This is a genomic window from Pseudomonas sp. SAR267 (genome assembly GCF_052077595.1).
GTDB classification, from domain to species: domain Bacteria; phylum Pseudomonadota; class Gammaproteobacteria; order Pseudomonadales; family Pseudomonadaceae; genus Aquipseudomonas; species Aquipseudomonas vlassakiae.
The window spans coordinates 5,218,016-5,329,265 of the sequence record NZ_JBQIHU010000001.1 but is presented as its reverse complement, the minus strand read 5'-3'; the positions used below and the strand labels follow the sequence as shown (position 1 = coordinate 5,329,265).

The 111,250-nt window shown below is 58.2% G+C and carries 108 protein-coding genes, 4 tRNA genes and 7 pseudogenes (2 of these 119 cut by a window edge); 41 read left to right on the top strand and 78 right to left on the bottom strand.

Annotation, left to right across the window (positions count from 1 at the left end; translation table 11 throughout):
* From recB to thrS, 17 genes are all read right to left on the bottom strand, one after another.
* Positions 1 to 1,061, bottom strand: partial view of an exodeoxyribonuclease V subunit beta gene (gene recB, locus ACTORR_RS25165; protein WP_064590773.1) — the beginning only. 2,614 nt of this gene lie to the left of the window's left edge; only the first 1,061 of its 3,675 coding nucleotides appear in the window; it begins with the start codon at positions 1,059 to 1,061; its stop codon lies beyond the left edge, outside the window.
* Positions 1,058 to 4,519, bottom strand: coding sequence for an exodeoxyribonuclease V subunit gamma (gene recC, locus ACTORR_RS25160; protein WP_064590775.1), 3,462 nt, complete (start codon positions 4,517 to 4,519; stop codon positions 1,058 to 1,060). The genes recB and recC overlap by 4 nt, the downstream gene beginning before the upstream one ends.
* A gap of 663 nt (positions 4,520 to 5,182) precedes the next feature.
* Complete coding sequence (locus ACTORR_RS25155) at positions 5,183 to 7,294, bottom strand: DEAD/DEAH box helicase (RefSeq protein WP_064590777.1); 2,112 nt, start codon at positions 7,292 to 7,294, stop codon at positions 5,183 to 5,185.
* Between the two features lie 24 nt (positions 7,295 to 7,318).
* Positions 7,319 to 8,638 (bottom strand): BREX system ATP-binding protein BrxD, encoded by a 1,320-nt coding sequence (gene brxD / locus ACTORR_RS25150; RefSeq protein WP_064590779.1) that lies wholly within the window; start codon positions 8,636 to 8,638, stop codon positions 7,319 to 7,321.
* A gap of 18 nt (positions 8,639 to 8,656) precedes the next feature.
* Positions 8,657 to 11,446 (bottom strand): BREX-2 system phosphatase PglZ, encoded by a 2,790-nt coding sequence (gene pglZ / locus ACTORR_RS25145; protein WP_064590921.1) that lies wholly within the window; start codon positions 11,444 to 11,446, stop codon positions 8,657 to 8,659.
* A gap of 4 nt (positions 11,447 to 11,450) precedes the next feature.
* Positions 11,451 to 15,125 (bottom strand): hypothetical protein, encoded by a 3,675-nt coding sequence (locus ACTORR_RS25140; protein WP_064590780.1) that lies wholly within the window; start codon positions 15,123 to 15,125, stop codon positions 11,451 to 11,453.
* Between the two features lie 16 nt (positions 15,126 to 15,141).
* Positions 15,142 to 18,849 (bottom strand): BREX-2 system adenine-specific DNA-methyltransferase PglX, encoded by a 3,708-nt coding sequence (pglX, locus tag ACTORR_RS25135; RefSeq protein WP_064590782.1) that lies wholly within the window; start codon positions 18,847 to 18,849, stop codon positions 15,142 to 15,144.
* Positions 18,850 to 18,910: 61 nt separating this feature from the next.
* Complete coding sequence (gene pglW, locus ACTORR_RS25130; RefSeq protein WP_441344011.1) at positions 18,911 to 23,092, bottom strand: BREX system serine/threonine kinase PglW; 4,182 nt, start codon at positions 23,090 to 23,092, stop codon at positions 18,911 to 18,913.
* Positions 23,093 to 23,443: 351 nt separating this feature from the next.
* Positions 23,444 to 23,520 (bottom strand) — tRNA-Pro (locus ACTORR_RS25125).
* A 101-nt stretch (positions 23,521 to 23,621) separates the two neighbouring features.
* The gene (locus ACTORR_RS25120; protein WP_008100384.1) at positions 23,622 to 23,978 is read right to left on the bottom strand and encodes a MerR family transcriptional regulator; all 357 of its coding nucleotides are present in this window, start codon (positions 23,976 to 23,978) and stop codon (positions 23,622 to 23,624) included.
* Entirely contained in the window at positions 23,959 to 24,261 is a 303-nt protein-coding gene (ihfA, locus tag ACTORR_RS25115) for an integration host factor subunit alpha (RefSeq protein WP_003250679.1), read from the bottom strand. Before ihfA ends, ACTORR_RS25120 begins: the two co-directional genes overlap by 20 nt.
* Before the next feature lie 4 nt (positions 24,262 to 24,265).
* Positions 24,266 to 26,647: a phenylalanine--tRNA ligase subunit beta gene (gene pheT, locus ACTORR_RS25110; protein ID WP_441344010.1), complete on the bottom strand. Its 2,382-nt coding sequence runs from the start codon at positions 26,645 to 26,647 to the stop codon at positions 24,266 to 24,268.
* Between the two features lie 32 nt (positions 26,648 to 26,679).
* On the bottom strand, positions 26,680 to 27,696 hold the full coding sequence (gene pheS / locus ACTORR_RS25105; protein WP_054887103.1) for a phenylalanine--tRNA ligase subunit alpha: 1,017 nt from the start codon (positions 27,694 to 27,696) through the stop codon (positions 26,680 to 26,682).
* Positions 27,697 to 27,805: 109 nt separating this feature from the next.
* Positions 27,806 to 28,162: a 50S ribosomal protein L20 gene (rplT, locus tag ACTORR_RS25100; protein ID WP_003250671.1), complete on the bottom strand. Its 357-nt coding sequence runs from the start codon at positions 28,160 to 28,162 to the stop codon at positions 27,806 to 27,808.
* A gap of 27 nt (positions 28,163 to 28,189) precedes the next feature.
* Positions 28,190 to 28,384 (bottom strand): 50S ribosomal protein L35, encoded by a 195-nt coding sequence (gene rpmI, locus ACTORR_RS25095; RefSeq protein ID WP_003250667.1) that lies wholly within the window; start codon positions 28,382 to 28,384, stop codon positions 28,190 to 28,192.
* A gap of 61 nt (positions 28,385 to 28,445) precedes the next feature.
* Positions 28,446 to 28,997, bottom strand: a complete 552-nt coding sequence (gene infC / locus ACTORR_RS25090) for a translation initiation factor IF-3 (protein ID WP_176509498.1) — start codon at positions 28,995 to 28,997, stop codon at positions 28,446 to 28,448.
* On the bottom strand, positions 28,997 to 30,919 hold the full coding sequence (gene thrS, locus ACTORR_RS25085) for a threonine--tRNA ligase (protein ID WP_054887102.1): 1,923 nt from the start codon (positions 30,917 to 30,919) through the stop codon (positions 28,997 to 28,999). The genes infC and thrS overlap by 1 nt, the downstream gene beginning before the upstream one ends.
* Before the next feature lie 332 nt (positions 30,920 to 31,251).
* Between thrS and ACTORR_RS25080 the strand changes: the two genes are divergently transcribed.
* Both ACTORR_RS25080 and ACTORR_RS25075 read left to right on the top strand, forming a co-directional pair.
* Positions 31,252 to 31,557, top strand: a complete 306-nt coding sequence (locus ACTORR_RS25080) for a hypothetical protein (RefSeq protein ID WP_054887101.1) — start codon at positions 31,252 to 31,254, stop codon at positions 31,555 to 31,557.
* 163 nt (positions 31,558 to 31,720) lie between these two features.
* The gene (locus ACTORR_RS25075; RefSeq protein ID WP_003250656.1) at positions 31,721 to 31,933 is read left to right on the top strand and encodes a cold-shock protein; all 213 of its coding nucleotides are present in this window, start codon (positions 31,721 to 31,723) and stop codon (positions 31,931 to 31,933) included.
* A 176-nt stretch (positions 31,934 to 32,109) separates the two neighbouring features.
* Here ACTORR_RS25075 and ACTORR_RS25070 read toward each other — a convergent pair whose 3' ends face one another.
* A complete protein-coding gene (locus ACTORR_RS25070) occupies positions 32,110 to 32,430 on the bottom strand; it encodes an I78 family peptidase inhibitor (protein ID WP_313365804.1) in 321 nt (106 codons plus the stop codon).
* Between the two features lie 259 nt (positions 32,431 to 32,689).
* On the opposite strand from ACTORR_RS25070, the gene ACTORR_RS25065 reads away from it, so the two are divergent.
* Positions 32,690 to 32,902, top strand: a complete 213-nt coding sequence (locus ACTORR_RS25065; RefSeq protein WP_099814504.1) for a hypothetical protein — start codon at positions 32,690 to 32,692, stop codon at positions 32,900 to 32,902.
* On the opposite strand, the gene ACTORR_RS25060 is transcribed toward ACTORR_RS25065, so the two are convergent.
* From ACTORR_RS25060 to ACTORR_RS25030, 7 genes are all read right to left on the bottom strand, one after another.
* A complete protein-coding gene (locus ACTORR_RS25060; RefSeq protein WP_313365803.1) occupies positions 32,874 to 33,881 on the bottom strand; it encodes a nucleoside hydrolase in 1,008 nt (335 codons plus the stop codon). The two genes, ACTORR_RS25065 and ACTORR_RS25060, sit on opposite strands and share 29 nt — an antisense overlap.
* 187 nt (positions 33,882 to 34,068) lie before the next feature.
* Entirely contained in the window at positions 34,069 to 34,467 is a 399-nt protein-coding gene (gene rbsD, locus ACTORR_RS25055) for a D-ribose pyranase (protein ID WP_054884970.1), read from the bottom strand.
* Positions 34,464 to 35,372, bottom strand: a complete 909-nt coding sequence (gene rbsK, locus ACTORR_RS25050) for a ribokinase (RefSeq protein ID WP_441344009.1) — start codon at positions 35,370 to 35,372, stop codon at positions 34,464 to 34,466. Before rbsK ends, rbsD begins: the two co-directional genes overlap by 4 nt.
* Before the next feature lie 9 nt (positions 35,373 to 35,381).
* Complete coding sequence (locus ACTORR_RS25045; RefSeq protein ID WP_054884968.1) at positions 35,382 to 36,404, bottom strand: LacI family DNA-binding transcriptional regulator; 1,023 nt, start codon at positions 36,402 to 36,404, stop codon at positions 35,382 to 35,384.
* Positions 36,405 to 36,408: 4 nt separating this feature from the next.
* Complete coding sequence (locus ACTORR_RS25040) at positions 36,409 to 37,404, bottom strand: ABC transporter permease (protein ID WP_313365981.1); 996 nt, start codon at positions 37,402 to 37,404, stop codon at positions 36,409 to 36,411.
* Positions 37,401 to 38,954 (bottom strand): sugar ABC transporter ATP-binding protein, encoded by a 1,554-nt coding sequence (locus ACTORR_RS25035; protein ID WP_054884966.1) that lies wholly within the window; start codon positions 38,952 to 38,954, stop codon positions 37,401 to 37,403. Before ACTORR_RS25035 ends, ACTORR_RS25040 begins: the two co-directional genes overlap by 4 nt.
* 20 nt (positions 38,955 to 38,974) lie before the next feature.
* Positions 38,975 to 39,931, bottom strand: a complete 957-nt coding sequence (locus ACTORR_RS25030; protein WP_099814499.1) for a sugar ABC transporter substrate-binding protein — start codon at positions 39,929 to 39,931, stop codon at positions 38,975 to 38,977.
* 405 nt (positions 39,932 to 40,336) lie between these two features.
* Here ACTORR_RS25030 and ACTORR_RS25025 point away from each other — a divergent pair, with 405 nt between their 5' ends.
* Together ACTORR_RS25025 and ACTORR_RS25020 are read left to right on the top strand one after the other, a co-directional pair.
* The gene (locus ACTORR_RS25025) at positions 40,337 to 41,425 is read left to right on the top strand and encodes an asparaginase (RefSeq protein WP_054884964.1); all 1,089 of its coding nucleotides are present in this window, start codon (positions 40,337 to 40,339) and stop codon (positions 41,423 to 41,425) included.
* Between the two features lie 174 nt (positions 41,426 to 41,599).
* Positions 41,600 to 41,842 (top strand): DUF1654 domain-containing protein, encoded by a 243-nt coding sequence (locus ACTORR_RS25020; RefSeq protein WP_054884963.1) that lies wholly within the window; start codon positions 41,600 to 41,602, stop codon positions 41,840 to 41,842.
* A 3-nt stretch (positions 41,843 to 41,845) separates the two neighbouring features.
* On the opposite strand, the gene ACTORR_RS25015 is transcribed toward ACTORR_RS25020, so the two are convergent.
* From ACTORR_RS25015 to ACTORR_RS25000, 4 genes are all read right to left on the bottom strand, one after another.
* Positions 41,846 to 42,271, bottom strand: a complete 426-nt coding sequence (locus ACTORR_RS25015; RefSeq protein WP_054884962.1) for a GTP pyrophosphokinase — start codon at positions 42,269 to 42,271, stop codon at positions 41,846 to 41,848.
* A gap of 62 nt (positions 42,272 to 42,333) precedes the next feature.
* Entirely contained in the window at positions 42,334 to 42,906 is a 573-nt protein-coding gene (locus ACTORR_RS25010; RefSeq protein WP_054884961.1) for an SPOR domain-containing protein, read from the bottom strand.
* A 177-nt stretch (positions 42,907 to 43,083) separates the two neighbouring features.
* Positions 43,084 to 43,160: transfer RNA gene (locus ACTORR_RS25005), tRNA-Val, on the bottom strand.
* Between the two features lie 179 nt (positions 43,161 to 43,339).
* Positions 43,340 to 43,416 (bottom strand) — tRNA-Val (locus tag ACTORR_RS25000).
* 201 nt (positions 43,417 to 43,617) lie between these two features.
* On the opposite strand from ACTORR_RS25000, the gene ACTORR_RS24995 reads away from it, so the two are divergent.
* Complete coding sequence (locus ACTORR_RS24995) at positions 43,618 to 44,901, top strand: NAD(P)/FAD-dependent oxidoreductase (RefSeq protein WP_054884960.1); 1,284 nt, start codon at positions 43,618 to 43,620, stop codon at positions 44,899 to 44,901.
* Between the two features lie 121 nt (positions 44,902 to 45,022).
* On the opposite strand, the gene ACTORR_RS24990 is transcribed toward ACTORR_RS24995, so the two are convergent.
* Positions 45,023 to 45,766 carry a peptidase C39 family protein gene (locus ACTORR_RS24990; RefSeq protein ID WP_054884959.1) on the bottom strand — a complete coding sequence of 248 codons (744 nt, stop codon included), beginning with the start codon at positions 45,764 to 45,766 and terminating at the stop codon, positions 45,023 to 45,025.
* A gap of 156 nt (positions 45,767 to 45,922) precedes the next feature.
* On the opposite strand from ACTORR_RS24990, the gene ACTORR_RS24985 reads away from it, so the two are divergent.
* Complete coding sequence (locus ACTORR_RS24985; RefSeq protein WP_099814498.1) at positions 45,923 to 46,102, top strand: hypothetical protein; 180 nt, start codon at positions 45,923 to 45,925, stop codon at positions 46,100 to 46,102.
* A 51-nt stretch (positions 46,103 to 46,153) separates the two neighbouring features.
* Here the strand turns inward: ACTORR_RS24985 and ACTORR_RS24980 are convergent, their stop codons facing one another.
* Both ACTORR_RS24980 and ACTORR_RS24975 read right to left on the bottom strand, forming a co-directional pair.
* Positions 46,154 to 46,906 (bottom strand): TerC family protein, encoded by a 753-nt coding sequence (locus ACTORR_RS24980; protein ID WP_016391529.1) that lies wholly within the window; start codon positions 46,904 to 46,906, stop codon positions 46,154 to 46,156.
* Positions 46,907 to 46,934: 28 nt separating this feature from the next.
* Positions 46,935 to 47,174 (bottom strand): hypothetical protein, encoded by a 240-nt coding sequence (locus tag ACTORR_RS24975; RefSeq protein WP_054884957.1) that lies wholly within the window; start codon positions 47,172 to 47,174, stop codon positions 46,935 to 46,937.
* 132 nt (positions 47,175 to 47,306) lie between these two features.
* On the opposite strand from ACTORR_RS24975, the gene nhaR reads away from it, so the two are divergent.
* The 3 genes from nhaR to ACTORR_RS24960 all read left to right on the top strand — a co-directional run bounded on the left by nhaR (position 47,307) and on the right by ACTORR_RS24960 (position 50,222).
* Positions 47,307 to 48,200, top strand: coding sequence for a transcriptional activator NhaR (nhaR, locus tag ACTORR_RS24970; RefSeq protein ID WP_313365703.1), 894 nt, complete (start codon positions 47,307 to 47,309; stop codon positions 48,198 to 48,200).
* A 74-nt stretch (positions 48,201 to 48,274) separates the two neighbouring features.
* On the top strand, positions 48,275 to 49,486 hold the full coding sequence (gene sstT, locus ACTORR_RS24965; protein WP_054884955.1) for a serine/threonine transporter SstT: 1,212 nt from the start codon (positions 48,275 to 48,277) through the stop codon (positions 49,484 to 49,486).
* 88 nt (positions 49,487 to 49,574) lie between these two features.
* Entirely contained in the window at positions 49,575 to 50,222 is a 648-nt protein-coding gene (locus ACTORR_RS24960) for a YceH family protein (RefSeq protein ID WP_054884954.1), read from the top strand.
* Positions 50,223 to 50,227: 5 nt separating this feature from the next.
* Here ACTORR_RS24960 and ACTORR_RS24955 read toward each other — a convergent pair whose 3' ends face one another.
* From ACTORR_RS24955 to ACTORR_RS24920, 8 genes are all read right to left on the bottom strand, one after another.
* Positions 50,228 to 50,416, bottom strand: coding sequence for a hypothetical protein (locus ACTORR_RS24955; protein ID WP_041166543.1), 189 nt, complete (start codon positions 50,414 to 50,416; stop codon positions 50,228 to 50,230).
* A 167-nt stretch (positions 50,417 to 50,583) separates the two neighbouring features.
* Positions 50,584 to 52,146 (bottom strand): alkyl hydroperoxide reductase subunit F, encoded by a 1,563-nt coding sequence (gene ahpF / locus ACTORR_RS24950; protein WP_054884953.1) that lies wholly within the window; start codon positions 52,144 to 52,146, stop codon positions 50,584 to 50,586.
* 126 nt (positions 52,147 to 52,272) lie between these two features.
* Complete coding sequence (gene ahpC / locus ACTORR_RS24945; protein ID WP_054884952.1) at positions 52,273 to 52,836, bottom strand: alkyl hydroperoxide reductase subunit C; 564 nt, start codon at positions 52,834 to 52,836, stop codon at positions 52,273 to 52,275.
* A gap of 204 nt (positions 52,837 to 53,040) precedes the next feature.
* A complete protein-coding gene (gorA, locus tag ACTORR_RS24940) occupies positions 53,041 to 54,396 on the bottom strand; it encodes a glutathione-disulfide reductase (protein ID WP_099814495.1) in 1,356 nt (451 codons plus the stop codon).
* Between the two features lie 152 nt (positions 54,397 to 54,548).
* Positions 54,549 to 55,388, bottom strand: a complete 840-nt coding sequence (gene galU, locus ACTORR_RS24935; protein ID WP_054884950.1) for a UTP--glucose-1-phosphate uridylyltransferase GalU — start codon at positions 55,386 to 55,388, stop codon at positions 54,549 to 54,551.
* Between the two features lie 208 nt (positions 55,389 to 55,596).
* A complete protein-coding gene (locus ACTORR_RS24930) occupies positions 55,597 to 56,517 on the bottom strand; it encodes a c-type cytochrome (protein WP_313365120.1) in 921 nt (306 codons plus the stop codon).
* Complete coding sequence (locus tag ACTORR_RS24925) at positions 56,514 to 57,164, bottom strand: c-type cytochrome (RefSeq protein WP_313365121.1); 651 nt, start codon at positions 57,162 to 57,164, stop codon at positions 56,514 to 56,516. Before ACTORR_RS24925 ends, ACTORR_RS24930 begins: the two co-directional genes overlap by 4 nt.
* A gap of 145 nt (positions 57,165 to 57,309) precedes the next feature.
* Complete coding sequence (locus ACTORR_RS24920) at positions 57,310 to 57,669, bottom strand: hypothetical protein (RefSeq protein WP_054884947.1); 360 nt, start codon at positions 57,667 to 57,669, stop codon at positions 57,310 to 57,312.
* A 159-nt stretch (positions 57,670 to 57,828) separates the two neighbouring features.
* On the opposite strand from ACTORR_RS24920, the gene ACTORR_RS24915 reads away from it, so the two are divergent.
* From ACTORR_RS24915 to csrA, 8 genes are all read left to right on the top strand, one after another.
* Complete coding sequence (locus ACTORR_RS24915; RefSeq protein WP_054884946.1) at positions 57,829 to 58,131, top strand: DUF1883 domain-containing protein; 303 nt, start codon at positions 57,829 to 57,831, stop codon at positions 58,129 to 58,131.
* Positions 58,132 to 58,139: 8 nt separating this feature from the next.
* The gene (locus ACTORR_RS24910; protein ID WP_176509522.1) at positions 58,140 to 58,310 is read left to right on the top strand and encodes a hypothetical protein; all 171 of its coding nucleotides are present in this window, start codon (positions 58,140 to 58,142) and stop codon (positions 58,308 to 58,310) included.
* 24 nt (positions 58,311 to 58,334) lie between these two features.
* On the top strand, positions 58,335 to 59,411 hold the full coding sequence (locus tag ACTORR_RS24905) for an NAD(P)H-dependent flavin oxidoreductase (protein ID WP_099815848.1): 1,077 nt from the start codon (positions 58,335 to 58,337) through the stop codon (positions 59,409 to 59,411).
* A gap of 221 nt (positions 59,412 to 59,632) precedes the next feature.
* On the top strand, positions 59,633 to 60,400 hold the full coding sequence (gene modA, locus ACTORR_RS24900) for a molybdate ABC transporter substrate-binding protein (protein ID WP_313365122.1): 768 nt from the start codon (positions 59,633 to 59,635) through the stop codon (positions 60,398 to 60,400).
* Positions 60,400 to 61,080: a molybdate ABC transporter permease subunit gene (gene modB, locus ACTORR_RS24895; protein WP_313365123.1), complete on the top strand. Its 681-nt coding sequence runs from the start codon at positions 60,400 to 60,402 to the stop codon at positions 61,078 to 61,080. Before modA ends, modB begins: the two co-directional genes overlap by 1 nt.
* A 1-nt stretch (position 61,081) precedes the next feature.
* A complete protein-coding gene (gene modC / locus ACTORR_RS24890; RefSeq protein WP_313365124.1) occupies positions 61,082 to 62,173 on the top strand; it encodes a molybdenum ABC transporter ATP-binding protein in 1,092 nt (363 codons plus the stop codon).
* A gap of 57 nt (positions 62,174 to 62,230) precedes the next feature.
* Complete coding sequence (locus ACTORR_RS24885; protein WP_054884941.1) at positions 62,231 to 63,253, top strand: DNA topoisomerase IB; 1,023 nt, start codon at positions 62,231 to 62,233, stop codon at positions 63,251 to 63,253.
* A gap of 253 nt (positions 63,254 to 63,506) precedes the next feature.
* Positions 63,507 to 63,704: a carbon storage regulator CsrA gene (csrA, locus tag ACTORR_RS24880; RefSeq protein WP_012315047.1), complete on the top strand. Its 198-nt coding sequence runs from the start codon at positions 63,507 to 63,509 to the stop codon at positions 63,702 to 63,704.
* A 64-nt stretch (positions 63,705 to 63,768) separates the two neighbouring features.
* Here csrA and ACTORR_RS24875 read toward each other — a convergent pair whose 3' ends face one another.
* The 8 genes and pseudogenes from ACTORR_RS24875 to ACTORR_RS24840 all read right to left on the bottom strand — a co-directional run bounded on the left by ACTORR_RS24875 (position 63,769) and on the right by ACTORR_RS24840 (position 68,664).
* Positions 63,769 to 64,122 (bottom strand): response regulator, encoded by a 354-nt coding sequence (locus ACTORR_RS24875; protein WP_313365126.1) that lies wholly within the window; start codon positions 64,120 to 64,122, stop codon positions 63,769 to 63,771.
* A 12-nt stretch (positions 64,123 to 64,134) separates the two neighbouring features.
* A complete protein-coding gene (locus ACTORR_RS24870) occupies positions 64,135 to 65,580 on the bottom strand; it encodes an ATPase domain-containing protein (protein WP_313365127.1) in 1,446 nt (481 codons plus the stop codon).
* A gap of 5 nt (positions 65,581 to 65,585) precedes the next feature.
* A complete protein-coding gene (locus tag ACTORR_RS24865) occupies positions 65,586 to 66,089 on the bottom strand; it encodes an ATP-binding protein (protein ID WP_430294821.1) in 504 nt (167 codons plus the stop codon).
* A 21-nt stretch (positions 66,090 to 66,110) separates the two neighbouring features.
* A pseudogene (locus ACTORR_RS24860) lies at positions 66,111 to 66,713 on the bottom strand (PAS domain S-box protein); the annotation flags it as partial.
* A 115-nt stretch (positions 66,714 to 66,828) separates the two neighbouring features.
* Positions 66,829 to 67,113: a hypothetical protein gene (locus ACTORR_RS24855; RefSeq protein ID WP_313365129.1), complete on the bottom strand. Its 285-nt coding sequence runs from the start codon at positions 67,111 to 67,113 to the stop codon at positions 66,829 to 66,831.
* A 562-nt stretch (positions 67,114 to 67,675) separates the two neighbouring features.
* On the bottom strand, positions 67,676 to 67,873 hold the full coding sequence (locus ACTORR_RS24850; RefSeq protein ID WP_313365130.1) for a hypothetical protein: 198 nt from the start codon (positions 67,871 to 67,873) through the stop codon (positions 67,676 to 67,678).
* Entirely contained in the window at positions 67,870 to 68,271 is a 402-nt protein-coding gene (locus ACTORR_RS24845; RefSeq protein WP_313365131.1) for a hypothetical protein, read from the bottom strand. The genes ACTORR_RS24850 and ACTORR_RS24845 overlap by 4 nt, the downstream gene beginning before the upstream one ends.
* A gap of 27 nt (positions 68,272 to 68,298) precedes the next feature.
* The gene (locus ACTORR_RS24840; RefSeq protein WP_441344008.1) at positions 68,299 to 68,664 is read right to left on the bottom strand and encodes a hypothetical protein; all 366 of its coding nucleotides are present in this window, start codon (positions 68,662 to 68,664) and stop codon (positions 68,299 to 68,301) included.
* 17 nt (positions 68,665 to 68,681) lie between these two features.
* Between ACTORR_RS24840 and ACTORR_RS24835 the strand changes: the two genes are divergently transcribed.
* Positions 68,682 to 69,131: a hypothetical protein gene (locus ACTORR_RS24835; protein ID WP_441344007.1), complete on the top strand. Its 450-nt coding sequence runs from the start codon at positions 68,682 to 68,684 to the stop codon at positions 69,129 to 69,131.
* Here ACTORR_RS24835 and ACTORR_RS24830 read toward each other — a convergent pair.
* Positions 69,121 to 69,423 carry a nucleotidyltransferase family protein gene (locus ACTORR_RS24830; RefSeq protein ID WP_111533177.1) on the bottom strand — a complete coding sequence of 101 codons (303 nt, stop codon included), beginning with the start codon at positions 69,421 to 69,423 and terminating at the stop codon, positions 69,121 to 69,123. The two genes, ACTORR_RS24835 and ACTORR_RS24830, sit on opposite strands and share 11 nt — an antisense overlap.
* Positions 69,424 to 69,548: 125 nt before the next feature.
* On the opposite strand from ACTORR_RS24830, the gene ACTORR_RS24825 reads away from it, so the two are divergent.
* Positions 69,549 to 69,875 carry a hypothetical protein gene (locus tag ACTORR_RS24825; protein WP_441344006.1) on the top strand — a complete coding sequence of 109 codons (327 nt, stop codon included), beginning with the start codon at positions 69,549 to 69,551 and terminating at the stop codon, positions 69,873 to 69,875.
* A 168-nt stretch (positions 69,876 to 70,043) separates the two neighbouring features.
* On the opposite strand, the gene ACTORR_RS24820 is transcribed toward ACTORR_RS24825, so the two are convergent.
* The 3 genes from ACTORR_RS24820 to ACTORR_RS24810 all read right to left on the bottom strand — a co-directional run bounded on the left by ACTORR_RS24820 (position 70,044) and on the right by ACTORR_RS24810 (position 72,646).
* Complete coding sequence (locus ACTORR_RS24820) at positions 70,044 to 70,250, bottom strand: hypothetical protein (RefSeq protein ID WP_441344005.1); 207 nt, start codon at positions 70,248 to 70,250, stop codon at positions 70,044 to 70,046.
* Positions 70,251 to 70,359: 109 nt separating this feature from the next.
* Positions 70,360 to 71,535: an MFS transporter gene (locus tag ACTORR_RS24815; protein WP_441344004.1), complete on the bottom strand. Its 1,176-nt coding sequence runs from the start codon at positions 71,533 to 71,535 to the stop codon at positions 70,360 to 70,362.
* Positions 71,536 to 71,617: 82 nt separating this feature from the next.
* Positions 71,618 to 72,646 (bottom strand): alpha/beta hydrolase, encoded by a 1,029-nt coding sequence (locus ACTORR_RS24810; protein WP_441344003.1) that lies wholly within the window; start codon positions 72,644 to 72,646, stop codon positions 71,618 to 71,620.
* A 224-nt stretch (positions 72,647 to 72,870) separates the two neighbouring features.
* Here ACTORR_RS24810 and ACTORR_RS24805 point away from each other — a divergent pair, with 224 nt between their 5' ends.
* Entirely contained in the window at positions 72,871 to 73,818 is a 948-nt protein-coding gene (locus ACTORR_RS24805; protein WP_025752873.1) for an AraC family transcriptional regulator, read from the top strand.
* Positions 73,819 to 74,063: 245 nt separating this feature from the next.
* Positions 74,064 to 74,405 carry a cyclophilin-like fold protein gene (locus ACTORR_RS24800; protein ID WP_183673948.1) on the top strand — a complete coding sequence of 114 codons (342 nt, stop codon included), beginning with the start codon at positions 74,064 to 74,066 and terminating at the stop codon, positions 74,403 to 74,405.
* 33 nt (positions 74,406 to 74,438) lie between these two features.
* Here ACTORR_RS24800 and ACTORR_RS24795 read toward each other — a convergent pair whose 3' ends face one another.
* A complete protein-coding gene (locus ACTORR_RS24795; RefSeq protein ID WP_441344002.1) occupies positions 74,439 to 75,329 on the bottom strand; it encodes a LysR family transcriptional regulator in 891 nt (296 codons plus the stop codon).
* Between the two features lie 102 nt (positions 75,330 to 75,431).
* On the opposite strand from ACTORR_RS24795, the gene ACTORR_RS24790 reads away from it, so the two are divergent.
* The 3 genes from ACTORR_RS24790 to ACTORR_RS24780 are packed head-to-tail and all read left to right on the top strand — an operon-like array spanning position 75,432 to position 77,187.
* Positions 75,432 to 75,875 (top strand): (R)-mandelonitrile lyase, encoded by a 444-nt coding sequence (locus ACTORR_RS24790; RefSeq protein ID WP_441344001.1) that lies wholly within the window; start codon positions 75,432 to 75,434, stop codon positions 75,873 to 75,875.
* A 33-nt stretch (positions 75,876 to 75,908) separates the two neighbouring features.
* On the top strand, positions 75,909 to 76,421 hold the full coding sequence (locus ACTORR_RS24785) for a (R)-mandelonitrile lyase (protein WP_337994351.1): 513 nt from the start codon (positions 75,909 to 75,911) through the stop codon (positions 76,419 to 76,421).
* A complete protein-coding gene (locus ACTORR_RS24780) occupies positions 76,390 to 77,187 on the top strand; it encodes a carboxymuconolactone decarboxylase family protein (RefSeq protein ID WP_392510485.1) in 798 nt (265 codons plus the stop codon). The genes ACTORR_RS24785 and ACTORR_RS24780 overlap by 32 nt, the downstream gene beginning before the upstream one ends.
* Before the next feature lie 545 nt (positions 77,188 to 77,732).
* Here the strand turns inward: ACTORR_RS24780 and ACTORR_RS24775 are convergent.
* Positions 77,733 to 78,242 carry an SRPBCC domain-containing protein gene (locus tag ACTORR_RS24775; protein ID WP_441344000.1) on the bottom strand — a complete coding sequence of 170 codons (510 nt, stop codon included), beginning with the start codon at positions 78,240 to 78,242 and terminating at the stop codon, positions 77,733 to 77,735.
* Between the two features lie 87 nt (positions 78,243 to 78,329).
* Between ACTORR_RS24775 and ACTORR_RS24770 the strand changes: the two genes are divergently transcribed.
* Positions 78,330 to 79,241 (top strand): LysR family transcriptional regulator, encoded by a 912-nt coding sequence (locus tag ACTORR_RS24770; RefSeq protein WP_441343999.1) that lies wholly within the window; start codon positions 78,330 to 78,332, stop codon positions 79,239 to 79,241.
* A gap of 32 nt (positions 79,242 to 79,273) precedes the next feature.
* Here ACTORR_RS24770 and ACTORR_RS24765 read toward each other — a convergent pair whose 3' ends face one another.
* The gene (locus ACTORR_RS24765) at positions 79,274 to 80,188 is read right to left on the bottom strand and encodes a LysR substrate-binding domain-containing protein (RefSeq protein WP_441343998.1); all 915 of its coding nucleotides are present in this window, start codon (positions 80,186 to 80,188) and stop codon (positions 79,274 to 79,276) included.
* A gap of 139 nt (positions 80,189 to 80,327) precedes the next feature.
* Here ACTORR_RS24765 and ACTORR_RS24760 point away from each other — a divergent pair, with 139 nt between their 5' ends.
* The 4 genes from ACTORR_RS24760 (at position 80,328) to ACTORR_RS24745 (ending at position 83,674) form a co-directional block, all read left to right on the top strand.
* Complete coding sequence (locus ACTORR_RS24760; protein ID WP_306381856.1) at positions 80,328 to 81,167, top strand: type 1 glutamine amidotransferase domain-containing protein; 840 nt, start codon at positions 80,328 to 80,330, stop codon at positions 81,165 to 81,167.
* Between the two features lie 33 nt (positions 81,168 to 81,200).
* A complete protein-coding gene (locus ACTORR_RS24755) occupies positions 81,201 to 81,896 on the top strand; it encodes a type 1 glutamine amidotransferase domain-containing protein (RefSeq protein WP_441343997.1) in 696 nt (231 codons plus the stop codon).
* A 130-nt stretch (positions 81,897 to 82,026) separates the two neighbouring features.
* Positions 82,027 to 82,329 carry a putative quinol monooxygenase gene (locus tag ACTORR_RS24750; RefSeq protein ID WP_441343996.1) on the top strand — a complete coding sequence of 101 codons (303 nt, stop codon included), beginning with the start codon at positions 82,027 to 82,029 and terminating at the stop codon, positions 82,327 to 82,329.
* A gap of 169 nt (positions 82,330 to 82,498) precedes the next feature.
* A complete protein-coding gene (locus ACTORR_RS24745; RefSeq protein WP_441343995.1) occupies positions 82,499 to 83,674 on the top strand; it encodes an L-dopachrome tautomerase-related protein in 1,176 nt (391 codons plus the stop codon).
* Between the two features lie 233 nt (positions 83,675 to 83,907).
* Here ACTORR_RS24745 and ACTORR_RS24740 read toward each other — a convergent pair whose 3' ends face one another.
* A complete protein-coding gene (locus ACTORR_RS24740) occupies positions 83,908 to 84,810 on the bottom strand; it encodes a LysR family transcriptional regulator (protein WP_441343994.1) in 903 nt (300 codons plus the stop codon).
* Between the two features lie 101 nt (positions 84,811 to 84,911).
* Here ACTORR_RS24740 and ACTORR_RS24735 point away from each other — a divergent pair, with 101 nt between their 5' ends.
* Both ACTORR_RS24735 and ACTORR_RS24730 read left to right on the top strand, forming a co-directional pair.
* Positions 84,912 to 85,904, top strand: coding sequence for a zinc-binding dehydrogenase (locus ACTORR_RS24735; protein WP_441343993.1), 993 nt, complete (start codon positions 84,912 to 84,914; stop codon positions 85,902 to 85,904).
* A 29-nt stretch (positions 85,905 to 85,933) separates the two neighbouring features.
* Positions 85,934 to 86,236, top strand: a complete 303-nt coding sequence (locus tag ACTORR_RS24730) for a putative quinol monooxygenase (RefSeq protein ID WP_441343992.1) — start codon at positions 85,934 to 85,936, stop codon at positions 86,234 to 86,236.
* 190 nt (positions 86,237 to 86,426) lie between these two features.
* Here ACTORR_RS24730 and ACTORR_RS24725 read toward each other — a convergent pair whose 3' ends face one another.
* Positions 86,427 to 87,407: a TerC family protein gene (locus tag ACTORR_RS24725; RefSeq protein WP_441343991.1), complete on the bottom strand. Its 981-nt coding sequence runs from the start codon at positions 87,405 to 87,407 to the stop codon at positions 86,427 to 86,429.
* A 161-nt stretch (positions 87,408 to 87,568) separates the two neighbouring features.
* Between ACTORR_RS24725 and gvpC the strand changes: the two genes are divergently transcribed.
* Entirely contained in the window at positions 87,569 to 87,712 is a 144-nt protein-coding gene (gvpC, locus tag ACTORR_RS24720) for a gas vesicle protein GvpC (protein ID WP_441344133.1), read from the top strand.
* 49 nt (positions 87,713 to 87,761) lie between these two features.
* Here the strand turns inward: gvpC and ACTORR_RS24715 are convergent, their stop codons facing one another.
* Genes ACTORR_RS24715 through ACTORR_RS24705 form a run of 3 tightly spaced genes read right to left on the bottom strand, consistent with a single transcriptional unit; the run spans position 87,762 to position 89,214 of the window.
* Entirely contained in the window at positions 87,762 to 88,220 is a 459-nt protein-coding gene (locus ACTORR_RS24715) for a DUF3429 domain-containing protein (RefSeq protein ID WP_441343990.1), read from the bottom strand.
* Positions 88,221 to 88,255: 35 nt separating this feature from the next.
* On the bottom strand, positions 88,256 to 88,816 hold the full coding sequence (folE, locus tag ACTORR_RS24710; protein WP_108190538.1) for a GTP cyclohydrolase I FolE: 561 nt from the start codon (positions 88,814 to 88,816) through the stop codon (positions 88,256 to 88,258).
* The gene (locus ACTORR_RS24705) at positions 88,801 to 89,214 is read right to left on the bottom strand and encodes a thiol-disulfide oxidoreductase DCC family protein (RefSeq protein ID WP_441343989.1); all 414 of its coding nucleotides are present in this window, start codon (positions 89,212 to 89,214) and stop codon (positions 88,801 to 88,803) included. The genes folE and ACTORR_RS24705 overlap by 16 nt, the downstream gene beginning before the upstream one ends.
* Positions 89,215 to 89,621: 407 nt before the next feature.
* Here ACTORR_RS24705 and ACTORR_RS24700 point away from each other — a divergent pair, with 407 nt between their 5' ends.
* Both ACTORR_RS24700 and ACTORR_RS24695 read left to right on the top strand, forming a co-directional pair.
* Positions 89,622 to 90,026: a DUF2946 family protein gene (locus tag ACTORR_RS24700; RefSeq protein ID WP_441343988.1), complete on the top strand. Its 405-nt coding sequence runs from the start codon at positions 89,622 to 89,624 to the stop codon at positions 90,024 to 90,026.
* A gap of 75 nt (positions 90,027 to 90,101) precedes the next feature.
* On the top strand, positions 90,102 to 92,162 hold the full coding sequence (locus ACTORR_RS24695; RefSeq protein ID WP_441343987.1) for a TonB-dependent receptor: 2,061 nt from the start codon (positions 90,102 to 90,104) through the stop codon (positions 92,160 to 92,162).
* Between the two features lie 222 nt (positions 92,163 to 92,384).
* Here ACTORR_RS24695 and ACTORR_RS24690 read toward each other — a convergent pair.
* From ACTORR_RS24690 to ACTORR_RS24680, 3 pseudogenes are all read right to left on the bottom strand, one after another.
* Positions 92,385 to 92,822, bottom strand: a pseudogene (locus ACTORR_RS24690) (methyl-accepting chemotaxis protein); the annotation flags it as partial.
* A gap of 99 nt (positions 92,823 to 92,921) precedes the next feature.
* Positions 92,922 to 93,713: pseudogene (locus ACTORR_RS24685) on the bottom strand (PAS domain-containing protein); the annotation flags it as partial.
* A gap of 794 nt (positions 93,714 to 94,507) precedes the next feature.
* Positions 94,508 to 94,948 (bottom strand): annotated as a pseudogene (locus ACTORR_RS24680) (LLM class flavin-dependent oxidoreductase); the annotation flags it as partial.
* A gap of 319 nt (positions 94,949 to 95,267) precedes the next feature.
* On the opposite strand from ACTORR_RS24680, the gene ACTORR_RS24675 reads away from it, so the two are divergent.
* Positions 95,268 to 95,606, top strand: coding sequence for a response regulator (locus tag ACTORR_RS24675; protein ID WP_441343986.1), 339 nt, complete (start codon positions 95,268 to 95,270; stop codon positions 95,604 to 95,606).
* Between the two features lie 202 nt (positions 95,607 to 95,808).
* On the opposite strand, the gene ACTORR_RS24670 is transcribed toward ACTORR_RS24675, so the two are convergent.
* Positions 95,809 to 96,597 carry a methyl-accepting chemotaxis protein gene (locus ACTORR_RS24670; RefSeq protein ID WP_397427823.1) on the bottom strand — a complete coding sequence of 263 codons (789 nt, stop codon included), beginning with the start codon at positions 96,595 to 96,597 and terminating at the stop codon, positions 95,809 to 95,811.
* A gap of 66 nt (positions 96,598 to 96,663) precedes the next feature.
* Positions 96,664 to 97,434 (bottom strand): annotated as a pseudogene (locus ACTORR_RS24665) (MCP four helix bundle domain-containing protein); the annotation flags it as partial.
* A gap of 457 nt (positions 97,435 to 97,891) precedes the next feature.
* On the opposite strand from ACTORR_RS24665, the pseudogene ACTORR_RS24660 reads away from it, so the two are divergent.
* Positions 97,892 to 99,044: pseudogene (locus tag ACTORR_RS24660) on the top strand (IS3 family transposase).
* On the opposite strand, the gene ACTORR_RS24655 reads toward ACTORR_RS24660, so the two are convergent.
* Positions 99,041 to 99,532, bottom strand: a complete 492-nt coding sequence (locus tag ACTORR_RS24655) for a hypothetical protein (protein ID WP_441343985.1) — start codon at positions 99,530 to 99,532, stop codon at positions 99,041 to 99,043. The pseudogene ACTORR_RS24660 and the gene ACTORR_RS24655 overlap by 4 nt on opposite strands.
* 75 nt (positions 99,533 to 99,607) lie before the next feature.
* On the opposite strand from ACTORR_RS24655, the gene ACTORR_RS24650 reads away from it, so the two are divergent.
* Both ACTORR_RS24650 and ACTORR_RS24645 read left to right on the top strand, forming a co-directional pair.
* Positions 99,608 to 99,692, top strand: a tRNA-Leu gene (locus ACTORR_RS24650).
* Positions 99,693 to 100,192: 500 nt separating this feature from the next.
* Positions 100,193 to 100,606, top strand: coding sequence for a DoxX family protein (locus ACTORR_RS24645; RefSeq protein ID WP_441343984.1), 414 nt, complete (start codon positions 100,193 to 100,195; stop codon positions 100,604 to 100,606).
* 1 nt (position 100,607) lies between these two features.
* Here the strand turns inward: ACTORR_RS24645 and ACTORR_RS24640 are convergent, their stop codons facing one another.
* Positions 100,608 to 100,802: a hypothetical protein gene (locus tag ACTORR_RS24640; RefSeq protein WP_054884935.1), complete on the bottom strand. Its 195-nt coding sequence runs from the start codon at positions 100,800 to 100,802 to the stop codon at positions 100,608 to 100,610.
* 613 nt (positions 100,803 to 101,415) lie between these two features.
* Between ACTORR_RS24640 and ACTORR_RS24635 the strand changes: the two genes are divergently transcribed.
* The gene (locus tag ACTORR_RS24635; RefSeq protein ID WP_054884934.1) at positions 101,416 to 102,090 is read left to right on the top strand and encodes a polysaccharide lyase family 7 protein; all 675 of its coding nucleotides are present in this window, start codon (positions 101,416 to 101,418) and stop codon (positions 102,088 to 102,090) included.
* Positions 102,091 to 102,741: 651 nt separating this feature from the next.
* The gene (locus ACTORR_RS24630; protein ID WP_441343983.1) at positions 102,742 to 103,131 is read left to right on the top strand and encodes a hypothetical protein; all 390 of its coding nucleotides are present in this window, start codon (positions 102,742 to 102,744) and stop codon (positions 103,129 to 103,131) included.
* 171 nt (positions 103,132 to 103,302) lie between these two features.
* On the opposite strand, the pseudogene ACTORR_RS24625 reads toward ACTORR_RS24630, so the two are convergent.
* The 11 genes and pseudogenes from ACTORR_RS24625 to ACTORR_RS24575 all read right to left on the bottom strand — a co-directional run.
* A pseudogene (locus ACTORR_RS24625) lies at positions 103,303 to 103,602 on the bottom strand (hypothetical protein); the annotation flags it as partial.
* Positions 103,599 to 103,892 (bottom strand): hypothetical protein, encoded by a 294-nt coding sequence (locus tag ACTORR_RS24620; RefSeq protein WP_441343461.1) that lies wholly within the window; start codon positions 103,890 to 103,892, stop codon positions 103,599 to 103,601. The gene ACTORR_RS24620 and the pseudogene ACTORR_RS24625, both read right to left, overlap by 4 nt.
* A 75-nt stretch (positions 103,893 to 103,967) precedes the next feature.
* Positions 103,968 to 104,192 (bottom strand): hypothetical protein, encoded by a 225-nt coding sequence (locus tag ACTORR_RS24615; protein ID WP_054883235.1) that lies wholly within the window; start codon positions 104,190 to 104,192, stop codon positions 103,968 to 103,970.
* Positions 104,193 to 104,204: 12 nt separating this feature from the next.
* The gene (locus tag ACTORR_RS24610; RefSeq protein ID WP_441343982.1) at positions 104,205 to 104,702 is read right to left on the bottom strand and encodes a DUF2514 domain-containing protein; all 498 of its coding nucleotides are present in this window, start codon (positions 104,700 to 104,702) and stop codon (positions 104,205 to 104,207) included.
* Complete coding sequence (locus tag ACTORR_RS24605) at positions 104,699 to 105,142, bottom strand: structural protein P5 (RefSeq protein WP_441343981.1); 444 nt, start codon at positions 105,140 to 105,142, stop codon at positions 104,699 to 104,701. The genes ACTORR_RS24610 and ACTORR_RS24605 overlap by 4 nt, the downstream gene beginning before the upstream one ends.
* A gap of 57 nt (positions 105,143 to 105,199) precedes the next feature.
* Positions 105,200 to 105,742, bottom strand: coding sequence for a tail fiber assembly protein (locus tag ACTORR_RS24600; RefSeq protein WP_441343980.1), 543 nt, complete (start codon positions 105,740 to 105,742; stop codon positions 105,200 to 105,202).
* A 2-nt stretch (positions 105,743 to 105,744) separates the two neighbouring features.
* A complete protein-coding gene (locus ACTORR_RS24595) occupies positions 105,745 to 106,227 on the bottom strand; it encodes a hypothetical protein (RefSeq protein WP_441343979.1) in 483 nt (160 codons plus the stop codon).
* Positions 106,228 to 106,235: 8 nt separating this feature from the next.
* A complete protein-coding gene (locus tag ACTORR_RS24590) occupies positions 106,236 to 107,291 on the bottom strand; it encodes a hypothetical protein (RefSeq protein WP_441343978.1) in 1,056 nt (351 codons plus the stop codon).
* Positions 107,291 to 110,389, bottom strand: coding sequence for a phage tail tip fiber protein (locus ACTORR_RS24585; protein WP_441343977.1), 3,099 nt, complete (start codon positions 110,387 to 110,389; stop codon positions 107,291 to 107,293). The genes ACTORR_RS24590 and ACTORR_RS24585 overlap by 1 nt, the downstream gene beginning before the upstream one ends.
* On the bottom strand, positions 110,386 to 110,784 hold the full coding sequence (locus tag ACTORR_RS24580) for a DUF6950 family protein (protein WP_441343976.1): 399 nt from the start codon (positions 110,782 to 110,784) through the stop codon (positions 110,386 to 110,388). The genes ACTORR_RS24585 and ACTORR_RS24580 overlap by 4 nt, the downstream gene beginning before the upstream one ends.
* A gap of 3 nt (positions 110,785 to 110,787) precedes the next feature.
* Positions 110,788 to 111,250, bottom strand: partial view of a hypothetical protein gene (locus ACTORR_RS24575; protein WP_441343975.1) — the 3' portion only. Its footprint extends 137 nt past the window's final position; only the last 463 of its 600 coding nucleotides appear in the window; its start codon lies beyond the right edge, outside the window — the gene reads right to left on this strand; its stop codon occupies positions 110,788 to 110,790.

Here is a 111,250-nt window from a genome sequence, read left to right as displayed (position 1 = left end):
TCAAAACGCTCGCGCACTTCATGCAAGGCATGAAGCAGCAGTTGAGCGCGGATGTCGATTTTGGCATCTCGTTGTGCGATCCAGAGATCGATCGCCTTGAAAGCCGCATGCTCGGGCACTACGGCTTTGCCCTTCAGTTTGATACCAGACACCCCGAAAGCATGCACGTTGTGCGGTGCAGACTGCCCCCTGGCCCACTGCGCCAACGTGTTCAGAAGGCCGTTGAAGACGTCATCCCGATCGATTTTCTTGTAAGTCGTACCGCTCATGTGAGGGCGAATGCTGCGCAGCAGATCCTCAAGCTCGCCCTGATGCTCAAGCCAGAGCTTACGCGCGTTGTGCTCCAGTTCGGCGACCGTTTGGTACCACTCGCCTGGCTCCTTGAGCAATGCCTGCAACGAGCCGGGGGCTTCAAGTGGCGTTGCTTCGTATTGATAGCTGGCATCTCGGCGAGCCATCAGCACACCCAGGGCATTGCCCAAGTCTTGAGGGCTGCTGAAGCAATCACTGATCGCACGCGCCTGCTCGACAGGCAACTCATAGAAATGCCGACGCCAGTAGTCCCTGACCACCTCGGCCAGCAGTTCGCTCTGATCGGTTTCCAGTGTCTGGGTAAACAAGCTTCCACTATCGAAGGCATGTTCACGCAACATCCGATAGCACCAGCCATGGATGGTCGAGACCGCCGCTTCGTCCATCCACTCGCTCGCCAGTTGCAACCGGCGGGCGCACGCGGGCCACTGCTCAGTTGGGTATTCGGCACGCAGTTGCTGCAGAAGCTTGTCATGTTGTAGATCAGGCTCCAGAAAGCACTGCGCGGCTTCGGTCAGGCGGGCGCGAATACGGTCGCGCAGCTCCTGGGTAGCTGCGTCGGTGAACGTCACCACCAGGATCTGAGGCGGTGTCAGTGGGCCCTTGAACGCGGCTTCGCCGCCATGGCCAAGCACAAGGCGCACATAGAGCAAGGCGATGGTGAAGGTTTTGCCGGTGCCGGCACTCGCCTCGATCAAACGGCTGCCATGCAGGGGAAAGTCGAGGGGGTTGAGATTTACCGTTGTCATTGGTCGCTCCCTGCGCAGCTCGAAGTCAGGTGATTGAACAGGCCGCCATACAAACGTGTGGCCCAGAGGGGGAACTGGCCGCTAGCGCACAGTTGGTCGAAATCGACGTACGCGCGGCGCAAGGCAAACGAACTCTCAGCCTCTCCTGTGTGCTTGAAGCCACCTTCAAACGCCTCACGTGCTTTGTCGCGGGCTGTATCGCTGCCGTCCCCGCCGGCTGCAAGCCAGGCAAAGGCGCTTTTGCAAGCCACTGGCAGCGGTTCTCGCATGCCCGCCACCCAGGCGTCGAGCAGCGCGTGCAACTGTGCCTGAGCCTGTTGCACGGGCACGGGCCGGAACACCACATCCCCGTTCAAGCTGACCAGAATCGTCGTGCAGCCTTGCCCGCTCAACTGCAACGCCAGGTGCCGCAGCCAAGGGCGCACCAGGTTGTGCCAGCGCCAGCTGTCGTCGGTGCACAACTTCTTGCTGTCCAGTTGCAGATAGGCGCGCTCACCTAGGGCGTTGCGGCGAATACCGCCCAGCCAGTCACTCAACCCCGGGGTCGTCTCATCGGCGGCGATCATTGTGGCAGTCTGGCCTTCCTCGATTTCAGGCCACGCCTGCAATTGCGCGTGGTAGCGCGCCAGCATGTCCGGCATCGGTTCCACCAGGGCCGATGCGCTCAAACGGCCGAAACCGCCCAACGGCAACTTGCCTTCGCGCTGCAAACGCTGTACGTGCAGATCAAGCTCGGTCATCGTCTGCTCTGGGCAGTAATCTTCTTCGACCCAACGCTTGAGCGCTTGGCTCAGCCGATCCTGGTGCAGCCAGTTTTCAAGGCCATCGAGCTGGAAGGTTTCGTCATCGCGGCTGGTCAACTCGTCATTGTCAAAATTGACCTTGAGCCGCTGCTGGAAGAAGGCACCGACGGGATCACGCACAAACCCGGCCAGTTGCCGCAGGGTCAATGGCGTGTCTTGCGCGAGCGTTGGCAACAGCTCGACCGCCTGCTGTCCGTCTTGCGCGTCATGCACCTCACGCCACTCGTGGGAGTACGTGAACAAGCCATCAGGACCAGGCTGGTCGGCAAAATAGGCAGCGCTGAACGGTTGCAGCGGATGCTCCTGGGTCAGCGCATGCAGCAGTGAATCGGGCGTGGCCGAGCGCCAGCCGCTGGCCAGATGATCACGCAATTGGCCAATCAACACCGAAGGCACGCGCTCGCTGTTATCGCGGATGTTGCGACCTACCCAGCTCACGTACAGTTGCTCCCGGGCAGACAACAGCGCTTCGAGCAACAGGTAGCGGTCATCTTCACGCCGCGACCGATCACCGGGGCGATAGTCGTTGCGCATCAGGTCAAAATCGACGGGCGATTGCTGGCGCGGGTAATCACCATCGCTCATGCCCAGCAGGCACACCACCTTGAACGGGATCGCCCGCATCGGCATCAAGGTGCAGAAATTCACTGTACCGGCGAGGAAGCGCTGCGACAGGCCGCCCTCTTCAATGCCAGATAGCCAGGCTTCATGTATCACGCTCAACGGCAGCGCCTGCACAAACTGCGCAGCCTCGCACGTACGCAACCAGTCATCGAGCAGTTGGAGCAATTGGTTGACCAGCAGTTCCTCGGCATCGCCCACCGGGCGGAAGAACACCTTCAACAGCGATTGCAGGCGCTCGACCCAGAGCACCGGTGTGGCTGGCTGCTGCAGATCTTGGCGAGCAATTTCCAGGTGGTCGAGTAGGGTCAGCAACGGCCCGGCCAGGGCCGCTTCAAGCCCCGACACCTCATCGTAGGGCTCGATGCCATTCAGCTCCGGCCCGCGACCAGCCGCGTAGCCTAGCAGCATGCGACGCATCCCGAAGCGCCAGGTGTTCTGTTCCAGGCCTGCGGGCATGTCCAGGCTCTCACGCTGCTGCGCATCGAGCCCCCAGCGCACACCGGCACCGTCGATCCAACGCTGCAGGATCGGCACATCCGCTTCCTTGATGGCAAAACGCGCGCGCAGTGCCGGCACGTCCAGCAGGTCAAGAATATCGCTGGCGGCAAACCGGCTATGGGGCAGTTTGAGTAAGTGCTCGAGTGCAATCAGCAAAGGCTGGCGCCCACGTTGGCCCTGGTCGGCCACAGTAAAGGGCAAGTAACGCGGGTCGTGCCGTGGTACCTGGCCGAATACCGCCTCAATATGCGGGGCATATGCGTTGATGTCCGGCACCATCACGATCACATCACGCGGGCTTAGCTGGGGGTCGGCACTGAAACGCGCGAGCAACTGATCATGCAACACTTCCACTTCACGCTGCGCGCTGTGGACCACGTGAAAACGTATCGAGCGATCCTGTGCAGCATCGACAGGTCCCCAGGCTCCACGTGTTTCTGCCAGCGGGCGCAATTCAAGAATGTCGCTCTGCAACTGCCCCAGCAAGCTTGAGGGCGCAGGGTCGGTAAACAGATCGATCCGCCCTCCATTGAGGCCGTCGAACAGGTGCCGGTAGCTGCCGGGCTCATCATAGTGGTCGAGCAGGTTAATATAGTCGCGGCCTTGTTTGCCCCACGCAGCGAGCAAGGGCTGGCCGTGTTCATTCGCCGCCATGGGCGCATTGCGCAAGGGTTGACGGCGATAGCTGTGCGCCAAAAGCTCCTTATCGGCGACGATATCGCCCCAATGATGGCGACACGGGTTGTGGACGCACAGCAATACCTGGCTGTAGCGCGACAGCATGGCCAAGGCTTCGAGCACCTGCGCCGGCATCGACGAAATACCGAACACCACCACCCGCCGTGGCAATCCACTCGGCGCCTGTACGGCCTCACGCAGGTGCGCGACAAAGCGCTTGTGAACCCCCGCGCGACTATGCTCAAGCGCGCCCTCGCCAACATCCGCCAAGACTTCACGCCATAACTGAGCTTGCCAGAGATTGTCCGCATCCAGCTGCTTCACACCGCCCTTGATCGACTTGAGTTGATCCCGTCCGGCCGCCCAGTCCTCCAGCCAATCAGCGCGATAGACCTGATACTGGTCGAACAAATCTGCCAGCCGTTCGCACAGCTGATGGCGCTTGCGCTGATCGTCATCGTTTTCAAGGAACCGCTGCAGGCTGCTGAAATGAGGATTTCCCAGTAACTGAGGCAGCAAGCGCATCAGCCGCCAACTCAAAGCCGCCTTGTCCAGCGGTGAGGATTCCGGGGTCGTCTGCGCCCCCAAAACCGAGCGATATGCCTGCCACAGAAAACGTGACGGCAATTGAACATCCAAAGCCGCCGCAATACCGCACCCACCGTTGTGTGGATCCTCAGCCAATGCCAGCTTCAACCATTGCGCGATGCCGTTGCTGTGTACCAGTACAACCTCATTCTCTAGCGGTGCCAACGGGTAACGCTGCATCCAACCAACAGCCAGCTCACGTAGATCATCCAGGCGATTGCCGTGGATGATCATAAAGCCAGGCTTCAACGAGTCCGTATCCAGCATAACCGCTTCCCTCAGTTCTGAACGTTCGGCTTTTCAGTGGAGCATCAAAAAGCCATCACTGTATGCCAATAAGGGGGCGTGGTCCATGGTCTCCGCCTAACGCAGGAAGCGGTATTTGAGTACTTCGAGATCTTTGTCAAACCGTTAGGCAGGCCGCAGACACAGTAATAAGATTGAGCATTTAAGATTTGATAAAACGGCCTCTCAATGCGCCACCCGACTCAACGAACAGTATTCTAATAACTATCCTCATGCATAAATCGGTAAGTAATGGCCTTTGCAGCAAACACGCCGGATAACCTTACGGGCGTGCTTGAAGCTGTCGAGAGCATGCGTGAGGCCTTCAAGGGAGTGACTGCACTGGGAAAGTCGACTCGAAATTTGTAAAAATCAATTTTATGGATTAGGTGACTGATTATCGTATGGCGAAAGCAGCGAATTTTTAATACGGAGAATGCGTAGGCGCGCGCTCACAAAGTTATTCATAATGACCCAACATGCCATGTACACTTTCGTTTGTGCCTCTAGACGGGCTAGCTGAGGATACTGCTGCCACAGCGCTTTCTCATACTCATCCTCAACGCCACACCTCACCTATCAACTTGTATTGATCGAGCAAGACCAACTGTCCGAATGACTTCGCTAAGACGGATGATTCTCATATCAGGCGTTATCCCTTACCCTAAGAACTGCAAGTGAATTACGACAGAACTTCTGGAAGTCACTATCAACTGAGTACCGCTGTCCCAGCTCACGATCAATCTCTTTCTGGCTCAAGCACTCAGCAAATTTCAGCTCTTGTACAAAGGCCTCATCCAGCAGCACCGCCAAATCACGCGCATCACCCGCAAGAATCTCTCGAATAGCACTTACCAGCGCCTCGCCAGAACAGACGTGCCGAAAACTCAAGCACTCGTTGTCGGCGATGAGCTTATCTGCCTCATTAGCCAGCAGATCCTTCATTGCCGAATTCAGCAACTTGCCTGCGAAGTTCCACCAAATCGCATTACCATCGGCATCAAGGATCAGAGTACTTTTACCTGACTCCATCCAGCCATATTGGTCACGCAGATCGGCAAGCAGTGCCTGAGCTCTGGATGAAAGCCCCTCTGGAACAAGATCTGAAACCAACACATCTGCAATCGCACGACATAGCTCGTATCTCAGCGGCTGCGCATCGCTGACCCATTGCGACTTACCTCGCACCTCCGAAGGCTCGACAAAAGCCTTTTTCCGCGGCCAGTCGATATAGGTCGTCTGCCAGCTGCGCCCGCCAAGAGTAAGCAACGCCGGGCCATTATCACGGACAGCAAAGGTCAGTTGATGAACTTCCCCTAGCTCCTGCTTGCCCCAAAAAACCTTAACCATGGGAGGCGTCGTGAACACCGAGAAGAGCTCCATGAAGTTCTTCTCACCAAATGCCCTCTCTCCGGCCTTGCCAATCCCGATAAGCCCCTCATCAGAGTGCAATATTCCGGCCGCAAGCATGTAGCTGATAACGCCAGCACGGTCATCGGGCGTTACTCCGGCAAAACCCGGCATGCGGCACATCCACTGATCGACGTCGGCGACGATGATTCCTTTTTGCTGAAGCACCAATGCCATCGTTTGCTGGGCATAAATGTGCATTGGCCTCGCGGGCGGCTCGACAGGTTCGACATAGCCTTGCCGCCATAGTTGTAACAACGCCACAGCACGGAGAAATGCATCTTCCTTGGTAGTCAGAAACAGACAGTTTCGAGAGCTGCCCGCGCGCCGGCCGGTTCGACCAATACGCTGCAGGAACGAAGCCACCGTATACGGAGCATCGATCTGGATAACCCGATCAAGGTCGCCCACATCGATACCCAACTCCAACGTCGAAGTAGAAACGATTACGCAGTCATTGCCCTGGGAAAACGCTTCTTCAGCAGCTCTCCGCTCTTCCAAGCTCAAAGAGCTGTGGGAGATGTAGGTGGCAACACCTAGGCAACGTAACTCAACCGCAAGCTCCTCGACCTTGGAACGGCTATCCACAAAAACGAGGCGCTTCTCGCCTTTGTGCAATCTTGAAATCACAATTGCTGCGTTTTTCAGCGACCCGACCCAATCGACCTGGACGTCAGGAATCACATTATTCTCAGCAGGAGGGTTGATCACGCTCCTTCTTGCTGCACAGCTACCTGCCAGCCAGTCGCATAGAGCGTCAGGGTTACCCACGGTTGCAGAGAGCCCCAATCGCTGAATCTCTCGCCCGGCAAGAACGCTAATTCGCTCAAGGACAGACAACAAGTGCCAGCCACGGTCATCACCGGCAAAGGCATGTACCTCATCAATAATCACCGTCCGCACATTGGCAAACAGTTGTTGATGATCAACCTTGCTGGAGACCAGCATTACCTCTAGCGATTCAGGGGTTGTCAGCAGAATGTCTGGTGGCGAGGCCACAATCTTGGCCTTACGCGCAGCGCTGATGTCCCCATGCCACAGAGCAACGCTGCGCCCCAGGAGATGCCCGTAATAACTCAACCGCAGCTCAAGGTTATTGAGCAGCGCCTTGATCGGGCAGATATAGAGAACAGAAAGCCCTTCCCAGCTCTCACTGAGCATGCGTGAAAACACGGGAAAGCTTGCTGCCTCGGTTTTTCCGCCTGCCGTAGGAGCCAGTAAGATCGCGTGCTCGCCATCCAGAACGGGCTGAATAGTGGCCTCTTGCAAAGGCCGCAAACCATTCCAACCTAGAGAGTTGACGATGTGATGCTGCAAGGCTGGATGGAGCTTATCGAACTCACTCATGCAGCAAAGCTCCACTCAGGCGGATCAAAGATCGAGCTCAATATCGTCAACTGAGTTTGCCGCACTTGTGGCGCGCTCGACCGATGTCAGCTCGGTATCCGAGATGGTCAATGCGTAATGCTGCCTCGGATTGAAGTCTTCAAATTGGTCAATACGATCCAGAACCTCACCCACCAGCTTCTTAAGGAAGATCCGTGGTGCAATCCCAACTTTGCCACCCAGCTTTCCGGTGACTGCCCTTGACAGCTCAACGATGTAGTCATCGTCCGCCAGCCGAAGAATGCGGTCAGCCATAGCGCTGTTATCAGCATACAGGTTACGCACCTTGCGACCGACCTCCTCCAGTGACTCCTGACTGAAGCCACGAAGGCGGATTTGCACGGCGCGAGGATTATCGAACCGAGCATCAGTGGTGAAGTCCACAGCCAGGCGCTGGGCCAGAGGAGACAGACGTTGAACACCCATAGGGCCATCGTAGAAGGCTGGAGTACCCGTGATCACCAGATAGAGACCAGGGAATCGCCCAGAGTCTACTTCATCCATCAACTGACGCAGCGCATTCAGGCTCTTGTCGCGAACATCTCCGCGCATGCGCTGGAGGGTTTCAACCTCATCGAGCACAAGCAGCAGTCCTGGGTGCCCAGAATCTTTGAGGATGGTCAGCACACCTTGCAGGAAGCTCAACGCGCCGAAATGGTCGATGTCGCCCTTGATCATTGCATAGCGCTTAACCGCAGCAGAAATGTTCGGCTGACCTGCCATCCAAGCCAAAAGCCCGTTAGCAATCTCTTCCTCGCCTTCCAGTAGAGCTCTTCGATAGGCCCGCAAGGTAAGGGCAAACGCAGGTGCAGAGCGCACTACTTCACCCAAGCGCTTCTCCATCAGCAAATCAGTGGCATCAATCAACGCTTCTGAGTCATTGGGGTCGATGTCATGCTGGGCAAGCACATCCTCTTCCAGGGTGTAGAACCAGGCTTCGACAATATTCTGAAACGCGCCCGAGGGCATCTCCGGCGTGGTCAAACGCTCCATCAGGCGTCGGTAGACCGTCTCAAGGCGGTGCAGCGGCGTCTCAGTCTCGGAAATTTGTACCTCGGCGCAGGCAAAGCCGAGCCGATGGGCTTTCTCTCGCAGCCAGCGTGACGCAAAAGTTTTACCGCTGCCGTATTCGCCACGAATAGCCTTGAAAACAGCCCCGCCCCGACTGACCTTTTCCAGCTCTTCATCGAAGGCGCGCTCAAAGGGCAACAAACCAACAGCCAAGGCATCTAAACCATACTGCGGCACAGTTCCTCGCCGCAGAGCATCCAGAATATCCTGACGACGTTGTTGGCTAATCGACATGCCTACTACACCTTGTAGTTATTGAATTTCAAACTGCTTCTTCAGATCTGCAACGGTCAAACGCACTGTCTGGGAATCACGCTCGACTGAAAGGATTGGATAGCCATCCACATTGAGCAGTTTCTGCGCTCCTGCGAGGAACCCACGAATCCGCAGTTTCGGGATCTGTAACTCGGAACAAAGCACAGCCTCCATAACCTGCCAGCGGTGTTTCTCCATCAGCCTCAGCAACCCCTGCATTTGTTCATCACTGATCGCTGTACGGCCTGCCCTATCGCGAACCTGGCGATAAACAGGCGAACAGAGCAGCGCTCCAATCCAGTCGCTGGTGGTTGCCTGCGAGGCCTTATTACTCGCTGTGGTTAAAGGTGCTCCAAAGCCGAACATATCGTCGACAACCTCAGCCATAGCGTGCTTCTTGCCAACTACTTTCTTAGTGGGTGCATCGGCAGGCACACTGAACTGATCAGCCGCGCTCGGCGCCTCTCCCTGAATGGAATTTGTCGAATGCCACCAGGCTGGTAGGCGACGAGGCACCTCCCGCCAACCATCCATCGCCTGTCGCGTGGCGGCATTGATGTAAACCCCAAGCGGGATTACCACCTCCTGGAGTGAACCGCCACCATGGTAACCATGACTCTTGCTTCGGATATAGCGCAATCGTTCTGACCAGGGCAGGATTACCTGCTTATTGGTGGTCACGACACGCTCACCAGACAACAGGACTTCCAGCTCAGATGGAGCAATGCCAGGTGCAACTGGGTGATAGCGCTCGCCGTTTTCGGCGGCCGACTGCTGGTAAACCGAATCATGATCGAGCACGTGGCCGTGATCACTGGTAATGATCACCACACGTCCAGCCTCGCGAGCGGCCTCCATCACATGGCGCAGCAAGGCCACGGTTTCAAACGACCAGTCGACCTTTACTTGTGAGCTACTGGACAGCTGATCATCGATGGCATTGATCACCACCGCCAGAATTCGGTGCTCTGTACCCGCGATCACCCCTCGAACGCTACTTTGCAAACTGCCCGATCCAGACTGGGACAAATCCTGCTTATGGAACACTTGCGGTGGGAACTTGGTGGAAGCCAGTTTTTTCAGTTGCGGATGACTACTGAAAGCCTTCTTCTCGTCGTTGGCATTGCCTTCACACAGCGCCCCAGACAGTAGCGAACAACGGCTGACCTGAGTCACCGTGGGCAAGGCTGCAACCAGGCATGCATCGCCCTGTACGCCAGCAGGCTGTAGCTCCAACCAATGATTACGGGTGAGGTCTGCACTCAACTGCCGGTAGACGGCTTCGCTCATCCCATCCAGCACAAGCAAAAGCACTTGTCCCTGCTCAGCCAATGGTGCAACAAGATCATCCAGGGCGCGCTCGACGGGAATGAGTCGAGCAGGCAGATGATCACCACGAGCAATGCTTGCCAGCTGATGTCCAAATGCCTGGTTTTGCTGCTCCCTGTAACGCCCGACTTGCTTTGAGAGCTTCAGGTAAACCGCACTCAGGGACTCCTCAGCATCTCCCGCCCAAATCGCGGTTCGTGCCCAATCACAAAAACCACCGTGCTCGATGTAATCACCGATCAGGCTAACTACTGTCCCGTCCATGTTCGGCGCCAGCTTGAGCCAACGCAGCAGTCGCATGGCCATATTGGCCCGAGCAACCGTCTCGCTGTAGCGGTCCAAACCAGCCAGACGGTGCCCCTCTATCAGCAGCAGAGCGGACTCCGCAGGCATGGAGTCGCCACCATTCAGAGCTTGATCCAAAGCGGTGGCAAAAGTGCTAAAGCGAGCATGTAGACCGCAAGGTAACAGAGCAGAATGCTCGGCGGCAGCCTGCATATCTAAGCTCGCAAGAATCTGCTCTGCTTTCGACAAAAAACGCGCATAGCTAGGAAAACCGAGAGCACCTACCCATTGCCGGACCAGAGCAACTGCAATCTCGCCCAGTGGCTGCAGGGCTCGGAATTCGATCTTCTTCCCACCCAAAAAGCGCTCACGGAAGATCCCTCGACTGATATGCAACTGGCTTAAATCAAGCTCGGACAAGCGTTCAATGTCCGAGGAAAACAACACGGAGCACGCCAAGGCGACGGGGAGCAGATCACTCCCCTGATCATTCAGAAGCAGCGTCGATACCACATCATGAGTGTCGGGCAGGCCGCGGGCCAACCAATCTCCGAGGTTGTCTCGAATATCGCCTGGCAGAGCCGTAATCAGCGCACTCACATCACCCTTAGTGCTCCAACTCAATACCGACTGCAGATCCAACGTGGCTTCTTGGTAGTTCAGATTAGACATGGCGATAGCGCGCCAGGCCGTCTCCTCATCCAGAATCTCGCCGAAGCTGATTTTCCCCTGATAACGGTCAACACCATTGAGCATCGCCTCAGCTACCCAACGGCCATGTTTGCGCGTTAGACGAGGATCAATGTCCCTGACACGAATTAGTTGCTGCAGGGTCTTCCAAGGGCTTATCCGCTGCGGCTCGTTGCGCCAGATTCTCGCCAGCACGTCCATAGCCAGATCCGTCTCGGCAAAGCCCGACAGCAGCACAAGACGCTCTGAGGTGTCGTTTCGCTCCTGGAAATGCTTGACCAAGGCCTCACGCATCGCCAGCTCAGACACGCAGTAGACGGCCCTGACTCTTCGCCCTTCGACCACTTGCTCTACAGCCAAAGCAGTTAATGGGTTGTGCCACACTAATGCCACACAGTCAGCCTCAGCATCACGCTGAAAAACTGCCTGCAGTTGGGTCACCACCGGCATCGGCAATGTCGCGCTCGCCTGCATGATCAACATCACCTCAATCCTCGACACCATCCGTGCGCACAATGCTGTAACTCACATCCAGCACATAGCCGCCCTGCAATTTACTCTCAATCTCGGCGAACAAACTGCGCGCCTGCTTGCTGGTCAAGCCACTCTGCTGAACCTGCTCCAGCACCTTTCTGCCGCCGGCACCCTTACTACCGGTATCGGCAGGCGGCACATCCGGTGTGGTCGGCGGTATGACGTTGCGCGTCAGCTGCGACGTGGCATCAGCCTGCGCCTGGCGAAGTACTTGTGCCAACGCTGTAACCAACTCATCGGCGGCCAGTGCGGCACTGACACGTTGCTTAATCTGCAGCGCCTCAGCAGCCCCCGACTGCCACACGGTTTCCAGCAGTTGCCAGTTATTGTCCTGGATTGCCTGGGTCACGCTCGCAGCACTAACGATACTTTTGGCGAGAGCCATCGAGTTTGTGGGAGGCTGTATATCTGCCAGCGCAGCGATCAGCTCTGCCCCCTGCTTGCCCTGTAAGGTCTGCAACAAACTCACGGCATACTCAGCATTGCGCAGACGATTACATTGCGTCGCTTGGCTAACCCGGCTCAATGCGCTTCTGAGTTCAGTAACCAGTTCCTCGCAATGCCCAAATTGACGCTTAACCTCATCCTGCACATCTTTTTCCAGTGCATTCTGATGGTTGGCGGTGCGCAGCTTGTTAGGCGTCATGCCGAATATGGCAGAGGCGTTATCTACGCCAAGCTTCCAGATGTTTGGCTCAGCTAGATCCTGCTTGGTCAGCAGCAGGTTATCGGGCATGTCCTTGAGCGTCGGCTCATAATCCTGGCCATGCAGTGAGAAGGCATACTGGCCATGCTCGGCAAACACCATGATCAGCAGGTTCTGCACAATGTCTGGCAGACCTTTTGGTGTCGGCTGATCAATGGCCGATCTTAGTCGCTTCACCGTCACTGGATCCCCGGCGTACTCATCCTTAGCCAGCTCACGAGTCATGTGCCTTGACCAGTCATCTTTGAAAATGAAATGCCGCTCATGCATTTCACCCAGCTTCAATGGCTGAGCAATGGAACGCATGATCGAGCGCAACTGCGTATCGATATCGATGCGGCCATTACTGGCATGCACAGCCCGACGCAACTGCTCCATCACCTTCCCAAGGTCAGGGAGCCTGACCTCACCATCGAACTCAGGATGATCCGGATACTGGAAGCTCAGAGCCTGGTAAAGCAGGTGCTCGAAGGCCGCTCGCAAGTTACTACCGACCGGCAGCTGCGGAGTAAATCCAGGCTCTAGCGAATAGACCTGGCTCTCCAGTTGGACCGAATCATCCAACGAACCCGGCAGCGGCTGCGCAGCACCGAATGCGCCCATCAGATAATCACGGATACGCTGGCGCAACTGGCTACGCTGGTTATCGAGAAGCGTACGTGCCTGGCCCCTCTCAATAGGACTCAGATGCTTACTGAAGGAAGCGAAGCGATCATCGCTTTTCAGTACGTGTTCTAGGGTCACCAAGGTTCCCAGATCGCGCTGGGCCGACTGGCTGAAGAAATACGGCAACCAGCACAGGGTCTGTGTCGCATTACCAGTGGCTTCGTACTCCTGGATGCGTGCCCTATCGCTCGCGGGAGAGTGATTGCCCTGGTCAAATGGAAAGTCGACCAGCACCTTCCAATCATCACCACGCGCCTCAAAGGTGGTGAAGTCTGAAATCTCGCGAATGTTCTGGAACATAACCTCAACGGTACGACGAGTGCCGCGCCAGACGAAGGGATGTTCGATAAACAGCTGGTTGTCATCCTGAACACTGAACGCTTCGAACAGCAAATCCTTGATCAGCTTGCGACGCGCTCCGTCGTTGTCGTGGATCTTCGCCTGCTCAAGAATGCTTTCTGTATCCACGCCTGAAAGCTGAATCGCGATGACAGGGTTGGAGTCATCACTGATCTTGATCTCACCGACACGCCCCGCCCATTTTCGGCACTTCTGCAATACCGTCTGCGCTTCACGCCCAGGGATCGGTGATTTGATGGTGCCGTGGTTCAACGCAGCGAGCTTGTTGGCTGTGAGCTGCTTGAAGCACTCCACCTCAGGAACCAGCGCCGACAGCAACAACGTTTTGATCAGGCGCATGTCATTGGTAAATGCACGACGGCCGAGGTCATTGACCGGCAGCGCGAGCAACTGGTCCAGCTTGAGGTTGTGCTCCTCCTCCAACAATGGCACCAACTTGCGCTCGAACAGATGGCGAGCATTGTCGAAATGCATGCGCATCACTTCCGAGAACGGCTCAGCCTCGGAGGCAATCACGTCATACAAATCACCGACCGGTATGCATCCACCCAACTCCAGGGTTTCGCGCTGATCGACCAACAGCATCAGCATAACCTTGAGCGCAGTACGCTCGCGCTGAAGAGCGGAAGAAAGCGCCACCAGCGCCTGCACTAGAGCAGGACTGAAGGGATACAGCGAGCGGAACATCTCGCGGTCACCCTTGTTGGTTAGCAGGATTTCCTGCACCTCGCTGCGCAAACCGGCATCCATGGCCGCAAAGGCACTGTCGATTTCCGCCTTGGCAGCCGCATTGATCGGCTTGAGCAAGCGACGCTCGGCAATCACTGGCAGGTTGCGGTCTTCCAGAGTGATGGTGTGGAAACGACCATCCCAGTACTTAAGCGAGTCACTCAGTGCTTGCTGCTCCGCGCCGTTGTACTGATCTCCAACGAACTCACGCAGATCACGCTGACGGGCAATAAAGCTGGCCATGGGCAACGCACGCTGCTCACTGGCTTCAACCAGCTTCACCACTTTCTGAATGTTGTTGGCGATAAAGCGCTGGTCAGATAGGTGACTGGCCAGCCAGAGGATCAGCTCATCGAGGAACAAGATAATCGCGTCGTACCCGAGCGCTTTGGCATGCTCCGTCATGATGCGCAGACCTTCATCGAAATCGACGTAGCCGCCGTACTCGCTGTTGGCCATATCCGCCATGGAGCTGTAAAAGGTGCCGATCAGATCTCCAACCAAGCGAGCCTTATCGTCAGCACCGGCTTGGTCATTGAGCACTGCATCGAAACTGGCTGCATCCCAACCGGTCGAGAGATCTCCCCAGCCGTCGTCCTCTGCCGCTCCTGCCCCTTTATTCAGCGTGGCAAAGAAATTCTCATCGCCCATATTGCTGCGCAGTTGTCGCGCATCACGGAACAACCGGTCACTCATGTAGAAGCCGGGTACCGGTGCATCTGGATGACGGTGCTTGATATGCCGCGCGTAGCCACCCAGCACACCCGCCTCAATGCTGGCGGCACCGATCATGTGGTAGGGCACCAGCAGGATATTGGTTTGCTGCAGCCACTCATCATGCTTGGCTACAGCCGGCGCCAGCTCGTTGATCGCCCGGGCTTGGGGATTGCCCTGCAACAGCAGGTGCAGCACCGCCATAAAGTGCGACTTACCACTACCGAAGCTGCCGTGAAGGTACGCGCCTTTCTGACGGTTCTGATTGCGCTCTACGGTGCTCTTGATAAAGCTCAAGGCATCCTCGAACGACAGCCGCAGCTGCGGTGTCACCACATACTGCTCCAGCGTTTGACTGATAGCTGCATCAGCCAAACCACTGGACAGGTTAAGAACGAAATCACCCCGTTGAACCTTTTCTGGGATCTCGATCAGCTCTTTAATCAATGTCATGCGTCAAACCCCAGAATCAGTTCTGCTCGGCCACTTTCTTTTTTCGACCGCCACGCTTTCCAGCTACAGCTGCCGGCTGCCAACTCAAAAGGTCGGCTCGAGTAATTTCCAGATTGCGCAGTTCTTCGAGAAGGAAGCCCTCGTAGTAATCCCCCATGCGCTCGCCGAACTCTGGATCCACCTCGTTGTGCCACTGCTTCAACCAGGGGATCAACTCATCCAGCGCCACTAGCATGGGCTTCAGTCGCTCAGCTTCCCAACCCTCGCTTTCTTTGCGATCCAGATACCAAGCTGCAATGGCCTGAGCACGCTGCAAGTGGTTCAAGCCGGCCCAACCGATGACAAGCGTGGTATCGCCGTCTTTTTCACAGCCAGGTAATGAGAAGAAGCGCTCTTTAGGGACATCCAGTTTGCCGCGCAGCGGCCAATAACTGGGCTTACGGAAATCAGTGGACTTGTATTGCGGGGGCAACGGGACGGTGCCCACTCGCTCAGTCTTCTCTAGCTTTGCTTGAGCTAAAGCCAGGTCGTATTTAGCTTTCTCTTCAGAAATCAGGGCGTCTTCCTCAGGCAGCGGCTGATCAACTCCATATTTAACATCAATCGCATCCTCCAGACGTTGCTTCTCCCATACCTCCTGCCATGCCCTGAACTTATCCATTGCGACTGTTTTCAAACGAACCGCAGCCATTTGCGGCACATGCTCAGCATCTACTAAATCAGCGACAATCGATTGCAGATCAAAAAATTCGCCATAGCAAAAATCAGCAACACGACCCGCATTTTCGTCAGCCCGGATGACATCAGCCAATTGAGCGCACGTTTTTAGTTCACTCAATTTACAAGAATGCTCAAGTCGCTTCAGCATCCAATTTTTGCATGCCGTTTTTATTTCATCATTTTTCGCCACATGATTAAATAATCCTTGACGACCAATCCAGCGCCGCTTGTAATGCGAATCCTCGACAACACGAACCCACTGATTTGTATGGATGGCATCTATCCGTTGCCTCCATTTGCCTTGCATCTCTTCTGGCCAATTATGGGGAATACTATCTGGAACGGAAAAGCCTTCCTCACTTACCCCTGCGAGTATCTCAAAAGGCCTCTCACCAGCTTTAATATCAGAATCAAACCAAGCCTGAATATCAGCCAACAGTGAGTAGTCGCATAGCCCATAGGCATAATAAGAGCACCAGTCCAACTCCTCCTGTATAAGGACAAGCCTACTATTGAGCTTATTCCTCTCTGCCTGTGCATCAAGCCAGGAATGTTCAAGGTCAAGCCCCTGCTCAAGCGCCCGAGCTAAAACTTGATCCGCAGAAAGCTGCAAAATTCGGTTTGCCGCTTCATCTGCCTGGGCAGCCAGGCTAGAAACAGTCCTTCTAAATTCGGGCCTCTCAAATATTTCAGGTATAGGCAGCTTCTTTAAAGACGTGCTGGAGAACTGATAAGGAACCTTGGCCCTTGACTCAACACGAACACCATCACCGCCAGTCATCTGCTTCTGCTGGCTCACCTGCTTCATCCAGAAACATACCAAAGAGCTATTGAGGATACCCAGCAGAGAATAGTAGTCGTCCTTAACTGCTTTTTTACCAAGAGTAATTAAGGGTGACGTCTGCTGATAGACTTTACGACACTGACTTAGATAGAAGTGATTATGACTTGCAACCTCGGGATATGAGAGCGCCAAGTCAAATGAATAGTTATCCCTTGAAATATGACCATACTCACACCAATCTAAACCACGCTCAGCCTGACTCTTACGGAACCAAACCCTGTTATTGAGATTAGTCCTGATCGGCCAAAGAAAACTCCTAATAGAAGAGGGCACAGCCACCTTCAGATCTTCTCCACTATATGGGAATATGGCCAAATTCTTAGAGAAATCTGCCCAATCACGAATGGCGTCCGCATCCACCATCGTAACAAACTCAGCCTGATCTCCAACGAGACGCTCAATGACATGCTTTGAAAAGGAAAAAGCTTCATCTTCAAGTGTAACAGCTGCAATCCCAATATTGTTAGCGACTACACTTAAGCGCTGACTGTGTGTTTCATCAAGTAGCGCCTTTAGCTCACCAGCACCACCACCACCAATACTCCATGGATGCACACAAAACAAAGACCTATCAAGATCAGCCACACTGACATAATCATTTTCTCGGCCTGGCGTATTTACCATATCGGTAATAGAACACCACACCTCACCTTGGGACGCATCAACCGGGGTAGCAGGCTCACCTCTCTTACCCATAACCGCACGTACATGCTCAGCGCCAGGGGCACGATTGCGCGCGAAAAGAATTACAGTTGGCGTACCATGACCCGGTATGTAAGCACCGGCACTATCAATAACGTGCGTCACATCCTTCCGGTGCAGGTATTTTTCGACCAGCTCTCGACCAAACAATCTCTTCATGAAGCTATTGGCAGTTATCATTCCCACGAAGCCAGCAGGTCGACTACCTTCCGCAATAACTGTCAAATCAAAAAAACGCTCCGTAAACGGAACACCTAATGAGTACTTGCCTTTACAAGTTCGATATCTATCTCGATAAGCCTGATTCAAAGATTTATCGCGAACGACAATATAAGGTGGATTACCCACTACAACGTGGTAACGCTGCCCGAGAATTTTTTCGAGTCTCGCGGGATCTTCCACCTCATAAACGTGCTGATTTCCCTCATCCAACAATCCACCCTGGATACCCTGCCCCTGCCACTCAAATCGACGACCATGCAACAGTGAATCACCACACGCCAGATTGAAATGAAAGCTGGGCGCACCCTTCATCTTGCTGCTACCTGAAGCCTTCATGGCAGCCATCAGCAGACGGAAACGACAAATGGCAATGGCATAAGGGTTGATATCGGTGCCATGCACCACATCCAGTGAGCGCTGTGCCAGCTCACGGGTATTAGTTCCTGGCTCGCGCTTCAACCACTGATTGAACACCCGCTCGAAGGTCGTCAGCAAAAAGTGCCCTGAACCGCATGTAGGATCGATTAGGCGCAACCCCGATAGACCGAAAGTCTGAATCGCCGGCTCCAGGGTGTAATCGAGAATAAAGCTCTCAACAAATTCCGGAGTTTGCAGTAGCGCATAACGCTTGCGCACAGATTCAGAGAGATCCTGATAGAGGTCGCCAAGGAAGCGAGTATCCCATTCCCGGTCGGTAAAGTCGTGGAGGATCTCACCGCTGTCTGCATCGATCTTCTGGAAGAAATCGATCAGACGTTTGGCACCATCAGCCGAAACCGGAATCTGCCAGAGGGGGTTATGGCGATGATCCAAGAGCTCCGCGATCACCGGATATTTTTCCAGTTCCGCGAATAGATCCAGCAGGTAGTGACGCTCTTCAAAGGTCGGGTTCTCGTTGAAGTAAGCCACCATGCGCTCTTTAGCCTGCTGCAAGGCATTTCGCCCCTGCGCATCACTTACCGGGCCAGCCAACACTGGCTCGTTCAGTAAGCCGTTGTCTTCAAGAAAACGCACAAACACACAGCTCAATACCCAGGCCACTGCAGCCTGGGTTATTTGCGCTTCGCGCCAGGAAACGAAGTGCTCGGCGGTGCGTTCGGCCTCAACTGCCGCGCGATATTGGCTCTGTAAATGCTCACTGAGCTCCGCGTTGGACTCGCTGTAGGCGAGGATGTCCTTCTCAATATGCGGTAACAGGGACTGCAGGTTTTTCAGAAGATCGGCACGGTTAATCACAGGTAAATCCTTATGCATGTGGCCCAATACCTGAAGGTTCTGGGTCTGCTATCAATTTTTCTTAGGCAGTGGTTTTAACTGCCTGAGGCAGTGACTGGGAATCGTCAAGCCAGCTACTGGGAATATGGGCAAACTCTTTGCTACCTGCGCCTGTAGGCACCAATACGTCATCGATCATGGCCGCGGAACGCTGCGCATCCACGGCGATGAGCAGAACCAACCCAGGCAACGCAATGCCACTGCGACCGATAACGTTCATCAACTGTTGGCGCAGATCATTCAGCCATGTTGTCACCAGCTCATAGCGCGCCAGCAGCCCTGGCTCCGTCAGAAGCACTGGTTGACCGGCCTGCAGAATCTCCTCAGCCATGCCCGGTAACGCGCGCTGCACCAGGCGCTGCAGGTTCTGCCAATCACGTGAACTGTGCTCACAGGCGTCTGCCTTGAGCACCACTTGCCAATCCGGCGCTTTGGGCATACTGGCGCATACAGCTTGTACATGGCGAAGTAGCAGTTCATCAAAACTGATGCACTTAAACGGATAGTCTCGGCAGAGTTTTTCCTGCGCTTGCCACCACTGACGCGGCCTGACGGTCAGCGCCAAGAAGTGGGAGGCAGTCACTGCCTTCTCCAGCATCAAGCCCAGCTCTTTAACCGACTTGAGTGTGGTGGTGTCGTCTTCGCCTTGTTGAGTCTGGCTGTAGTGAGTAGACCCGGCTGATGCGAAGCTGGTCATCCCTGCGCTTGGCAGGCAGTAACCGCCCCTATCGCCGTTGGCAAACTCAAAGCTGCCATTCCACTGGAAACCGATATCGAGGGAGCGCACCAAATCATCCAGCTCGGGACGGCCAGGTAGCTCCTGCGCTGCGGGATAGCGGCCGGCTACGCGTGTCTGAACATCTTTGACGGTAAGCGCCTTGCTGCCCAATAGCGCACCCTGGGCCAACTCCAAAGCAAGCTTGGCGAGCATCTCTCGCGGATAGAATTCCACACGGCTGGATAGCGCTGCACTCTCGGATGCAGCTGCAGCCAAACGCAGAAGCCGGTGGTTGCTCAGACCTGCAAATGACTCTGGCGCTGGCACAGCCCGGATCTTCTCTAGCGTACGAACAGGAGCCAGCAGTGGCAGCTGGCGCGCACACTCATCTGCCAGGCTGCCAAGGTCGCAAGCGTAATCGGCCAGTTCCTCCCCTCGCCCCTGACGATTATCGGCAATCAGGAAGCGGTTACCGGAGCGACGCAAAAGCCAACGAGGCTCCTGTTTACTCAATTCCGTTTCCACGGCTGCCCGCACGACGGCATAGGCCCAGCGCTCACGCAGCGGGCTGTCTTGCACCGAGCCGCGACGAAGCAGGATTGCGTCAGCAACTTCGACCGCCGTCATTACGCCGCCGTTATCCTCCAGCAGGCCGACGATGTCTTCTCTCAAGTCCGTAATCGCTTTGGTCTTACCCCACTGGGTCAGAACCTTATCGACCAGCTCGCGCACCAGCAGAGTCTCAATGCCGAGGTGGCCGCTGATGGCTGCCGGCGTAGGCCAATGAACGTTGTGAGAGCCCTTGGGCGCATCCTCGTCCAGTCGACCCAGGTATTCGTTAAGAAAGCTCAAGCGAGTCTGATCGGTGGACTTTGGCAGAACCTGCTGGAACAGACGGTCGACACTTACAACGCTGGTATCACTGCTATCCAATTGCTGAACTTGTTGGCCGTCCAGAAGGCGCGCCTGAAGCTGACCTATGACATCGGAAAGCTCATTACGGGTCTTCACCCCCACTCCCGTCCAGACTCGAACGCGGGAGCGATTCAGTTTGATGAGGTCAGCAACGCTGTTGATGTTCCGGCGGCTGAGGGTGTCCAGCGCTTGTGGGCTCAGAGCCAACAGGCCAATCTGCGTATCCAGCTGAACCTCGCTGACGGGGCAAGTACGCTCCACAGGCTGCTGAGTCGTATGCAGAGACTCACTGCGCGCGTCATGGAATGTTTTGCGCCACTCACGCAGCATCTCCCCGGCACTGGCAAAGCGCTTGCGCACATCACGAACCAAGGCACGTTTGAAGAACTCAACCATGCGATCGCGAATGCTCGGATCGAAGACGGTTCGATCAACCTCCAGCTCACCTTCGAGTTGATGTGGCAGCCCTTCAGAGGACGTCCACCCGGGCAAAGCGCCTGCGGCCATCTCGTAAAGGGTCAGCGCAACGGAGAATCGCTCGGCATGGTCGTCCCAACGGCGGCGGCCAGGATCACGGATGAACGGATCCATGTAGGCCAGAGTGCCAGCACTGATATTGTCAGCACCGGCACTGGACAGGGAGAAGTCAAAAAGCATGAGGTGAAGAACGCTGCCTTGCATCACCAAGCCGATGTTCTCTGGCTTGATATCACGATGCACCAGCGCCTGGTCTTCTAGATGCACAACCGCACTGAGCAAGTCGTCACCGAAGCGCTCAAGCAACTCCAACTGCACAGCGCCGGCATGGCGGAGGCGCTGAGCCAGGGTGCCCTCGGTCGCATAGTCGAGTAGCAGAGCGGTATGGCCAACGACATCCAGGGTTTTGTAGTAAGGAACAATGGCCTGGTGCCGCAACCTGGCCAGCACTTCGCCCTCTCTCGTAAGACGGCTATTGTGGTCAGGTGTCGAAGCGATCTTCAGGACGCGAGACTGCCCCTGGTAATCAACCAGGAATACGACTGAGCACGCACCTTTGCCAAGTGACTGAATAACCTGGAAGCCTCCTGGCAGGAGGTCACCTTTACGGGCCTCCGTTGGGTTAGTTCGAAGCGTGCTTGGCTGGCTAAGCTCGTCCTCAAGGTCATCCAGTCGTTTGATGAACTCACTGACCGATTCCAACCGGCTGCCGACATCAGGGTGCGTGGCGTACTGCACCAGGTACTGCATAGCCTCGCTTGCACCGTTGATCTCATCGGTAACCTGCAGACCACTGCCTCGGCGCAGCTTGTCCAGTAACTCAATATCGGTTTGCGCGGGCTTCTTACCTGTAAATAAGTGGTAGGCGATCGCACCCAGGGAGAACACATCCAAGTGCACACCGTCTGCAGCACCAGTGTGCGCTTCCAGAGCGACATAAGGCCCGGCCTCTTCATGTACAAGGTTGCTCAGACGGGTTAGCGCACTGATGTTGCGCGATTCACTCTCGAATACTCGCTCGGCAGTGGCCCAGTTGCTGATTTTGGCACTGAACTTCTCCTCACCCAGCTGCTTGACCCAGATACACTGAGGACTTAGCCCACGGTGATAGAGCTTTTGCCCGTGCGCGTACTGCACAGCTTCTGCTATTAGGCGAAGCAGGTAAGTAGCCTCAACAATATCCAGGCGGCGATCCTTGCCCAGATGCATCAATAGATGGTCGAGACGAAACGCTTTGGGATCATGCTCATAGACCACAGCAGGACCGCTATCGTGCTGCTGAAATTCGTAAGCCCGTAAAATCCCTGGGTGCTCAATTCCCTCAAGCAAACGAAACTCAAGCTTTGCTGCTTTTTCGAGCCGAGAAACCTCTTCCTCGGGCTTATCCTGCGTCAGGTAAATGCGCACCTTGCGTTGCAGACCTAGGTCTGGATGCAAAGCCAGCCAATCCTGATATGTGTCTGACTCGTAGAGAAGGCTCTGGAGCTCATAGCTGCCGACGCGACGCATACGTACGGACTCTTTGATACCCGCCTCTTCGACAGCACGCGAGATGACCTTGGCCGCGTAGGCAGAAATCTGCCGATGCTTCCAGCTCTCATCGATAAGCGTGATTTCGCGGAGCAACTCTTGCCTGCTCACCACCCCTTGGCGCGCATTACCTTCTAGCTTGATGATCAAGTCCTCCGCAGAGAGGAACACCAAGGCATCGATAAAGGGGACTGTTTCCTTGCTTCGATGGAATGAAGGCTGCATCTTTAGCAGCGAAGCTAGTTTTTGCGCCTTACGTCGCGCGAGCAGGCGGGGGTTATCGAAGATCTTTTGCCCCCCCTTGGGCAGAGGCCTTTCCCAAACCCAGTTGGCTGCGTCACCAGCAATGACGCCCGGATGAGACTTGATCTCGATAAGGTACATACCCTTAGGCGTGAGCACCATGAGATCAACTTCGTTGATTGAGCCGTCCTGGGCGATGAACTCGAAATTGGCCCATGCACGATACGGATCGTGATCAGGGAGCAGTCGCTTGGCAAACTCCAGCGCTTCCCGCTCCCATGTGTAATCGGATTGGGTGATCTGCTTCCAAAGTTTGTCCATCAATGGTCATCCTTGCTCTTTAACTGGCGCGAACTGCGATCAAGAATTTTCAAACCAAACAGCCTCACGATACAGGACACCACAACGCACCTAAACCAATCACGTGGCATACCACCACAACAAGGCTACGCGCGATTCGAGCTCGACGGACAACCCCAACAGACGCCTGTGCTGGGCTAATGAACTTTGCGCGTCAGCTTCGACTCTTCAGATGCGCCATCCAATCTGCCAAGCCAATCTCAACTGGCAACCAATTGGCAACCAGAATAGCCATTTAAGAGGTGGCAAGCAAAAAAGGCGGAAATAAAAAAATCCAAGCACCCGTAAGTGCTTGGATTTCTTGGAGTATTTTGGTCGGGACGGAGTGATTCGAACACTCGACCCCTTGCACCCCATGCAAGTGCGCTACCGGGCTGCGCTACGCCCCGACTACATTCTCACAACCTCTGAGAACGATGAAGAATCTACCCTAACCTCCTGATAAATGAAACCTTTTTCTCAAAAAAATTTTCATCCATCAGAAACCAGCCTACTTCTTCAACACCACCAACACATCCTCCAACTCGACAATCATCTGCCGAATCAGCTGCTTGTACTGGCTCGATTCATCCTTCACCTCATCACTGGAGAGCCTTAACCGCGCCCCGCCAATGGTGAACCCCTGGTCATACAGCAGGGCGCGGATCTGGCGGATCATCAGCACATCCTGCCGCTGATAATACCGCCGGTTGCCCCGCCGCTTCACAGGGTTGAGCTGAGGAAACTCCTGCTCCCAATACCGCAGCACGTGTGGCTTTACGGCACACAACTCGCTTACTTCACCGATGGTGAAGTAGCGTTTGCCCGGTATGGGGGGCAGTTCGTCGTTATGGCTTGGTTCCAGCATAGGCCTCAACCCGGGCTTTCAACTTCTGCCCTGGACGAAAGGTGACGACGCGCCGTGCGGTGATCGGGATCTCTTCCCCGGTCTTGGGGTTGCGGCCCGGCCGCTGGCGTTTGTCGCGAAGGTCGAAGTTGCCGAAACCGGACAACTTGACCTGCTCGTTCTCTTCAAGTGCGTGCCGAATTTCTTCAAAAAACAGCTCGACCAACTCCTTGGCCTCACGCTTGTTAAGCCCCAGCTCCTCGTACAGCCTTTCGGCCATCTCAGCTTTCGTCAGAGCACCCATGCCGTTATTTCCTTAACGTGGTGTTCAACCTTTGTTCGAGCGAGGTGAGGATGTTTTGCAGGGTAGTGTTCACCTCATCGTCGTTAAGAGTGCGCGATGGATGCTGCCAGGTCAAGCCGACGGCAAGGCTTTTTCTATCAGGATCAATGCCTTTACCTTGGTAGACATCAAACAGCCTGAGGTCTGTGAGCCATTCGCCTGCATTGTCACGAATTACTTCAAGCACGTCTTGAGACGCCACATCACGTCCGGCGATCAAGGCCAGGTCGCGACGGGTTTCCGGGAACTTGGAGAGTTCGCTGAATTTCGGCAGCCGGCCTTCGACCACGTCACCCAGCACCAGCTCGAAGACGAACACCGGGCGGTCCAGGTCCAGGGCTTTGGCAAGCTCCGGGTGGAGGGCGCCGAGGTAGCCGACGTCCTTGCCGTCGCGCTGGATTACAGCGGTCTGGCCAGGGTGCAGGGCTGGGTGCTTGCCGGCGGCGAAGGTGAAGTCGCTCAGGGCGCCGCTGTAGCCCAGCAGGGCTTCGACGTCGGCCTTGACGTCGAAGAAGTCGACGGTGTCGCGGCCGTTGGCCCAGCCTTCTGGCAGGCGGCTACCGGTGACGACGCCGGCGATCATTGGCTGCTGCTGCAGGTTACCGAGCTGGCCGACGAAGCGCAGGCCGCTTTCGAACAGGCGTACGCGGTCTTGCTGGCGGTTGAGGTTGTGCTGCAGGGCCTTGACCAGGCCTGGCCACAACGAGGCGCGCATGGCGGCCATGTCGTTGGAGATCGGGTTGGCCAGCAGCAGCGGCTCGACGCCTGGGCTGAACAGCTCGAACAGCTTCGGGTCGATGAAGCTGTAGGTGATGGCTTCCTGATAGCCGCGGGCGACCAGCAGGCGGCGCAGGTTTGGCAGCTCGCCGCGGGTTTCTGGGCGGGCTTGCGGCGCGAGGCGGGCTTGCGGGTAGCGCACTGGCAGGTTGTTGTAACCGTACAGGCGGGCCAGCTCTTCGATCAGGTCGACTTCCAGGCTGATGTCGAAGCGATGGCTTGGGACTTGAACAGTCCACTGCCCTGCACCATCAGCTTTGGTAGCCAGGCCGAGGTTGTTGAGCAGCTGCTCGACCTGGGCCGGGTCCATCTCCATGCCGAGCATCTGGGTGATGCGGTCGGCGCGCAGGGTGACCGGGGCGACGTTTGGCAGGTGCTGTTCGCTGACGGCTTCGACGACCGGGCCGGCTTCGCCGCCGACGATGTCGAGGATAAGCTGGGTGGCGCGCTCCATGGCTTCGCGGGCCAGCTGCGAGTCGACGCCGCGCTCGTAGCGGTGCGAGGCATCGGTGTGCAGGCCGTAGGAACGGGCTTTACCGGCGACGGAGATCGGCTCGAAGAAGGCGCTTTCGAGGAACAGGTCGCGGGTTTTTTCAGTGTTCACACCGCTGTGCTCGCCACCCATGACGCCGGCGATGGCCAGGGCGCGGGTGTGGTCGGCGATCACCAGGGTGTCGGCACGCAGGGCTACTTCCTGGCCGTCGAGCAGGACCAGCTTCTCGCCCTCTTCGGCCATGCGCACGCGGATGCCGCCGTTGATTTCGGCGAGGTCGAAGGCGTGCATCGGCTGGCCGAGTTCGAGCATCACGTAGTTGGTGATGTCGACGGCGGCGTCGATGCTGCGCACGTCGCTGCGGCGCAGGCGCTCGACCATCCACAGCGGGGTCGGCTTGCTCAGGTCGACGTTGCGGATGACGCGGCCCAGGTAGCGTGGGCAGGCCGCCGGAGCGCTGACTTCGACCGGGCGCACTTCGTCATGGGCCGGGGCAACGGCGGGTACTACCGGGCGGGTGACCGGTACGTCGTACAGGGCGCTGACGTCGCGGGCCAGGCCTGCGATGGACAGGCAGTCACCGCGGTTCGGGGTCAGGCCGATTTCGATGCTGGCGTCGTCCAGGCTCAGGTACTGGCGGATGTCTTCGCCTACCGGGGCGTCGGCAGCCAGTTCCAGCAGGCCGTCGTTTTCTTCGCTGATCTGCAGCTCGGCGGCCGAGCAGAGCATGCCGAACGACTCGACGCCGCGCAGCTTGGCCTTCTTGATCTTGAAGTCGCCTGGCAGTTCGGCGCCGATCATGGCGAACGGGATCTTGATGCCTGGGCGGGCGTTAGGCGCGCCGCACACGACCTGGAAGGTCTCCTGGCCATTGCTCACCTGGCACACGCGCAGCTTGTCGGCGTCCGGGTGTTGTTCGGTGGCGAGGATCTCGCCCACGACGATGCCGCTGAACTGGCCGGCAGCGGGGGTCACGCTGTCGACTTCGAGGCCGGCCATGGACAGGCGGGCGACCAGTTCGTCACGGGAGACTTGCGGGTTTACCCAACCGCGCAGCCACTGTTCACTGAATTTCATGCTGTTCTCCTGAAAATGTGCGTCGATGGGGCCTAGCGGAATTGCGCCAGGAACCGCAGGTCGTTATCGAAGAACAGACGCAAATCGTTGACGCCATAGCGCAGCATGGCCAGGCGCTCGGCGCCCATGCCGAAGGCGAAGCCCTGGAATTCTTCAGGGTCGATGCCAGACATGCGCAGCACGTTCGGGTGCACCATGCCGCAGCCCATGACTTCCAGCCAGCCGGTCTGCTTGCACACGCGGCAGCCCTTGCCGGAACACATCACGCACTGGATGTCGACTTCGGCGGACGGCTCGGTGAAGGGGAAGAACGACGGGCGGAAGCGCACGGCCAGTTCTTTTTCGAAGAACACACGCAGGAATTCTTCGATGGTGCCCTTGAGGTCGGCAAAGTTGATGCCGCGGTCGATCAGCAGGCCTTCGACCTGGTGGAACATCGGCGAGTGGGTGATATCCGAGTCGCAGCGGTATACGCGGCCCGGGCAGACAATGCGGATCGGCGGCTGGGTGGACTCCATGGTCCGCACCTGCACCGGCGAGGTGTGGGTGCGCAGCAGCATGTTGGCATTGAAGTAGAAGGTGTCGTGCATCGCCCGGGCCGGGTGGTGGCCGGGGATGTTGAGCGCTTCGAAGTTGTGGTAATCGTCTTCGACCTCAGGGCCTTCGGCGATGCCATAGCCGATGTGGGTGAAGAACTGCTCGATGCGCTCGAGGGTACGGGTGATCGGGTGCAGCCCGCCGGTGGTCTGGCCACGGCCTGGCAGGGTCACGTCGATGCATTCGGCGGCCAGGCGAGCGCTGAGCTCGGCCTCTTCAAAGGCGGCCTTGCGTGCGTTGAGCACGACGGTGACGCGCTCTTTGGCGTCGTTGATCAGCGCGCCGACTTTCGGGCGCTCGTCGGCTGGCAGGTTGCCCAGGGTCTTCATCACCTGGGTCAGTTCGCCCTTCTTGCCGAGGTACTGAACCCGGATCTGTTCCAGGGTATTGATGTCTTCAGCGCGCTCGACGGCCTCTAGGGCTTGGGAGACCAGCGCATCCAGGTTTTCCATGTACAGACTCCAGATACGAAAATAGGGGAAGAGCTTTGAAGGCTCTTCCCCTATCGATGACGTTCAATGCCCGGCGCCGCTAGCGCCGCCGGGTGATTGTCGCGGGTACTTAAGCCAGAACGGCTTTAGCTTTCTCGACAATCGCAGCAAACGCCGCTTTTTCGTTCACTGCCAGATCGGCCAGAACCTTACGGTCGATTTCGATCGAAGCCTTTTTCAGGCCAGCAATCAGACGGCTGTAGGACAGACCGTTGGTGCGGGCACCGGCGTTGATACGAGCGATCCACAGTGCGCGGAACTGACGCTTCTTCTGACGACGGTCACGGTAGGCATATTGACCAGCCTTGATGACAGCCTGCTTGGCAACGCGGAATACGCGCGAGCGTGCACCGTAGTAGCCTTTAGCCAGTTTCAGAATTTTCTTGTGACGCTTACGAGCGATGACGCCACGCTTAACACGAGCCATGAGTAACTTCCTCTATCTAAACCAGAATTAACGTACGCGCAGCATGCGCTCGACTTTTGCCACGTCAGACGGGTGCAGCAGGCTGGCACCGCGCAGTTGACGCTTACGCTTGGTCGACATTTTGGTCAGGATGTGGCTCTTGAAAGCGTGCTTGTGCTTGAAGCCGGAAGCGGTCTTCAGGAAGCGCTTCGCAGCACCGCTCTTGGTTTTCATTTTTGGCATGTTGGAACTCCGCATTCGATAAAATTACACAATAATCATCAGGCCTGCCGTGCCCGGGAGATTACTTCTTCTTTTTGGGGGCGATGACCATCATAAGCTGGCGTCCTTCCATCTTAGGATGCTGCTCAACGGTGCCGTATTCGGCGAGGTCGGTTTCGACCCGCTTCAACAGCTCCATGCCCAGCTCCTGGTGGGCCATCTCACGGCCGCGGAATCTCAGAGAGATCTTGGCCTTGTCCCCATCGGTAAGGAAACGTACCAGGTTGCGTAGTTTTACCTGGTAATCCCCTTCTTCCGTCCCTGGACGAAACTTGATTTCTTTGATCTGGATCTGCTTCTGGTTTTTCTTGGCTTCGTTAGCCTGCTTCTTCTTCTCGAAGAGGTGCTTGCCGTAGTCCATCACCTTGCAGACAGGCGGTACCGCGTCTGCAGAGATTTCCACCAGATCCAGCTTCGCTTCTTCAGCGATACGAAGCGCTTCATCAATCGAGACGATGCCAACCTGCTCGCCATCAGCGCCAATTAACCGAACCTCGCGGGCCGAGATATTCTCGTTGATCGGGGCCTTCGGTACAGCACGCTTATCGTTTCTCATTTCACGCTTAATAGTCATTACTCCGATTCTTGGCGTCCACGCCGGGAAACCGCTTGTGTCAGAAGCTCAACGAACTGGGCGACGGGCATGGAGCCCAGGTCTGCGCCTTCGCGAGTACGCACAGCGACGGTTCGTGTTTCGACTTCACGGTCCCCTATAACCAAAAGGTACGGGACCTTGAGCAAAGTATGCTCGCGGATTTTAAAGCCGATCTTCTCATTTCTCAAGTCCGACTTGGCACGGAAACCGCTACCGTTCAGGGCATTTTCCACTTCGAGGGCGAAATCGGCCTGTTTGTCGGTGATGTTCATGATCACCGCCTGGGTCGGTGCCAGCCACGCCGGGAACACGCCAGCGTAGTGCTCGATCAGCATGCCGATGAAGCGCTCGAACGAACCGAGGATCGCGCGGTGCAGCATGACAGGGCGCACCCGGCTGTTATCTTCGGCGATATAGCTGGCATCCAGGCGTTCTGGCAGGTTCGGGTCGTACTGCAGGGTACCGCACTGCCAGTTACGGCCGAGGCAGTCGCGCAGGGTGAACTCGATCTTCGGGCCGTAGAAGGCGCCCTCGCCCGGCTGGTATTCCCACTCCAGGCCCGACTCGTTCAGGGCGTCGGCCAGTGCACCTTCGGCACGGTCCCACAGCTCTTCGGAGCCGACACGCTTGGCCGGGCGGGTGGACAGCTTCATGGCGATATCGGTGAAGCCGAAGTCCTTGTACACGTCCAGGGTCAGCTTGATGAAGTCGGCGGCTTCTTTCTTCACCTGCTCTTCGGTGCAGAAGATGTGCGCGTCGTCCTGCACGAAGCCACGCACGCGCATGATGCCGTGCAGGGCGCCGGATGGCTCGTTACGGTGGCAGGCACCGAACTCGGCCAGGCGCAGTGGCAGGTCGCGGTAGCTCTTCAGGCCCTGGTTGAACACCTGCACGTGGCACGGGCAGTTCATCGGCTTGACCGCGTAGTCACGGCTTTCCGACGAAGTGGTGAACATGTTTTCGGCGTAGTTCGACCAGTGGCCGGAACGCTCCCAGAGGATGCGGTCGACGACTTGCGGGGTCTTGATTTCCTGGTAGCCGTTGACGCGCTGAACCTGGCGCATGTACTGCTCGAGCACCTGGTACACGGTCCAGCCGTTGGCGTGCCAGAACACCATGCCCGGGGCTTCTTCCTGCAGGTGGAAGAGATCGAGCTGCTTGCCGATCTTGCGGTGGTCGCGCTTTTCGGCTTCTTCGATGCGCTGGATGTAGGCAGCCAGCTGCTTCTTGTCGGCCCAGGCGGTGCCGTAGACGCGTTGCAGCTGCTCGTTCTTGGCATCGCCGCGCCAGTAGGCGCCGGACAGCTTGGTCAGCTTGAATGCCTTGAGGAAGCGCGTGTTCGGCACGTGCGGACCACGGCACATGTCGACGTATTCTTCGTGGTAGTACAGGCCCATGGCCTGCTCGTCCGGCATGTCTTCGACCAGGCGCAGCTTGTAGTCTTCGCCACGGGCCTTGAACACTTCGATGACTTCGGCGCGCGGGGTCATCTTCTTGACCACGTCGTAGTCTTTTTCGATCAGCTCCATCATGCGCTTTTCGATGGCGGCCATGTCTTCAGGGGTGAAGGGGCGCTCGTAGGCGATGTCGTAATAGAAGCCTTCGTCGATCACCGGGCCGATCACCATCTTGGCAGTCGGGTACAGCTGTTTCACTGCGTGGCCGACCAGGTGGGCACACGAGTGGCGGATGATCTCCAGTCCCTCAGCATCTTTAGGGGTGATGATCTGCAGGGTGGCGTCGTGGTTGATCAGGTCGCAGGCATCGACCAGCTTGCCGTCGACCTTGCCGGCCACGGTGGCCTTGGCCAGGCCTGCGCCGATGGATGCGGCGACGTCGGCGACGGATACGGCGTGATCAAACGAACGTTGACTGCCATCGGGAAGAGTAATAACGGGCATGGCGCCTCCTCTCCTAGTGGTGACCCCTACCAAAGGTCACGTGGGTTGGGATGAGCCAGTACAAGATCCGACCTGCCTTCCCTTCAGGGAAGCCTGCCTCACAGTGGCAGAAGCCTTTCAGCTTGCCAGGGACGAACCAGAGTGACTGGAAAGAAATAGTTGCGAGCTGCCAGTGGCTAGCTGCAAGCCGAGCATGCTAGCACGCGGGTTGTGCGGCTCGTAGAAATATTTGGAAATTACGCCGCGCCGGTGAACTAACGCGGAAAAAGTCCTATCAGACCTTGGGAAGCAACCTACTCTTGATGAGACCTTAACCCAAGGAGTAACCGGTTATGCGAGTACCGTCTCTTCTGGCTCTGGCGGCTGCTGGCGCCCTGCTGCTGCCGATGGCTGCCAATGCTGGCAACTTCCCAGCCGGGAAGGAAGCCGGCTACATGGCCCAGTGCACCCAAGTCGCCAGCAGCCAAGGCGTCGACCCCGCCACCGCGAAAAAGCACTGCGACTGTGGTGCCCAGGCGATCAAAAAGAATTTCACCGACGCGGAAATTGCCGACTTGGACAGCAAGGATGGCGTCGATGCCAAGCTGATGCAGAAGGCGCAAACCGTGGTGAAACAGAGCTGCGCGCCGAAGAGCTGAAACCTTAAAGCCAGAGCAGGCCAGGCATTATTTGCCATGGATCAACATCCTGCGAAGGTAAAAGGCGCTAGATGCGCAGAAATGGACTATGATGTCCCCCGTGCTCCGTAGCCTCGGCCGCATTGCACCACTGAAAAATCTAAATGTTCTGGAGATTCACCTCATGTCCAATCGCCAACAAGGCACCGTCAAATGGTTCAATGATGAAAAAGGCTACGGCTTCATCACCCCAGCAGGCGGCGGCGACGACCTGTTCGTACACTTCAAAGCCATCGAATCCGACGGCTTCAAGAGCCTGAAAGAAGGCCAGACTGTTTCCTTCGTCGCCGAGCGCGGCCAGAAGGGCATGCAGGCTGCGCAGGTTCGTCCGGAGTAATTCGGGCAGCTGTAAAAAAACCCGCCACTTGTGGCGGGTTTTTTTATGGGCCTTTGCCGCAGCCCTGTGGGAGCGGGCGCGCCCGCGAAGCAGGCACCGCGGTCTTTGGCACCGGCTTTGCCGGTGTTCGCGGGCACGCCCGCTCCCACAAGGACAGCGCAGGCTCCAAGCCCTGGTCAGCCGCAGTTGACGCGGGTCACCACACCCTGCTCGTCCACGTTCAGGTTCAGGCGCTCGGAGCGGTATTCCAGGGTTACCACATCGTGCGGCTTGAGAATGCGCGCCATCTGCGACCCACTGGCCTTGCGCGCCTGCTCCAGCAGCTCGGCGCTGCCCGGCTTGCCAATGGCGAAGTCGGCACCGCTGGCCTCGCAGCGGCCATCGTTGCCGGCCGCCGCCTCAGGCGCCTTGCCACCCCCCGAGTTGCCGCCAGTGCTGCAACCCGCCAGGACAGCAGCCACCGCCAGGGTTGCCAGGAAAGCACGGGAACGGAACATGAATCCTCCTAAATCGATATGGGAACTGCCTGATCCGACAGCTCCGCCAAGAGTTTGTTGCAAAACCGGGAAAGTCTGCCTGATCTGACCTGCAGTGGCCAAAGGCAATCGTGACCGAATTTTACCGCGCAACTGACGAGTCGCTTGGTTGGCGCCGCAAAGTCATGATTTACTTTAGGAAGTGAAGGCACAGTGCCTTCTGCGAACGCCAGGATCCGGCGTTCGCTCCTCCGCCCCGGGCCCCCAGCGAGAGCCTTTCATGAGCAGCCACAGCATCGACGCCGATATCAAGGTCAAATGGGCCGAAGGCCAGAGCGCCTATAGCCCCAGCACGCCCGAAGAGTTGCTGTTGATCGCCATCGACCTGCTGGTGCGCGACCGCGGCGGCGAGGCGGCGCGCAGCTTCATCGACCAGGTGTTCGAGCGCTACGCGCCGCATGCGGCTATTGCAATCGAGCCAAGCGCGCGCTGAGCAGGTCGAAAAAGCCCTGGGCGTCAGCCTCGTTCACCCACATCACATTGGCCGGCTGCCTGAGCACGCCGTACCAGTCGGCGATGGTCTGGCCGAAGGTCGGGCCTTCGCGGCTGTCGACACTCAGGTGGATACGTCGGCCGCTGAACAGCGCGGGTTTCAGCAGATAGGCGATGACGCTGGCGTCATGCACCGGGCCACCGGGCATGCCGTACAGGTCCATGTCGTGCTTGATGTAGGCCTGCAGAATGTCCACCACCTTTTTGCTGGCCTGGTTGTTTACTGCCGCCAACTGCTTGAGGCGGGCGTCGCTGGTCAGGACTTTATGGGTCACGTCCAACGGCAGGTAGGTCAGCTGCACGCCACTGGCCAGCACCACTTCGGCGGCATGGGGGTCGGCGTAGAGGTTGAACTCCGCCGCCGGGGTGATGTTGCCGCCGTTGAAGTGAGCACCGCCCATGACCACCACTTCTTTGATGCCGTTGGCGATCTCGGGTTGCTGGATCAGCGCCAGGGCCAGGTTGGTCTGCGGGCCGAGCATGGCGAGGGTGATGCTGTGGGGCTTGGCGTTGCCCAAGGTGTCGACCAGGTATTGCACGGCATTGCCTTCGGCCAGGGGCTGTTTCGGCTCGTGCACCGGCACGCCGGTCAGGCCCTCTTCGCCGTGAACGTCGGCGGCATAGATGGGCGCACGCACCAGCGGCCGACCTGCCCCGGCATAGACCGGGATGTCTTCGCGGCCGGCCCATTCGCGGGCCAGGCGGGCGTTGCGTGAGGTCTTTTCCAGGCGCACGTTGCCAGCGACGGTGGTGATGGCGCGGATGTTGAGTTCTTCGGGCGAGGCCATGGCCAGGAACAGCGCGACCACGTCGTCGGCACCGGGGTCGGTGTCGATGATCAGGTCACGCGGGGCGGCCTGGAGGGTGGTGGTGGCGGCAGCGGCCATGAGGGTCAGTCCTTGTAGCAGAGGTTTGAGCATGGGGGCACTCCTGTTGCCATGAAATGGAACGCGATGCGCTTTTTTGTGGGAGCGGCCTTGCGTCGCGAAAGGGGTGCGCAGCACCCCCAGGATTTCAGCTTCGCCGCATAGATTGCCGGGGCCGCTTCGCGGCCCTTTCGCGACACAAGGCCGCTCCCACAATAAAAAGCGCACCGCGTTTCGCTTGTTAGAAGGTGACCCCGGAAATCAGGGCGATGTTGCTGTAGGGCTGGCATTCGCCGGTACGCACGATGGCCCGGGCGCTGCGCGACAGCAGCTTGAAATCCTCATGGCTGTGCCATTCGCGCTTGCCCAGCTTGCCCTTCAGGCGCTCGACCTCGACCAGCGCCGGCGGCACCACCTTTTGCATCTCTTCGGCCAGCACATGCCGCTCCACCTGCAGCTCGCTCAACACGGCGCGCAGCACGCTGGCAAAATCCGGGATCCCCGGCGTCAACGCCAGGTCGATCAGCTCGACACCTGGCGGCACCGGCAAGCCGGCATCGCCGATCACCAGGATGTCGCCATGCCCCATCCCGGCGATGGTCCGCGACAGGGCGACGTTGAGCAGCGGGGTCTTTTTCATGGGGTCAGCTCCGCCAGGCAGGGAATCGACGGCTGGGCACCGGCACGGGTGACAGACAAGGCTGCAGCGCGCTGGCCGAACGCGATCGCCTCGCCCTCCCCTTTGCCCTGCACCAGTGCAGCGGCAAAACCACCAATAAAGGTGTCGCCCGCCGCCGTGGTATCCAGCGGCTGCACCTTGGGCGCCGGGAAATGCTGGCTGCCGTCCCGGCTGACAAACAAGGCCCCTTGCGCGCCCAGGGTGATGATCACCTTGCCTGCGCCCAGCTGCAGCAGGCGCTCCCCTGCGCGGCGGGCACTGTCCAGGTCGTCGACCCGCTCGCCGGTCAAGGCTTCGGCCTCGCTTTCGTTGGGGGTGAGGTAGTCGATATGGGCAAACCAGTCCGCGGGCAGCGGGCCGGTGGCTGGCGCCGGGTTGAGGATCACTTGCTTGCCCAGCTCGCGGCCTCTGGCCAGGGCCCAGGCCACGGTCTCTACCGGCACTTCGAGCTGGCAGATGATCACCTCGGCGGCCTGCAGCAAGGCATCGAAACGCTGTACCGACTCCGGTGTCAGCAGCCCGTTGCCGCCCGGGACGATGACGATGCAATTCTGGCTGGCAGCATCCACGGTGATCAGCGCTACGCCACTGGATACGCCTGGGCAGACGCTGACCGCCTGGCAATCGATGCCTTCCACTTCCAGCGCCTGGCGCAACTGCTGGCCGTAGGCATCATCGCCGACATTGCCTATCATCGCCACGCTGCCGCCCAAGCGCGCTACCGCCACTGCCTGGTTGGCGCCCTTGCCACCGGGCACGGTAAAAAAATGTTCGCCGGCCAGTGTTTCGCCAGCGCGTGGCAGCCGCTGGGCGCGGACCACCAGGTCCATGTTGAGGCTGCCGACCACCACTACCTTGGCATGCATGGCAATTCCTTAGCGGTAATCATTGAACAGGTCCGGGCGCGGCCCGGTGGATTCGCGCAGCACGATGCGCGGCGAGACAATGCGCTGCTCGGCCCCATCGCGACGCGGCGTGGCGATGCGCGACAGCAGCAAGGCCGCTGCGCTCTCGCCAAGCTCGCGAATCGACTGGCCGACCGTGGTCAGCGGCGGGAATACATAGCGGCTCAGCTCGATGTCGTCGAAGCCGATCACCGACAACTCGCCCGGCACGTTGATGTTGCGTTCGGCTGCGGCGCGCAATACGCCGAAACCGATCATGTCGTTGCCGGCAAAAATTGCCGTCGGCCGCTTGCCATCGAGCAGCTGCGCGGCGGCAACATGGCCACCGGGGCTGGTGAAATCGCAATGCAGCACGCGGCCAGCCAGCACCTCGGCCTCGGCTTCGGCCATCGCCCGGTGGAAGCCGCGCAGGCGCAACTGGGTAACGCCGGTTTCGGCAGGGCCGCCGATGTAGGCGATGTCGCGATGGCCGAGCTCCAGCAGATGACGGGTTGCCAGGTAGGCACCCTGCTCGTGGTCGATGCGCACCAGGTCGGCGTCGACGCCTTCCAGCTCACGGTCGACGATGACCATCGGCGTGCGCACACAGGCCAGGCTCTGCAGCAGGTCGGCATCTTCGCCCACCGACGCCACTACCAGGCCGTCGATGCGCTTTTCCAGCAGCACCCGCAAGTAGCTGCGCTGCTTCTGCGGGTTGTCGTCGGAGTTGCACAGGATCACGCAATAACCATTGCGCTCGCAGGCGTCCTCGATGCCCCGGGCCAGCTCGGCGAAGTACGGGTTGACGCTGTTGGGCACCAGCAGGCCGATGGTGGCCGTGCTGCGCGCCTTGAGCGAACGCGCCACGGCGCTGGGCACGTAGTCGAGTTCAAGAATGGCTGCCTCGACCTTGAGCCGTACTTGCTCGCTGACCGGGCGGGTCTTGTTCAGCACATGTGACACGGTGGTGTAGGAAATGCCGGCGAGGGCCGCGACGTCTTTGATGGTTGCCATGTTGTCAGTTCCGCCGGCCTGAACGCCGGCTGCGATAAGTGTCGAGCACCACGGCGATGACGATCACCGCCCCGGTGATGATGCGTTTGGTCGGTTCCGATGCGCCGATCTGCGCAAGGCCTGCAGCCAGTACCGAAATGATCAGCACGCCGATGAAGGTACTGATGACCGAGCCGCGCCCGCCCATCAGGCTGGTGCCGCCGATCACCACGGCGGCGATCACCTGCAGCTCAAGGCCGGAACCGGCATTGGGGTCGGCGGCTTCCAGGCGCGAAATCTGGAACAGCGCGGCCAGGCCGGCGAGCAGCCCCATGAGGGCGAACACCAGCACCTTGTACGGGCGCGGGTCGATACCGGCCAGGCGCACGGCCTCTTCATTGGTACCGATGCCGATCAGGTAACGGCCGAATACCGTGCGGGTGAGCAGCAGCTGGGCCAGCACGATCACCAGCACGGCGATGATGAAGGACGGCGAGATGCCGAAGGCCACCGGGTTGGAGAACCAGGCGTAGGCGTCGCCGATATAGGCGGTGCGCGAGTCGGTGAACTGGTAGGCCAGGCCGCGGGCCATCTCCAGTACGCCGAGCGAGACGATGAACGACGGGATGCGCCAGGCCACGGTGACGCCACCGGTGATGCTGCCGGCCAGAGCGGCGACAGCCATGCCGAGCAGGGCTGCGGGCAGCACGCCCCAGCCCCAGCCGAGGATCGCCACGCTGACGGTGGAGGCCGCCAGGGCCAGTACCGAGCCGACCGACAGGTCGATGCCGCCGATGATCAGCACGAAGGTCATGCCCACGGCCAGCACCATCAGGTCGGGGATCTGGTTGGCCAGGGTGCTGAAGGTGGCGTACGACCAGAAGTGGCTGCTCAGGAACGAGAACAGCACGATCATCGCCAGCAAGGCGCCGGCCAGGCCCAGGTAGGTGCCCAGGCCGAAGTAGGTGGCGCTGCGGCGCACGGGGGCGCTGCCCGGGGTGTCTAGGGGTGTGGTCTTCATGCATCCATCCTGGGTGCTGCGTCATGCAGCAGGGCGTCACGTTTCTGGTAGCCGGCGAAGGCGGCAGCCAGGAGCTGGTCCTGGCTCCAGTGTTCGCGGTCGAAGGTATCGATCAGGCGGCCGGCGGAGAGCACGGCAATGCGGTCGCAGATCAGCATCAGTTCGCGCAGGTCGCTGGACACCACCACCAGGGCCTTGCCCTGGCGCGCCAGCTCGGCCAGCAGGCCATAGATGTCGAACTTGGCACCGACGTCGATGCCGCGGGTGGGCTCGTCGAACAGCAGCACCTGGCAGTCGCGCTCCAGCCAGCGGCCGATCACCACCTTCTGCTGGTTACCGCCAGACAGCTCGCCGACCGCCTGTGCCGGGCCGGCGCTGCGTATGCGCATGGCGCTGATCTGGCGCTCGGCCAGGGCCTTTTCCGCTTCGCCGTCGAGCACCCCGGCACGGGAAACGGCGGGCAGGTTGCCGAGGGCGATGTTGGCGCTGACCGATTGCGTCAGCAGCAGGCCTTCGCCTTTACGGTCCTCGGTGATCAGGGCAATACCGGCGTTTACCGCCGCCTTGGGGGAATCGATGGTCACCGCCTTGAGCGGCTGGCCGACCTGGATGCTGCCGCTGTCGGCGCGGTCGGCGCCATAGATCAGCCGCAGCAGCTCGGTGCGCCCGGCGCCGATCAGCCCGGAGATGCCGAAGATCTCCCCTGCCCTGACCTGCAGCGATACGTCGCGCACCTTGTTGCCGCGGCATAGCTTGTCGACCTTGAGCAACGGTGCGCCGATCGTGCGACGGCCAAGGTCGATATGCTCGCCCAGTTCGCGGCCGACCATCAGGTTGACCAGTTCGGCGCTGCTGTAGCGCTGGATCGGCTCGTCGCACACCAGTTGGCCGTCGCGCAGCACGACGATGCGCTGGGCCACGCGCTGCAACTCTTCAAGGCGATGCGAGATGTAGACGATGGCCACGCCGCGCTGGCGCAAGCGCTCGATCTGGGTGAACAGCAACTCCACCTCGCGGGCGGTGAGCATCGCCGTGGGCTCGTCGAAGATCAGCACATGGCAGTCGCCGATCAGGTTGCGGGCAATCTCGACCATCTGCTGGTGGCCAATACCCAGCTCGCCGACCGGGGTGTCCGGGTCGATGGCGTCCAGGCCGACCTGGGCCATGGCAGCCGTGGCCAGCTGGCGCAGGCGCTTGTGGCTGATCCAGCCGAAGCGGCTGGGCAGGTTGTCGAGGAACAGGTTTTCCGCCACGGTCAGGGTCGGCAGCAGGTTGAGCTCCTGCATGACCATGCGCACACCGAGGCGCTCGGCCTCGCTGCGGCTGGCCGGTGCGTAGGCCTGGCCGCGGTAGCTCATGTGCCCGCTGCTGGGTGTTTCCAGGCCGCAGATGAGCTTGGACAGCGTGCTCTTGCCTGCCCCGTTCTCGCCGGTCAGCGCCAGCACTTCGCCAGCGCGCAGGGCCAGGCTGACCTCGGCCAGCACCGGCTGCGCGTAGCGCTTGCCCAGGCCGCTGGCGGCAAGCACGACTTCATTGGCCGATGCTGGCATGGCCATCTCTCCTGCTGGGATCAGGGCTTGGTGATCAGTTCGACCGGGGTCTGGATGACGTTGTCGGCGTCCACGTCGGGCTTTTCACCCTTGAGCACCTTCAACGCCGCCTGGATGCCGAACACCGCCTGCTGGCTGGCGGCCTGGTCGAGGGTGGCGAGCACGCGGCCATCCTTGAGCATCGGCTTGATGGCGTTGATGTTGTCGTAGCCCACCACCTGCACCTGGCCGGTCTTGCCGGCGGCGCGCACGGCCGAGACCGCACCCAGGGCCATGCTGTCGTTGCCGGCCAGCAGCGCCTTGAGGTCGGGGTATTCGTTGAGCATGGAAGCGGCGACAGCGTTGCCCTTGTCGATTTCCCAGTTGCCGGACTGCACCGAGACGATCTTCATTCCGGCGGCATCCATGGCGTCCTTGAAGCCAGCGGTACGCTGCTGGGCATTGGTGGTGGTCGGCACGCCTTCGATGATGCCGACCTGGTCACCGGCCTTGAGCTTCTGCTGGGCCAGGTAGTCGCCGACCATACGTGCGCCTTTGCGGTTGTCAGGGCCGACGAAGGGCACGCTGATGCCTTTGCTCTTGAGCACGTCTGGATCGAGACGGTTGTCGATGTTGACGACAACGATCTTGGCCTCCGTCGCCTTTTTCAGCACAGGCACCAGGGCTTTGGAGTCAGCCGGGGCAATGACCAAGGCGTTGACGCCAGAGCTGATCATCTGCTCGACGATCTTGATCTGCTCGCCCGTGTCGGTTTCGTTCTTGATGCCATTGGTTACCAGGTCGAACTCGCCGGAGTGGGCTTTCTGGTAGTCCTTGGCGCCGTCTTCCATGGTGCGGAAGAACTCGTTGGCCAGCGACTTCATGACCAGCGCGACCTTAGGTTTTTCCTCTGCATGGGCGGCAGACAGCGGCATGGCGAGGGACAGCGAGGAGATGACGGCGAGCGCCAGCAGACGACCGGGGAACGGCAGCTTCATGGGAGATGACTCCGAATCTTGTGTTTTTTATCGGATCGCAAACGTTTGCGTTGGGTAACTATGGAAACAAGACCTGGTTTTGTCAAATCCGTTTCGCTGGCGGGCGCAAGCCGCAAGCGGTGCTGATTATCCGGAATTTTTCCGAAAAACCGAACACCTTTTCCTATGCTTGTTCGGGATTCCGAATGGAATACGCCGTTGTGGGAGCGGCCTTGCGTCGCGAAAGGGGTGCGAAGCGCCGCCCCAGAACTCTAGCTTCGCCGCAGAAATTGCCGGGGCCGCCTTGCGGCCCTTTCGCGACGCAAGGCCGCTCCCACAAGAGACCGCGGATAGCTGGTACGGAATCTGCCTGCCTACCTGCGCAACACAGCAATCACCTCATCAGGAAGAGAGAGAACAATAATTATGAATGCTGCACTGAAGTCTTTCGCCCCCAGCGCCCTGGCGCTGCTGCTGATCCTCCCTGCCACGGCCTCGGCAAAAGAAGCCGAAACCCAGCAGAAACTGGCCAATGTGGTCATCCTCGCCACCGGCGGCACCATTGCCGGGGCCGGCGCCAGCGCTGCCAACAGCGCCACTTACCAGGCCGCCAAGCTCGGCGTCGACAAGCTGATTGCCGGCGTGCCGGAACTGGCGGACCTGGCCAATGTGCGCGGCGAGCAGGTGATGCAGATCGCCTCCGAAAGCATCACCAACGACGACTTGCTGAAACTGGCCAAGCGCGTCGCTGAGCTTGCCGACAGCAGCGACGTGGACGGCATCGTCATCACCCACGGCACCGACACCCTCGAAGAGACGGCCTATTTCCTCAACCTGGTAGAGAAGACCGACAAGCCGATCGTGGTGGTCGGCTCAATGCGCCCGGGCACGGCAATGTCCGCCGACGGCATGCTCAACCTGTACAACGCCGTGGCAGTGGCCAGCGACAAGCAGTCGCGCGGCAAGGGCGTGCTGGTGACCATGAACGACGAGATCCAGTCCGGCCGCGACGTGAGCAAGTCGGTCAATATCAAGACCGAAGCGTTCAAGAGCGCCTGGGGCCCGATGGGCATGGTAGTGGAAGGCAAGTCGTACTGGTTCCGCCTGCCGGCCAAGCGCCACACCACCCAGTCGGAGTTCGACATCAAGCAGATCAGCAGCCTGCCGCAGGTAGACATTGCCTACAGCTACGGCAACGTGACCGACACGGCGTACAAGGCGCTGGCGCAGAGCGGCGCGAAAGCGATCATCCATGCCGGTACCGGCAATGGCTCGGTGTCGTCGCGGGTGGTGCCGGCGCTGCAGGAACTGCACAAGAACGGCGTGCAGATCATTCGCTCGTCCCACGTCAACCAGGGCGGCTTCGTGCTGCGCAATGCCGAACAGCCGGATGACAAGTACGACTGGGTGGTGGCCCATGACCTGAACCCGCAGAAAGCGCGGATCCTGGCGATGGTGGCGATGACCAAGACCCAAGACAGCAAGGAGCTGCAGCGGATTTTCTGGGAATACTGATTCTGCTATGACGCGGGCTGGTGCTGGATTCTTCGCGGGCACGCCCGCTCCCACAGGGATCGCATACCCCTGTAGGAGCGGGCGTGCTCGCGAAGAATCCAGCACCGATGCAGTTGCGAAATACTTTGCCTTGAAATACTGTACGCACATACAGCACAACAAGGAACCGCCTCCGTGGCCAACACCGCCGAAGCAACCGCAAGCAGCTACCAACAACTGGGCCTGCGTATCCAGAAGATCATCAACAATCCACTCGCCCAGCGCAGCCGCGCCGCGCTGATCTTCCGCCTGGAACACGAGTCGCCTGACGACTGGGAAACCCTGCTCGAGGAAATTGCCGAGAACGACAACGTCACCCTCGCCCACCGCGACGACGGCGGCGTGCAGATCTTCTGGACCGTACCGAAGGAAGACTGAGGCTCAGGCCAGCGCCTGCAGGTAGGCACTGGCCTCGCGGTAACGGGCCAGCCGCGCCAGGTCGGCAGGGCCAGGCACGGGAATACGCGACAGGTCACTGTTGTCGGCCAGGTCGGCCAGCTTGACGGTGCGCGCCAGCGGGTCACTGCCCAGACGCACCACGAAATCCTGATAGCTTTCGCCCTTGTTCCGGCTCAAAGCCAGCAAGGCGGCAAGAATTTTCAGGGGGAAGCCCTCACGGGCCAAATCGGAAAGGGTCAGCGACGTGTCTTCGATCACGTCATGCAGCACCGCGACAATGCGCTGTTCTGGCGTGCTGACCCGCATCATCACCCGCAACGGGTGGAGGATATAAGCGGCCCCACCCTTGTCGTATTGCCCTTCATGTGCCCTGGCGGCCACGGCAATGGCCCGCTCCAGCGTAGACATGAGGCCCTCCCCGTCTGGCTAGTCTCAGGGCAAGCATAGCCGGGTAAGACTACAGATTACAGTTAACGCTGCGCACCATGCTGGATGACGATCGAGTCGGTACCCAGCTTGGCCATGACCTCGGCCTTGCGCGCATCGGCTTCGGCCTTGCTCGGGAACGGCCCCATCAGCACCACCGGCTTGCCATCACGGTATTCGACCGAAGAAGGGATGCCTTTCTCGATCAGGCGTGCAGTCATGTCGGACAGCGCGCCCATGTTGGCGCCCTGGATCACTTCGACATCCCACCCCTCAGGGGCCGGTTGATCGGCCAGCGCCTCGGCACGGCGTTGCAGGTCGGCACCGCCGCAGTATTCACGGATGCGAAGGTTGTTGCCGCCATCGTCGACGATGATTTCGTATTGGCCCTCACCGCCCTTGATCGCCACATAGCTGCGGTAGGCCTCGTACTGGCCGGCATCGTCCTTGCCACGCACCTGGCCGCAGATGGTGCCCTTGGTGTCGATCCGCACGTTGCCGAACTTGGCGGTCTTGGGGTTGTGCAGGTGCTCGGCAACCTGTTTATGCACACCTTCGACCTCGTTCTCACAGCCCGCCAGGGCCAGCACTGCCAATACCACTGCCAGTTTGCGCACGCGTGTACCTCCAGATTCGAAGGGGCGGATTCTACCACGGCCACTCGGGGCACGGCCCGCGACCAAAGGTTACACGCTGCTTCGAGGGGGGGGATATTTTCGAGAGGGGCATGGAATGCAAGAAGGGCGCCCCTTGCGGGACGCCCTTCTTGATGCCCGGAAACCCGGGACTTTGTTTGGTAGGCACAATTGGACTCGAACCAACGACCCCCACCATGTCAAGGTGGTGCTCTAACCAACTGAGCTATGTGCCTGTCGTGTGGTGCGCATATTAGTGATCGATTGCGCGCCTGTAAAGCGTTTTTTTCAAAAAAATCAAAAACTTTCAGAACGCCGCAGGCGCTGGCAAGCGCCACGCCGAATAGGCCCATAATGCAAAAAGGGCGACCCCTGCGGGTCGCCCTTCTCGCTGCCCGCAGCGCGGGACTTTGTTTGGTAGGCACAATTGGACTCGAACCAACGACCCCCACCATGTCAAGGTGGTGCTCTAACCAACTGAGCTATGTGCCTGTCGTGTGGTGCGCATTCTACGCAATCCAAAAACCCTGTCAACACTTTTTTTCGCGCTAACTCACTGAATCTTAAACTGTTTATAGAGAACGGCGAGCCGCAGGCCCGTAAAGGAATTTCAACAGACGACTAGCGGGTGTTTATTATTATTGATAGCATCGGTACATTCGTTAAAAATATAAAACACGAGGTTCCTGCAGCATGGCTAACACCCCCTACCCCCAGTCCTACTACGCCGCCTCGGCCAACCCGGTGCCGCCACGTCCGGCGCTGCAGGGTGAGGTGGAAACCGATATCTGTATCATCGGTGCTGGCTACACCGGCCTGTCCAGCGCACTGTTCCTGCTGGAAAACGGCTTCAAGGTGAGCATCGTCGAAGCAGCCAAGGTCGGCTTCGGCGCATCGGGCCGCAACGGTGGTCAGATCGTCAACAGCTACAGCCGCGACATCGACGTCATCGAACGCACTGTCGGCCCTAAAGAAGCCCAGCTGCTCGGCAAGATGGCCTTCGAAGGCGGCCGCATCATTCGTGAGCGCGTGGCCAAGTACAACATCCAGTGCGACCTGAAGGACGGCGGTGTGTTCGCCGCGCTGACCGCCAAGCAGATGGGTCACCTGGAATCGCAAAAACGCCTGTGGGAACGCTTCGGCCACACTCAGCTGGAGCTGATGGACAAGAAGCGCATCCGTGAAGTGGTTGCCTGCGACAACTATGTCGGCGGCATGCTGGACATGAGCGGTGGTCACATCCACCCGCTGAACCTGGCCCTGGGCGAAGCCGCCGCAGTCGAGTCGCTGGGCGGTATCATTTACGAGCAGACCCCGGCCATCCGTATCGAGCGCGGCGCCAACCCGGTTGTGCATACCCCGCAAGGCAAGGTCCGCGCCAAGTTCATCATCGTTGCCGGCAACGCCTACCTGGGCAATCTGGTACCGGAACTGGCCGCCAAGTCGATGCCGTGCGGCACCCAGGTGATCACCACCGAGCCGCTGGGCGAAGAACTGGCCCGCACCCTGCTGCCGCAGGACTACTGCGTGGAAGACTGCAACTACCTGCTCGACTACTACCGCCTGACCAGCGACAAGCGCCTGATCTTCGGCGGTGGCGTGGTGTACGGTGCACGCGACCCGGCCAACATCGAAGCGATCATTCGTCCGAAGATGCTCAAGGCCTTCCCACAGCTGAAGAACGTCAAGATCGACTACGCCTGGACCGGCAACTTCCTGCTGACTCTGTCGCGCCTGCCTCAGGTCGGCCGTATCGGCGACAACATCTACTACTCGCAGGGTTGCTCGGGCCACGGCGTGACTTACACCCACCTGGCGGGCAAGGTACTGGCCGAAGCCCTGCGCGGCCAGGCCGAACGTTTCGACGCCTTCGCCGGCCTGCCACACTACCCGTTCCCGGGTGGCCAGATGCTGCGTGTGCCGTTCAGCGCCATGGGTGCCTGGTACTACAGCCTGCGCGATCGTCTGGGCTTCTGATGATGTAAGCAGGTCTGGCCTCTTCGCGGGCACGCCCGCCCACAGATACCGCACATGGTTTGAAACTCATGCAGTACCTGTGGGAGCGGGTTTACCCGCGAAAGGGCCGGAGCAGGTAACGCTATTTGTTCAGGCTGCGCACAGCCTGTTTTGCCGCCACTTCCTGGCCCGCCCGGGCCAGTTCATCGGCAGCCTGCAGCCAACGCTGACGGTCCACCTGGGCCGGCAGCTGGCGCGGTGGCTGCACCAGCACCGCCCAACTTCCCTCACTCGCCCACGCCGAAGCAAAGTCATCGAACGCCATCAACTGGCGCCGATGCATCCCCGAGCGCAGCAATACGCGCTTCTTGAAGCTGTCATAGCCGATCAGCACCGCGTAACGCGGCTCGCTCCACCACGCCGAACCTTCTCGGTAACGCAGCAATACCGGATTGCCAGCGGCCACCTGGGTCAGCAGGGCATCCAGTTGCTTGTCCAGCGGGTACACCAGCATGCCGTACTCGCGGGCGACCCGCGGGATGCTCGTTTCCAGCGCATCGGCCCCCTTGGGCAGGTTCAGCGGTTTGTCCAGCAGCCCCGGGGTGATCGGCGCACCTTGCTGGGAGAGCAGCGCGGCCAAGGCCATCGAGCCACTGTGGTTGGCATTGCCGCGGTAGAACGGCACGCTACTGATCTCGACCCGCTGCGGCATGCCCTTGAGGCTTGCGGGCGGTGCACTGGCGCAGCCGCCCAAGGTCGCGGCCACCAGGCAGGCGGCCAACAGTCGACGCGGGACGGTTGCCCAGCGCTTGCAGGAATGTTGCTCCATGGACACTCGCTTGTTTCGGTGCCAGGCAGGCAGCGCCCGGCTCTGGCCACCGATCATAGGGCGCCGCGTTGCGCGGGTATAGTCCGACAAGAGAGCGGAACCAATCGGCTTGAGCCATCGACCTTTGGTCAATGGAACGTCACGGCCGGGCAGCTAGACTAAAGCTGTGTCTGGAGGGCAAACCGCAGGTTGGCCCAAGAGAAGGAGGCACACATGAGCCTGACCATGGCAATCCTCATGCTGGTGAGTATGTGGCTGAGCGTCGCGGCCGCCATGCTGTGGGGTGTTCTGCGTATCGTGCGGCGTCATTCCCCGCATCACCACCTGCCACCGCAGGCCACGGCCAAGGCGCAACCTGTGCGCAGGGCGCGGCGGCATGCCAGGGCGCACTGAGGCTACTTCACCTGAATGCAAACGGGGCGCCAGGCGCCCCGTTGTGTTGTATCAGCCTTCGGCGGCTTCACGCTTGAGCCGCGCTCGGCGAGCCAGGATGTTGAGGATTTCGATCACCGTCGAGAAGGCCATCGCCGCGTACACATAGCCTTTCGGTACATGGGCGCCAAAACCTTCGGCGATCAGCGTCATGCCGATCATGATCAGGAAGCCCAGCGCCAGCATGACCACCGTCGGGTTGTCGTTGATGAAGTTGGCCAGCGGGTCGGCGGCCACCATCATGACGATGACTGCGGTGATCACGGCAATGATCATGATCGGCAGGTGCTCGGTCATGCCCACGGCGGTGATGATGCTGTCGACCGAGAAGACAATGTCCAGCAACAGGATCTGGAAGATCGCCGCGGCAAAGCCCAGGGTGACCGTGGAAGACACCTTGGCCTCTTCCTTGGCGCCGTGCGGGTCGACGTTCTCGTGGATCTCCTTGGTGGCCTTCCACAGCAGGAACAGGCCGCCAGCGATCAGGATCACGTCCTTCCACGAGAAGGCATTACCGAACACTTCGAACACCGGGTCGGTCAACTGCACGATCCAGGCCACGGTGCTGAGCAGGGCCAGACGCATGACCAACGCCATGCTGATACCGATACGGCGTGCCTTGGAACGGTATTCCACAGGCAGCTTGTTGGTCAGGATCGAGATGAAGATCAGGTTGTCGATACCCAGTACCACTTCCATGGCCACCAAGGTAGCCAGGGCGACCCAGGCGGTGGGGCTAGCGGCGAGTTCCAGCAAGTATTCCATTGTTCAAATCCTGAAGCGGCGGTTAGGGTCAGATTTCTTGGGTGTGGGTTTTCTTTTCGGCATCCTTGGGCTTCTGGCCCTGGTGACCGATGGCATCGCTCAACGCCTGCTGGGCGGCCTTGTTGGTGTCGTCGATGGCCTGCTTGGCCGACTTCGCTGCTTGGTCGAGCATTTGCTGGGCAGACTTCTCGGCCTGGTCGCAACCAGCCAGGCTGAACAGCGCCAGGGCCAGCACCAGCGGAGTGCCAATGGATTTGAGATGCAGCATGATTTCCTCGCTTGAAAAATCCCGCGGCGCGAAGCGCCTGATGGGGTCGCATTCTAAAAGACGGCAATAGTTCAGGAAAATTCGTATTTCCAGTGTGTATACTTCGGTTTTTTCGAATCGGAACCCGCGCGCGTGCTCAACTATCGGCAGCTCCATTACTTCTGGGCCGTGGCCAAGACTGGCAGCATCGCCCGTGCCAGCGAGCAGCTGAACCTGACGCCGCAGACCATCAGTGGGCAGATGAGCCTGTTCGAGCAGACCTACGGGCTGGAGCTGTTCCAGCGGGTCGGTCGACAACTGGAGCTGACCGAAACCGGCCGTCAGGCCCTGGTCTATGCCGAGCAGATGTTCCAGATTGGCGGGGAACTGGAGGCCATGCTCAGGGCCGGCCCGCAGGAGCAGATCCTGTTTCGCGTGGGGGTGGCCGACGTGGTGCCGAAGTCGATCGTCTACCGGCTGCTGGCCCCGACCATGGAGCTGGATGAAGTGCTGCGCATCAATTGCCGCGAAGACAAGCTCGAACGGCTATTGGCAGACTTGGCGATCCAGCGCCTGGACCTGGTGATTTCCGACAGCCCGATGCCCAGCCACCTGGATATCAAGGGTTATAGCCAGAAGCTCGGCGAGTGCGGCCTGAGCTTCTTCGCCACCCCGGCCCTGGCCAGCCGGCATGCAGGCCCCTTCCCCGCCTGCCTGCAGGATGCGCCGCTGCTGATTCCCGGGCCGGAAACCGTGGTGCGCAGCCGCCTGTTGCGCTGGCTGGGCGAGCAGCAGGTGCAGCCCAGGATCATTGGCGAGTTCGATGACAGTGCGCTGATGCAGGCATTCGGCCAGTCGGGCAGCGGGATATTCGTGGCGCCGAGCGTGATTGCCGAGGAGGTATGCCGGCAGTATGACGTCGCACTGATTGGCCAGACCGAAGCGGTGCATGAGTCGTTCTATGCCATTTCGGTGGAGCGCAAGGTCAAGCATCCGGGGATCGTGGCGATTACCGAGGGGGCACGGCGCGAACTGTTCCACTGGTAGTGGCGGCTCGCGAAAGGACCGGGCCTGAATGTGCTAGAGTCGCGCCCTTTGAAGATTTCGAGACTCCGCTGCACATGACGCCTGTTCTTCGCCTTGTAAACCGCACCAGCCTGGTGACCCAAATCGTCATCGGCCTTGTCGCCGGCATCGCCCTGGCCCTGCTGGCACCTGCCATCGCCCGTGACCTGGGCTTTCTCGGCAAAGTGTTCGTCAGCGCCCTGAAGGCTGTTGCGCCGGTGCTGGTGTTTATTCTGGTCATGGCGTCGATCGCCAACCACCGCCACGGCCAGGAAACCCACATCCGCCCGATCCTCTGGCTGTACCTGCTGGGCACCTTCGCGGCCGCGGTGGTGGCCGTGGTCGCCAGCATGCTGTTCCCGTCGCAACTGGCCCTGAGGACCAGCGAGGTGGCCCTGAGCGCGCCGGGCGGTATCAGCGAGGTGTTGCAGAACCTGCTGCTGAGCGCTGTCGACAACCCGATCAACGCCTTGCTCAACGCCAACTTCATCGGTGTGCTGACCTGGGCCATCGGCCTGGGCGTGGCCCTGCGCCACGCTGGCGATACCACCCGCACCGTGGTCGAGGACCTGTCCAACGGCGTGACCTTGATCGTGCGCGTGGTGATCCGCTTCGCCCCGCTGGGTATCTTCGGGCTGGTCAGCTCGACCCTGGCCCAGTCTGGCCTGGGCGCCCTGCTCGGCTACCTGCACCTGCTGGGTGTGCTGATCGGCTGCATGCTGTTCGTGGCGCTGGTGATGAACCCGCTGATCGTGTTCTGGAAAATCCGCCGCAATCCTTACCCGCTGACCTTGCTGTGCCTGCGCGAAAGCGGCATTACAGCGTTCTTCACCCGCAGTTCGGCAGCCAACATCCCGGTCAATCTGGCGCTGTCGGAGCGCCTGGGGCTGCATGAGGACACCTACTCGGTTTCGATCCCGCTGGGGGCGACCATCAACATGGCAGGCGCGGCAATCACCATCACCGTGCTGACCCTGGCGGCCGTGCATACCCTGGGGATTCCGGTCGACTTGCCGACGGCGGTGCTGCTGAGCCTGGTGGCGGCAATCTGCGCCTGCGGTGCCTCTGGGGTCGCGGGTGGTTCGCTGCTGCTGATTCCGCTGGCGTGCAGCCTGTTCGGCATCCCCAGCGAGATTGCCATGCAGGTGGTAGCGGTGGGCTTCATCATTGGCGTGCTGCAGGATTCGGCGGAGACGGCGCTGAATTCGTCGACCGATGTGTTGTTCACTGCAGCGGCTTGCCAGGCAGAAGAACGGCGCAGCATTTGAGATTGCCGGGGCCGCAAAGCGGTCCCAATTGCCTTACACCCCGGCTTTACCTACGCTAGTGGCCTTTCCCCAGCAATGAGACAGGGCCATGTCAGAACACGAAACCGCAGGCGAAGGCCGCCTCAGCAGCATCGAGATCCGCATTCTCGGCGCGCTCATCGAGAAGCAGGCCACCAGCCCGGAAAGCTACCCGCTGACCCTTAACGCCCTGGTCCTGGCCTGCAACCAGAAAACCAGCCGGGAACCGGTCATGAACCTGACCCCGGGCCAAGTCGGCCAGGCCCTGCGCGCCCTCGAGGGCCAGGGCATGGCACGCCTGCAGATGGGCAGCCGCGCCGACCGCTGGGAACATCGGCTGGACAAGGCCCTGGAACTGGTACCGGCGCAACTGGTGCTGATGGGCCTGATGTTCCTGCGGGGGCCGCAGACCCTCAACGAACTGCTGACCCGCAGCAACCGCCTGCACGACTTCGACGACACCGAGCAGATCCAGCACCAACTGGAGCGCCTGATTTCACGTGACCTGGCCTTGCACCTGCCACGCCAGGCCGGGCAGCGGGAAGACCGCTATACCCATGCCCTGGGTGACCCGGCAGAAATCGAGGCGATTCTGGCAGCGCGCCAGCAAGACGGTGGCGCTCGCAGCAGTGGCAGCAGCGTGTCGGAAGAGCGTATTGAAGCCCTGGAAGCAAGGATCGCGGCGCTGGAAGCACGACTGGCCGAGCTGGAAGGCTGAGCCGCCTAGGGTTCAGGGTCGGGGAAGTTGCGGCAGCTTTTGCGTTCGGCCAGTTCCCGGTCACTGGGGCGCTGGTCGACGAACACGGTGCGGCCGTCTGCGTAGATTTCGAGGTAGCCCCAGTGCAGGTCCTGCTCTTTCTGCCCTGGCTTGGGGGGGACTAGCCACCAGGGTTCGCGGCTGATCAGGGTCATGGTGAAGCTCCTGAGGGTGTCTGCGGTAAGCATAGACACCCTCAGGTTTTGCTTTGTCAGTGTCGGCCCTTTCGCGGCTAAAGCCGCTCCCACAGGTCAACCACAGGCCTGATGGGCAGTGATTTCCCTGTGAGAGCGGCTTTAGCCGCGAAGAGGCCAGTGCAGGCTTACGCCGGTGCCGAAGTGCGGATCAGGTGATCGAACGCCGCCAGCGATGCCTTGGCGCCCTCGCCCACCGCGATGACGATCTGCTTGTACGGCACGGTGGTCACGTCACCTGCGGCAAATACACCCGGCACGCTGGTCTGGCCCTTGGCGTCGACGATGATCTCGCCGCGTGGCGACAGCTCGACCGTGCCTTTGAGCCAATCGGTGTTCGGCAGCAGGCCGATCTGCACGAAGATGCCTTCCAGCGCCAGGTCATGCAGCTCATCGGTATTGCGGTCCTTGTAACGCAAACCCGTCACTTTTTCGCCATTGCCAACCACTTCGGTGGTCAGCGCGCTGGTGATCACCTTGACGTTCGGCAGGCTGTGCAGCTTGCGCTGCAGCACAGCATCAGCACGCAGCTGGCTGTCGAACTCGATCAGCGTCACCTGGGCGACGATACCGGCCAGGTCGATGGCCGCCTCCACGCCAGAGTTGCCGCCACCGATCACCGCCACGCGCTTGCCCTTGAACAGCGGGCCGTCGCAGTGCGGGCAGTAGGCCACGCCGCGGGCGCGGTATTCCTGCTCGCCCGGCACGTTCATTTCGCGCCAGCGGGCGCCCGTGGCGAGGATCACCGTCCTGGCCTTGAGCGAGGCACCGCCGGCCAGGCGCACTTCGTGCAGGCCGCCGTCGCTGGCCGGGATCAGCGCTTCGCCGCGCTGCAGGTTCATGATGTCGACGTCGTACTGCTTGACGTGCTCTTCCAGCGCCGTGGCCAGCTTCGGCCCTTCGGTTTCCTGCACCGAAATGAAGTTTTCGATGGCCAGGGTATCGAGCACCTGGCCGCCGAAACGCTCGGCAGCGACACCGGTGCGGATGCCTTTACGGGCGGCATAGATGGCCGCTGCGGCCCCCGCAGGGCCACCGCCGACCACCAGCACGTCGAAGGCGTCCTTGGCGTTGATCTTCTCGGCCTGGCGGGCACCGGCGTTGGTGTCGATCTTGCCGAGGATTTCTTCGAGGCCCATGCGGCCCTGGCCGAACACTTGGCCGTTCAGGTAGATACTCGGCACCGCCATGATCTTGCGCGACTCGACTTCATCCTGGAACAGCGCACCGTCGATGGCCACGTGGCGCACATTGGGGTTGAGCACGGCCATCAGGTTCAGCGCCTGGACCACGTCCGGGCAGTTCTGGCACGACAGCGAGAAGTAGGTTTCGAAGGTGAATTCGCCTTCCAGCGCCTGGATCTGCTCGATCACTTCGGCACTGGCCTTGGACGGGTGGCCGCCGACTTGCAGCAGCGCCAGCACCAGGGAGGTGAATTCGTGGCCCATGGGGATGCCGGCAAAGCGCAGGCTAATGTCGGCACCCGGGCGGTTCAGCGAGAACGAAGGGCGACGGGCATCGCTGCCGTCCGCGCTGAAGGTAATGAGGTTCGACAGGCCGGCGATTTCCACCAGCAGGTCGTGCAGTTCGCGGGACTTCGCGCCGTCGTCGAGGGAGGCAACGATCTCGATCGGCTGGGTGACCCGCTCCAGGTAGGTTTTCAGTTGCGATTTAAGCGTGGCGTCCAACATACGGGCGATTCCTTTTTTCAAAACTCAGATACAAAAACGCCCAGGCGAGGTCGCCCGGGCGCTTTTACGGGGCGGTAGGTGTTTCAGCTTTGGCGGCTGGCTACCGCCCGCGACGTGCACATCGGCTTAGATCTTGCCGACCAGGTCCAGCGACGGAGCCAGAGTGGCTTCGCCTTCTTTCCACTTGGCCGGGCAAACTTCGCCTGGGTGAGCGGCAACGTACTGGGCAGCCTTGACTTTGCGCAGCAGCTCGGCTGCGTCGCGGCCAACACCACCGTCGTTCAGTTCGACGATCTTGATCTGGCCTTCCGGGTTGATCACGAAAGTACCGCGATCGGCCAGGCCGGCTTCTTCGATCAGCACGTCGAAGTTGCGCGAGATGACGTGGGTCGGGTCACCGATCAGCGGGTACTGGATCTTGCCGATGGTTTCCGAAGTGTCGTGCCAGGCTTTGTGGGTGAAGTGGGTGTCGGTCGATACGCCGTAGATTTCCACGCCCAGCTTCTGGAACTCTGCGTAGTTGTCGGCGAGGTCACCCAGCTCGGTCGGGCAAACGAAGGTGAAGTCGGCCGGGTAGAAGAACACGACGGACCACTTGCCTTTCAGGTCGGCTTCGCTGACCTGAACGAACTCGCCCTTGTGGTAGGCGGTGGCGTTGAACGGTTTGACCTGGCTGTTGATGATAGGCATGAGAGACGCTCCTTCATGGGGTTGGAATCAGTTGATGGAAAGAATCCTAACTGCTGGCCCCGACAAAGGCTCATTGGCAAAGCTCATGCTTGTGATTGGTTTTGGCTATAACCGCAGATAATTAATAGAAGGGAATGGGCTGAGCAAAGGATTGCGCGGTATTCGAGGCCTCATCACCGGAGGGCGGTGACGAGGCCCGCCGCGTCAGCGGGTGACGGTGCGCATGGTGACGAACTCTTCAGCGGCAGTCGGATGCACGCCAATGGTGTCGTCGAACAACTGCTTGGTCGCTCCGGCCTTGAGGGCGATACCCAGGCCCTGGATGATCTCGCCGGCGTCCGGGCCGACCATGTGGCAGCCCAGCACCTTGTCGGTCTCGGCGTCGACCACCAGCTTCATCAGGGTCTTCTCCTGGATGTCGGTGAGGGTCAGCTTCATGGCGCGGAAGCGGCTCTCGAAGATCTGCACCTTGTGCCCGGCGGCCAGTGCCTGTTCCTCGGTGAGGCCGACAGTGCCGATCGGTGGCTGGCTGAACACCGCCGTCGGGATGTTCTGATAATCCACCTTGCGGTACTGCTCTGGCTTGAACAGGCGCCTGGCCACGGCCATGCCTTCGGCCAGGGCCACCGGGGTGAGCTGCACGCGGCCGATCACATCGCCAATGGCGAGGATCGACGGCGCGGTGGTCTGGTACTGCTCGTCGACGCGGATGAAGCCGCGGGCATCCAGTTCAACCCCGGTGTTCTCCAGGCCCAGGTTATCGAGCATCGGGCGGCGCCCGGTGGCGTAGAACACGCAATCGGTGACTAGCTCGCGGCCGTCCTTGAGGGTGGCTTTCAGGCTGCCGTCTTCAAGCTTGTCAATGCGCTGGATGTCGGCGTTGAACTGCAGGTTCATGCCGCGTTTTTCCAGCTCTTCCTTGAGGTGGGTACGCACCGAGCCGTCGAAGCCACGCAGGAACAGTTCACCGCGGTAGAGCAAGGTGGTGTCGGCGCCCAGGCCCTGGAAGATGCCGGCGAACTCGACGGCAATATAACCGCCGCCGACCACCAGCACGCGGCGCGGCAGCTCCTTGAGGTAGAACGCCTCGTTGGAGGTGATGGCCAGTTCCTTGCCCGGAATGTCCGGCACCTGCGGCCAGCCGCCGGTGGCAATCAGGATGTGCTCGGCGCTGAACCGCTGGCCGTCCACTTCCACCTCGTTGGCACCGGTGATGCGGGCATGGCCTTGCAGCAGGGTCACGCCACTGTTCACCAGCAGGTTGCGGTAGATGCCATTGAGGCGCTCGATCTCGCGGTTCTTGTTGGCGATCAGCGTGCCCCAGTCGAAATGGCCCTCTTCCAGGGTCCAGCCAAAACCGGCCGCCTGCTCCAGCTCATCGGCGACGTGGGCGCCGTATACCAGCAGTTTCTTCGGCACGCAGCCGACGTTGACGCAGGTGCCACCGAGGTAGCGGCTCTCGGCCACTGCCACTTTTGCACCAAAGCCCGCAGCGAAGCGCGCTGCGCGGACACCGCCGGAACCGGCGCCAATCACGAACAGATCAAAATCGTAGGCCATGTATTCACTCTCCTAGGCAGGCGCCCAGCATAACGCACTGGGGCCGCTTTGCGCCCCTTCGCGGGCTTGCCCGCTCCCACAGGTATCGGTGTGGGAGCGGGCAAGCCCGCGAAGGGGCGCGAAGCGGCCCCAGTAACCAGCAGCGGCTTAAATCAATATGCCTTGCCGGCCTTGTAGAAGTTCTCGAAGCAGAAGTTGGTCGCCTCGATGTAGCCTTCGGCGCCACCGCAGTCGAAACGCTTGCCCTTGAACTTGTAGGCAATCACGTTGCCTTCGGCGGCCTGTTTCATCAGCGCGTCGGTGATCTGGATCTCGCCACCTTTGCCTGGCTCGGTCTGTTCGATTTTCTCGAAGATGTCCGGGGTCAGGATGTAGCGACCGATGATCGCCAGGTTGGACGGGGCGTCTTCCGGCTTTGGCTTCTCGACCATGGAGTCGACGCGGAAAATGCCGTCCTTGATTTCTTCACCGGCGATGACGCCGTACTTGTTGGTTTCCTGCGGATCGACTTCCTGGATGGCAACGATCGAGCAGCGGTACTTCTTGTACAGCGCGACCATCTGCGCGAGCACGCCTTCGCCTTCCAGGTTGACGCACAGGTCATCCGCCAGAACCACGGCGAACGGTTCGTCACCGATAAGCGGGCGGCCGGTCAGGATGGCGTGGCCCAGGCCTTTCATTTCGGTCTGGCGGGTGTAGGAGAACGAGCATTCGTCGAGCAGGCGACGGATACCGACCAGGTATTTTTCCTTGTCGGTGCCCTTGATCTGGTTTTCCAGCTCGTAGCTGATGTCGAAGTGGTCTTCCAGTGCGCGCTTGCCGCGGCCGGTGACGATGGAAATCTCGTTCAGGCCAGCATCCAATGCTTCTTCAACGCCATACTGGATCAGTGGCTTGTTGACCACCGGCAGCATTTCCTTGGGCATGGCTTTGGTAGCTGGCAGGAAGCGGGTGCCGTAGCCGGCTGCCGGGAACAAGCATTTCTTGATCATAAACATCCTTAAACATAGGCGAAGCCTGTGGAATTCGGCGCAGTCTAATCAGGCGGCATGCAGCTTACAATGCCCTGCCTGCGACGACCGTTGCCATGATAGAGATAACCCAGTGTAGATAGTTCCAAAAAGTTCGTGAAAATCCCGTCATCCGGCCCTTGCGCGGCCCTTGCGTAAGCAGCCGAGAAAGGGCCGGTGCGACGCCCGCTCAGCTACCTGTGCCCTGCCCGATCAGCACCCCGTCGACCTGCTGGCCATAGAGGTTGACGCCGTCGTTGGCATGGAACTTCAGCCGGGTCTTTTCGACGGAACCCTCCACCAGGCGAGGGTCCTGGGGGCGCTCGTGGCGGTTGACCCAGGCAGCCACATCCCACGCCTGCTGATCGCTCAGGCTGCCCGGCTTACCCAGTGGCATGTTGTACTTGATGAACGAGGCTGCGGTATTGATCCGGTGCATGCCGGCGCCCCAGTTGTAGGAGTCCTTGCCCCAGAGCGGTGGCATCACATAGTCACCGGCGACCTTCTGCCCCTCGCCGTTGTCACCGTGACAGATAGCGCACTGATCACGGTAGACCTGCTGGCCGCGCTTGAAGTCGTAGCCACCTTTTGGCTGTGGCACCTCGGGGTAACCGCGACCGGCGATTTCCACGCCGGTGGGCGCCTTGGTCGAAAGCCAGTATGAATACACAGCCAGCGCCGTCATCTGCGGGCTGTCAGCTGCCGGCGGCTTGCCGTTCATGCTGAACTGGAAGCAGCCCTGGATACGCTCGGCGAAGGTGTTCACCTTGTCGTTCTTCTTGCGGTAGGCCGGGTACATCGGGTAAGCGCCCCACAACGGCGCGGAATGCGCCAGGCGGCCCTGATCGAGGTGGCAGTTGCTGCAGTTCATGCCATTGCCCACCGCCTCGGGCATCAACCGGCGGGTGTCGACGAACAGCGCGTGCCCCTCACGGACCATCTTGCCAAAGGCATTGTCGGGCAGCGCGCCTTCGGCGGGCGGTGCGAACCGTGGCGCCGCCTGGGCATCGGGGACTTTCAGCTGCGACTGGTCTTCCATGGCGATGGGGGCCTGGCTGGCAAAGGCACTGCCCGTGGCCAGCAGCAGTAAGGTTGGCAACAGGGTTTTCATGGCTTGGCCTCCGGGCTGGCGGGGTGGGCGAAGTACTCGGCAATTGCCTTGACCTCGGCGTCGGTCATGGCCTTGGCCACGCCTGCCATCAGCTGATTGGAGTCATTGCTACGGCTGCCGTCGCGCCAACCGTTGAGCTGCGCCATCAGGTACGCCGCAGGCTGCCCAGCCAGCGGCGGGAAATGCTCGCCAACCCCGCTGCCGCCTGGGCCATGGCACTGCACGCAGCCGGGTATCTGCCGGCTCCAGTCGCCGTAGAGGGCCAGGCGTTCAGTGGGGTTGGTCGCGATCTGCTGGCGACGCCAGTCCGGGGCAGGATCACTCGGCAGCGCGGCCAGGTACTGGCTGACGGCCTCGATCTCATCGATGCTCAGGGCTTTGGCCAACGGCGCCATGACCGGCTGATGGCGGCTGCCACTGCGCCAGTCGTGCAGCTGTTTGCTCAGGTAACCGGCCGGCAGGCCAGCCAGGCGGGGGAACCCTGCGGCGGCCATGCCCTTGCCGTCCGGCCCATGGCAGCCCAGGCAGGCCATGGCGGCGGGGTTGGCCCCGCCCTGGGTAAAGACTTTCTGGCCATCGGCGGCATGCGCCGCGGGCCAGGTCAGGATCAGCAGGCTGCCGATCACGACGCGACTCAACGGTGTCATCACGAATCTCCATTTCTTTTGTTATAAGCTTAGGCTTAAAAAACATAAGCAAATGGATACTAGCCCTGTAAGGGAATTCGCAACAACGCCCCAGCCGATCACCGGCTGGCAATTGGCCTGCTAAGCGCCGATCCGTTGAGCCAGATCAACTCCCCGAGATGCACTCGGTCGTTGCCTCGCGTACATCACCCGGGCGCAGCGGGAAGTTGTTCAGGCGTTCATGCAGCTTGATGCTGCTGCCGCTGCCCCGCTTGTGGATGTCGAGCAACGCTGCCGGCCCGGAACCTGCCGTAAGCTTTTGCGGCACGATCAGACGCAGGCCGTCGTCGCGCTGCTCCTCTACCAGAGGGTCACGGCTCTTGGCCAGGTGCGCCTTGATGCAATCGGCATATTCGCGCGGCGTCTTGCCGGACATCACATCCATGGTTTCATGGGATTGCTCAAGTTCCGACACACTGACACACCCTCCCAGCGCCAGAAAAAACGCCGCCACCATCCACTTCATTTGCCGCACCTCGAATGACAAGAGAGCGTAGGACAACAGCGAGGCAGTTTTGCTCCCCGCTTTGGCCGTTTTATCCGCCAGCTGCCATCAGGCGCGGCAGCGCAAGCCGACATCGTGGTATCTTTCGCCTTTGCTGAACCAATCCTTGCGGAGCACCACATGAAATTCGTACACCAGCGCGAGCACCTGAACGAGGACGACATCGTCGTCATCGAGTGCTCCCAGCGCTGCAACATCCGCCTGATGAACGACGCCAACTTCCGCAGCTTCAAGAACGGCGGCCGGCACACCTACCATGGTGGCCACTTCGATCGCTTCCCGGCCAAGATCACCGTGCCCAGCACCGGTTTCTGGAACATCACCATCGATACGGTGACCACCCGGCCGATCTCGGTCACGCGCAAGCCGACCCTGACCCACAAGATCAAGATCATCCGCCGCTCGTCGTCGAAACTCGGATAAGGCCCACCATGACCCAGAACATCAAATACGTCATCAAGTACAAGCTCGACGGCCAGCGCCGCTGGGACTTCGCGGTAATGGCCGACGCCTCGCACGAACAGGCCATGCAAGCCCTGCGCAAGATCCACGGCGAAGACGCCGAAAAGATCAGCGACATCCAGGTGAGCAAAGCACTGTAAGGCAGCGGCAACAAGGAGAAGCGCATGAGCAACTGGCCCGACCGTCGTATCCTCGATCTGCTGGGCATCGGGTTGCCCATTCTTCAAGCGCCAATGGCCGGTGCCACGGGTTCGGCCATGGCCATTGCCGTGGCCCGGGCGGGTGGCCTCGGTGCCCTGCCCTGCGCCATGCTCACGGGCGAGCAGGTGCGTAGCGAGATCGAGGCCTTCCGCACGGCCTGCCCTGGGCAGCCGCTGAACCTGAACTTCTTCTGCCACCAGCCGCCAGCGCCGGACCCCGAGCGCGACGCCCGCTGGAAACAGGCCCTGAAAGCGTACTACAGCGAAGTCGGTGCCGATTTCGATGCACCTACGCCCGTTTCCAATCGCGCCCCCTTTGATGAACAGAGCTGCCTGCTGGTCGAGCAACTGCGCCCGGAGGTGGTGAGTTTCCACTTCGGCTTGCCGCACTCGGCACTGCTGCAGCGGGTCAAAGCCACGGGTGCCAAGGTGCTGTCCAGCGCCACCACGGTGGAAGAAGCGCAGTGGCTCGAAGCCAATGGCTGCGATGCGATCATCGCCATGGGCTATGAAGCCGGCGGCCATCGCGGCATGTTCCTCAGCGACGATATCACCAGCCAGATCGGCACCTTCGCCCTGGTGCCGCAGATTGCCGATGCCGTGCGCCTGCCGGTGATCGCTGCCGGCGGCATTGGCGACCACCGCGGCCTGCTGGCAGCCCTGGCCTTGGGCGCCAGCGCGGTGCAGATCGGCACCGCCTACCTGTTCTGCCCGGAGGCCAAGGTCTCCCCTGCCCACCGCCGCGCACTGGACAGCGCAGCGGCCAGCGACACCGCGTTGACCAACCTGTTCACCGGGCGCCCGGCACGTGGCATCAACAACCGCATCATGCGAGAGCTGGGGCCGATGAGCGAACTGGCGCCGCGCTTCCCGCTGGCCGGTGGTGCATTGATGCCACTGCGGGCGATTACCGATGCGCAAGGCAACAGCGATTTCAGCAACCTGTGGTCAGGGCAGGCGTTACGCCTGGGCAGGCACATGCCGGCGGAGCAGTTGACTCGGGAGATTGCCGCAAAGGCGTTGGCGCAGATCAAGCAATAGGATGGTGAATCAGTGCCTGCTTCTTCGCGGGCATGCCCCCCACAGGTACAGTGCAGGCCTTGAGGCCTGTGATGATCCTGTGCGGGCGTGCCCGCGAAGAGGCCGGCACTATCAACCAAAATTCTCCCAGGCTATAACCCGCCTTCCAGCCCCTTCCCGGCAAATGGCCTATCGCTATATAGTTCACACCATAACGATAACCACTCCAAGGAAATGTCTTCATGCGTATCCGCCTGTCCCACTTGGCCGCCACCAGCCTGGCCAGCCTGGCCAGCCTGGTCACACTCAACAGCGCCTGGGCCGACGAGGTGCAGGTAGCTGTCGCGGCGAACTTCACCGCGCCGATCCAGGCCATCGCCAAGGACTTCGAAAAAGACACCGGCCACACGCTGGTCGCCGCCTATGGCGCCACCGGCCAGTTCTATGCGCAGATCAAGAACGGCGCGCCATTCGAAGTATTCCTCGCGGCCGATGACAGCACCCCGAAGAAGCTGGAAGAAGAGCAGCAAATCATCCCGGGCTCGCGCTTCACCTACGCCACCGGCACCCTGGCCCTGTGGTCGGCCAAGCCGGGCTACGTGGATGACAAGGGTGAGGTACTGAAGAACAACCAGTTCCAGCACCTGTCCATCGCCAACCCGAAAGCCGCCCCTTACGGCCTGGCTGCCACTCAGGTGCTGGACAAGCTGAAGTTGACCGAGGCCACCAAGGCCAAGATCGTCGAAGGCCAGAACATCACCCAGGCCTACCAGTTCGTCTCCACCGGCAACGCCGAACTGGGCTTCGTCGCCCTGTCGCAGATCTACAAGGACGGCAAGGTCGCAAGCGGTTCGGCCTGGATCGTCCCGGCCAACCTGCACGAGCCGATCCTGCAGGACGCGGTCATCCTCAACAAAGGCAAGGACAACCCGGCTGCCAAAGCCCTGGTCGACTACCTGAAAGGCCCGAAAGCCGCTGCGGTGATCAAGTCCTACGGTTATGAAATCTGATGCCGCTGGACGCCAGTGACTTCGGCGCGGTCTGGCTGACCCTCAAACTGGCCAGCCTGACCACGCTGATCCTGCTGATCGTTGGGACGCCCATCGCCTGGTGGCTGGCGCGCACGCGCTCGTGGCTGCGCGGGCCGGTGGGCGCGGTGGTGGCACTTCCCCTGGTGCTGCCGCCAACGGTCATCGGCTTCTACTTGCTGATCGCCCTCGGCCCGCATGGCTGGCTCGGCCAGGCTACCCAGGCATTGGGCCTGGGTACCGTGGTGTTCAGCTTCAGCGGCCTGGTGATCGGCTCGACGGTGTACTCCATGCCTTTCGTGGTGCAGCCGCTGCAAAATGCCTTCGGCGCCATCGGCCAGCGCCCGCTGGAAGTGGCCGCGACCCTGCGCGCCAGCCCTTGGGACACCTTTGTCCATGTGGTGCTGCCGCTGGCCCGTCCCGGCTTCATCACCGCCAGCATCCTCGGCTTTGCCCATACCGTGGGCGAGTTCGGCGTGGTGCTGATGATCGGTGGCAACATCCCTGACAAGACCCGCGTGGTGTCGGTGCAGATATTCGATCACGTCGAGGCCATGGAATATTCGCAAGCCCACTGGCTGGCCGGTGCCATGCTGGTGTTCTCGTTCCTGGTACTGCTCCTGCTCTACACCGGGCGCCGTAGCAAGGCTGGCTGGAGCTGAAATGAGCGGATCGATTGTGGCGCGGCTGAAGCTGGCGCGTGACGACTTCACCCTGGACGTCGACCTGAACCTGCCCGGTCGCGGCATCAGCGCGCTGTTCGGCCACTCGGGCTCAGGCAAGACATCATGCCTGCGCTGCCTGGCCGGGCTCGAGCGGGCAGCCAGTGCCTACATCGAGGTCAACGGCGAGGTATGGGAAGACAGTAGCCGCAACTACTTTTTGGCTGCGCACCTGCGCCCGGTGGGCTATGTGTTCCAGGAGGCCAGCCTGTTCCCGCATCTGTCGGTGCGCGGTAACCTGGAATTCGGCTGGCGGCGCATCGCCCCTGCCGAACGCAGGGTCAGCCTGGAACAGGCCCGCGAGTTGCTGGGCATTGGCCACCTGCTCGAACGCAAACCGGCCACCTTGTCAGGTGGCGAGGCGCAACGGGTCGGCATTGCCCGCGCCCTGCTCAGCAGCCCGCGGCTGCTGTTGATGGACGAACCGCTGGCCGCACTCGACGGGCCACGCAAGCGTGAGATCCTGCCGTACCTGGAACGCCTGCACGACGAGCTGGACATCCCGCTGGTGTACGTCAGTCATGCCCAGGACGAAGTGGCGCGCCTGGCCGACCACCTGGTGCTGCTGGAACAAGGCCGGGCCATGGCCAGCGGGCCGATCGGCGAGACCTTGGCCCGCCTCGACTTGTCACTGGCCCAAGGCGAGGATGCCGGGGTGGTCTTCGAGGGCATCGTGGTCGGCCACGATCCGCACTACGGCCTGCTCGACCTGCGCCTGCCCGGCCATGAAGCGCCGCTGCTGCGTATCGCCCACCCGGCGCACAGCATGGGCAGCACGTTGCGGATCAAGGTCCAGGCCAGGGACGTGAGCTTGGCACTGCGCGCCGACGGCACCTCGAGCATTCTCAACCGGCTAGCGGTGCGGGTGCGCGAAACGCGCCCGGCAGACAACCCGGCGCATGTGCTGGTGAGCCTGGACGCCGGCGGCAACGCCTTGCTGGCGCGCATCACCCGGTTCTCGGCGGACCAGCTCGGCCTGCATACCGGCCAGGCGCTGTTCGCGCAGATCAAGTCGGTGGCACTGCTGGGTTGAGCATCATCGAAGCGGCCGTTGTCCATTGATCAGTGACCTGATCGAGGCCCGCCGCCGATGCTCGACTGCCCCCTGCCAGCCAACCTGCATTATGTCGACGACAGCCAGCCGGGCCTGACCCGGCGCCGCTGGCGCGACCGTTTCATTTACCTCGATGCACAGGGGCAGCGCATCCGCGACGAACAAACCCTGGCGCGCATCGCCGCCCTGGTGATCCCACCGGCCTACACCGATGTATGGATCTGCGCCGACCCGCAAGGTCACCTGCAGGCCACCGGCCGCGATGCCCGCGGCCGCAAGCAGTACCGCTACCACGCCCAGTGGCGCGAAATGCGCGACCAGCACAAGTACGGGCGCATGCTGGCCTTTGCCCAGGCCCTGCCGAAACTGCGCGCACAACTGGAAACGCACCTGGCCCGGCCGGGCCTGCACCGGGAAAAGGTCATGGCGCTGGTGGTGAGCCTGCTCGATCACACGCTGATCCGCATCGGCAACGAGCGCTACCTGCGCGACAACCAGTCCTACGGCCTGACCACCCTGCGCAATCGCCACGTTCAGGTGCAGGGCAGCACCGTACGCTTCCAGTTCCGCGGCAAGCGTGGTGTCGAGCACAATGTCACGCTGCGCGACCGGCGCCTGGCCAACCTGCTCAAGCGCTGCATGGAACTGCCCGGGCAGGCGCTGTTCCAGTATCTGGACGAGAACGGCCAGCGGCACAGTATCGGCTCCAGCGAGGTCAACCAGTTTCTGCAGCAGCTCACTGGCGCCGACTTCACCGCCAAGGACTACCGCACCTGGGCCGGCAGCAGCCTGGCGCTGAGCCTGCTGCGGCCATTGGCTTGGGAGCCGGAGAGTGAAGCCAAGCGCCAGGTCGCGGCCATCGTCAAGCAGGTGGCCGCACGCCTGGGCAATACCCCAGCAGTGTGCAGGCGCTGCTATATCCACCCGGCCGTACTCGAACACTACGCCCTCGGGCGCCTCGCCGACCTGCCTGAGCGCCGCGTGCGCAAGGGGCTGGATGCAGAAGAAGTGGCCTTGCTGCTGTTTCTTCAGGCACTGGAGACAAAAGACGATGATTGAGCCGATCTATCCAGCCCATCATGCAGAGAAATTTCCCATAAAGCGCGAACCCCCCTATTCTTGCCGTCGAGCACCTCGTCGACCTGCCTTGCAGCATTTTCTTCGGCACCTGCAACTAAAGACACGCAACAGAATTTGTCTTCCGGGGAATTACTATCCGCCGAAAGCGTCTTTAATGAGAAGGAAGAGGGACCAGCTCCCACCGTTGCGGTCCAATGGCCCGACGGATTTCGACATTACCAAGGAGAACTACATGCTGATACTCACCCGTAAGGTTGGCGAAAGTATCGTCATCAACGATGACATCAAAGTCACCATTCTGGGCGTTAAAGGGATGCAGGTGAGGATTGGCATCGATGCACCAAAAGATGTCCAGGTGCACCGGGAAGAGATCTTCAAGCGCATCCAGGCCGGCAGCCCGGCTCCGGAAAAGCACGACGACCAACACTGACCCGAGCCTCGTTTCAAGCCGCACGGACGCGCTTGACCGACTGGCACAAGCCACAACCTGAACCTCAGGTGCCGAGCAGCTCGCGCACCTTGGCGATCATCTTGTCCATGTCGAACGGCTTGTCGAAGACCGCAGCGAACAGCCTTGGGTCGGCCTTGCTGGCCTGTGCGCTGCTCATGAGAATCACCGGCAAGTCATTGAGCCCCAGTTCGTCGCGGATGGCCCGCGCCAGTTCCCCGCCGTCGAGCACTGGCATCATGTAGTCGGTGATCACCAGCTCCACGCGCTTTTCCTGTAACGCCTCCAGCGCCTTGCGCCCATTGCTCGCCTTTTCCACCAAAAAACCTTCATCCTCCAGGGCAAAGCCGAGGATATCGGCGATCAGGTACTCGTCATCGACGATCAGGATGGTGTTCATCGGCAGGCTCCGTCAGCCAGCCCCTTGCGCGACCGGCGTACCCGAAAGCACGCCTGTGGCACCTTCGAACGCCTTGCGCAGATTGACACCTTGCGGGCCGATGCGCAGTTCGTGCAGCGCCGGATCGTGGTGGCTGTCGCGCACCTTCAAGATCGACAGCATGCGACGCAGCCGGGACTCCAGCTCGACGAAGCGCATCAGCATCAGGTTGTCGACGATGCTCGACAGGTCCGGCGCCGGGGCGGTGATTTCCGAACCGAAAATATCACGCATCTCCCAGGTCAGCATGACGCTGACATCCCGCGCCCGCAACTCACCCGCCAAAGCCCGGAAGAACGCGTTGAGCCGCGCCGGGTCGACCGCCAGGCGGCTGAACGCGCCCAGGCTGTCGATCAACACACGCTTGCTGCCGTGCTGCTCGACCTGCTTGAGCAGACGAGCCCCGACCTGGTCAAGCAGGCCTTCGGTGGTCGGTTGCCAGCTCAGGTGCAAGGCGCCGGAACGCTCGAGGGCGGCAAAGTCGTAGCCCAGCGCCGCAGCCTTCAGGCGTAGGCGGGCAGGCGTTTCGTAAAAACCGAAGTGCAGTGCCGGCTGCTCCACGCTGCCTGCGGCCAGAAAAGCCAGGCCAATCGAGGTTTTGCCAATCCCCGAGGGGCCCATCAGCAGGCTGACCGAGCCCAGCGTCAGCCCCCCGCCCAGCATTTCGTCCAACGTCTCGACACCTGTGGACACCCGGCTCAAGGAGGCAGAGCCCAGCTGGCTGGGGTGGCTGTAAAGCGATTCCAGGCGCGGGTAGAAGTGCATCCCGGCTTCATCGATCAGGCACTCGTGGCGCCCGGACAACGCCCCGCTGCCCCGCGTCTTGCGCAACTGCACGTGGCGCACGGCGCGGCTACCGACCAATTGCTCGCCCAACTCGATCACGCCATCGACCATGGTGTGTTCCGGGCTGTTGTCATCCAGCCGGGCACTGGTCAGCAGCAACACGGTACAGCCGGCGAAGGCCGCGTGCCCTTGCAGCTCCGAGACGAACTTCTTGGTATCCAGCGCCGTTTCCGCACGCACCCGGGCATTGAGCACGCCATCAACGATCAGCAGGCTCGCCTGCTGCTTGCCGATTTCCTGGCGCAGCAACCGGACCACCGCATCGAGCCCCTCCTGTTCGAGGGCGTCGAAGGCACTGACGTACTGGATCTGGTCACCCACCATGCCCGGGTCGAAGAATTCGAGCGTCGCCAGGTACTGGAACAAGCGCTCATGGGACTCGCTGAGCAACGTCGCCACCAGCACCTTGCCGCCGCCCCGTACGTGGCCGCAGGCCAACTGGTTGGCCAGGATGGTCTTGCCCGCACCGGGCGGGCCTTGAACGATGTATGAAGCGCCCGCAACCAGGCCGCCCTTGAGCAAGGCATCGAGCCCTTCGATCCCCGTGACCAGCCGTTTGAGTGCTTGAACCATGGTGGCTACCTGTCGGATTGTGCCCGCGCATCGGGCTGATAGGCCGGCAGATACAGGCGCATGCACGTGCCCTTGCCGAGCGTGCTGTCGACACGGATGGCGCCATTGCTCTGCTTGGCAAAACCGTAGACCTGGCTGAGGCCAAGGCCGGTGCCCTTGCCGAAAGCCTTGGTGGTGAAGAACGGCTCGAAGATACGCGGCAACACCAGCGGGTCGATACCCTCACCCGTGTCATTCACTTCGAAGCACACGAAGGTGCCATGCAGCCCTTCGACTTCCCCCGCCAGTTCGACCGTGAGCACCGCCAGGTCGATCGTGCCCCGCTCGCCGATCGCATCGCGTGCATTGAACAGCAGATTGAGCAGCACCATCTGCAGCTGGCCGGCATCCACCTCGATCAGCGGCAGGCCGGGCTGCAGGTATTCCTGCAACACGATCTCACGCGGCAGCGCATGCTCCAGCAGGCCACGCGTGGAATCCAGCAGCTTGGCCGGGGCGATCAGTGACACATCGAGTTGCCGGTGGCGGGCGAAACTGAGCAGCTGCTGGGTCAGCTCGGTGCCGCGCTGCCCGGCATCGAGGATATGTTCGAGCATGCGTTGCACCCGCGCCGGATCCTGGCTGGCCTGGGCCAGGCGCGCCGAGCTGATGATGATGGTCAGCAGATTGTTGAAGTCGTGCGCCAGGCCGCCAGTCAGCTGGCCCAGCGCTTCGAGCTTCTGCGCCTGGAACAACTGGGCCCGCACGGCGTCGAGCTGCAGCGCCGATTCGCGCCGGTCGGTGATATCACGGGTGACCTTGGCCAGGCCGATGATCTGCCCCTGCTCATCGCGGATCACATCGAGCGCAGCCAAGGCCCAGAATTGCGTGCCATCCTTGCGCACGCGCCAGCCCTCGTCCTGCGCCACGCCCTGCTCCAGGGCCATTTTCAGCAGGCGCTCCGGGCGCCCTTCGGTACAATCCTGAGGCGTGAAGAACAACGAGAAATGCCGGCCTATGACTTCTTCGGCGCGGTAACCCTTGATCCGCTGGGCGCCGGCATTCCAGGACACCACATGGCCGGTGGGGTCGAGCATGTAGATGGCGTAATCCACCACTGATTGCACCAGCTGCTCATAGCGGCTGGCGGGCATGACCGGGTTATCGATACAGTCGGCTGAAACCATGCATACTCCACAGGCACAGCAGGGGGCCTGATTAGCTTAGCCAAGCGTACCCTTCTGCAACAGCACGCGCTGTAACAGATTATCAGCGCTCGGGTTCGACCATGACCAGGCTGATGCGCCTCGGCATCGCCACTTTCAACAGCCACAGGCCCACCAGCAGGATCAGGCCGCCACCTGCCAGCGCCATCAAGCGCTGCGGTTGCTGCTGCTCGCCATCGAACCCCAGTAGCAGAAGGTAGCTACCGAGGGTGATCAGGCTGAGGTACAGAAAAGCGCCCACCAGCAACACCTGCGCGAACAGCAGGCGCCAGAACAACCGGGGACGAACAGCACGCCCGGAAAGAACCGAAGGAGTGGCGTGGAACATGGCGTCACACTCATTGGATCCAATGAACTGGGCAACAGCGGCGTAATGACAGCAAGGTGTCAATTGCCCTTTCGATCGACCCCTCATTCCTTTGATCATAGGCGCTGCGTTTGACTCAACTATAACAATGGGTTATAAAGCGCACTTGATTGTCAGGCCCTTCTGCCTAGAAGCGCGCCGGTCGTCATGACCCTTTCAAGCGTGCGAGTGTGGTGGAATTGGTATACACAGCAGACTTAAAATCTGCTGACTGTCAACACCTTTTATGTCATGCCATTGCACCCACATCAAGGGCTGTAGACCACGTACAACCAAGCTTCTAGCGTTTACCCTCATCCTCTATATCCTTCATTATTTTTGGTCTTTTTGAGAGCTTGGTAGCCATTTGGTAGCCGGCACTTAAAATTAAGCTCAGCTCTCGTAAGCTTTCCTCAGCTCTCGTAAGCCCAAAGCGCCTCCTCCTCGAAAAATTTTATGTTTTCTAAAATTTTTTCCATCATTAAATCGGCTACCAAACCCGCCCTCCAGGCACAAAAAAACCCAGATCGATCTGGGCTTCTTGCTAGCCAGAGCATCGTGCCATGGCCTGTATGAGCATCATGCTCGCGGTTCGGTAGCGGTCAGTCTCAAGACGGAGCCTTTCGACCTCCTCGGCTGGTCGCCCTTCATCCATCGCCTGCAGGTGGGCCCGGATGGCTTGGAGAGCCTGCAGCAATAGCGGCTCGCCGGCTTCTGCCATACCCAGGATCGTTCTTTTCACTGCGACCTCGCACTGGATCTGTGGGCCCGATGGATGCTCAGGTGCTCAAGCTCCTGCTGCCACACCGCCACGAACTTCTCGGAGCCGCGCAGGTAGGGCCCCTCTGCCAGGCGGGTAGAGCCAACACTTGCCGCTTGGAAGCGCTGCAGCCATGGCTCGGGGATGCTGTCCTCGACGACCAGCTGAACGCCGTTGTGGAGCTTCGTATTGATGACATCGACGAGCTCCTGGGCGGAGAGCTGATCACCACTCACGATGTCCTGCAGGCCCTGGTCAAGCTCGTCGAGTTCATCCAGCACCTTTTCAGCGCGAGCGTCTCCAGGCTGTAGATCGGCAAGTGCCCACAGCGCTCTGCGCCTCGCGGTCTCCAGGCTGCGCAGTCGATGATCAATCGTCACATCACTTCTCCCTGCCGCAGGTGGACGTCACAGGCCAAGTTCGACTTCTAACTGCGATCCCCGCAAGGTACGGGTGAGCTCGTCTCTCGGCAGTCTTGCCAGGATTCCATCGGCGAGGTCATTGGCGTGCCGGGCGTACAACGTGACAACACCGGGTACAGGCACGCGACCGGGAACGAGGGCCCCGACTCGCACCTGTGCAATTTTCAGTATATTCACGACATCTGCGTGTAGCGTTTCGGTCGACAGGTGCTCGACGGTCGGCCTTGCGGGAGCGCTCGCACCGTCCCACAGATCTACAATCGTTTCAAACAGCTTTTCGGGGCCGAAATACGCCAAGGCGATTTCCCACAGGCAGCCTTCCTGGGACAACTTCAGGCGGGCCCTAGTCATTGCAGAGGTTCCAACAGATGAGGCTCTTTCTGGATTGTGAGTTCACTCAGCTCACCGCGCAGGCAAAGCTGATCTCCCTGGCATTGGTCGCCGAGGATCGCCGGGAATTCTACGTGGAAGTGATGGACGCGTGGCGAGAAGAAGACTGCAGTGAGTTCGTGAAGGAGATCGTACTGCCGCAGCTCTGGGGAGGCGAGTACGCCATGCCGATTATCGAGGCCAGAGCGGCGCTCCTAGGGTTCCTGGCAACCTATGACGAAGAGCTCGAGATTGTCACTGACGCACCTGCCTACGACTGGGAGCTGTTCTGCGAGCTCGCCTATGACAATGGGAAATGGCCCCAGAACGTCAGAAATTTCCCCACCGATGCCACGACCCTAACTGAGACGAACGATGGGGAGGAATTGCCTCACCATGCCCTGCTCGACGCTAGGATCATTGCAAGCATGTTCACGGCTAGAGCGTAACCATCTCACGCTCGATGGATGGCCTGAGGTGCTCAGGCATGTTGTTGTGGACGTGCAAGTCGACCGGCACACCCAACATGGCCTGGAGCTCATCCTCGAGCTCGGCGATGTCGAACAAGGAAATCTTGCCAGCCATTGCTGGAGGAATGGTGGCGAGCAGATCGAGGTCACTCCCTTCGTGGTCATCGCCTCGAGCGGCGGAGCCGAAGAGTTTGGGCTCAATGAAGCCATAGGCCTCGATTAGGCGCCGGATGCCCCCTTCCTCGCCTCGTATCGCGTCACTGGGCTTCATACCTTTCTCCTTGAAGCACGGCCTCGCTGGTTATGACCTTGGCAGGCGCTTGTCGATTATCGCTGCAGCTAGCACCTAAACGGCATCTACACTCGTTTTTCGAGCCAGCGACCGAGGTCAAAACGATGCCCACACTTCCTCCGACTGATGCCAGTGACGAAGAATTGAGCGCCTTTGCCGAAGAGCGCTGTGAGGAGCTGAAGCCTTATGTGGCAGAGTTCATCCTGGAAAGGTTCACTTACAAGCCCAGGCATGTCCAGCAGCGGGTGTGGCGAACCTTCGCGACCGTGTCGGCCCTGAGCCTGCAGTTCGACATCTACATCCGTATATTTGTGAAACCAAAGAACTACTGGCCAAGGGAGTGCCTCGTCCTGGCTCGGATCGGCTTCACGAAGGAGCGTGTTGGGCATGGTCGAGCGCTGGTGCAGCGCCTGGTGGAGTTGGCTCCCTAATTCGGATATCGCTAACTTGGCCATCGAGTCTGCCAATGCCAACGCATCAGCGTTCGCCGAAAGGCTGGGATTCAGCCCACGCGACAATGGCCGTCACTGGATCGGTGCGGTCGACGACGTGCAGAAAGCCTTGAATAGCTGATAGATGGGACGCGGTCGGCCACCGTCTCAGTGGCCTTTCTCTGCCGGCCCGCCAAAGGCTTGAAGCTGATAAACAGTGACGGCTTGAAAACGATGCTCAGCCATCAACCTCAGACGCTCGAGCTCAATCCCCACGACCCCATCAGCGGCCTGATGGTAGACCTTCAGCGCCTCCACAGCCTCGGTGTACAACAGGTCATCGGGCATGAGCACCTTGCTCAGATCTCTTTTCACGATCTCTCCCTTTCGCCATGGCTAGCCCACTCGCTGTCATGCCAGCATGGCGCAAACCAAGCAACGTGAGGCAAGGAAGGATAGCTGCCCCACATTGCGGTGCCGTATTTCACCTGCGATTTGTGATAACACTCAGCGTGGTTGCGATGAACAAGAACGCGCTACTGGCAATGAAGGTAGCCTGATAACCCATCCCGTCGTACAGCACCCCGCCTGCAGTTGCACCAGCAGTGATCGCCAACTGAATAACCGCGACCATCAAGCCACCACCGGCTTCTGCATTGTGCGGCAGCGCTTTGGCCAACCAAGTGAACCATCCAACAGGCGCACAGGTCGCAACCAGCCCCCACAACCCCAACAATGCGGCGACCGGAACCACCCAGCTAGCAACCGCGATCACGGCAAATGCGGTGGCAGTCATGATCAACGGTATGCCTATCAAAATTCTATTCAGGTTTCGGCTAACGAAGGAGCCGACCAACATAGTGCCCACCAATCCTGCCACACCGATGATCAAGAGCAGGAGCGAGAGCGTGGGCACATCGACATGCGTGACCGTTTCCAGGAAGGGTCGCAGATATGTAAATAGTGTGAACTGACCCATGAAGAGAAACGCTACTGCAGCCATGCCGAGAGCGACTTTGCTGTCTCCCAGCAAACGCAAGGAGCCGGTGGCCGATACTTGAGTCCGCTCACTCGGCATGGCCGGGAGTGTGAATGCTTGCCAGATCAACGCCAATGCGGCCAATGGCACGACGCAAAAAAATGCCCCTCTCCAGCCAATCATGCCGCCTAGGTAGCTTCCAACTGGCGCTGCGATTGCCGTGGCCAACGCTGTACCGCCCTGCATAACGGCAATGGCCTTCGGAACGAGCGCTTCAGGTGCGATGCGCATCATTACTGCAGTGGACATCGACCAATAACCACCAATGGCAATCCCAAGCACGGCGCGCCCTACCATCAAGGTGAGATAGTTCGGAGCAAAGGCCACCATCCCACCCGAAACCAGCATGAGCACCGTTGTGGCCAGCAGGACAGGCTTGCGGTCGATCCCCTGAGTCACGGTGACCAGCAATAGGCTGGTGATCACAGCAAAGAATCCCGAGATGGAAATGGCCTGCCCAGCCTGGCCCTCTGTCAGAGACAACTCGGATGCAATCGGCGTGAGCAAGCTCACCGGGAGGAACTCAGACGCCACTAAAGCGAATGCGCAGAGTGACATCGCCAGAACAGCGCTCCAGACCTGACGACTTGAGTGTTGAAGGGATATTGCCGGGCTGCTCATGGTGGTTCTCGTTGTACCAATTTCAAAAGACGCGGGTGCCCAAGCCCAGCGTGCGTCAGCTGAGCCTGATAAACGACATCAGTTACTTGAGGTTTTCGCGGAAGAAAGTCGTCAGCTTGCTGAAGGGGATCAGCTCGACGCGGTCGTACAGATCCACATGGCCAGCACCTGGGACGATCACCAGTTCCTTGGGTTTACCGGCAAGGCGATACGCCTCTTCACTGAACTCACGGGAATGAGCCTCCTCTCCTGCGATAAACAACATCGGACGAGGCGAGATCGTCTCGATGTCATTGAACGGATAGAAGTTCATGAACCTGACATTGCTGGTCAGCGTGGGGTGCGTCGTCAGAAGCGGCGACATTCCTTTGGGGGTGAACTCCCCACGTGGTGTGCGGTAGAAGTCGTAAAACTCCTGCTCAATGGCGTTAGAGCTCTCGGTCAGCTGATGAACCGTGCCACTGGTGTACTGAGTTTCACCACCAGCAAACTCGACATCACGCTGTGCTGCTGCTTCGGCGATAGCCTTCTTGCGCTGCTCGACTGTGACACCATGCTTGAGTCCATTGCGGTTGGCGGCCCCCATGTCGTACATGCTGACCGTGGCAATCGCTTTCATGCGTGGATCAATTTTCGCAGCACTGATGGCGAAGCTGCCGCTTCCACAGATACCCAGCACGCCAATACGGCTCCGATCAACGAACCCTTGGGCACTGAGATAGTCGACCGCCGCACTGAAGTCTTCGGCATAGATGTCCGGCGACACCAGATTGCGTGGACGCCCGTCACTTTCACCCCAGAACGACAGATCGATGGCCAGGGTCACGAAGCCCTGCTCTGCCAGCTTTTGGGCATAAAGGTTCGAGCTTTGCTCCTTTACCGCACCCATCGGGTGTCCAACGATGATTGCGGGATGCTTAGCATTCACGCTCTGTTTTTTCGGCAGATACAGATTCCCGACAGTGGTCATCTGGAACTGGTTCTTGAAGGTGACGCGCTCGAGTGAAACCTGCTCACTCTGATAGAAATTGTTGGCCCCATGGGACATATCGGCGGCTCCCGCAGTGAGTGAACTGGCCATCAAGGCAAACGTAATGAACAAAGACTTCATGCACATCTTCCTGTCTGCTCGAAATGGAAGGGATGTGAGAGGACATCGCTCGCGGACGCTAGGGTCATCCCACCTGCCACCCATGTTCCTCGCGTGAACCAGCACGTCAGTAGAGCAAACCGTTAGTTTTCTTGCCCAATTGTCCAGACGTGACTGACTGGGCATGGACACTGAAAGCGACGCGCGAGTAGTGTTTTCGCTACACGCTGATCGGAACGCTCACCATGCCCGCAACCGCACTGCTGCCTTCACGCACGAACCCAATGGCCACACTGTGCAGGGTCATCGGTGCCCACACGCCCACCGCTGGAGATTTCGCGACGAGCATTGCAGGCCTAAGCGTCTATCGACGCAACGCACCGGCCCCACCGATTACGTGCATTGTCGAACCAAGCATTGTTTTGGTTGTGCAAGGGGCAAAGGAAATGGTTATCGGCGGTGACGTATTCCCATACGACACGACGCGTTTTCTGGTCACCTCGCTAAACATTCCCGCCAACTCGGCGGTGACTGTGGCCAGCGAGGAAGCACCCTGTCTTGGCTTGGTGTTCAAGCTCGATTTGCGCACACTGGCCGAATTGATCGCGCAAGATGGTCGCCTTCCTGTGAGCGGTCAGTCCTTTCATACCAGCGCTGGAGTTGGTGGACTGGGCCAGAAGCTGTTGGAAAGCTTCACCCGCCTGATTGAGCTGTTGGAGGAGCCCGATGCGATCCCGGTGCTCTGGCCCTTGATTCAGAGGGAGATCCATTATCGGTTGCTGCTAAGTGATCAAGCCCCTCTCCTTCGATATATCGCCTCCGTTGGCAGCAAGGGTCATCGAATCGCAAAGGCCATCGACTGGATGAAGCTTAACTACGCCGAGCCTCTGCGGGTGGACGAACTGGCCTCTCAGGTACAGATGGGCCTCTCGACATTCCATCAGCACTTCCGACAGCTCACCGCAATGAGTCCACTGCAATACCAGAAATGGTTGAGGTTGAACGAGGCAAAACGCTTGATGCTCAACGAACACCTCGATGCAGCGACCGCCGCATTCAAGGTCGGCTACGAAAGTCCATCGCAGTTCAGCCGTGAGTACGGGCGCCAGTTCGGCACGCCTCCAAAGCGCGATATTGCGGAGCTGCGTTTAGGTGCGGAGAGGTCAGCTGCCTCCACGCCTAACGTGCCCTGATCCTCAGCCTATAAGACGTCGCCCAACCCAGGATACAAGGAGATGCAATGAGAAGGCACACACCCCTCAGGGCTTTATGCCCGATAACCGAAAAGGCCGCTGTCTATCGATGGCCTGTTCTGCAGCACCTTGGTAGGGTAAGTGGACTACTGACACTTGTTTTAGCTCACACATTTCCGGCCAGTGCATCTGATTTCCAAACGGCGAAATCTGGCGAAGCGAAAGCTCAACAGGAGATACCCCACATGCAGATGTCAGTAGGCGAGCGGCATTACAAAATCAGGTTGGCTGACACTGAGGCAGCTCGTGCCTTCTCCGCGTTGATACCCCTGACGCTTGAAATGGCCGATCTCAACAGTAACGAAAAGTATGTCGATCTCGCGGTATCACTCCCCAAGGATGCGAGCGTTCCAGGAACGATCAAGGCAGGGGACGTCATGCTGTATGGATCAAAAACCCTGGTGGTCTTCTACAAGACATTCAAAACGTCCTACTCTTACACCCGTATCGGAAACATTGAAAACTCCGACGGCCTAATGCAGATGCTTGGCAGTGACGATATCCGAGTCGAATTTTCCCAGCACTGAAAGCCGGCTGGACATCTGACATCACGCAACCTCTTACTCGCTTCGGAGTGCTTCAAGAACAACCCTGAAAGCAGCGGTTTGCTGCCGGCGCGTGGGGTAGTAAAGGTGATAACCAGGGAAGAGCTCCGACCACTCAGCCAATACCTCTTCGAGGGCACCGCTGCCGATATGCTCCTGAGCGTGTACATCGGTCACCTGGGCCAAACCCACCCCTGCCAGACAGGCATCCAGTATTTGCAACGAACTGTTCATGATCAGGGGCCCTTGCACCCGGACGCGAAACTCGCTGCCATCGTGGGTGAACTCCCAAGGATACAGGCCGCCGTGCGTAGGCAACCGCAGGTTGATGCACCTGTGGGCCATCAACTCCTCGGGGCGGCGGGGTACTCCATACTGCTTCAAGTAGGCGGGTGAGGCTACGGTAACCATCCGCATGGGAGGCCCAATGGGCACAGCCACCATATCTGCATCGATGATGCCGCCCAGGCGTACACCCGCATCGAATCGCTCGGCAACGATGTCAGTCAGGCCGTAATCGGTCATCAATTCAATCGTGACATCCGGGTAGGACTCGATCACCGGCTGTAGTTTCGGCCATAGAACATGGCGGGCGGCGAACTCATCGGCTGTGATCCGCACCGTCCCTGAGGGGTGTTGCCCGAACTCGGTGAGGCCATTCAGGTGACCATCGATCTGATCCAATAGCGGCGCGATATCTTGAAGCAGTTTCTCCCCTGCCTCCGTTCGCGTGACACTCCTAGTGGTGCGGGTGAGAAGGCGAACACCGAGACGCTCCTCAAGACCCCTTACTGTCTGGCTCACGGCTGAAGGTGACACACCCAATCGTGCCGCTGCCCGGGTGAAATTATTTTCCCTGGCTACGGCCACAAAGACCACTAGATCGCTCAGATTGTCTGATTTCATTGTTAAGCTCAGCTTCAAACCGATTTCTTGATTTTGCCAATATTCGAATTAAAGCGCGGTCGCTACAGTTGTCTCAACTACATTTTTGGGAGGCTAAACAATATGGCAGACAACCACCTTTCCAGCGTGTCCATGCAAGTCCACCGTGCAGGCTCGGACAATGCGATCCAAGGGCCTGCTGAATGGTTCACGGGGCGAGTACGCATCGACCGCGTCTTCACAGCGCCTGCGCCCGCTCGAGTTGGCGTTGCAGTAGTTAACTTCGAGCCGGGTGCTCGTACCCACTGGCACACTCATCCTTTGGGCCAAGCCTTGCTGGTTACCGAGGGCGTGGGTTGGACGCAATGTGAAGATGGCCCGAAGACCGAGATTCGCGTAGGCGATCTGATCTGGTGCAACTGCGGACGCCGACACTGGCATGGCGCGACCGATACTACGGCTATGCAGCATGTCGCGATCAATGAATATATGGATGGCAAGGCCGTAGATTGGCTGGAGCCAGTGACTGACGTTGTCTTCCTGAGTGGCTCGGTGGAAAAAGGCTGAGCTGAGGTCTCGTGCTACCCAAGATCTCTGACCATGAGGGTATCCAACATGAATGCTCACCCCATTACAGCTGCGATATGCATCTCTGCTTTGCAACTCGCATCGAGCGAAGCAGCTGAAACCCCCTCACCCCGCCAACAGGAAATAACCAGAGCGGGTAAACAGGCCTCTATGGTTGGCCCCTCTCAATTCTTCACCGGTGCCGTGAGAATTGATCCGGTGTGGCCTGCGAACTCGGGTATTAGCGCCTCGGGTAGCTTCGTGACATTCGAGCCGGGGGCACGTTCCGCATGGCATACCCATCCTGCCGGCCAGCGGCTGGTGGTCACTTCGGGGGTTGGCCTGACTCAACAATGGGGCGGCCTTATCCAGGAACTTCGTCCTGGGGATGTCGTGTGGTGCCCGCCAGGCATTAAGCATTGGCATGGAGCTGCCCCCACAACGAGCATGACGCACCTGGCTGTTACAGCGACAGCTGAAGGTAATAATGTCCATTGGATGGAGAAAGTGACCGATGAACAATACAGCGGGCCGCGTGCTCAGTAAGTGTATCAATGCCGGAATAGCAACCACATTCATGATCGGACTAGGCGCTACAGAGATGGCCTCGTCTGATCCAATCGGAACGCGCAATGTCATGAGCCACCCCATTTCATCCCAATCAAATTCCAAGTTGCTGAGCGAGGAACAACAAGCGGTTGTCGTCGCAGCCGCGCTTGCTGCCATTGGTGACCTGCCCCGCTTGAACACTGTTCTGGATCAGGCATTGGATTTGAAACTGACCGTCAGCGAACTGCGTGAGGTACTTGTACAACTCTACGCCTATGCCGGCTTCCCCCGATCTCTGAACGCGCTGACGGAGCTGATGCAGGTGCTGGAATCACGCAAACAGCGCGGCATCGTTGACGATCCAGGTCTCGAACCTAGCCGTCCAATACCTCAAGGTGACGCCCTGCTGGCCGCAGGTACCGCTAACCAGACGAAGTTGTCGGGTTCACCGGTTGAGGGGCCCTTGTTCGATTTTGCCCCGATAGCTAACCAATACCTCCGCACTCACCTATTTGGTGACATATTCGAACGAGACACCTTGGATTGGAAGACGCGTGAGCTGGCCACAGTGGGAATGCTTTCCACGCTTGCGGGAGTCGAGCCACAGCTTCAGGCGCACATGCGAATCAGCACAAATACAGGAGTCACGATTTCGCAGCTACGCCATCTCTGTCAAACCTTGAGTGACCGTGTGGACACTCAGTCCGGTGATCGAGCCGCAAATGCTCTAGAAAAACACCTGGCAAGCACTGCCAAGGGATAATTAGCCGTTGACAGATGATCAACTGTGGCATGCTCTGGTTAATTGAAAGTGCCCTCCAGTTCCACGACGATCTGGAGCAGTGGCTCTGGGCCAAAGTGATCGACGGCAATCTCCCAAAGCTGGCGCTCCTGTTAGAGGGATAGGCGCACTCACGCTCGGCCAATCTTGATGGACTACCTACCCAGTCGCTGACCCAGGTTCTCTCCCCGATGGGGTCGGGATGGCAACACGTCTTCTCAGTCGAAGATATCCAGATACGCCGAGTATTTAAGCAACCCAGAAACGGCGCTTCAGCAATCAGGTAGGCCTCATATCGGAGCCGGCTCACGAGGTTTGGCCTTTACTGTGCTGCCGAAGTTCGCCAGGCGCGCCTTCCTCAAACAAGATAGTTTGCAGGTTGTGAAGTGTGGGAACCCTGTGGTGGACACGCTCTGGCTCATCTACTGATCAGAGTGGCCTCTGTCGTCCAGAACCAGGCGAGTCATTGATCAGATGCAACAAAACCTGAATGTAACCAATTGCCGCATTTGAGTTTCAAGATTCGGTTAAAAGCTCAGGCCCTTTGCAGCATCGACCAGTCCATTTAACCAATCCTGATGGCCGTTGATCATAGGGTTCGGCTGGGCCTTTGCAAGCTCCTGTGCAGGCTTTCCGTTCTGGGTCTCTTGGGTGAGTATCCGAACTCGGCCACCCTCTAAGTTTTCAATAAGCCACGCGTGGTGGACATCCAGCCTATCTTCGCCCTCCCCTGCCCAACCATGCCAAGCAATACGACCAGGATGATCCTCGGATGGGGCGTCGAACTCGTTGCACTGCGCCTCGACAGGAAAACCGAAGGTCTCAAAGTAGAACCGGACACCATTCATGAGCTCCGGGCCGGCATGATCGTAGATGCGGATGTTGGCAGAATTCGAGTAATAGGTCGGCCAGCACGAAGGACATGCCAACAGCGGCCAGATGTCCTCCGCTCTCAACCCAGCAACGATGACTTCATTCGAAGCGAAATTATCAGTGAAACCAGGTAGATAGCCTTCCGGCCAAATGATCTCATGCATGGTTAGGTTCCCTCTTGGAATGTGGATGGAGGGATGATCGATGCCGAGTTAAAATAACGCCAATCGTCATTTATTATCCCGGGCATCATGAAATCTGATATCAGAAATTTTGACCTCAATTTGCTCAAGGCGCTGGACGCGCTTTTGGACGAACGTAGTGTCACCAAGGCAGCTGATCGCTTGTCATTAACTCAACCTGCGGTAAGCGGCATGCTCAATCGCCTCAGGGATAGTTTTGACGACCCTCTATTCATCAGGGCACAACGCGGCATAGTGCCAACGCTGCGGGCTCAGCAGTTGGCCGCCCCGATCAAGCAGCTAATCAGTGACATGGAAGCTCTGCTGCAACAAGAGGCCTTCAATCCCACGACCAGCGGAATGTTCGTGACAGTCGCTGCGACTGACTACGCTCTTCGGGCGGTCGTAGTGCCCTTCCTGAGCGCACTCCGAGAGCAGGCTCCAAACATCCGGGTTGCAGTTCGTGCGGTAGACCTAGCCAGCTTGCCAACTCAATTGGAGCAGGGCGAGATCGACATAGCCCTAGTCACACCAGAGATGATCCCGCCAGGAGCGTTATCACAGCGCCTTTTCGATGAACGCTACGTTTGCCTGATGAGTGCAACCCATCCTGATGCCCAATCGGCCACGCTGTCACTTGATCGCTTCTGTGAGCTAGACCATGTGCTAGTTTCGCCAGCGGGAGGTTCTTTCAGCGGAGTAACTGATGAAGCGCTGTCAAAAATTAATCGCCGACGCAGAGTCTGCATCTCAGTCTCCAGCTTCCTCATACTCCCTGAGTTGCTCAGCACCTGTAATCTGATCGCTGTAGTACCAGAGCGGCTGACTCCAGCGGATGAAACACTTGTCGTGAGAGAGCCGCCAGTCGATATTCCTGGGTTTACCAAAGCTATGATTTGGCATGGGAGAACGGAGCGAGATGAAGGACAACGATGGATACGGTCATTCATGATTGAAGCATGCAGTAGCGAAGCCCTATGACTATGCTAGATATCCAGTATTTGACACACCAGCTAGGGGTGGCGTACAGCTCGCACGATGAAGTCTACAAATGCGCGCACCCGAGCTGACAGGTGCCGGTTCTGGGGATAAAGGATGGAGAACCGGCGAGTACGTCCGCCAGCACTGTGCAAAACCTCAACAAGTTCGCCCCGGTTGACGGCTGCTTGGGCGATGAAATGATAAATCTGAAATAGTCCCCCGCCTGCAATCGCCCAGTTGACACAGCCAAGCACGTCGTCATGAACCCGCTTCTGGCTTCGGAAGGTAAAGTCGATATCTTTGCCGGCCACGTCCCTGAAAATCCAGGGCATAGCCCGTCCAGTGCTTGGAAGCACGAACTGTAGACAGTCATGGTCATTCAGATCGGCTAGCGTCGACGGTGTTCCGCGCGCTTTTAAGTAGGAGGGGGCGGCAAAAACCCCCAGAGTGGCATCTTCAAGGATGTGCGCAATTAGCCTGGAGTCTTGCGGAATGCCCAACCTGATGGCCAGATCAAATCCCTCATCGACAAAGTCCACCACGCGATTCGAGATACTCAACTCGATCTCGACCTGGGGATACATGGCTTGAAATTCAGGCAGCAGAGGAAGCAGCCGGTAATGCGCATAGGGGGTTCCGACGCTAAGGCGTAGCACTCCACTGGGGACTTTTTGGTTTCCAGTAATTATTCGTTCCGCTTCCGCTATCTGCTCCAGCGCTTGCTGACACTGCTGCCGGTAAAGCTCGCCCTCAGTGGTCAGACGGATGTGTCGGGTTGTACGCGCAAAAAGCCGGACACCTAATCTCGCCTCCAGTCGGCTGATTGAGCGGCTGACCGATGCTGGCGTCAGCCCCAACACTTCGGCGGCGGCGGTGAAACTGCCGAGTTCCGCTGCTTTGCAGAACAGCTCGATGCTGCCCAGTTGGACGGGGTCAAAGGCCCTCATTTGTTCACCAGTGTAATTAATGAATTGCTTTCTAGCCAGTTTATCTGCATCAGCTCTATCAATACAGTTGGCTCACATAAGCGATCATTTTGGCCTTCAGCAAAAACTATCTTTTACCCACAGGAACGGACAGATCGTCATGAAATCACTGTGCAAATCACTATTACTCGGACTGGCATTTGCTATTTCTGCTACTTCTCATGCTGCGCCCAAAGGCGAGGTACTGGTGCTGCTCTCCAGTGAAACCGAATTGCCCCTTCAGGACGGCAAGACTTTGCCGACGGGTTACTACCTCAATGAATTCGGCGTTCCCGCTGATGCTCTGTTACGTGCCGGTTACCAGTTAACGGTAGCCACTCCGAAAGGAAACCAGCCCAAGGCAGATCCGCGTTCTATTGATCCGGTTTACTTCGCCGGCAAGGCTGGCGAAATGCGCCGTATACAGGGTGTCGTTGAGAGTCTAACCGCGCCCGATCACGTCAGGTCTCTGGCTGAAGTAATGAAATCTGGCCTAGGCCGCTATGACGGCGTTTTCATCCCGGGCGGGCACGCGCCGCTTATTGATCTCTCGAACAATCCAAAGGTCGGACAGCTGCTGCAGCATTTTCATGCGCAAGGCAAGCCGACTGCCGCAATCTGCCATGGCCCGATCGCGCTTCTGGCTGCTCAGGATGATCCAGGCAGCTATGAGCAGGCTCTGGTCAATAGCCGGCTGGATCAGGCCCGGAACTGGGCCTACAGCGGCTACCGCATGACGATCTTTTCAGATGCCGAAGAGAAGGTTTTTGAAGACTCGCTGAAAGGCGAAAAACTGCGCTACTACCCGGCAAAAGCGATGGCGCAGGCAGGTGGCCAGATGCAGTTTGCTGATGCATGGCAGCCCAAGGTTGTAGTGGATCGTGAGTTGATCACTGGCCAGAACCCCTTCTCCGACCATGCTCTAGCAACCGAGTTTATCAAATCACTGAACCAACATTGACCCCTAATTAATAGCCGAACAAAGGAAAACTTCATGGCTCCTAAAATTCTGATGATCGTGACTTCCAGCAGCCGTATGGGTAACACTGACAAGCCCACTGGCCTTTGGGCTGAAGAACTCGCCGTGCCCTACTACGCGCTAGTCGATGCAGGTGCGTCGGTAGTAATTGCCTCAACTGCCGGTGGTAAAGCGCCGATCGATGCCGGCAGTGTTAAAGCTAAAGGGGCGAACGATCCCGATGTTGAACGTATGTTGGCTGATGACTCGTTGCTGGCTCAGATCGAAAGGACATTCCCTGTCAGCGAGCTAAGAAGCGAAGATTTCGACGCCGTTTTCTTCCCGGGTGGCCACGGCACGATGTGGGATCTGCCTACCGATCAAAGTGTGAAGGTCGCGGTGGAGTCAGCTTTTGACAATGGCCGGCTCATTGCATCGGTATGCCACGGCGCTGCCGGTCTGGTTTCTGCGGTTCGAAGCGATGGGCTGCCGATGGTACATGGCAAGCGCGTCAATTCATTCACCGATGCCGAAGAGGTTGAGGTTGGCCTGGCAGGCGTGGTGCCCTTTATGCTGGAGACTCGATTGCGGGAACTGGGCGGTGTTTTTGAAGGCGGCGATAACTGGCAACCCTTCGCCATTCGTGATGGCCAGTTGATTACCGGCCAAAACCCGCAGTCCTCAGCGAAGGTTGCCGAGATTCTGATAGAGGCGCTTGGTATCAAGGCCTGATAGTCAGACGTATAGCTCATTAAAGCGCTGCTACTCACTGAGGTGGGCAGCCTATGCCTATCGGCTTAACGGTGATGTCAAGTTTGACTCAGACACACATGTCGACATAACCGCTTTGAAGGATACCGTAATGACCGTTCATGTTTTTGCCACTTTACAACCTAAGCCAGAGTACCGAATTAATGTAGAGAAAGCTCTGCAAGCACTGGTGAGAGCCACACGAACCGAGTCGGGAAATATTAGTTACGACCTCTTCGTTTCCGATACAGATAGCGGTTTCTATCTGATTGAAAGCTACAGGGACGAAGCTGCTTTTAAGGCTCACAAGCTGACGGAGCACTATCTTGGCTACCGTGAAAAAACTACCGACTGGCTCCTTGAGCCAACCATGGTGAAAGTTCTCTATCCGTTAAACGCGAATCATAATAAGTAAGAGCGGAAGCCGGTACATGCACAAAACCATTGTTCTGACTGCTTACCCCAGGGTTAGTCTGTCAATATTGTCCTGAAGGATAAATCTTCTTCACTACCTTGTCGGCTCTTGATGTGATCAAAGCCTAATTTATTAATCGCATGGTAGTACCTATCAGTCAAGGATTTTTATGTATAAGCCATCCAGAATGTATGTAGCACTGTCTCTTGTTGCGCTGATCTCTCATCCGGCATTCAGTGCTGAGGCCGGGGAGCCTTCGTCATTACCTGCAGCCCGATCTATAGGCGTGATCGAGCCAGTGGCGACTTTCTACGGCGCAATGCCGACCGGGGTCACTGTCAGCGAAACTGGTCGGGTTTTCGTTAATTTTCCGCGCTGGGGCGACGAAGTTCCGTACACAGTCGCTGAGTGGCGAAACGGCAAGTCGGTACCTTATCCTAATGCTCAGATTAATCGCCAAGACAATACCCACCCTTCCGAGCGATTCCTGAGTGTTCAAAGTGTCGTTGCCGATGGGCGCGGGCGTCTTTGGGTACTTGATACAGCTGCTCCTGAGTTCTCTCGTCCAGTTAGCGGTGGTGCCAAGCTAGTTGCTATTGATCTGGCTACCGACAAGGTGGTGAAAACTGTAATCTTCCCGTCGAATGTCATCGACGCTAGCACATATGTCAACGATGTACGACTCGATTTCCGCGTTGGGCGAGAAGGTGTTGCATATGTCACGGACTCATCACCGAGCGGCAAAGGCGGAATTATCGTTGTCGACCTTGCCACCGGGAAGGCGCTAAAACGATTGGTCGGCCATATTTCGACCTCGGCAGATGCAGAATTCGTGGCAATTGTTGAGGGTAAACAAATGCTTTTCCGAAATCCTGACGGTACTACTAAGCCTTTCACTATCGCGTCTGACGGTATCGCTCTTTCGCCAGATGGCACTACGCTCTATTACTCCCCGCTTACAAGCCGTCGTCTGTATAGCGTGCCTACAGCGCTCCTACGTGACCCTGCTGTTTCCGAGGAGAGACTAGCTGCTGCTGTAATCGACTTGGGTGACAAGGGTGCCTCGGATGGCTTGGAAGCTGACGCTGCCGGAAACATTTACGCAAGCGACTATGAGCATAATGCTATCCATCGTCTCGATTCCCATGGCCGCTGGAGCACCGTTGTACAAGATCCACGCGTGCTTTGGCCTGATACTTTGTCAATAGGCCCTGACGGCTACCTGTACTTCACTGCAAACCAGTTACATAGACAAGCTGGTTTCAATGAGGGTGTCGACGTACGCCAAAAACCTTATGTTATTTATCGTACTCCTGCAAAGAATGGCCCGGCTCCCACTCGCTAATCTTCCAACTTTCGAGATTCGTTGACGGTGAGGCCATGTACGGCACTCACCACTTCGGACGATCCGTAAGGGCCTCTAAGAGCAACGGGGGACAGCGCGCGGAGTGGCACTGGATTTGATAGCACAAGCTTCGGTAAAGCTCCTGCAGCACGGCATCATGTGCAGGCTTTACCAGGTAGTAGTTATCCGAAGATACTGCCGGGCGAGGTTGTTGACTCTCGTGCCCCCAAAATTCATTTTACCTCGGCCTCGATCGGATGGATCGTGGCCCATTCTTTGAAGTGCTCGATGAACGCTCGCACAGGTGGGGCCATATTCTCCCTAGAGGGGTACACAGCATAGACGCCTACATTCGGTTCCACATTCCAATCGGGCAACGCCTCGACCAACCTACCTGATACAAGATCGGGTTTGACATGCCAGTCTGCCAAGAGCGCGATGCCATGGCCATCCAACGCCATCTGCCTGACGACCTCCGCCTGGCTCGATTCGAATCGGCGTTTAATCTTGATCGATTGCTGACTACCACCTTTGGACAGTGACCAATTAACCTCTTTCCCCACAATGAGACCCTCCAAATTCGTAAGATCTCTGGGCAACCGTGGTACCCCGACCTTGTCCCAATACACGGGAGCAGCGCAGATGACTCGCCGCGAATCGCTTATACGCTGTGCAATCATGGAAGAATCCGCCAACACTCCATGACGGATGGCCAAATCAAAGCCCTTGGCAACAACATCGACGACCTGGTCGGTAGGGTGAAGATCTACTACAACCTTCGGATAGGCAGCTAGAAAGCTGCTCAGCACGCGAGCAAGGTAGCCCTGTGCGAATGTGGCAGAAGCTGTGATACGTAAAGATCCTGAGACGTCCTGTGCTTCAGAAAAAGTCCGCTCCGCCTCCATGACGCCATCCAGTATCTTCCTGGCAAACCGTTGGAGCTTTTCGGCATCAGCGGTTGGACTTAATTTCCGAGTCGTTCTGTTAAAAAGCCTTCGCCCTAGTCGATCCTCAAGGGCAAGCAATTTCTTGCTCCCGCCCGCCGCTGTGAGACCCAGTCGCTGCGCCGCCGCACGGATGGTTCCCTCCTCATAAACGGCAAGAAACAAGCGAAGCTCATCAAGGGAGTCGAGCATAAAAATTAACAACTTTTAAGACCGAATGAAGCAACAAGAATAGCATATTCGCGAATTTGCATTGCTGATAGATTTTGGGTTTTCAAGCGGAGCGATAATCGATGCAAGCAATTGTGATAAACCAGCACGGCCAGTCGGATGTATTTGAAGAAATCGAAACAGCTCCCCCTTCAGCACGCCCAGGCCACGTCGTCATTGATGTTATGGCCACCAGTGTCAACCCGGTTGATACCAAGATTCGCAGCGGGAGCGAAGGCACCGCAGGTCTCACCTTTCCAGCCATCCTGCACATGGACGTCGCCGGCATCATCAGCTCCGTGGGTGAAGGGGTTAGCCAATTCAAGGTAGGTGATGAGGTTTATGGATGCGTCGGAGGAATCGTGGGTATTCCTGGCGCCTTGGCGGAGAAAGTTGAAGCGGACGCAAGATTGATCGCTCTCAAGCCCGCCTCATTGCATTTTGCTGATGCGGCGAGTCTTCCGCTCGTGGCAATCACTGCCTGGGAAGCTTTGATTGATCGAGCCTACATCCAGCCGGATGATGCAGTCTTGGTTCATGGCGGAACGGGTGGCGTCGGCCACATCGGCATTCAGTTGGCAAAACTCATGGGAGCCCGTGTGGCCACTACGGTCTCGACTGTACAGAAAGCAGAGATTGCCCGCTCCCTGGGTGCCGACGATGTCGCTTTCTACCGGGAAGAATCGCCAGAAGAATACACCAGCCGTATTACCAACGGCTCTGGCTTTGACACCGTGTTCGATACGCTCGGCGGCGCCGTGCTCACAAACTCGCTGAAGGCTGCCAAGCTCAAGGGCCACGTAATATCCATCATCGGCTATGACACCTACGACCTCACAGATATGCATTTCAAGGCACTACGGCTGGACTTGGTCTTCATGGCGGTTTCAATCATCCATGATCTTGACCGTAGTCATCACGGCAAGATTCTTACAAAGCTGAGCAGTTTGGTGGATCGCGGCTTAGTCAAGCCCCTTGTAGACGAACGACATCCGTTCACAGCGGAAGGTGTAAAAGCAGCTCATGCACGCCTGGAGTCCGGAAAGGCTATAGGTAAAGTCGTCATCACTCGGTAAACCGGCTTCCCGCTTTGGAGAAAGATCATATGCCCAACAATTCACCCATTGTGATTATCGCTAGATTGAAAGCGGAAGAAGGTCTGGAGGAAGGCCTACTCACCGAGCTCCGCAGCTTGGTCGAGGCCTCTCAAAAAGAAGAGGGATGTATCCAGTACACCCTACATCGATCAGAGGATGTTCCTACCGATTTCATGATTTATGAGATCTGGAAAAGTCAGAAATCTTTGGATGAGCACAAGCTACAGCCGCACTACCTAAATTTCTCCTTAAAAGCTGCAAGTATGCTAGCCGAGCAACCGACCATCGATAAATTCGAGAAAGTCATTTAGCAGAAAAATCTAGAGCATCCTCCCTTGCGGATGATCATCACCAAATCCTCCGCAAGGGATTACCAGCAAAAATCAAGCGATGCAAAACAGGACACCCCAAGCCACGGCAACAGAACGGGATCAGTACCCTGCGTTCTAAAACCCTAAGTGCTTTGTTCCCGCTGCACGCCATGAGCGACCAGGCAGCGGATTAAAGCTTGACGGGCTCTCTAGTCTTCCAAAGCGATAGCAATACACCTCCAATGAGAAGTCCGATTGTAACGCTCAAAGAAATTTCAGCAGGCACTTTACCAACAATATCATGAAGGAAGATCTTCGCACCTATGAAAACAAGCACCAGAGCCAATGCATACTTAAGATAAGCAAAGCGACTTATCATTGCAGCCAGCGCAAAATACAGCGCCCGCAAACCGAGTATGGCAAAAATGTTTGAGGTGTAGACAATAAAGGGATCCTGCGTGATAGCAAAGATTGCAGGAACGCTATCAACAGCGAACACCAAGTCAGCACACTCTATAAGAATCAAAGCAAGAAACAGCGGCGTTACCCATAATACCTTTTTACCTGACGCATCGGGCAGGCGCACCAAGAAACTCTGCCCATGTAATTCTTTGCTTATGGGCAAATGACTGCGCAGATACTTAACGAAGCGGTTATTCTCGAGGTCAGGCGCATGATCGACACGGGCGAATAGCATCTTTACTCCAGTGAAAACCAAGAACGCACCGAAGAAATAAAGTATCCAACTGAACTGTGTAATGAGCGCGGCTCCCAGGCCTATCATAATGGCCCTCAAGACTATGACTCCCATAATCCCCCAGAACAGCACTCTATGCTGAAACTCTCTAGGGATGGCCAGGAAGCTAAATATTAATGCGATAACGAATACGTTATCCATCGACAGGGACTTCTCAATCAGGAAACCAGTCACATAGTCCATACTGGCGTCGCTGCCTTTCTGGAAGTAAACCCAAACAGCGAACAGTAGGCCCATGCTGATGTAGCCAGCTGATAGCAGTAGGCTCTCCTTGACGCCAATCTCTCGATTCCCTCGATGGAGAACCCCTAAGTCAAGCGCCAAAAGCGTTAACACGACAGCGAAAAAGGAAAGCCAAAGCCACAGATCGGTGCCAAGGACATCTTGAGAGAGATACGCATTTAGGGCAGACATGAGCCCCTCCTATATAGTCGTAGTTTAACAACTATGACTCCGACATGGCGGCTACTAACCGTCAGAGGGGCCCGGCGTCACACATTAAGATTTTATCCAATCAAACAAGCTTGCAAGAGGAAAAATTTTACTAATTATTTCTCCAGCATACTCGGCATTGGATCATCCCGAGCTGCCGAATTACACATCAAAGGACACTCATTGATGGGCTGCAAACCCGCCAAGAGCTAGACCGATTAGTTAGCAAGCGCCTCTGGCAAGCGAAAGCCCTAAAAGCCGTCACGCACAGGGCTGACCTAGTCTAGGTGGTACCGCCTCAAGGGTTGCCCAGCAGCTGCCATCGGGATAATGAGCTCAATCAAAAAAAGACAGTACAAGCGCACCAATTAGCAAACACACACTTGCGACTATGGTTAAACGTACTCGCATAGGCCAGTACCACCCAGGCAAAATATTGCCCAATTTGCGATCTTGCCACAGATGTCCAATGAAGCCGCAGGCTAATACCAAGCTGCCCCATGACACAGGTAACAACATGCTAACCCAACCGATGAGGGCTGGAATAACACTCCACACTAGCCTCTCCTGTCGTCCATTTGCAGACAACTCCTGTAACGTCATAGCGAACCCCCAATGCAAGGCCCCGACAAAACTCAGTATCACAGCCCCATAGCCCACCAAAGCAACAGATAGTGAATCTCGGTAATCAGTCGCTAAACAAATCAGCAGTGCCGCGCCAACGAACGGCAGCAAGCCACTATAGCCAAGGACTTTAAAACGACTTGGAGATAACGTATTGAAAACTGCACTCATGGGCACGTCCTTCCTATGCGGCTAGAGGTCATATTTCAAGTATTTCGCCCAATGAGGTTGAGGAATTCGTGCCGGGTAGTCGGGGAGTCTCGGAACTCACCTAGCATTACCGATGAAATCATTACTGAGTTCTGCTTTTCTACACCTCGCATCATCATGCACATGTGCTTGGCCTCGATAACGACGCCAACACCTGCCGCATCAGTCACTTCCTGCATGGCACATGCAATCTGTCTAGTCAAATTCTCTTGAATCTGCAAACGGCGGGCAAACATATCAACTAGACGCGCCACTTTGGAAAGCCCTAATACTCGTCCTGTTGGCAGATAGGCGACATGCGCCTTCCCAATAAAAGGCAACATGTGATGCTCGCACAATGAGTACAACTCAATATCGCGAACGACCACCATCTCATCATTCTGACTTTCGAACAAAGCGCCATTGACTATCTCAGCTAGGCTCTGGGTATAGCCATTGCATAGATATTGCATCGCTTTGGCAGCACGCTGGGGTGTGTCCAAGAGCCCTTCTCGCTGAGGGTTTTCACCAACGCCAACAAGGATTTCACGATAATGCTCGGCTAGCGAATGTGACATTTGGATTCCTCACCTTTGCAACGTTGCCTACCCTCGGGATGGGGTAACCAGGCCAAATTTGGTCTCAAACGACAGAAAAACCTGTACAAAACTGAAAGCAAAGGACGTAGCGGACGCCAAGCCAGTGGAGCGGCCCACATCCCAACACCGGCAGTACGCCAGCTCCAAAGGGTAGCGTCCAAGCCTGTTACCCAATGATCGTTCGCGAACCTTGCGTGCAAGCACGATCTCATTTGCTCAATCGACAGGCCAAGAGGTATGGGATCGAAGTCATCGCCATCGATATCGATCAGGATGAGCTTTGCTGCAGTTGAACGCCTGCGCAGGAAGGCCACCTCCCTGGCGCACAATGGGCAGGCACCGTCAAAGTAAAGGGTCAAAGGCCACTGGCAATACATGTACAACACCCCAATTTTGTACAGGTTTTGTATAAGTTAGCGGAACCCGCGAAATTAGCAATGGCCGTGATGAGGGATCACCTCGTAAAGCGCCCACTCACTGAAGGCTGGTGGGTTCAGTAGCTTCGGGCGGATGACGGGCTGCGGCTAGAGACGTCAAGCCATAGCCGGGATCGAAAGGTAGCTGCTCGGCTGACGGCGCGAGGAGCCTCGCTTTTGTGGCGTCGATTAGCACAGTGAATTTCTCAAATGGCTGCACGCCCCGACGGTGATTGAGTTGGGCGGCTCGCAGTAACTCTGGAGTAGCACATTTGGCGTGTGACGCTTATCGCCGAGCACCTATGAAAAGGTTTTACAGGTTGCGCTGATTCCGGCTTAATGCCGGCGCTCGCCAAGCGGAAAGGATCATGGTCTCGCGCTTCCGTAACCACCTGCTGTTGCTCGCCTGCTTTGCAGTGTTGTTCAACCTGCTGATGATGCCGCTCGACCGTAGTTTGCGTAACGCTCCAGTTGATGAGTCTCTGATCCTAGGCAGCTTCTGCAGCATTCATGGCCTGGAAAGCTTGCCTAAATCCTTGCTGGCACAGATTAAGGTTGACCAGACAGATCTGGCTGATAATGCTCTGGGCAGGGTACAAAGTGGTGACTGCTGTTGCTGCCATGCCGGCCAGGCCGGTGTATCCGGCGACTATTTCAAGCATCTGTTTCCACGCTTCTGGCCTGATACTTTACTTCTAGGCGATACCCCGCTCCTTGCGCTACCTCGCCATCAGCGGCCTAGTCTAAATCCTCGCGCCTCCCCCCTGGTTTAAGCAGTCACTCAATCCAGAACGTGCTCGCGTTTGAGCGAGTCCGGTCGTATTCGACTTTTACCAGGAACATACGTCATGCCTGCGTATTGCAATTCCGCACGCGCTATATTGCCCGTGCTCGCCATCACCAGCGCCTTTAGCGTCAGTCCACTTTCGACTGCAACTGCCGATACCCTGCCGCCCGAAAGCTCTACCCTGACTCTGGGTGCCGTGAACATTTCAGGATCTAGCACTGGCCCCCTGGCCACCAGCAGCGTACTCAGTTCAGTCGACATTCTCGGTGGCGACATCCTTGAAAAGATGCCCGTCACCTACAGCTGGGAGCTGTTCAACCGGGCACCTGGCGTGATGCTCACCGAGTTCAACCAAGGCACCACCTCCGGAAAAATCTCGTTTCGGGGATTCAATGGAGAGGGTGAGGTTAACGCAGTGAAGCTGCTGATTGACGGCATCCCGAGCAACACCAACGACGGCAACATGCCCTTCATCGATTCGGTGTTCCCCATGGACATCGACAGCATCGAAGTGGTGCGCGGCACCAGCGACCCGCGCTACGGCCTGAACAACATCGCCGGCAACGTCAACATCAATACTCGTACAGGCGGTAACTACAACAAGGCACGCCTGCGCTATGGCAGCTTCAATACCCGAGAAGTCCAAATGGCCAAGGGCATCGAGACCAGCAACTGGACGCAGAACTACTTCTTCGCTCGACAGCAGGTAGATGGCTATCGAGACCATGCTGACACCGAACGCTACAGCTTCGGTGGGAAGTGGTTTTACACCCCTGATGACAACGGCTATCGCTTGGGATTGATCGCTAGACACTACGAGGCCGAAGCAGATGAAGCTGGATACCTGACAGAAGACAATGCCCGGCATCACCCTCGCATGAGCAACCCGTATAACGCCACGGATAAGGGTACGCGGCGTATGAATCAGGTCAGCCTGCACTTCGACACTGATCTGGCTGACACGCTGTCCTGGTCAGCCAAGACCTATGTGAACACCTTCGATGACCGCCGCTGGACGCAATACTGGAGCACCAGCTCCCAGCAAGAGCGTGACGCCTACGAGACCCAGTACGGCGCTATCACCTCCTTGACTTGGCGACCCGAGGTTGACTGGTTGCACGCTTTCGCCCTAGAGGGTGGTAGCGATGTGCAGAAACAGGAAAATCGCAGCGAACGCTACAACACCATCAACCGGGGGCGGCAGAACCAGACTCGCGACCAGGATTTCGACTTCAATACCGTTGGGGCCTATATGCAGGCCGAAATCGAGCCCTTTGAGTCGCTGAAAATTGTCCCGGCCTACCGCGTCGACAAGATCAGCGGCGATTTCACCAACAAGCTCACCGGCCAAGATTACGACATCAACGACTATGGCCTGATCAAACAGCCGAAGCTCAGTGTCGTCTACTCACCCTGGAGGTTTGCGAGTTTTTATGCGAACTGGGGCCGAACATTCCAAGTAGGCACAGGTGCAGCTGCCTACAAGGTACCGCCGCGTAACGAAGACCTTGATCCATCAATCAACGAAGGCTGGGAGACCGGCATCAAGTTTACGCCAGTCAGCTGGGTGGACGGTCGCGTTGCCTACTGGCAACAAGATGCATCGGGTGAGGTCAGCCGACGTCTGAACGACCCCAGTGGCGACTCCGATAATGTGGGGGAAACACGACGGTGGGGCTATGACCTGCAGGTCAACCTCCACCCGGACGAACGCACTGAAATGTGGATGTCCTACTCCTGGCAGTATTCCAAAATCCTTGAGCCCAGCAGTGCGTTACCACAGAGCAAAGGCAGGGAGATCGACCATGTGCCGCATCATCTGTGGAACACAGGTATCAGCTACCAGGCTACCCCGATGCTTCAACTATCTGCGTGGGCAAACGGACAAACCAATTACTACCTAGAGCGAGAGAACACTAGAGGCACTTATGGTGGTTACGTACTCATGAACATCGGGGCCACCTATAAGTTGAGTGAGTCGATGAGCGTGGATCTTCAGTTGAAAAATCTAACCAATCGCTACTACGAGTACGCTTGGTATGACCCCGATGGCGCTAAAAACTCGCTACACTCGCCAGGCGATGGCCGGGCCCTGTATGCAGGGGTGACGCTCGATTTTTAACAATCAAAAACCTTCGGCCTGTACGAGTGGAGACTCTGTTTGATCGGTCAGCCCTGCGGGGAAACGCTCCGCTGGCCTCCTGTCGAATCCACTCAAAGGAGGCAGCACGGCAACGACGTGAAGTGCTAAAAACTTTACAGGCACTGGCCATGACAGATGGACATTCGCAGTCCGTCCATCTGTGATGGCGCACCTCAATTCAGTACCGTAAGAGGTACAGGTCTATTTCACCTCGTTAGCAAAACGCCCAACAGCTTCCACTACTTGCTTTGCTCCATTTTGAATCTCGAGGATAACCGTGCCCGCCTCGTTGGCGAGTACCAAGCCCTCCTCGGCTTTCGCACGACTGCTGAACATCTGGGCGACGGCCTTATCAGCGAGCTCCTGGTTTTGCTGAACAACGTTCACAATCTCTTCGGTCGCCGAGCTGGTGTGGCCTGCGAGCTTTCGGACTTCATCGGCAACCACAGCGAAGCCCCGTCCCTGCTCTCCGGCACGTGCCGCTTCAATCGCCGCATTCAAGGCAAGAAGGTTAGTCTGCGACGCAATTCCGCCAATGGTTTGAACGATTGAGCTGATCAACGCAGATTGCTTACCGAGCGCCTCGATGCTGTCGGTTGCGAGCGTCATTTGCTCAGCGATACTTCTCATCGTGCCTACCGTTCGCGTTACCACGACAGCGCCGTGCTCGGCACTTGAATCCGTTCGTTGCGAGACATCAAAAGCAACGCCGGCAGCATCTTTAACCTCTTGTTCTCTAGCTACCTGGTCGGTAACCACACTCGCAAATTTCACGACCTTAACTAGCTTGCCCTCGGTGTCATGCACAGGGTTGTAGGTTGCCTCCAGCCAAATATCGTTGCCACGCCCGTCGATTCGCTTGAAGCGATTCGCGACGTACTCTCCACGGTTGAGTGTCTTCCAGAAATTTACGTACTCATCGGATGCCGCTTCTTGCGCCGAACAGAACATGCGATGGTGTTTGCCTACGATCTGGCCCAGTGAGTAGCCCATGGCATCGAGGAACTGTTTGTTCGCCGTGATCACGGTGCCATCCAATTTAAATTCAATGACAGCGGTTGACCTAACCAGCGCTTCAATCAGAGCCTGATTCTCCTTGGCCTCCTCAACGGTACGAGTGATCTCACTGCCGTAGCCCTGAACATGAGCCAAGCTCCCGTCTTGGTTTCGAATAGGAAGCCAGTAGATTTTCAACCATGCAAGAGTACCGTCAGCCCGGAGGTAGCGATATTCGTCATTGACGGGTTCGAATCGCGCCACAGCTTGATTGAAGGCGTGGAAGCAAGGGAGATTTTTGACGTAAGGCGGAACGATCTCCGAAAGCGGACGGCCATGCAGACTGTCGCTCGAGTACCCCAGGGTTTCTAAGAAAATTCGATTGACTGCACAGATCCTGAACTGAGCATCAAGTCTTATGGAAAGCATCCCTCTGTCCATTTGCTCGACCTGCTGACGTAGCAGATGTAGCTCCGCACTCTGCTCCTGCAGCGTTTTTTTGAGTTTGCGGTTGAACAATTTTAGGCTCCACACGTGCTGAATCAGCAATTATCGACACAGGCCACCTTTTCTTGAGCGGCTAGTCAGTTTTTGATCGGGTTGGGAGGGTGGTGCGCAGACAGCTCTGTGATTTCCAGTCAAGGCACAAGGAGGGACTCTGGCTCTGACACCAGAGAGCCTCTAGAGGCGCAGTTGCCCTCACCGGGAGGAGGACTGATGTGAAGTGGAACCGCCGAAAATCGAAGATCTCGCTGCGATTGCAGATCAGGAAGGCAACGAAGGCTGAGTATCTTGGCTCAAGAAAATGGCCCAGGTTTCATATGTGTGTTGATGCCATTGGACAGCATCGTCCCAGAGGACACCGTTGATTTCGCCCCGAGAAATTAGGTGCCTGAGCCTGGAATTTGAAGCATCCAATTCGAGGAGATGCCTATGAGCGGTGTACCGAAAATCGTCGTTGCTTAGCATTGGGCTGATGTCCTGAAGGGCTGGCTCGAGGATACGTGCCAATGTCCCTGTGCATCATTATGACATCAAAGCAAATGGGTAGTTCTGATCTCATCGCACATCTTACGCTCCCTGCCGTGAAAGCAGCCGGCGAAGGCTATCTCAGGACGGATACCGAGCTATCCAGGAGACTTTTACCCAGAAGCGGCTGGTCGAGTAACCGCTCAGACTCCTTGATTCGCTGTCCGGTGGGCCATCGCAACACACGATGACAGAGCCTGTGTCATAGATTCCCCTAGCCCCGAGTCGAACGCCTCCTCAGTAGGCCACACCGGTAGTGACCATCCGAGGCTTGGCTATCCGATCATAGGATTTTCATATCAACGATCCCGAAAAGAAGCCCCATAGGCGGATGGCGGTAGCCGACTAGAGCCGTCAGTCCTCAGCCGAGATCGAAAAGTGCCGGTTTGCGGCTGAGTGCGATAGAGGCCTCGTTTTTGGAGCGCTGGCACGACCAGCTCGGCGAAATCCTCAAGCGTGCCTGGGCTTGTCAGCGGGTTAAGCATGTAGCCACTGGTGCCCGAGATGCGAGCATGCTCCTCGAGTCGATCAGCAATTTGTTCGGGCGTACCTACCAAGATCAGATCAGTACCTCGTGTGACGTTGGCAAAGCGCTGCCTCACATCACCCGCCGTCAGCGGCTTACCGCTTCCATCAGGACGCATCATGTAGGAAGTCAGGCCTTCAGTGTGAGTTGAGGGCACATCGCTATCCGCATAGCGGCTAGGGTCGATGCCTGTGTCACCTGCATAACTGAATAAGCTTGTGCTATCGCGCTATAAAAGCCATAGCCGACCGACTATCCAGATACGATCGGAATTGAACTCGCCAACTTGATCATATAGTCAGGAAAACTGAAGTCCAGGCTTTGCCATAACCCCGCAGCAGTTCTTGAAGCCACGCCAATCATCCAGGAGAATAGCGAGCACTTCCACCGATCAGTGCTGTATTGCCCCCTGATGATCAAGTGAATTTTTAGTACAGTTCACATGTCGTATGCGTGACGAGCTATCCACGATACGTTGAAGCGGCAAGTGGATTCAGATTTTTGTAACCGTAGCTATATGTTCGAGTGCTAGTATGAAAGACTTTCTTCCAGTAGAGGAGATACACCGCCCTAACGTCCTCATTGTGGAGGACGAACCAACGCTTCGGGAGTTACTGACACTACTGATGGAAGATTGGGGTGCTGCGGTTACAGCCGTAAGCACTGCCGATGAAGCCCGTGAGCAGCTAAGAAAACCAGGTTGGCGCTTAGTGCTCACTGATGTGCAGACGCCCGGCTCGCTCACCGGAGTGGACATTGCCTGGATTACCAACGAGGAACACCCTCAAGCCAAAATTATTGTCATGAGTGGATACTACGAGTTTGAAATCAAGTCTCTACCTGATCTCGCTATATTTCTGCCAAAGCCCTGACAGGTAACAAATTTAGAAGAATTAGTTTCGGTACACCTTGACACACCAAACAGATCGCACAACTTGGAAAATCCCCCAAAGCAACGCATGACAACGCACAAGAAAACAGAACCACAAACCATACTTACACCTACCCCCTTCGCAAAATCATGAAAAAGCATCCCTGCTAAAATAAATCCAAAAACAAATACAGACCTAGAGCTTAAAGCCTGAAGTCTTGGACTACACGATTTAAGCCGACAGCAAGGTTGGACACTTCCCCGCTAGCACTCGCCGTCTGGCTCGCACCCGCTGCGCTTTGAGTAGACAAATCACGAATACTTGTGAGGTTTCGATCAATCTCTCGTGCCACCTGCGCCTGCTCTTCTGAAGCAGTCGCAATCAAAATATTACGTTCGTTGATCATAGTGATTGACTGGGATATTTCCTCTAGCGACTCACTAGCCAGCTGTGCTACAGAGGTAGATTCATCAGCCATTTTCTGACTTTCGACCATAGCCTTAACAGCCTGAAGCGAATCGTCCTGGATAGAGCCAATCATTTGCTCAATTTCTTGAGTGGATTGTTGAGTACGATGGGCCAGAGCCCTAACCTCATCTGCAACTACTGCAAAGCCTCTACCTTGCTCCCCAGCCCTTGCGGCCTCAATTGCGGCATTCAACGCCAGTAAGTTGGTTTGTTCAGCGATGGCTCTAATCACTTCGATGACTTTACTGATGTCTTGAGCTCGCGAAGAAAGCGTTTGGATCTGCTCACCCGTAGACTCAACATAGGAGGATAGCGCTTGTATAGCTCCTAAAGTTCTCTTAACATTTTCGAGCCCAGATTTGGTGAGTTGTTGAGCTCGCCCGGATGCATCAGCGGCTTCCGCAGCATTGACGGCCACTTCATCAACTGCGGCACTCATCTCATTGACAGCGGTGGCAGCTTGGTTGACTTCATCGTTTTGCTTGACCAACCCTCGACTACTTTCTTCAGTGACCGCCGCCATTTCTTCAGCAGCCGAAGCAAGTTGCGTTGAGCTATCGGAAATATGGGTCAATGTGTCTTTTAAGTTGTTTTGCATTTGAGAGATAGCAGCCAGCATCGCAGCTGCCTCGTCTCGACCTGAAACCTTAAAAGTCTGCGATAGATCCTTATTCGCGATAACCTTAGCAATTGAAAGCGCTTCGTCCAGAGGCTGAGTTACACTTCGCACCAGCATGTAACCCAAAATAATTGTAAGCGTCACCACGGCCAGAAGCAGACCATAGATTGTGACTAATCCGCTATGATAGATTTCACCTGTTAACACCCCCGCTGCTTTTGCTCCTTGATCATTGTAATCCATCAAATCAGAAATTTGATCAACGAGACTATTGGTAAGGGGGCGGATAGTCGAACTAATCAACGCAGAAGCAGCCGTATTGTCACCAGAGAGGAGCATTGGCTCTAACTGGTTCAGGAAACCTTCATAACGATCAGCGCTCGCCCTGACCTTATCGTACAGTGACTGCTCTTCAGGACTCGCTACCACAGACTCATATTTTCTTATGAGGCTTGTGAATTCCCGCCGATAGTCCGGAAAAGTTTTCACTGTCTGATCACGAACTACAGGATCATTCGTAGTAGTTGCTCGAAGACTTTCCAACCTTAGCCTAAGAACGCTTGAGTTTATAAGCCCAGCTAGCCGAATGCTGGCCATCCAATTTGTTTCAACATCTTGCTCTGCTTGACGAAGCCTCTCCAGCTTATTAGCAGAGAGTAGCCCCATCATAACAACCACAGCGACAATAATTGCAAAAATAAGCGCCGCACGCGGCCCTATTTTAATATCACGAAACTTCATATAAACCTCTGTCCTACACACCAGTTTATGCTTATCGGCTGAATCGTTTAACTCTTTAGGCTTAAGGAAAAATTCTTGAGGATGAATAGTTCTCTTTCTCATCTTTGTAGCTGAGACTATCTATCCACGCATCTGAATGATCTTCTGGTCGGGCGCCGGCAAAATAACGTCATTTGGGGTCGTGGTCTCGAAATCTCCGTAGTCACGCAGTGATTTCCAGTGAGAACCGATAGCCGCTTAACGCCTGGGTCAAAGCACGGGGGTTGGGTATGGCCTAGCTATTGAGCGTGCCGTTGAGTGAGCCGTAGATCCTAGTGTTTAAACGCTTCCCGCAAGCTAGATAAGCTTAACGCCCTTACGCAATCTCTACTCACATCCAAAACGGCAAAAGGTTTGAATCGCCTCTGGTTTCGTAGACACCTTCAAACCTCATAATGAGGCCCAAATAGGAGGTGCCATGAGTCGTCAGCGTTACCCTGAAGAATTCAAGATCGAAGCGGTCAAACAAGTGACCGAGAAAGGCAAGCCTGTCGCCGATGTTGCCCAGCGTCTGGGCATGTCCGTTCACAGTCTCTACGCCTGGATCAAGCTCTACGGCAAACCCCAAGATCAGCGTCAGCAAGATGATGACCAGCAAGCCGAACTGCGCAAGCTGCGTGCTGAACTCAAGCGCGTGACAGAAGAGCGAGACATCTTAAAGAAGGCCGCCGCGTACTTTGCCAAGGAGTGCGGCTGAAGTACGCCTTCATCAAGAAGCACTCGACGGATTACCCGGTGCGGCGCCTTTGCCAAACCCTCAAGGTGCACCCCAGCGGCTACTACGCTTGGTTGGCCGAGCCTCAATCTGCCCGAGCAAAAGAAGATCAACGCCTGCTTGGCTTGATCAAGCATGCCTGGTTAGAAAGCGGAGGTGTGTATGGCTATCGCAAGATTCACGATGATCTGCGAGAGCTGGGAGAGATCTGTGGGCGAAATCGAGTCAGACGTTTGATGCAGGCAGAGGGGCTGCGTTCATAAACGGGTTATCGACGGCGCCCAGGGTTTTATGGCGGAAAGCCAACCGTCGCCTCGCCTAACCACCTTGCGCGGCAGTTCAAGGTCAGTGAGCCGAACAAGGTCTGGGTGACAGACATCACTTACATCCGCACCTATGAAGGATGGCTGTACCTGGCAGTAGTGCTGGATCTGTTTTCCCGCCAAGTGATTGGCTGGTCAATGAAGCCCAGGATGTGCAGCGACCTGGCGACCGACGCGATGTTGATGGCCGTGTGGCGCCGCAAGCCACAGCAGCAAGTGATGATTCATTCAGATCAGGGCAGTCAATTCAGTAGCTCAGATTGGCAAAGCTTCTTGAAGGCTAACAACGTGTGATTAGCAGCATGAGTCGGCGAGGAAACTGCCATGACAACGCCGTAGCCGAGAGCTTTTTCCAGCTTTTGAAGCGGGAGCGAATCCGGCGAAAGATCTACGCAACGCGTGACGAAGCCCGAAGTGATATTTTCGATTACATCGAGATGTTCTATAACCCAAAACGTCGACACAGCAGTGCTATGCAGCTGTCGCCAGTAGAGTATGAGAAACGCTATTTTCTGAGCTTGGAGAGTGTCTAGGAAACCTGGGGCGATTCAGTTTTAGCATGTAGTTCAAGCACAATGTCATTCGTCACAGCGATCAACGCTAGATCACCATACATAGGTCTGATGTAATTATCGTAGGTTTTCGTATAATCGCCAATAGTGCTTTTAGCAAGTTTAGTTTTATTAGCAATCATCGATTCAAACGCTTCATTAACAGTAATGCTTTCCCTCAGGCTCTTTTTATGCTCCTCAACCAAAATCACATCGAGGTTAGCGTAGGTCTTTTCGGCAACCTCCCTGATAACTGGTAGCTTCGTAGACTTGTAGTCGAAGACGTCAATCTTGCGCCGCTGATCTTTGCCGTTGACCTTTCGGATGACATAAAAGGTTTTTCCGCCGGCTTTAGTGACGCGTACAGCCAGGCCTTTTGTATGAGTGTCATAGACATAAATCTCAGACTTACCCTCCGGGCAAACCAGGTCTCTAAGCGCATCCTTAGTAAAAATGATCTTCAATGCCACGCCCACACTCCTTCCCAGCGTCTAAACCGTTGATTTCCGCATGATTTTCGTGTCTAATCGCCTGCTTCACATCGCGCCCCGATGGTGAAATTGGTAGACACATCGCACTTAAAATGCGCCGCCGTAAGGTGTGCCGGTTCGAGTCCGGCTCGGGGCACCACGAAACACCCCTTCCCTCGCAAGACCTGGCCATCAGCGCCACATTCCCACTGATCTGTCTCTCGTGCCTAAGCTATGTGGGCCTTCACATGCCTTGAGGCTGCCTAAAAAACAATCAATGCATCCGAGTCGAAAGGCTTGGTAGCTCTTGGTAGCTGGCTTGGTAGCTGCGCCGGCAGCTCAACTCAGCTCCCAATAGCTCTGCTCAGCTCTCACAAGCCCTAGGCAGCGGTGCAATACTCACCTCAAAGCCCTGATTCTCAAAGCTTTTAAGCTCAAGTAAGCCAAGCTCAGCTCTCGTAAGCTCTCAACAGCTCTCGTAAGCGGAATGAGGGGCAGAATGACTTAAAATCTGTCGGCGTGAGCCTTGCGGGTTCGAGTCCCGCCACTCGCACCAAATTCCTTTGAAAAGGCGCCCTTGCGGCGCCTTTTTGCTGCCCGGCAGCAATCCCCTGAGCAACTGCTAGAGTGGAGCTTGTCCCCCTTCGCCGGTATGCAACCATGCGCTACTCCCTGTTCGATGGTCAACGCGACATAATGCTGCTGATCGCTCGCGTGCTGCTCATGATCCTTTTCGTGCTGTCCGGCTGGGCCAAGCTCACAGGCTTTGAAGGCACGGTCGGCTACATGACCTCGCTGGGCGCCCCTGCGCCGATGCTCGCGGCAGCGGTTGCAGTGTTCATGGAGTTCATTGTCGGCATCCTGCTGATCCTGGGCTTCTACACTCGTCCGTTGGCCTTCCTGTTTGCCCTGTTCGTGCTGGGCACCGGGCTGCTTGGTCATCCCTTCTGGAACATGATCGACCCGAAGCGCGCCGCGAACATGACTCAGTTCCTGAAAAACCTCAGCATCTGCGGCGGCCTGCTGGCACTCGCAGTCAGCGGCCCAGGGCGCTACTCGGTCGACGGGCGCTGATTCAGTCGTCCAGGTCGTCGTGCCAGGCTGGGTGATCGCACGCTTCGTCATCGAGGTCATCCAGCAGCGCGTCGTCTTCCTCGACTTCGTCCTCGGCGCCTTGAGCGTCCGCTTCAGGGTCGTAGTCTTCATAGAGGAATTCATGATCGAGCAGATGATCATGTTCGGGTTCGTGCAGGTCGTCTTCGTCGCGCATGGTGCCTCCTGGAATGCTGGCACGCCTTATAGGCGCATCGTTCGCCGCGGTCAATGGCGTGCCATTAATGCTGACTTAATCAGCGGGCCTCAGCCTGAAAGCTCTCCCTTCAGAACGTTCGTTGCCCGCCTCGATGGCGGGCTTTTTTATGCGCATCGGGTGTCGACACACCGCCAACGTGAACTTCACGAGTTTATGACAAGCATTTTGACAATCTGACCCTGCTCCGTACTTTCTTTGGACCCGCCACTGGTTGGCGGGTTTTTCTTTTTCCGGGTATGTGAAATGTGTACCGAAAGTAGTCGCATCACTTGGCTGACCGCAGCAGTCGAAACCATCAACGCCCGAAAAAAATGAGTGAAGCCCGGCATTGAGCCGGGCCTTTACCAAGCTGCCAGCTGCAGGTCAGTGCCATTTGCTTACCCGTCATTTCGCTGTACACGCTTGCGGGGGTTGAAATAAGGTCACCCGAATGTACTGTACATGCATACAGTCATCGTGACTTCCAAATCATCCGCCTGCGCATTCACGAGTGCCCAGCCGGATGCGGAGGAACGCATCACGGTTGGATGGCAATCGTGCCAGGCCAATGATTTTATCGTCAGGAGTATTTATGACCGTAAATATCAGTAATCTAACGATCACTACCCCCATAGCCGTCTCTTCAACGAACCCCGTCGCGCTTGAACTCAACGGCGCTGTCGCCATCGCCGAGTTCCCGAGTGTGGTTAAAGTGCTCAGCGACGGGTCCGTCCAGTTCACAGCACCGACCAAAGGCGCTTCGAGCAAGAGCACCCATAGAACCCGTTGCGAGTGGTCAGAGACCCAGAACTGGACGCTGGCCAGCGCCCCAGACCACTGGAATCGCCAGACAATGACGTTGACCAAGGTCAACTTGGCGCAAAAGGTCGTCATCAGCCAGATGCACGTCAGGGGGGACGACAGTCCGCCAGTGAAGGTGTTCTGGAACAAGGGCAATATCACCATCGGCTTCCGGACGTCTTACAACCAGACCAACCCGGTGAACAGCACCCTCCTGCAGGGCGTGCCGCTCGGCACCAAATTCGATGTGATCATCCATGTCACCTCTGCCGGCATGGTCAAGGTGACCGCCAGATGCAACGGCGTCTCCAAGTCATCGAGCGAACTGCAACTCGATGATACCTGGGACACCCACTTGTTCGAGTTCCATGGTGGGGTCTACAACCAGGTCGACTACACCGATGCCACGCCGGCCGATGATGGTTCAGTGTGCATCATCAGCGACCTTTCGCTCAGCCATGGCTGAATGCCGGGCAAAATGAAAAACCCCACAGATTTTCATCTGCGGGGTTTTCGAATAGTGGAGGCCGAGGTCGGAATCGAACCGGCGTAGACGGATTTGCAATCCGATACAAGAATGACCGATTCATGCTGGCTAGGCGAAATAATTGGTTCCGAAACGAATCAGGATTTACCGGGCTGCAACCCGCATTCTACAAGGGTCGCCGGTTCAGTTTTGGAACCGATCTTGCGTTAGGTATGACCAGGACCAGGCTGCAATCACCGTCGGATCAGCTCTGGAAATTGCCGCTGAACGGCATCCTCAAGCAGGTCAAAATCTGTACAATTGCTCTCCCCAGCCTTCCCATATGCGACCTGTACGTTTAGACACCATTGCGAAAGCTTGCTGGGCTAGCTATACCCAATCCATACAGAACCGCCGTGAACCGGCCATCCTCCGGATTGTCGTATGGAATATACAATCCCAGCTTGCCCCGAGAGGGCCAGATACCGTGAAAGGCGTAGACTTTGCAGCACCAAAGCACTCCCCGTCTCACGACGAGGTGACCTTCGATCAGCGCAAGATGGAAAAAGCGCTGGAAGGTCCTTTCGTGTCCATGCCAGATGGATTGACGCGCGAAGAGTTCCGCAATTGGATGCGGGAGAACGCGCGTAAATGTCGTTCTCGGTAGATTTCAGCCCTCATTTTATCCAAAAGTACGACAGCATTTCCGAGATCGAACAGGATCTCATTGATGATTTTGTGTTTCATTTCAGAACACAAGGTCTCCAGGGCTTTAAGGGCAAGGTCGCTCCAACTGACAACGTGCCGCAAATTGATCCAGACCGTATAGATAAAATCTGGTGGGCCAAACGGCACCACCTTTTCCATGCCCACATCGGTTATCCGGCTTGGTGCCCATCGCGAAATCCGTGGGGGACCTACTTAACTTCGGATTTCCTTGTCCATTTCCAAAATCTCTCGCCGAAGCACATCGCACTGGTCGACTACGGTTCACACAACCCGTTCTTGATTCCAGAGCGAAAAGCGCTATTCAAACCGTAGTCGAGCAGGATGGCCTAGGCTTCCGATAATGCAGCAGTAGTGTGGAAAATCGACCTCAGGCCGCGTAGTTCGCGGCCTATGCATCGACCCTGTCTAAAACACATCGCCGACTTTGGGCAGGTTTAGCCCAGCGAAACCGGAGTTCACCCGCTTAGTTTTAGACTGCAAGAATCCCTCCCTTGGCGCCCCGCCAACCACGAACCGTCCTGGGTCGTCCTTCCCCCACTCGTCCGCTGAATGATAGTGAAACAGGCCAAGGTGCCAGGCCTCCTCATGCTCGGTCAGCGCCCAATACCTTGCAGCCTCTGCAAACTCCAGCATTTCGACCAGGGTTTCGGCGTTTACCTCGCGTCGACGATGAGCGGCATAGGCCATCTCATCAAGAACGGCGGAACGCCCCTCGGGGTCCGTGACTAGGGCGAATTGGTCGTTCAGCTCATCCAGCCATGCTTGCGGTATCCCGACCATCATTCCTTCCTGCACCACCAGGACTGCGCGTACAGCACGCCGTCGATGTCCTCAACCCCGTTGATGTTCATTCCGAGCTGGGCCATGCCATTGACCTTGGCATCGTGCAGCCGCGGAATGATGTCGGGTCCTGGCGTCGGATTGAACACCCAAGCCTGCGTGGCTACTCGGCCCAGTGGCTCGCTGTGGTGGTCACCAATATGGATGTCGGCGCGCAGGGGCTGGATCTTCCCGAGCTGCTTCGTGGGGATGGCCACGCCATTGACGCGGCGTCGGACGAGAAGGAAGTACATAGGGCACCAATACTGTATATCGATACAGTATCGTATAACCCAGATCGCGCTGGCGGCAATAACCGGCCGGCGGCATCAGTGGAGAGGCGGGAGTTTCTGCCCGCGAGCTTTGGCCACCACACGCAGTTGGTAATCGCACACCACTTGGAATAGGGACTCGGCCAGGAGGTGCAGCCGCTCGACTTCCTCAGCGGGCTTCCCTTCATCCTGCGCCTGGTGATAAGCACGCATGGCATCCAGGGCCTCTTTCAACAGGGGTTCTCCTGCCTCAATCATCCCGATAAAGGTGCGCTTCTCCATTACCCGCTCCGATCAGTTGATCAGCGCATTATAGGACCTCTCGCACAGCTGGCCCGCTATTCGGGCTTGGTCATAAGCTTTCGCCAACTCTCCCGCTCGATCATCAGCCCGTGCGAGCAGGTCGGAGAGCACCATGGCGGCGCGGGTGGCTGCCTGGCCTCGGGCGACAGCGGCGGTATTCGTGCTGGGGCAACTGACGGTGGCGGCGAGCTTTCCAGCTTCGACGCGCAGCCGCTGGCCAGCAGCATCGGCGCCAGCAGCGCCAGCATTAGCGATCGTTCGTTCTTCCTGGGCATGGGCTCTCGCCTCCTCGTGCGCCGTGGCGCGTCGTTGTTCTTCCTGGCGAGCCGCCCGCTCGCCGATAACTTCGGCCAGGCGGTCACCGCTGTCTCGTTTCGCTGATGCCTCGGCCGCCGCGGCTTTTTCCACGGAGCGTCCGTGCTGGTAGACGCCCCAGTACGAAGCCAGCAGCGCCAGCAACACAATTACCCTGATAGCCCACGACTTCATGCCAGAGCCCTCCGCACGCCCTCGTCGATCACCTGGTCGCTGTAAGGGTTGCCGCCGTTCTCGTGGACGATGATGCTGACGACCATCCCGCGAAGGGTGGCCGGGTCTTTGATGTCGATCGGGTCGGTGGTGCGCACGCCAATGCGCTTGGCCACGGCCGAGGCGTATGCCTGGGTGTCGTTCTCGTTGCTCGGCGCCCAGCGGTTGATGGTTTCCAGCACCGTGTCGATGCCCTTCCCGCCGACGCCGGGCATGCCGTCCTTGCCCCGGTAGTTGATCAGCAGCTTGCCCAGGGCACGAATGCCGTTCTCGGGCGTGTCGAAGATGGCGAAGCGGCCGCCAGGCTCCTTGCCGATCTGGCCCTGCCAGTCGTTGCGGGGGTTGAAATCGATGTTGCCGGGGTTGCGGTTGCGCACGCCCCGGGGTTGCGATTGGGTCATGGGTTTTCTCCAGGCAAAAAAATACCGCCAGGCGGCGGTCGGTGGGTTCGGTGCGGATCAGACCGGCGGCGAGGGCCAGTCGATGGTTGCTGGGTAGCCCGCTTGCTCAGGCAGGCGGTTCAGCGCCACGCGGAATCGCTTCCATTCTTTCAGCAGCGCGATCTCTGCCTCGGTCGCCTCCTCCAGATCGACAGCATCTTGCAGCGGCGCAATGGCGGCGTCGGCGATCGCCCGCAGCCTGGCGACTTCCTCCTGTGCTTGCTGCAGCGGATCTGCCGGTATCGGCTCAGGCGGCAGTGGAACCGGCGCCTCCTCCACCGACACATGCAGGGTGATGCTGTGCAACAGGTCAGCTGGCTCGCCGTCCTTGGCCACGCTCACCAGCAGCACGTCGTCGGCAAAGGTGGTGGCCACCGAGGCGCCAGCGTCCATCTGGTTGATCACATACCCCCAGCCTTCCGGCGGCGGGCACATGCCCAACGTTCCGGCGACCAGGTACTGGCCGGGGCCGGGATGTTCGACAGTGATATCCGACTTGCCGAGCGACGTGATATCGAGGATCGAGCCGTCGCCCTTGATGTTGATTGCTGCTCTTGCCATGGTCAGATCGCCTTCAGAGTGCCGTCAGCGGCGCGAGTGGTGTTGTTGGAGTGGTAGATCATCGACCAGGCAGTAGCCGCAGACTGATCGACAGCCACGGTCTTGAACGCGAGCCGATAGCCGTTCACTTCTTGAGCAAAGATGGTGGTCCACCGAGCGTCGACGCCTGCTCGGATATGCATAAGGTTCCAGTAGCCATCCCCACCTGGTGGCTGGTTCGACGGAACGGCCGCACTGCGGAACTCGGTATTAAGTACGTTGTGCAGGTTCGTGATTGAGGGAGCGGTACCGAGCAAGCCGCCTGCCCCGACGCCCATGACCTGTCCGGCACTGGTTCCGACGTTCTTGGTCGATGCGTCGCCGAGATTGCCGAGTAACTGATACACCTCGTCAAAGTTCTGGTTGACCTTGGTGTTTGCGCTTCGCGGTGTATCACCGCCCACGCCCGTAGGAGCCGTACCGAGGTTGATCGTCTGTTTAGCCATTTGAGATCCTATAAAGGTTTCATTGGGCGCGACGCGAACAGCGTTCGCCCATTCACGCTGACCGGGTTTATGCCGTCGAAATTCTCGCAATACATCTGCAGCACGCTTCGATTACCGGACAAGAACCCGCCAAAGTTCGCCCGGAGCGGCTGCGTTGTTTGCCCCACGTTGGTGCTTGAGAAAAGTGCGTTACCCAGGACATAGTCGTCATAGCTGCCTGTCCAGCCCATCTGCGCAGGCGAGGCGTAATAGCCGGCGCCGGTTATCGGTGTGCCGCCAGTTGAAAATGAGTTGATCGACGGCTGGCTATTGAGAAGCGACAAATTGGCGGAAGTGACAAAAAGCCGATTACCTGCAGCGTCCCGCACCGATTCCCCGTAGTCGCCCGCAGGCGTGTTAGGTGTCATGTAGCTCGCGCAGAACCACTTTATGGCCATCGGGTACCGGGCGATGTCGCCATGTGCCGCTATGGATGGGTAGGCCTTGATCCGAAACCCGGTCCAGTTACCTGGCGAACCTTTGACGTAGAAGCGGCCGATCATCATGTAATCAGCTGCATTGAAGAAAACCAGCGGCCGCTCGTATGTGGTAACCGGCTCGGGGAATGTCACCTCCCCCCACTGAATGAAACTACCCGAGCCTGGCCCTTGTTGCCCTAGGTTGAGCGCTCCGCTGGACCTGACGGTCAGCACCTTGTTGATCGCATCAATCTGCGTACGCACGCTGTTGTTGGCGGCGCGGATGCCATAGCTTCCTTGCGCCGCAAAAGGCTCCCCGCCTTGCGAGAGAATCATGACCTGCCATGTGCTGCTCATGGCTCTGCGTAGCTGAAGCTGCCCTTGTGAGTACCAGGCCTGCGGGCTGTATGTGTTCTCCCCCCCGTCGAACAGCGCGTCGACCACCACAAACGATGCCGCCTGAATCTCCGGTATCGCAATGTACTGGTCGAGCGCGCCATTACCCGTCACCTGCATCATTTTCAGCGATCGGATCGGGGTGATCGTCGTGTCCATGGTGATCACCCCGGCGCTGTCCTTCGTCCTGTGTCCGTACAGATCAGCCATCAGGTCAGCCTCCCCGCCGCTACGCGCTCTACGCCGTTGGCGTCGTACACGTACAGGCCGCCGTTGTTGATTAGCACACTGCCGCTGGCGTCCTGGCCGCGCAGTGTGAAAGTGCCGTTGACCATGTTCAGCTCGATCAGCGGTCGCCCCTGTGAATCCACGGCTTGCGATCGCAAGGTCATCCCGAGAATGATCTGCTGGATAAACGCCTGGTTGATCAGCGCGGTGTTGATGAACACTTGGCCGTTTTGCACCACCAGCGGCGCCACGACCTGTCCGCCAACCTCATCCACCACTGCAAAGCGCTGGGCGAATGCAAGGAACTCAGAAGTTTCCCCGTTGCTCCCAAGCGCGAGGCCGGCAGTTACCTTCCGACCACCGGCAATGGTTTGAGCCTTGATGGTCACCTGGGCATTCACTTTCCCATCCAGACCGACGACAGCCTGGCTCACTTGCTGCACCGCAGCGTTGGTCTCGCCCTGCTGGACCTGCACGGTGTCGATGCGCTTGGCCGTGGCAATGCCGTCCTCGATCCTCGCCGATTGCTCCGACCAAACGCCGACGTAGGTCTGTTCAGAGCCTGCAAAGCCTTCGGTGCTGCCGGCCATGGCCGGGTTCACCTGGGCATAGACGCCATCCAGCTTCTCGGATTCTGCCTTGACCTTGCCGTCGATCGTCTCGACGGTACTCTTCATGGTGCTGAGGCCATTGGCTGTGGCGTTCAGCCCGGTTACTGGGTCGTCGACCTCGGCACGTACAGCAGAGATCTGCTCAGCATTGGCTTCGATGCGGCCGTCCTGCTCCTCGATGCTCGCGGTGTTCCGCTCGACCTGTGCGGCCAGGCCATTGGCCGACTCCACCACTTGGCCGATATCCAGCCAGTAGGAAGGGTTCGGCGGCGCATTTTCTCCACCGGCCGCCGCTGGCACCGCCTGGATGGCTTGATACAGGCGCTGGCCAGCGCGAACAGCATCGTCCTCAAGGTAGGCCTTGTCCGGGTCATAAGCGAGCGCATCTACCAGGCCGTCGATCTCGTCACGCAGCTCACCAATGCGCTCGTTGACCGATCCAGGTCCATTGCCATCAATCAGGTCAATGCGCTCCTGCAGGCTCGGCCACAGTTGCCCCTCTTGGATCTTCCCTTCCAGCGCCGCGATCATGGTGCTGACATCCGTGGAGGTGGACGCGGCAATCTTCAGGAAAGCGCTCACGCCGTAGGCATTGCGCGAGCGGATGAAGTAGAAGTAGTTGGTGAAGAAGGCCAGGTCAGTGTGCACCAGGCTAAGACCCTGGCCCAGGTACGTTGCCTGATCTGCGGTGACCTGCGGGTCCAGGCTGAAGAAGTACTCGTAGGTGCCGCCGTTCAGCCCGTGCTGCACGTTACTGGGGAACAGCGTGATGGAGTCGATGGTGGACCGAACCGTGCACGCTTCAGGAATGGGCGGGCCATCGATGTTCACGGTGATGCTCGCCTCGCCGGAGCGGGTCAGCGGACCGAGAGCGGCCACGCTCATCGTGTAGTTGCCCGAAGACAGTCCGGCAATCAGCAGCTGCACAGTCGTTTCAGGCACCTGCTGGGCCTGCACTGCAGTGCTGCCCTGACGGATGGTGACCGCATAACCCGTGACAATACCCGCCGGCTGCGTCCAACTCAGCACGCCCTGGGTGACTTCGGCAGTCTCGTCTGGCACCCAGGCCAGATTGGTAGGACTGCCCAGGCCACCGGTGGGCAGGTTGATGAACCCGATCGGGTTGTACGGCTGGCCCACGGCATCGTCGAAGATCGCGGGCTCGTACTGGGAAACGGTCACCGTGCAACCATCGTCAGCGGCCATGTTCCAGTCGGTGACGATGAACTCCCCAATGATGTTCAAGGACGGCAGGTTGACGCGCACCACGCGCCCCGGCCGGCAGTTGTAGCCAGCAAAGTTCATTGGCAGCTGGAGCGAGCCGCCGGCACGCGCCCGGCGCAACTTGATATTGGCCAGGCGCTGCGCCTGGTAGGCATCGGTCACATACCCGAGCGACATCGATTCGGCTGCCTCGCCACCGTCCTCATCCACCCATTGCTGAATCCGCACTTCTGGAAAGTCGGTCTCGGCCCAGGTCTGCGAAGGATCGATGAACGTGCCGGTGACGATGTTGATCGCGGAGTCGTTGTTGACCTCCGTGGTGCCCGAGACCGTGCCGACGATCATGTCCTCGGTGATCTCGAAGTCATACGGCCCGTAGTAGGCACCGGCCTGCATCATCCACTTGCCACCGACGCGGATCAGCTGGCCGGCGCAGGACTCCTCCAGCTTCTGGATAACCTGCGTGCGCTGCTCGTCGGCGCCGATGACGCAGCCGGTACGGTAGCGAATGCCCGCAGTGCCGTCGGCGTTGGCCACGGCCTCGTCGCAGACGTTCGCGGCGCTGGCAAAGGTCTCGAAAACAATCTCGTCATCCGGCACTTTGCACCGGGCGCGCAGGAACCAGAGCATGTGCAGCGCCGTGTTGTCGCTGTAGCCGGTCATACCGGTGCGCGGGTCGTAGATATCGTTTCGACCGCGCACGACGAAGCGCACGTCAGGGATGCCCGACGGGAATTTCTCGGCATTGTGCTTGAGCGAGAGCCGAATGAACGACAGACCACGACCGATTTGAGTGTCGCGCCAGTCGCGGCAGTTCGCCCTCAGGAAGGCATTGACCTGGGATGGATCTACCAGCAGCTCGTAGGAGGCATATTCACCGTAGGCGGCGATTTCCTCTTCGCCCAGGTAGATGCCATCCAGACCCGCAATTGCACCCTCGCTGAGCACGTACACCAGGTGCACCCACTCGCCATCGGTCTGGTCGCCGGATTGCTCCTGGGCCCACACCAGCACGCCACCGGTGCTGGCCCTGCCAAGGATGTACCGCGCAGGGGCTTTCGACGAGCGCACGGTCTGGGCCGACGGCTCACTGCTGTAGCTGCCACTCTTAAGCGCGGCATCCTGCTGAGAGCCTACAAACAGGCCAACGGCCCCGCCGATAATGGCGAAGCCAACACCGCCAGTGACGAATCCCAGCGCTGCGCCGGCAGCGACCAGCGCGACCTTCCTGACTGCCTTGCTCATTCAACTCTCCAGACAACCAGGGGCTCGCAGGCGATACGCCCTGCCCCGTCTTCAGTCACCGACCAGAACTCACCGGCCCAGAACACCGCCACGCCACGCCCGTTTTCGCCGTCGTACATCGCCACATCGCCGCGCTGGATGAACGCCTGGTTGACGCGCTGAAAGCACGCGTCCCAGGCGCCATCGAGTGAGCCGTGAATCTTCTTCAGCAGGCGCTTTGCTCCGGTTTCCGTGGTGTAGCGGCCCCGGTACTGCTCGGCCGGGTCAATGCCGCATACAGCCAACGCGCAGTCGGCCGCGAACAGGCAGCAGTCAAATTCGCCCCATGAAAAAGGCCGCTCAGTGGCGGCCTTGATCGTGTGGGCAAGTTGGGTGGTCCAGTCTCGATTGCGCATGATCTACTCGTAGCTGAAGGAAGGTGCGTCCTTGCTGGCCCCCCAGTAGATGGGCCAGTCGGCCATCTGGGCGACGGCAAAGAAGAAGCGGTCATCCTGATGGCGGGCGCGGTGGTTCTCATCGGTCCAGCGCTCGGTGGCGATTCGACTCCACTCGGCCATGCGGTCGATGATCGGCACCCGAATGGCGTTACCGTCACTGCCGTTGCCGCTGTAGGCAAACTGGGCCGCGTCCATGCGCCCGCTGAACAGGATGTCGGCCGCGTACTCGCCGGCCTGGTTGATCACCACGAACAGCAGCTTGGCGTTTCGCCCGCGACAGCCCTTCAGGCTGGTCTCGCTGATGATTGTGGCGTCCAGTCCATTGAGGGTCAGCTCGACGCTCATCGGCGATCCCGAGCTACTGCTCTCCTGGGCCTGGCCAACTTCGCCGAACGTGCCGACGCCCTGATAGGTGATGCCGTCC

What these genes read in the sequence shown, in the direction of transcription:
- ACTORR_RS25070 (WP_313365804.1), bottom strand. Translation starts at nt 32,430, where the DNA reads ATGTTCCGTTCCCGTGCTTTCCTGGCAACCCTGGCGGTGGCTGCTGTC.
- rplT (WP_003250671.1), bottom strand. Translation starts at nt 28,162, where the DNA reads ATGGCTCGTGTTAAGCGTGGCGTCATCGCTCGTAAGCGTCACAAGAAA.
- rpmI (WP_003250667.1), bottom strand. Translation starts at nt 28,384, where the DNA reads ATGCCAAAAATGAAAACCAAGAGCGGTGCTGCGAAGCGCTTCCTGAAG.
- ACTORR_RS24745 (WP_441343995.1), top strand. Translation starts at nt 82,499, where the DNA reads ATGTATAAGCCATCCAGAATGTATGTAGCACTGTCTCTTGTTGCGCTG.
- ACTORR_RS24905 (WP_099815848.1), top strand. Translation starts at nt 58,335, where the DNA reads ATGAGCAACTGGCCCGACCGTCGTATCCTCGATCTGCTGGGCATCGGG.
- ACTORR_RS25080 (WP_054887101.1), top strand. Translation starts at nt 31,252, where the DNA reads ATGCGAGTACCGTCTCTTCTGGCTCTGGCGGCTGCTGGCGCCCTGCTG.
- ACTORR_RS24960 (WP_054884954.1), top strand. Translation starts at nt 49,575, where the DNA reads ATGTCAGAACACGAAACCGCAGGCGAAGGCCGCCTCAGCAGCATCGAG.
- ACTORR_RS24585 (WP_441343977.1), bottom strand. Translation starts at nt 110,389, where the DNA reads ATGAGCAAGGCAGTCAGGAAGGTCGCGCTGGTCGCTGCCGGCGCAGCG.
- ACTORR_RS24875 (WP_313365126.1), bottom strand. Translation starts at nt 64,122, where the DNA reads ATGAACACCATCCTGATCGTCGATGACGAGTACCTGATCGCCGATATC.
- ACTORR_RS24700 (WP_441343988.1), top strand. Translation starts at nt 89,622, where the DNA reads ATGGTCTCGCGCTTCCGTAACCACCTGCTGTTGCTCGCCTGCTTTGCA.
- ACTORR_RS25030 (WP_099814499.1), bottom strand. Translation starts at nt 39,931, where the DNA reads ATGAAGCTGCCGTTCCCCGGTCGTCTGCTGGCGCTCGCCGTCATCTCC.
- ACTORR_RS24795 (WP_441344002.1), bottom strand. Translation starts at nt 75,329, where the DNA reads ATGAAATCAGACAATCTGAGCGATCTAGTGGTCTTTGTGGCCGTAGCC.
- ACTORR_RS24620 (WP_441343461.1), bottom strand. Translation starts at nt 103,892, where the DNA reads ATGTACTTCCTTCTCGTCCGACGCCGCGTCAATGGCGTGGCCATCCCC.
- ACTORR_RS24985 (WP_099814498.1), top strand. Translation starts at nt 45,923, where the DNA reads ATGAGCCTGACCATGGCAATCCTCATGCTGGTGAGTATGTGGCTGAGC.
- ACTORR_RS24830 (WP_111533177.1), bottom strand. Translation starts at nt 69,423, where the DNA reads ATGAAGCCCAGTGACGCGATACGAGGCGAGGAAGGGGGCATCCGGCGC.
- ACTORR_RS24840 (WP_441344008.1), bottom strand. Translation starts at nt 68,664, where the DNA reads ATGACTAGGGCCCGCCTGAAGTTGTCCCAGGAAGGCTGCCTGTGGGAA.
- ihfA (WP_003250679.1), bottom strand. Translation starts at nt 24,261, where the DNA reads ATGGGTGCTCTGACGAAAGCTGAGATGGCCGAAAGGCTGTACGAGGAG.
- recC (WP_064590775.1), bottom strand. Translation starts at nt 4,519, where the DNA reads ATGCTGGATACGGACTCGTTGAAGCCTGGCTTTATGATCATCCACGGC.
- ACTORR_RS24715 (WP_441343990.1), bottom strand. Translation starts at nt 88,220, where the DNA reads ATGAGTGCAGTTTTCAATACGTTATCTCCAAGTCGTTTTAAAGTCCTT.
- ACTORR_RS24920 (WP_054884947.1), bottom strand. Translation starts at nt 57,669, where the DNA reads ATGAAGTGGATGGTGGCGGCGTTTTTTCTGGCGCTGGGAGGGTGTGTC.
- ACTORR_RS24995 (WP_054884960.1), top strand. Translation starts at nt 43,618, where the DNA reads ATGGCTAACACCCCCTACCCCCAGTCCTACTACGCCGCCTCGGCCAAC.
- ACTORR_RS24835 (WP_441344007.1), top strand. Translation starts at nt 68,682, where the DNA reads ATGAGGCTCTTTCTGGATTGTGAGTTCACTCAGCTCACCGCGCAGGCA.
- ACTORR_RS24785 (WP_337994351.1), top strand. Translation starts at nt 75,909, where the DNA reads ATGAGGGTATCCAACATGAATGCTCACCCCATTACAGCTGCGATATGC.
- ACTORR_RS24915 (WP_054884946.1), top strand. Translation starts at nt 57,829, where the DNA reads ATGAAATTCGTACACCAGCGCGAGCACCTGAACGAGGACGACATCGTC.
- ACTORR_RS24645 (WP_441343984.1), top strand. Translation starts at nt 100,193, where the DNA reads ATGCGCTACTCCCTGTTCGATGGTCAACGCGACATAATGCTGCTGATC.
- pheT (WP_441344010.1), bottom strand. Translation starts at nt 26,647, where the DNA reads ATGAAATTCAGTGAACAGTGGCTGCGCGGTTGGGTAAACCCGCAAGTC.
- ACTORR_RS24740 (WP_441343994.1), bottom strand. Translation starts at nt 84,810, where the DNA reads ATGCTCGACTCCCTTGATGAGCTTCGCTTGTTTCTTGCCGTTTATGAG.
- ACTORR_RS24775 (WP_441344000.1), bottom strand. Translation starts at nt 78,242, where the DNA reads ATGCATGAGATCATTTGGCCGGAAGGCTATCTACCTGGTTTCACTGAT.
- ACTORR_RS25140 (WP_064590780.1), bottom strand. Translation starts at nt 15,125, where the DNA reads ATGACATTGATTAAAGAGCTGATCGAGATCCCAGAAAAGGTTCAACGG.
- rbsD (WP_054884970.1), bottom strand. Translation starts at nt 34,467, where the DNA reads ATGAAAAAGACCCCGCTGCTCAACGTCGCCCTGTCGCGGACCATCGCC.
- galU (WP_054884950.1), bottom strand. Translation starts at nt 55,388, where the DNA reads ATGATCAAGAAATGCTTGTTCCCGGCAGCCGGCTACGGCACCCGCTTC.
- ACTORR_RS24640 (WP_054884935.1), bottom strand. Translation starts at nt 100,802, where the DNA reads ATGCGCGACGAAGACGACCTGCACGAACCCGAACATGATCATCTGCTC.
- ACTORR_RS24765 (WP_441343998.1), bottom strand. Translation starts at nt 80,188, where the DNA reads ATGAGGGCCTTTGACCCCGTCCAACTGGGCAGCATCGAGCTGTTCTGC.
- ACTORR_RS24825 (WP_441344006.1), top strand. Translation starts at nt 69,549, where the DNA reads ATGCCCACACTTCCTCCGACTGATGCCAGTGACGAAGAATTGAGCGCC.
- ACTORR_RS25035 (WP_054884966.1), bottom strand. Translation starts at nt 38,954, where the DNA reads ATGCCAGCATCGGCCAATGAAGTCGTGCTTGCCGCCAGCGGCCTGGGC.
- modB (WP_313365123.1), top strand. Translation starts at nt 60,400, where the DNA reads ATGCCGCTGGACGCCAGTGACTTCGGCGCGGTCTGGCTGACCCTCAAA.
- modA (WP_313365122.1), top strand. Translation starts at nt 59,633, where the DNA reads ATGCGTATCCGCCTGTCCCACTTGGCCGCCACCAGCCTGGCCAGCCTG.
- ACTORR_RS24610 (WP_441343982.1), bottom strand. Translation starts at nt 104,702, where the DNA reads ATGAAGTCGTGGGCTATCAGGGTAATTGTGTTGCTGGCGCTGCTGGCT.
- ACTORR_RS24735 (WP_441343993.1), top strand. Translation starts at nt 84,912, where the DNA reads ATGCAAGCAATTGTGATAAACCAGCACGGCCAGTCGGATGTATTTGAA.
- ACTORR_RS25060 (WP_313365803.1), bottom strand. Translation starts at nt 33,881, where the DNA reads ATGCTCAAACCTCTGCTACAAGGACTGACCCTCATGGCCGCTGCCGCC.
- ACTORR_RS24580 (WP_441343976.1), bottom strand. Translation starts at nt 110,784, where the DNA reads ATGCGCAATCGAGACTGGACCACCCAACTTGCCCACACGATCAAGGCC.
- ACTORR_RS25040 (WP_313365981.1), bottom strand. Translation starts at nt 37,404, where the DNA reads ATGAAGACCACACCCCTAGACACCCCGGGCAGCGCCCCCGTGCGCCGC.
- ahpC (WP_054884952.1), bottom strand. Translation starts at nt 52,836, where the DNA reads ATGCCTATCATCAACAGCCAGGTCAAACCGTTCAACGCCACCGCCTAC.
- ACTORR_RS25120 (WP_008100384.1), bottom strand. Translation starts at nt 23,978, where the DNA reads ATGCTGGAACCAAGCCATAACGACGAACTGCCCCCCATACCGGGCAAA.
- ACTORR_RS24975 (WP_054884957.1), bottom strand. Translation starts at nt 47,174, where the DNA reads ATGCTGCATCTCAAATCCATTGGCACTCCGCTGGTGCTGGCCCTGGCG.
- ACTORR_RS24630 (WP_441343983.1), top strand. Translation starts at nt 102,742, where the DNA reads ATGTCGTTCTCGGTAGATTTCAGCCCTCATTTTATCCAAAAGTACGAC.
- ACTORR_RS24750 (WP_441343996.1), top strand. Translation starts at nt 82,027, where the DNA reads ATGACCGTTCATGTTTTTGCCACTTTACAACCTAAGCCAGAGTACCGA.
- ACTORR_RS24815 (WP_441344004.1), bottom strand. Translation starts at nt 71,535, where the DNA reads ATGAGCAGCCCGGCAATATCCCTTCAACACTCAAGTCGTCAGGTCTGG.
- ACTORR_RS24910 (WP_176509522.1), top strand. Translation starts at nt 58,140, where the DNA reads ATGACCCAGAACATCAAATACGTCATCAAGTACAAGCTCGACGGCCAG.
- ACTORR_RS24670 (WP_397427823.1), bottom strand. Translation starts at nt 96,597, where the DNA reads ATGGCGGCGGTCACTGAAGAAAGTAGTCGAGGGTTGGTCAAGCAAAAC.
- ACTORR_RS24790 (WP_441344001.1), top strand. Translation starts at nt 75,432, where the DNA reads ATGGCAGACAACCACCTTTCCAGCGTGTCCATGCAAGTCCACCGTGCA.
- ACTORR_RS24885 (WP_054884941.1), top strand. Translation starts at nt 62,231, where the DNA reads ATGCTCGACTGCCCCCTGCCAGCCAACCTGCATTATGTCGACGACAGC.
- ACTORR_RS24955 (WP_041166543.1), bottom strand. Translation starts at nt 50,416, where the DNA reads ATGACCCTGATCAGCCGCGAACCCTGGTGGCTAGTCCCCCCCAAGCCA.
- ACTORR_RS25155 (WP_064590777.1), bottom strand. Translation starts at nt 7,294, where the DNA reads ATGAGTGAGTTCGATAAGCTCCATCCAGCCTTGCAGCATCACATCGTC.
- ACTORR_RS24590 (WP_441343978.1), bottom strand. Translation starts at nt 107,291, where the DNA reads ATGGCTGATCTGTACGGACACAGGACGAAGGACAGCGCCGGGGTGATC.
- gorA (WP_099814495.1), bottom strand. Translation starts at nt 54,396, where the DNA reads ATGGCCTACGATTTTGATCTGTTCGTGATTGGCGCCGGTTCCGGCGGT.
- ACTORR_RS24760 (WP_306381856.1), top strand. Translation starts at nt 80,328, where the DNA reads ATGAAATCACTGTGCAAATCACTATTACTCGGACTGGCATTTGCTATT.
- ACTORR_RS25025 (WP_054884964.1), top strand. Translation starts at nt 40,337, where the DNA reads ATGAATGCTGCACTGAAGTCTTTCGCCCCCAGCGCCCTGGCGCTGCTG.
- ACTORR_RS24595 (WP_441343979.1), bottom strand. Translation starts at nt 106,227, where the DNA reads ATGGCTAAACAGACGATCAACCTCGGTACGGCTCCTACGGGCGTGGGC.
- ACTORR_RS24870 (WP_313365127.1), bottom strand. Translation starts at nt 65,580, where the DNA reads ATGGTTCAAGCACTCAAACGGCTGGTCACGGGGATCGAAGGGCTCGAT.
- ACTORR_RS24730 (WP_441343992.1), top strand. Translation starts at nt 85,934, where the DNA reads ATGCCCAACAATTCACCCATTGTGATTATCGCTAGATTGAAAGCGGAA.
- ahpF (WP_054884953.1), bottom strand. Translation starts at nt 52,146, where the DNA reads ATGTTGGACGCCACGCTTAAATCGCAACTGAAAACCTACCTGGAGCGG.
- ACTORR_RS24725 (WP_441343991.1), bottom strand. Translation starts at nt 87,407, where the DNA reads ATGTCTGCCCTAAATGCGTATCTCTCTCAAGATGTCCTTGGCACCGAT.
- ACTORR_RS24925 (WP_313365121.1), bottom strand. Translation starts at nt 57,164, where the DNA reads ATGACACCGTTGAGTCGCGTCGTGATCGGCAGCCTGCTGATCCTGACC.
- folE (WP_108190538.1), bottom strand. Translation starts at nt 88,816, where the DNA reads ATGTCACATTCGCTAGCCGAGCATTATCGTGAAATCCTTGTTGGCGTT.
- ACTORR_RS24780 (WP_392510485.1), top strand. Translation starts at nt 76,390, where the DNA reads ATGAACAATACAGCGGGCCGCGTGCTCAGTAAGTGTATCAATGCCGGA.
- ACTORR_RS24855 (WP_313365129.1), bottom strand. Translation starts at nt 67,113, where the DNA reads ATGTTCCACGCCACTCCTTCGGTTCTTTCCGGGCGTGCTGTTCGTCCC.
- pheS (WP_054887103.1), bottom strand. Translation starts at nt 27,696, where the DNA reads ATGGAAAACCTGGATGCGCTGGTCTCCCAAGCCCTAGAGGCCGTCGAG.
- ACTORR_RS24805 (WP_025752873.1), top strand. Translation starts at nt 72,871, where the DNA reads ATGCCCGCAACCGCACTGCTGCCTTCACGCACGAACCCAATGGCCACA.
- ACTORR_RS24930 (WP_313365120.1), bottom strand. Translation starts at nt 56,517, where the DNA reads ATGAAAACCCTGTTGCCAACCTTACTGCTGCTGGCCACGGGCAGTGCC.
- infC (WP_176509498.1), bottom strand. Translation starts at nt 28,997, where the DNA reads ATGACTATTAAGCGTGAAATGAGAAACGATAAGCGTGCTGTACCGAAG.
- pglZ (WP_064590921.1), bottom strand. Translation starts at nt 11,446, where the DNA reads ATGTTGATCATGCAGGCGAGCGCGACATTGCCGATGCCGGTGGTGACC.
- sstT (WP_054884955.1), top strand. Translation starts at nt 48,275, where the DNA reads ATGACGCCTGTTCTTCGCCTTGTAAACCGCACCAGCCTGGTGACCCAA.
- ACTORR_RS24755 (WP_441343997.1), top strand. Translation starts at nt 81,201, where the DNA reads ATGGCTCCTAAAATTCTGATGATCGTGACTTCCAGCAGCCGTATGGGT.
- brxD (WP_064590779.1), bottom strand. Translation starts at nt 8,638, where the DNA reads ATGTCGATTAGCCAACAACGTCGTCAGGATATTCTGGATGCTCTGCGG.
- ACTORR_RS24695 (WP_441343987.1), top strand. Translation starts at nt 90,102, where the DNA reads ATGCCTGCGTATTGCAATTCCGCACGCGCTATATTGCCCGTGCTCGCC.
- ACTORR_RS24705 (WP_441343989.1), bottom strand. Translation starts at nt 89,214, where the DNA reads ATGTATTGCCAGTGGCCTTTGACCCTTTACTTTGACGGTGCCTGCCCA.
- ACTORR_RS24980 (WP_016391529.1), bottom strand. Translation starts at nt 46,906, where the DNA reads ATGGAATACTTGCTGGAACTCGCCGCTAGCCCCACCGCCTGGGTCGCC.
- ACTORR_RS24810 (WP_441344003.1), bottom strand. Translation starts at nt 72,646, where the DNA reads ATGAAGTCTTTGTTCATTACGTTTGCCTTGATGGCCAGTTCACTCACT.
- ACTORR_RS24605 (WP_441343981.1), bottom strand. Translation starts at nt 105,142, where the DNA reads ATGACCCAATCGCAACCCCGGGGCGTGCGCAACCGCAACCCCGGCAAC.
- csrA (WP_012315047.1), top strand. Translation starts at nt 63,507, where the DNA reads ATGCTGATACTCACCCGTAAGGTTGGCGAAAGTATCGTCATCAACGAT.
- ACTORR_RS25015 (WP_054884962.1), bottom strand. Translation starts at nt 42,271, where the DNA reads ATGTCTACGCTGGAGCGGGCCATTGCCGTGGCCGCCAGGGCACATGAA.
- ACTORR_RS25065 (WP_099814504.1), top strand. Translation starts at nt 32,690, where the DNA reads ATGAGCAGCCACAGCATCGACGCCGATATCAAGGTCAAATGGGCCGAA.
- ACTORR_RS24635 (WP_054884934.1), top strand. Translation starts at nt 101,416, where the DNA reads ATGACCGTAAATATCAGTAATCTAACGATCACTACCCCCATAGCCGTC.
- ACTORR_RS24800 (WP_183673948.1), top strand. Translation starts at nt 74,064, where the DNA reads ATGCAGATGTCAGTAGGCGAGCGGCATTACAAAATCAGGTTGGCTGAC.
- ACTORR_RS25045 (WP_054884968.1), bottom strand. Translation starts at nt 36,404, where the DNA reads ATGGCAACCATCAAAGACGTCGCGGCCCTCGCCGGCATTTCCTACACC.
- thrS (WP_054887102.1), bottom strand. Translation starts at nt 30,919, where the DNA reads ATGCCCGTTATTACTCTTCCCGATGGCAGTCAACGTTCGTTTGATCAC.
- ACTORR_RS24600 (WP_441343980.1), bottom strand. Translation starts at nt 105,742, where the DNA reads ATGGCAAGAGCAGCAATCAACATCAAGGGCGACGGCTCGATCCTCGAT.
- pglW (WP_441344011.1), bottom strand. Translation starts at nt 23,092, where the DNA reads ATGGACAAACTTTGGAAGCAGATCACCCAATCCGATTACACATGGGAG.
- ACTORR_RS24615 (WP_054883235.1), bottom strand. Translation starts at nt 104,192, where the DNA reads ATGGAGAAGCGCACCTTTATCGGGATGATTGAGGCAGGAGAACCCCTG.
- ACTORR_RS24675 (WP_441343986.1), top strand. Translation starts at nt 95,268, where the DNA reads ATGAAAGACTTTCTTCCAGTAGAGGAGATACACCGCCCTAACGTCCTC.
- modC (WP_313365124.1), top strand. Translation starts at nt 61,082, where the DNA reads ATGAGCGGATCGATTGTGGCGCGGCTGAAGCTGGCGCGTGACGACTTC.
- ACTORR_RS25075 (WP_003250656.1), top strand. Translation starts at nt 31,721, where the DNA reads ATGTCCAATCGCCAACAAGGCACCGTCAAATGGTTCAATGATGAAAAA.
- ACTORR_RS24770 (WP_441343999.1), top strand. Translation starts at nt 78,330, where the DNA reads ATGAAATCTGATATCAGAAATTTTGACCTCAATTTGCTCAAGGCGCTG.
- rbsK (WP_441344009.1), bottom strand. Translation starts at nt 35,372, where the DNA reads ATGCATGCCAAGGTAGTGGTGGTCGGCAGCCTCAACATGGACCTGGTG.
- ACTORR_RS24990 (WP_054884959.1), bottom strand. Translation starts at nt 45,766, where the DNA reads ATGATCGGTGGCCAGAGCCGGGCGCTGCCTGCCTGGCACCGAAACAAG.